At 31.8% G+C, this 115,343-nt stretch carries 84 protein-coding genes and 2 tRNA genes (1 of these 86 running past the window's edge); 35 read left to right on the top strand and 51 right to left on the bottom strand.

The features are described 5' to 3' along the window. Nucleotides 1–220: 220 nt before the first annotated feature. Together OA93_RS15555 and OA93_RS15560 are read right to left on the bottom strand one after the other, a co-directional pair. Nucleotides 221–1,159, bottom strand: a complete 939-nt coding sequence (locus OA93_RS15555) for a type IX secretion system membrane protein PorP/SprF (protein ID WP_039114317.1) — start codon at nt 1,157–1,159, stop codon at nt 221–223. A 21-nt stretch (nt 1,160–1,180) separates the two neighbouring features. Then, nucleotides 1,181–6,028: a gliding motility-associated C-terminal domain-containing protein gene (locus tag OA93_RS15560; RefSeq protein ID WP_039114318.1), complete on the bottom strand. Its 4,848-nt coding sequence runs from the start codon at nt 6,026–6,028 to the stop codon at nt 1,181–1,183. A 224-nt stretch (nt 6,029–6,252) separates the two neighbouring features. On the opposite strand from OA93_RS15560, the gene OA93_RS15565 reads away from it, so the two are divergent. Then, nucleotides 6,253–7,983, top strand: a complete 1,731-nt coding sequence (locus OA93_RS15565) for a hypothetical protein (RefSeq protein ID WP_039114319.1) — start codon at nt 6,253–6,255, stop codon at nt 7,981–7,983. An 8-nt stretch (nt 7,984–7,991) separates the two neighbouring features. Here the strand turns inward: OA93_RS15565 and OA93_RS15570 are convergent, their stop codons facing one another. From OA93_RS15570 to OA93_RS15590, 5 genes are all read right to left on the bottom strand, one after another. Next, nucleotides 7,992–8,903, bottom strand: a complete 912-nt coding sequence (locus OA93_RS15570; protein ID WP_039114320.1) for a GNAT family N-acetyltransferase — start codon at nt 8,901–8,903, stop codon at nt 7,992–7,994. A gap of 132 nt (nt 8,904–9,035) precedes the next feature. Further along, a complete protein-coding gene (locus tag OA93_RS15575) occupies nt 9,036–11,039 on the bottom strand; it encodes a hypothetical protein (protein ID WP_039114321.1) in 2,004 nt (667 codons plus the stop codon). A 49-nt stretch (nt 11,040–11,088) separates the two neighbouring features. Further along, nucleotides 11,089–12,309, bottom strand: coding sequence for a glycoside hydrolase family 27 protein (locus OA93_RS15580; protein WP_039114322.1), 1,221 nt, complete (start codon nt 12,307–12,309; stop codon nt 11,089–11,091). 457 nt (nt 12,310–12,766) lie between these two features. Further along, a complete protein-coding gene (locus tag OA93_RS15585) occupies nt 12,767–13,201 on the bottom strand; it encodes a response regulator (protein WP_039114323.1) in 435 nt (144 codons plus the stop codon). Nucleotides 13,202–13,214: 13 nt separating this feature from the next. After that, a complete protein-coding gene (locus OA93_RS15590) occupies nt 13,215–14,501 on the bottom strand; it encodes a HAMP domain-containing sensor histidine kinase (protein ID WP_039114324.1) in 1,287 nt (428 codons plus the stop codon). Nucleotides 14,502–15,187: 686 nt separating this feature from the next. Between OA93_RS15590 and OA93_RS15595 the strand changes: the two genes are divergently transcribed. Next, nucleotides 15,188–16,252 (top strand): pentapeptide repeat-containing protein, encoded by a 1,065-nt coding sequence (locus OA93_RS15595; protein ID WP_039114502.1) that lies wholly within the window; start codon nt 15,188–15,190, stop codon nt 16,250–16,252. Between the two features lie 1,019 nt (nt 16,253–17,271). Here OA93_RS15595 and OA93_RS15605 read toward each other — a convergent pair. The 15 genes from OA93_RS15605 to OA93_RS15670 form a co-directional block, all read right to left on the bottom strand. Next, a complete protein-coding gene (locus OA93_RS15605) occupies nt 17,272–17,538 on the bottom strand; it encodes a hypothetical protein (protein WP_131474487.1) in 267 nt (88 codons plus the stop codon). A gap of 269 nt (nt 17,539–17,807) precedes the next feature. Then, a complete protein-coding gene (locus OA93_RS15610; protein WP_039114327.1) occupies nt 17,808–18,164 on the bottom strand; it encodes a hypothetical protein in 357 nt (118 codons plus the stop codon). 2 nt (nt 18,165–18,166) lie between these two features. Next, nucleotides 18,167–19,738 (bottom strand): hypothetical protein, encoded by a 1,572-nt coding sequence (locus tag OA93_RS15615; protein WP_039114328.1) that lies wholly within the window; start codon nt 19,736–19,738, stop codon nt 18,167–18,169. Between the two features lies 1 nt (nt 19,739). Beyond that, nucleotides 19,740–19,910, bottom strand: coding sequence for a hypothetical protein (locus OA93_RS25125; protein WP_165572113.1), 171 nt, complete (start codon nt 19,908–19,910; stop codon nt 19,740–19,742). An 18-nt stretch (nt 19,911–19,928) separates the two neighbouring features. Beyond that, nucleotides 19,929–21,737 carry a phage baseplate assembly protein V gene (locus OA93_RS15620; RefSeq protein ID WP_039114329.1) on the bottom strand — a complete coding sequence of 603 codons (1,809 nt, stop codon included), beginning with the start codon at nt 21,735–21,737 and terminating at the stop codon, nt 19,929–19,931. A 37-nt stretch (nt 21,738–21,774) separates the two neighbouring features. Further along, on the bottom strand, nt 21,775–22,170 hold the full coding sequence (gene tssD, locus OA93_RS15625) for a type VI secretion system tube protein TssD (RefSeq protein WP_039114330.1): 396 nt from the start codon (nt 22,168–22,170) through the stop codon (nt 21,775–21,777). Between the two features lie 170 nt (nt 22,171–22,340). After that, nucleotides 22,341–23,294, bottom strand: coding sequence for a hypothetical protein (locus OA93_RS15630; RefSeq protein WP_039114332.1), 954 nt, complete (start codon nt 23,292–23,294; stop codon nt 22,341–22,343). Further along, on the bottom strand, nt 23,291–26,173 hold the full coding sequence (locus OA93_RS15635) for a hypothetical protein (RefSeq protein ID WP_039114334.1): 2,883 nt from the start codon (nt 26,171–26,173) through the stop codon (nt 23,291–23,293). Before OA93_RS15635 ends, OA93_RS15630 begins: the two co-directional genes overlap by 4 nt. A gap of 11 nt (nt 26,174–26,184) precedes the next feature. Next, entirely contained in the window at nt 26,185–26,673 is a 489-nt protein-coding gene (locus OA93_RS15640; protein ID WP_039114335.1) for a DUF4280 domain-containing protein, read from the bottom strand. A 42-nt stretch (nt 26,674–26,715) separates the two neighbouring features. Then, nucleotides 26,716–27,699, bottom strand: a complete 984-nt coding sequence (locus OA93_RS15645) for a hypothetical protein (RefSeq protein WP_039114336.1) — start codon at nt 27,697–27,699, stop codon at nt 26,716–26,718. Between the two features lie 731 nt (nt 27,700–28,430). Then, complete coding sequence (locus tag OA93_RS15650; RefSeq protein WP_039114505.1) at nt 28,431–29,642, bottom strand: PQQ-binding-like beta-propeller repeat protein; 1,212 nt, start codon at nt 29,640–29,642, stop codon at nt 28,431–28,433. Between the two features lie 257 nt (nt 29,643–29,899). Next, complete coding sequence (locus OA93_RS15655) at nt 29,900–30,454, bottom strand: porin family protein (RefSeq protein WP_039114337.1); 555 nt, start codon at nt 30,452–30,454, stop codon at nt 29,900–29,902. A gap of 294 nt (nt 30,455–30,748) precedes the next feature. Beyond that, nucleotides 30,749–31,288, bottom strand: coding sequence for a DUF3575 domain-containing protein (locus OA93_RS15660; RefSeq protein WP_039114338.1), 540 nt, complete (start codon nt 31,286–31,288; stop codon nt 30,749–30,751). Between the two features lie 88 nt (nt 31,289–31,376). Next, nucleotides 31,377–32,531, bottom strand: coding sequence for a helix-turn-helix domain-containing protein (locus OA93_RS15665; RefSeq protein WP_039114339.1), 1,155 nt, complete (start codon nt 32,529–32,531; stop codon nt 31,377–31,379). Between the two features lie 510 nt (nt 32,532–33,041). Beyond that, nucleotides 33,042–34,178 carry a helix-turn-helix domain-containing protein gene (locus tag OA93_RS15670; protein WP_039114340.1) on the bottom strand — a complete coding sequence of 379 codons (1,137 nt, stop codon included), beginning with the start codon at nt 34,176–34,178 and terminating at the stop codon, nt 33,042–33,044. Nucleotides 34,179–34,567: 389 nt separating this feature from the next. Here OA93_RS15670 and OA93_RS15675 point away from each other — a divergent pair, with 389 nt between their 5' ends. The 3 genes from OA93_RS15675 to OA93_RS15685 all read left to right on the top strand — a co-directional run bounded on the left by OA93_RS15675 (nt 34,568) and on the right by OA93_RS15685 (nt 37,675). Then, the gene (locus tag OA93_RS15675) at nt 34,568–35,374 is read left to right on the top strand and encodes an SUMF1/EgtB/PvdO family nonheme iron enzyme (protein WP_052259470.1); all 807 of its coding nucleotides are present in this window, start codon (nt 34,568–34,570) and stop codon (nt 35,372–35,374) included. Nucleotides 35,375–35,804: 430 nt separating this feature from the next. Then, nucleotides 35,805–36,941, top strand: coding sequence for a hypothetical protein (locus OA93_RS15680; RefSeq protein ID WP_039114341.1), 1,137 nt, complete (start codon nt 35,805–35,807; stop codon nt 36,939–36,941). A gap of 26 nt (nt 36,942–36,967) precedes the next feature. Then, nucleotides 36,968–37,675 carry a DUF6090 family protein gene (locus OA93_RS15685; protein ID WP_039114342.1) on the top strand — a complete coding sequence of 236 codons (708 nt, stop codon included), beginning with the start codon at nt 36,968–36,970 and terminating at the stop codon, nt 37,673–37,675. Between the two features lie 302 nt (nt 37,676–37,977). Here the strand turns inward: OA93_RS15685 and OA93_RS15690 are convergent, their stop codons facing one another. Both OA93_RS15690 and OA93_RS15695 read right to left on the bottom strand, forming a co-directional pair. Next, nucleotides 37,978–38,586 (bottom strand): hypothetical protein, encoded by a 609-nt coding sequence (locus OA93_RS15690; RefSeq protein WP_039114343.1) that lies wholly within the window; start codon nt 38,584–38,586, stop codon nt 37,978–37,980. A 70-nt stretch (nt 38,587–38,656) separates the two neighbouring features. Continuing rightward, nucleotides 38,657–39,355, bottom strand: a complete 699-nt coding sequence (locus OA93_RS15695; protein WP_039114344.1) for a pseudouridine synthase — start codon at nt 39,353–39,355, stop codon at nt 38,657–38,659. A gap of 398 nt (nt 39,356–39,753) precedes the next feature. Here OA93_RS15695 and OA93_RS15700 point away from each other — a divergent pair, with 398 nt between their 5' ends. Further along, nucleotides 39,754–41,421 (top strand): DUF6138 family protein, encoded by a 1,668-nt coding sequence (locus tag OA93_RS15700; protein ID WP_052259471.1) that lies wholly within the window; start codon nt 39,754–39,756, stop codon nt 41,419–41,421. A 206-nt stretch (nt 41,422–41,627) separates the two neighbouring features. On the opposite strand, the gene OA93_RS15705 is transcribed toward OA93_RS15700, so the two are convergent. The 3 genes from OA93_RS15705 to OA93_RS15715 form a co-directional block, all read right to left on the bottom strand. Then, nucleotides 41,628–41,882, bottom strand: a complete 255-nt coding sequence (locus OA93_RS15705) for a GIY-YIG nuclease family protein (protein ID WP_039114345.1) — start codon at nt 41,880–41,882, stop codon at nt 41,628–41,630. A 105-nt stretch (nt 41,883–41,987) separates the two neighbouring features. Beyond that, nucleotides 41,988–42,254: a GIY-YIG nuclease family protein gene (locus OA93_RS15710; protein ID WP_346425749.1), complete on the bottom strand. Its 267-nt coding sequence runs from the start codon at nt 42,252–42,254 to the stop codon at nt 41,988–41,990. A gap of 37 nt (nt 42,255–42,291) precedes the next feature. After that, a tRNA-Met gene (locus OA93_RS15715) sits at nt 42,292–42,364 on the bottom strand. Between the two features lie 459 nt (nt 42,365–42,823). Between OA93_RS15715 and OA93_RS15720 the strand changes: the two genes are divergently transcribed. The 6 genes from OA93_RS15720 to OA93_RS15750 all read left to right on the top strand — a co-directional run bounded on the left by OA93_RS15720 (nt 42,824) and on the right by OA93_RS15750 (nt 50,053). After that, on the top strand, nt 42,824–43,252 hold the full coding sequence (locus tag OA93_RS15720; protein WP_240474739.1) for a DUF5713 family protein: 429 nt from the start codon (nt 42,824–42,826) through the stop codon (nt 43,250–43,252). 189 nt (nt 43,253–43,441) lie between these two features. Next, entirely contained in the window at nt 43,442–43,885 is a 444-nt protein-coding gene (locus OA93_RS15725; RefSeq protein ID WP_039114347.1) for a hypothetical protein, read from the top strand. 971 nt (nt 43,886–44,856) lie between these two features. Continuing rightward, a complete protein-coding gene (locus OA93_RS15735; RefSeq protein WP_039114349.1) occupies nt 44,857–46,245 on the top strand; it encodes a serine hydrolase in 1,389 nt (462 codons plus the stop codon). A gap of 618 nt (nt 46,246–46,863) precedes the next feature. Next, nucleotides 46,864–47,580: a hypothetical protein gene (locus tag OA93_RS15740; protein WP_039114350.1), complete on the top strand. Its 717-nt coding sequence runs from the start codon at nt 46,864–46,866 to the stop codon at nt 47,578–47,580. A gap of 163 nt (nt 47,581–47,743) precedes the next feature. Then, nucleotides 47,744–49,177: a hypothetical protein gene (locus OA93_RS15745; RefSeq protein WP_039114351.1), complete on the top strand. Its 1,434-nt coding sequence runs from the start codon at nt 47,744–47,746 to the stop codon at nt 49,175–49,177. Between the two features lie 168 nt (nt 49,178–49,345). Further along, a complete protein-coding gene (locus tag OA93_RS15750; RefSeq protein WP_039114352.1) occupies nt 49,346–50,053 on the top strand; it encodes a DUF2071 domain-containing protein in 708 nt (235 codons plus the stop codon). 132 nt (nt 50,054–50,185) lie between these two features. Here the strand turns inward: OA93_RS15750 and OA93_RS15755 are convergent. The 9 genes from OA93_RS15755 to OA93_RS15795 all read right to left on the bottom strand — a co-directional run bounded on the left by OA93_RS15755 (nt 50,186) and on the right by OA93_RS15795 (nt 66,951). Then, nucleotides 50,186–50,258 (bottom strand) — tRNA-Met (locus OA93_RS15755). A 219-nt stretch (nt 50,259–50,477) separates the two neighbouring features. After that, a complete protein-coding gene (locus OA93_RS24175) occupies nt 50,478–52,106 on the bottom strand; it encodes a glycosyl hydrolase family 18 protein (protein ID WP_052259472.1) in 1,629 nt (542 codons plus the stop codon). A gap of 175 nt (nt 52,107–52,281) precedes the next feature. After that, nucleotides 52,282–54,225 (bottom strand): beta-1,3-glucanase family protein, encoded by a 1,944-nt coding sequence (locus OA93_RS15765; protein WP_039114354.1) that lies wholly within the window; start codon nt 54,223–54,225, stop codon nt 52,282–52,284. 263 nt (nt 54,226–54,488) lie between these two features. Continuing rightward, the gene (locus OA93_RS15770; protein ID WP_240474740.1) at nt 54,489–57,818 is read right to left on the bottom strand and encodes a family 16 glycosylhydrolase; all 3,330 of its coding nucleotides are present in this window, start codon (nt 57,816–57,818) and stop codon (nt 54,489–54,491) included. A gap of 553 nt (nt 57,819–58,371) precedes the next feature. Next, a complete protein-coding gene (locus tag OA93_RS15775; RefSeq protein ID WP_039114356.1) occupies nt 58,372–61,302 on the bottom strand; it encodes a triple tyrosine motif-containing protein in 2,931 nt (976 codons plus the stop codon). 555 nt (nt 61,303–61,857) lie between these two features. Continuing rightward, nucleotides 61,858–63,192: an anaerobic C4-dicarboxylate transporter family protein gene (locus tag OA93_RS15780; protein WP_039114358.1), complete on the bottom strand. Its 1,335-nt coding sequence runs from the start codon at nt 63,190–63,192 to the stop codon at nt 61,858–61,860. Beyond that, nucleotides 63,189–64,598 (bottom strand): aspartate ammonia-lyase, encoded by a 1,410-nt coding sequence (gene aspA, locus OA93_RS15785; protein WP_039114359.1) that lies wholly within the window; start codon nt 64,596–64,598, stop codon nt 63,189–63,191. Before aspA ends, OA93_RS15780 begins: the two co-directional genes overlap by 4 nt. A 29-nt stretch (nt 64,599–64,627) precedes the next feature. After that, complete coding sequence (locus OA93_RS15790; protein ID WP_039114361.1) at nt 64,628–65,677, bottom strand: asparaginase; 1,050 nt, start codon at nt 65,675–65,677, stop codon at nt 64,628–64,630. A 32-nt stretch (nt 65,678–65,709) separates the two neighbouring features. Continuing rightward, complete coding sequence (locus OA93_RS15795) at nt 65,710–66,951, bottom strand: DcaP family trimeric outer membrane transporter (RefSeq protein ID WP_131474489.1); 1,242 nt, start codon at nt 66,949–66,951, stop codon at nt 65,710–65,712. Between the two features lie 617 nt (nt 66,952–67,568). On the opposite strand from OA93_RS15795, the gene OA93_RS15800 reads away from it, so the two are divergent. The 4 genes from OA93_RS15800 to OA93_RS15815 all read left to right on the top strand — a co-directional run bounded on the left by OA93_RS15800 (nt 67,569) and on the right by OA93_RS15815 (nt 73,665). After that, nucleotides 67,569–68,225 (top strand): succinate dehydrogenase cytochrome b subunit, encoded by a 657-nt coding sequence (locus tag OA93_RS15800; RefSeq protein WP_039114364.1) that lies wholly within the window; start codon nt 67,569–67,571, stop codon nt 68,223–68,225. Nucleotide 68,226: 1 nt separating this feature from the next. After that, nucleotides 68,227–70,143 (top strand): fumarate reductase/succinate dehydrogenase flavoprotein subunit, encoded by a 1,917-nt coding sequence (locus OA93_RS15805; protein ID WP_039114366.1) that lies wholly within the window; start codon nt 68,227–68,229, stop codon nt 70,141–70,143. A gap of 15 nt (nt 70,144–70,158) precedes the next feature. Next, nucleotides 70,159–70,905 carry a succinate dehydrogenase/fumarate reductase iron-sulfur subunit gene (locus OA93_RS15810; protein ID WP_039114368.1) on the top strand — a complete coding sequence of 249 codons (747 nt, stop codon included), beginning with the start codon at nt 70,159–70,161 and terminating at the stop codon, nt 70,903–70,905. Nucleotides 70,906–71,283: 378 nt separating this feature from the next. Beyond that, nucleotides 71,284–73,665 carry a mechanosensitive ion channel domain-containing protein gene (locus OA93_RS15815; RefSeq protein ID WP_240474741.1) on the top strand — a complete coding sequence of 794 codons (2,382 nt, stop codon included), beginning with the start codon at nt 71,284–71,286 and terminating at the stop codon, nt 73,663–73,665. A gap of 33 nt (nt 73,666–73,698) precedes the next feature. Here OA93_RS15815 and OA93_RS15820 read toward each other — a convergent pair whose 3' ends face one another. Then, nucleotides 73,699–74,565, bottom strand: coding sequence for an AraC family transcriptional regulator (locus tag OA93_RS15820; protein WP_039114369.1), 867 nt, complete (start codon nt 74,563–74,565; stop codon nt 73,699–73,701). Between the two features lie 163 nt (nt 74,566–74,728). Between OA93_RS15820 and OA93_RS15825 the strand changes: the two genes are divergently transcribed. From OA93_RS15825 to OA93_RS24180, 8 genes are all read left to right on the top strand, one after another. Continuing rightward, complete coding sequence (locus tag OA93_RS15825; RefSeq protein WP_039114372.1) at nt 74,729–75,649, top strand: dihydrodipicolinate synthase family protein; 921 nt, start codon at nt 74,729–74,731, stop codon at nt 75,647–75,649. 300 nt (nt 75,650–75,949) lie between these two features. Next, nucleotides 75,950–77,533 carry an aldehyde dehydrogenase (NADP(+)) gene (locus tag OA93_RS15830; protein WP_039114375.1) on the top strand — a complete coding sequence of 528 codons (1,584 nt, stop codon included), beginning with the start codon at nt 75,950–75,952 and terminating at the stop codon, nt 77,531–77,533. Between the two features lie 3 nt (nt 77,534–77,536). After that, a complete protein-coding gene (locus tag OA93_RS15835) occupies nt 77,537–78,547 on the top strand; it encodes a 4-hydroxyproline epimerase (protein ID WP_039114377.1) in 1,011 nt (336 codons plus the stop codon). Between the two features lie 77 nt (nt 78,548–78,624). Further along, nucleotides 78,625–79,860 carry an FAD-dependent oxidoreductase gene (locus tag OA93_RS15840; RefSeq protein WP_039114378.1) on the top strand — a complete coding sequence of 412 codons (1,236 nt, stop codon included), beginning with the start codon at nt 78,625–78,627 and terminating at the stop codon, nt 79,858–79,860. Between the two features lie 4 nt (nt 79,861–79,864). After that, entirely contained in the window at nt 79,865–81,160 is a 1,296-nt protein-coding gene (locus tag OA93_RS15845) for an aminopeptidase P family protein (RefSeq protein WP_039114379.1), read from the top strand. Nucleotides 81,161–81,694: 534 nt separating this feature from the next. Further along, entirely contained in the window at nt 81,695–84,889 is a 3,195-nt protein-coding gene (locus tag OA93_RS15850; RefSeq protein WP_039114381.1) for a SusC/RagA family TonB-linked outer membrane protein, read from the top strand. 11 nt (nt 84,890–84,900) lie between these two features. Then, complete coding sequence (locus OA93_RS15855) at nt 84,901–86,358, top strand: SusD/RagB family nutrient-binding outer membrane lipoprotein (RefSeq protein WP_039114383.1); 1,458 nt, start codon at nt 84,901–84,903, stop codon at nt 86,356–86,358. 473 nt (nt 86,359–86,831) lie between these two features. Further along, nucleotides 86,832–90,794, top strand: a complete 3,963-nt coding sequence (locus tag OA93_RS24180) for a M43 family zinc metalloprotease (protein WP_052259473.1) — start codon at nt 86,832–86,834, stop codon at nt 90,792–90,794. A gap of 202 nt (nt 90,795–90,996) precedes the next feature. On the opposite strand, the gene OA93_RS15865 is transcribed toward OA93_RS24180, so the two are convergent. The 3 genes from OA93_RS15865 to OA93_RS15875 all read right to left on the bottom strand — a co-directional run bounded on the left by OA93_RS15865 (nt 90,997) and on the right by OA93_RS15875 (nt 93,578). Further along, entirely contained in the window at nt 90,997–91,491 is a 495-nt protein-coding gene (locus OA93_RS15865; RefSeq protein WP_039114384.1) for a hypothetical protein, read from the bottom strand. Nucleotides 91,492–91,553: 62 nt separating this feature from the next. Next, nucleotides 91,554–92,153, bottom strand: a complete 600-nt coding sequence (locus tag OA93_RS15870) for a hypothetical protein (protein WP_039114386.1) — start codon at nt 92,151–92,153, stop codon at nt 91,554–91,556. A 12-nt stretch (nt 92,154–92,165) separates the two neighbouring features. Beyond that, complete coding sequence (locus tag OA93_RS15875; protein WP_131474490.1) at nt 92,166–93,578, bottom strand: hypothetical protein; 1,413 nt, start codon at nt 93,576–93,578, stop codon at nt 92,166–92,168. 330 nt (nt 93,579–93,908) lie between these two features. On the opposite strand from OA93_RS15875, the gene OA93_RS15880 reads away from it, so the two are divergent. Further along, a complete protein-coding gene (locus OA93_RS15880) occupies nt 93,909–94,286 on the top strand; it encodes a hypothetical protein (RefSeq protein ID WP_039114389.1) in 378 nt (125 codons plus the stop codon). Nucleotides 94,287–94,711: 425 nt separating this feature from the next. After that, nucleotides 94,712–95,449: a hypothetical protein gene (locus OA93_RS24185; RefSeq protein ID WP_131474491.1), complete on the top strand. Its 738-nt coding sequence runs from the start codon at nt 94,712–94,714 to the stop codon at nt 95,447–95,449. A gap of 169 nt (nt 95,450–95,618) precedes the next feature. Here the strand turns inward: OA93_RS24185 and OA93_RS15890 are convergent, their stop codons facing one another. The 3 genes from OA93_RS15890 to OA93_RS15900 all read right to left on the bottom strand — a co-directional run bounded on the left by OA93_RS15890 (nt 95,619) and on the right by OA93_RS15900 (nt 99,249). Beyond that, the gene (locus tag OA93_RS15890; protein WP_039114391.1) at nt 95,619–96,830 is read right to left on the bottom strand and encodes a Xaa-Pro peptidase family protein; all 1,212 of its coding nucleotides are present in this window, start codon (nt 96,828–96,830) and stop codon (nt 95,619–95,621) included. 384 nt (nt 96,831–97,214) lie between these two features. After that, nucleotides 97,215–98,282, bottom strand: coding sequence for a proline racemase family protein (locus OA93_RS15895; RefSeq protein ID WP_039114393.1), 1,068 nt, complete (start codon nt 98,280–98,282; stop codon nt 97,215–97,217). Next, on the bottom strand, nt 98,275–99,249 hold the full coding sequence (locus tag OA93_RS15900; protein WP_039114394.1) for an ornithine cyclodeaminase family protein: 975 nt from the start codon (nt 99,247–99,249) through the stop codon (nt 98,275–98,277). The genes OA93_RS15895 and OA93_RS15900 overlap by 8 nt, the downstream gene beginning before the upstream one ends. A 154-nt stretch (nt 99,250–99,403) precedes the next feature. Here OA93_RS15900 and OA93_RS15905 point away from each other — a divergent pair, with 154 nt between their 5' ends. Next, the gene (locus OA93_RS15905) at nt 99,404–100,696 is read left to right on the top strand and encodes a S28 family serine protease (protein ID WP_039114395.1); all 1,293 of its coding nucleotides are present in this window, start codon (nt 99,404–99,406) and stop codon (nt 100,694–100,696) included. Between the two features lie 193 nt (nt 100,697–100,889). Here the strand turns inward: OA93_RS15905 and OA93_RS15910 are convergent, their stop codons facing one another. Further along, a complete protein-coding gene (locus tag OA93_RS15910) occupies nt 100,890–103,046 on the bottom strand; it encodes a TonB-dependent siderophore receptor (protein WP_039114396.1) in 2,157 nt (718 codons plus the stop codon). Between the two features lie 95 nt (nt 103,047–103,141). Continuing rightward, nucleotides 103,142–103,480: a hypothetical protein gene (locus OA93_RS15915; protein ID WP_240474742.1), complete on the bottom strand. Its 339-nt coding sequence runs from the start codon at nt 103,478–103,480 to the stop codon at nt 103,142–103,144. A 145-nt stretch (nt 103,481–103,625) separates the two neighbouring features. Here OA93_RS15915 and OA93_RS15920 point away from each other — a divergent pair, with 145 nt between their 5' ends. Continuing rightward, nucleotides 103,626–104,060, top strand: coding sequence for an META domain-containing protein (locus OA93_RS15920; protein WP_039114398.1), 435 nt, complete (start codon nt 103,626–103,628; stop codon nt 104,058–104,060). A gap of 284 nt (nt 104,061–104,344) precedes the next feature. Here the strand turns inward: OA93_RS15920 and OA93_RS15925 are convergent, their stop codons facing one another. After that, nucleotides 104,345–104,698 carry a helix-turn-helix domain-containing protein gene (locus OA93_RS15925; RefSeq protein ID WP_039114399.1) on the bottom strand — a complete coding sequence of 118 codons (354 nt, stop codon included), beginning with the start codon at nt 104,696–104,698 and terminating at the stop codon, nt 104,345–104,347. A 108-nt stretch (nt 104,699–104,806) separates the two neighbouring features. Between OA93_RS15925 and OA93_RS15930 the strand changes: the two genes are divergently transcribed. Continuing rightward, entirely contained in the window at nt 104,807–105,439 is a 633-nt protein-coding gene (locus OA93_RS15930; protein ID WP_039114400.1) for an NAD(P)H-dependent oxidoreductase, read from the top strand. Between the two features lie 351 nt (nt 105,440–105,790). On the opposite strand, the gene OA93_RS15935 is transcribed toward OA93_RS15930, so the two are convergent. Next, on the bottom strand, nt 105,791–106,243 hold the full coding sequence (locus OA93_RS15935; RefSeq protein WP_240474743.1) for a hypothetical protein: 453 nt from the start codon (nt 106,241–106,243) through the stop codon (nt 105,791–105,793). Nucleotides 106,244–106,570: 327 nt separating this feature from the next. Beyond that, complete coding sequence (locus tag OA93_RS15940; protein ID WP_039114401.1) at nt 106,571–107,206, bottom strand: hypothetical protein; 636 nt, start codon at nt 107,204–107,206, stop codon at nt 106,571–106,573. A 619-nt stretch (nt 107,207–107,825) separates the two neighbouring features. On the opposite strand from OA93_RS15940, the gene OA93_RS15945 reads away from it, so the two are divergent. From OA93_RS15945 to OA93_RS15970, 5 genes are all read left to right on the top strand, one after another. Further along, the gene (locus tag OA93_RS15945; RefSeq protein ID WP_039114516.1) at nt 107,826–108,371 is read left to right on the top strand and encodes a DUF4494 domain-containing protein; all 546 of its coding nucleotides are present in this window, start codon (nt 107,826–107,828) and stop codon (nt 108,369–108,371) included. A 666-nt stretch (nt 108,372–109,037) separates the two neighbouring features. Then, nucleotides 109,038–109,526, top strand: a complete 489-nt coding sequence (locus OA93_RS15955) for a hypothetical protein (protein WP_131474492.1) — start codon at nt 109,038–109,040, stop codon at nt 109,524–109,526. Between the two features lie 326 nt (nt 109,527–109,852). After that, complete coding sequence (locus OA93_RS15960; protein WP_039114405.1) at nt 109,853–110,248, top strand: hypothetical protein; 396 nt, start codon at nt 109,853–109,855, stop codon at nt 110,246–110,248. Nucleotides 110,249–110,618: 370 nt separating this feature from the next. Then, entirely contained in the window at nt 110,619–111,095 is a 477-nt protein-coding gene (locus OA93_RS15965; RefSeq protein ID WP_039114406.1) for a hypothetical protein, read from the top strand. A 266-nt stretch (nt 111,096–111,361) separates the two neighbouring features. Then, nucleotides 111,362–111,766, top strand: coding sequence for a hypothetical protein (locus OA93_RS15970; protein WP_039114407.1), 405 nt, complete (start codon nt 111,362–111,364; stop codon nt 111,764–111,766). Between the two features lie 241 nt (nt 111,767–112,007). Here OA93_RS15970 and OA93_RS15975 read toward each other — a convergent pair whose 3' ends face one another. The 3 genes from OA93_RS15975 to OA93_RS15985 form a co-directional block, all read right to left on the bottom strand. Further along, on the bottom strand, nt 112,008–112,430 hold the full coding sequence (locus tag OA93_RS15975; RefSeq protein ID WP_039114409.1) for an MgtC/SapB family protein: 423 nt from the start codon (nt 112,428–112,430) through the stop codon (nt 112,008–112,010). A 386-nt stretch (nt 112,431–112,816) separates the two neighbouring features. Continuing rightward, nucleotides 112,817–113,524, bottom strand: coding sequence for a response regulator transcription factor (locus tag OA93_RS15980; RefSeq protein WP_039114410.1), 708 nt, complete (start codon nt 113,522–113,524; stop codon nt 112,817–112,819). Then, entirely contained in the window at nt 113,497–114,492 is a 996-nt protein-coding gene (locus tag OA93_RS15985; protein ID WP_039114412.1) for a histidine kinase, read from the bottom strand. The genes OA93_RS15980 and OA93_RS15985 overlap by 28 nt, the downstream gene beginning before the upstream one ends. 185 nt (nt 114,493–114,677) lie before the next feature. Here OA93_RS15985 and OA93_RS15990 point away from each other — a divergent pair, with 185 nt between their 5' ends. Next, a protein-coding gene (locus OA93_RS15990) for a hypothetical protein (RefSeq protein WP_039114413.1) crosses the window boundary here: on the top strand, nt 114,678–115,343 show its 5' portion. Its footprint extends 315 nt past the window's final position; only the first 666 of its 981 coding nucleotides appear in the window; the start codon lies at nt 114,678–114,680; its stop codon lies beyond the right edge, outside the window.

Genomic DNA, 115,343 nt, shown 5'->3' on the forward strand with positions numbered 1-115,343 from the left:
TAGAAACATAGCTTTTATGTGTAAAAAAGAGAACAAAAAGAAATACATTCCTTTCACATAGCTAGCTATGTGCATTTAAAAACAAGTGAAACGCCTTTTTTGTGCGGACAAGACCTATGTTTCTATGTGTTAAAATTAATTGCTCACAACGGGTTAAAATACATTAATTTTAATCATAGATTATGTGGATATTTATCTTTTAAGCTAAGCGAATAAAAGATTAAAAACCAAGGTTATTAACAGGATCTGTAAAGCTACAACCACATTCCCTACGCATATTTTTAGACTGTTTAAATGTATATTTTAAATAAAATTGATGTGATGACGGTGCGTATTTACCTAATCCGTTTATGTTATGATCATAAGCATAACCGGCTTGAAAATCCTGAAGCAAATTAACTCCTATTATTCCAGTTATAGCCGAATCCCAACGGTAGGATGCTCCAAATCTGAACTTTTCTTTAAACTCAAAATTAAGAGCAAAATCTATTGCCAATGGTGATCCCTGAACCTCTTTTGCTAGTATGGATGGTTTAAATAACAATTCATGTGTTAGCGCAGTTTGATATCCTGTTGTAAAATAAATTTGAGGTTTTGTTACCGATAATCCTGCAACAGTTGGATCATAACTTTCTTTAATAAAATTGGGCGTAGATAATCCTATATACCAATTTGGTGTATTGAATAAAAATCCAACTCCTATTCTTGGAGATATTCTGTTTTCTATATTATTTTCAAAACTTAGATCATTTGTATTCTGTACATCAAGACGTGTATAATCTACATTAAGGACATTAAAACCTGCTTTTAGACCAAACGAAAGCATATTTATTTCGTCTGTAAAAATGGTATAGGAATAATCTCCTGTCACAATTAATTCTTCGGTTACTCCTAATTTTTCACTTGAAACATTAAGTCCTGCTCCCATATTCATTGTAAGCGGAATATTGACATTTAAGTTCAGACTTTCGGGTGCACCATCAAATCCTGCAAATTGTGTTCGATGTATCAGTAATACGCTTCCGTCAAAAAAACCTGCAAAAGCGGGATTAAAACTCGACATATTTAGCTTATAATCGGAGAATTGAGCATCTTGTTGAGCTCTGGCAGAAAATAGTGTAAATGTAAATGCCAGTACTAGTATATAATTAAATTTCATTTGTTTTTTTGATTTTGTGAATTAAGGATTTAGATGCAAAAAGCCTGTTTTTGTAATACGCTTATTATCATGATTTGTAAAGCTAAATACATAATAATATGTTCCGTACGGAAGTAAACCAGTACCGTTTCCTAATCCTTTATTACCAAATCCTTTAAATAGATTATCGTCTTGTCCGTAACGACTAGCTTCGTAAACTAAACTTCCCCAACTATTAAAAATTTCTAGTTTATTATCAGGAAAAGTTGTGGCTCCTTCTACAAAAAAGGAATCATTTTTTCCGTCCCCATTGGCAGAAATTCCGTTATAGACGACAACATCACAATACCTAATAATAATCTCTACTTCTAGCCTTTTAGAACTTTCGCATTCTGCTCCTATGTAGGATGCATAATATTTATGTTTATCTTCTAAGATTGTAGTCGATGTCAGAGGAACACCTCCTGTTGCGGTTTCGTACCACAACACCTCTTGTTCGTTTGTAATAAGATCTGTAATTGTTGCTTCTTTTTCTTTACATATATACTGCACGTCATTGCCTGTGGGAGCTAATGTATCTTTAACAATGATTGTAACAGGAATACGGTTACTATAACAATTACCATAATTTGTAGCTGCATAATAGGTTCCGCTAATTATACTTGTATTTAATGAAAGACTTTGGGCTGATGTAGCATCGATAAACCATTTTAAATTAATACTATCATTTACAGCTATATCTCTTATTTTAGGCGCATCTATTAAACAAAATTCTTGTGTAAGGCTCGGGAATGTTGGTTCTGGAATAGGAAGAATTGTTACAATCGCTGTTGCTGAACCTCTGTTTCCTGATTGATCTATTACGGTAAGTGTTACTGTATTGATTCCAATATTACTACAATCAAAAGTGGTTTTATCTAGTAACATTTTATCGATAGTACAGTTATCTGTAGAGCCATTATTTATCTCATTAACAGTAATACTCACAGTTCCTGTTACATTGAGCTGTACTGTAATATCCTGCGTTATTACAGTTGGAATTATTTTGTCCTCTACAGTAACTACAGCAGTTCCAGACGCTGAATTTCTATTAAAATCTGTAACAGTAAGTGTTACGGTATTTGTTCCAATATCACTACAAGTAAAAGCTGTTTTATCGAGTACCAACATATCGATACTACAAGCATCATTAGAACCATTATTAATCAGCGCTGGAATTATTGCTGCATTTCCTGTAGCATCTAGCTGGACAGTTATATTTTGGGTTATAACATTTGGGGCAATCAAATCCTTTATAGTAACAACAGCAGTTCCAGTCGCTGAATTTCCATTTTTATCAGTAACAGTAAGTGTCACATTATTTATTCCAACATTCGTACAATCGTAAGTTGTCTTATCAAGAATCATCGTATCAATACCGCAATTATCTGTAGAACCGTTATCTATTTGCGTAGCATTAATAGTTGTATTTCCTGTAGCATCAGGCTGAACGATTATACTTTTTGTAATAACAGTTGGAGCTATTTTATCTTCGATAGTAACTGTTGCAGTTTCTGATGCTGAATTTCCATTAACATCGGTAACAGTTAGTGTTACTGTATTTACTCCAACATTTGTACAATCGAAAGTGGTTTTATCTAATATCATGCTATCAATACCACAAACATCACTTGAACCATTATCGATATCAGCTGTGCTTATAATGGCGCTTCCTGTGGCATCAAGCTGAGCTGTTATATTTTTTGTTATAACAGTTGGAGCTATTTTATCTTCGATAGTTACTATTGCAGTTTCTGATGCTGAATTTCCATTAATATCGGTAACGGTTAGTGTTGCCGTGTTTGCTCCAATATTAGTACAATCAAAAATAGTTTTATCAAGGATTATTGTGTCAATACCACAATTATCTGTAGAACCGTTTTCTATTTGCGTAGCATTAATAGTTGCATTTCCTGTAGCATCTAGCTGGACATTTATATTTTGAGTTATAACATTTGGAGCTATTTTATCTTCGATAGTTACTGTTGCAGTTTCAGATTTTGAATTCCCATTAATATCGGTAACGGTAAGTGCTACTGTGTTTACTCCAATATTAGTACAATCAAAAGTGGTTTTATTGAGGATCATTGTGTCAATACCACAATTATCACTTGATCCATTATTTATTTGAGCGGCAGTTATAATAGCTTTTCCTGTAGCATCAAGCTGAACTACTATATTCTGTGTAACAACAATTGGAACTATTTTATCTTCGATAGTTACTATTGCTGTTTCTGAGGCTGAATTTCCATTAACATCGGTAACAGTTAGTGTTACTGTATTTACTCCAACATTTATACAGTCAAAAGTGGTTTTATCTAATATCATGCTATCAATTCCACAATTATCTGTAGAACCATTATTGATATCGGCTGCAGTTATAATAGCGTTTCCTGTGGCATCAAGCTGAAGAGTTAAGTTTTTTGTTATAACAGTTGGAGCTATTTTATCTTCGATAGTTACTGTAGCCGTTTCTGATGCTGAATTTCCATTAACATCGGTAACGGTTAGTCTCACTGTGTTTACTCCAATATTAGTACAATCAAAAAAGACTTTATCGAGTATCATCATACTACCACCACAAACATCATTAGATCCATTGTCTATATCTGTAGCGTTAATACTTACTTTTCCTGCACCATCAAGCTGAACTGTTATGTTTTTGGTTACAACATTTGGTTTTATTTTATCTTCGACAGTTACTATTGCAATTCCGGTTGCCGAATTTCCATGTCTATCAGTTACTGTAAGCGTTACCGTATTTGTTCCAACATTCCTACAATGAAAAACAGTTTTATCGAGTGTCATACTGTCAATACCACAAGCATCGTTCGAACCATTATCAATATGAATGGGTGTAATAGTTGCACTTCCTGTGGCATCAAGCTGAACGGTTATATTTTGGGTTACAACATTTGGTTTTATTTTATCTTCGACAGTTACTGTTCGTAATGTTGAAGTTAAATTTCCGCTTTTATCTTTTATCATAAATATCACCACATTGGGTCCAATATTGCTACAATTAAAAGTTGTTTTATCAAGTACCATCTCAACAATACCACAATTATCATAAGAACCATTGTCTATTTGCGTAGCATTAATTGTTACATTTCCACTAGCATCTAGCGGAACAATTATATTTTGAGCTATAGCGCTTGGGACTATTATATCTTCGACTATTATAGTTGCATTTTCTGTAGTGCTGCAATCTTTTTCATCTGTTACAGTTACAATATAAGTACCAGGTAACAATCCTGTGGCTGTGGCTGTAGTTTGCTCAGGAATGGTGTTCCAACTATATTTATAGACTCCAGTTCCACCTGTTACACCTACAGTCGCTTCTCCATTAGCATGTGTACTACAATCTGCATTTATTTGGGTATCGATTGTAGCAACAAGTTCATCAGGTTCTGTTATTGTAAAGTTTTGAGTTGCCATTTCGTTATTACTATCGGTTACTGTTACGACATAATTCCCTGGGCTAAGATTTGTTGCGCTTGTACCATTTCCGCCTGACGGTGACCATGAATAAGTATAAGTAGGTGTACCGCCTAAAGTAGTAACCGAAGCTGAACCATCGTTTTTTCCGTTACATGAAACATTATCTTCTGATGCTTTAGTTAATTTAAGTATATCGGGTGTGGTAAATGGAGAATGGAATATTGTTGAATAAGAGGAACCTCCATCTTCTGTAACGAAATAAAAGTCATAAGATGTATTAAGCGTGAGTCCTGTAATTGGATATGATTTTTGTGTATTGGCTGTAAGAGCCGAAGTGCCACTTGCTGCAACATTTACACCTCCATAATTTACCCCGCTTTTTATTTCAGCTATTGTAGGTCGTGGCGATCCAGCAGGAACAACTACATAATATCCTGTTACATCGGTTTGTGATAACGTTTTAAAAACTGCCGATGTATATTTTATATCTGTTATTGTTCCACTTGCATTAGCGATATCTTTAATTATTTCTTCTAATTCTACAACTTTACCCGCAGCATAATACCACTTAAATTCATCACTCTCTCCTACCGCAAGATCATTTAATCTAACAAAAAAACCATAAGAACCATCAGTGGCTCCACTACTAACAACACTTGTATTTGGGTTTTGATTAATTACATAGTTCCATTGGCAACATATCTGAATAATAGTATTGGCACGATCAGAATTTGAAAAAATTATGACTCCTTCTTCTCCCGAAAAAAGTTTAAGCGCTTTAGCACGATCACTACTTGTAGTTAAAGGAACAAAAGCATCACCAACTATATTTCCTCTTGTTTTTAGCGGGTTGTCATTAGTCCCGATAAAATCATCTTTTGTACCCGACCAATATCTTACATTACTTACTGGAGCTGTACCTATATTTTTAATTTTTATATTAATTATGATAAAACTTGAGTTTTGTTCTAATGTATATGTGTTTTCGACCTCTAATAAAGATCCATTAATTGTAATATTTCCTTTGGAAACAATAGTGCCATAACCTTTTGGCGACGTAGTAGTTATAAACTTCGAATAATCAATTGTTTGGCTTGTTAAGGTTCCATTAATCGACGAAAATCCATTTGTATTCCATTCACTAGAACCATCCCCATCAATATAATAGGCATTATCAAAAGGATAATCCTGATAAGTAAGCTTTGCCCATAATGATGATGTAGAATTAAAATAAAAAGGCTGCTGTAAATTTCCCGCAGGATTTACAGAGTTTTCTGCTCCTGTACCAAAACGAAGTATATCATTGTCTAATACCTTTTGTGCGGAAACTTTGTTTAGTAAAATAAATAACATGCATATGACTATATATGACTGTTTTGACATTACTTTATCAAAGTATTTTTTTTTCATAATTAATTTGATTTATTGCCTGAAACGGCTCTCTGAAGTGTGCGCAAAACTAATCTAGAAAGGATTCTTATTATAAAATATGGGGTGGACAAATGGGGGACAAATGCTGTATTCGTCTTTAAAAACCTTATAAATAGTCATTTATAGCATATCTATTTTATACTAAATATTACTTCTCATGGATTCATATTTTTGTATTTTAGCAAATCAATGATTCCTTACGCATGGCTTATATTATAAAAAGAACAGGAATTCTATTCACTGTTTTTATTTTTACTTTTTTATCTAAATCATATTCACAAACGCTAACAATTCCGTTACAAGATTCACGTGAAAATATTGAGCGCATCATTCTTCAGGAGAAAGATTTTCAAAAAGACTCTGTACAATTAAAAAAGTTTTTGGCTCCTTTACTCCAATCTTCGAGTAAGAAATATAATATCCTTTACTATGCCTTGCTGGCAAATGGCTATTCTAGTTTTTTTGATAAAACAAATTCTCTAAGCGATACTTATTACTTACTTTCTATCCAAAAAGCAAAAGACATAAATGATCCTTCGCTAGTAATCTGGACAGAAATGAATTATTCTAAATACCTGTATTATTACAGAGAAATAGACAAGCTTATCCCAACTTTATTAAAAACGATTGATGCTACAGAAAGCATAAATCCCAACAAAATGATTCTTCCAGGAGAAACTTTTAAAATTTTTGGTTGGATAATGACTACCATTGATGATGAAGACTTGGCTGTGAAATTTTTAAAGAAGTCCTTACATTATACTAAGACTAATTCTCCAGAATATGCAAGTGTTTTAAATGCCATAGGAGTATATTATTTTAAAGAAAAAAACTTTCCTGCAGCAATGTATTATTTTGATAAAACCATTGCTGTCTCTTTACCTATTAGTGATAATATACGCTATGCAAAAGCACTTGGTGACAAAGCGCTCATTTATGAAAAAAAGGGAGATTATAAAACTGCTCTTGAGCTTTTGCAAAAAGATATCGATTATTCAGAAAAATATAAAGACGAGAAAAACAGCATGTATGCCTCTATTTTAATGGCTAAAATTCTTTTAAAAGAACAAGATACATCCAGAGCAAATGTATTATTACAAAAAGCCGAAAAAATTGCTTTGTCCAAACCTTATTACAATAATTCTTTAAAAGATATTATCGAATTAAAACTGAATATATTAAACGGGAAAGATCCTGAAAAAGAATTATCATTAAGACGTGAACTTAAAAAAATAGAAGAATCTTTACTTAAAACAGATGGCGAAACTGCTTTAACAAGGGCAAATTGGTTTGTACAGAAAGCCAAATATGAAAATAGGGTCAAGAATACACAACTGCAATATGAACACGAAAGTAAGATGAAGAATATCTATATACTGCTTGTTATTTTGGCGATTTTATTATCAATTTTTATCTTCATCTCTTTTAAGAAAAGACTGAAAAATAACAGCTTAGAATATAATAAAAAAATAATAGATCATAAAATAGAAAAAAGAAACTACGAGAAAAAACTTAATGATGCAAACCTTGATCTTGATGCACACATTAAATTTTTGCACAATAAAAATATTCAGATTTCTAAATTAAAACTAGAACTAGAAAATATAAAACAATCTCCGTCTTATCATTTAGAAAAAGGAAAACTACAGGAATTATTGGACTCCCATTTAATGACAGATGAAAACTGGAATACTTTTAAACGAGAATTTAAAAAAGAATACAATGGTTTTTATGAAGCTTTAATGAAGGATTTTCCAGAGTTAAAGGATTCTAATCTTAAAATTATAATGCTCCAAAAATTGCGATTCAGTAATTCCGAAATTGCAAGTTTGCTCGGTATTACATTAGATGCCGTAAAAAAGAGCAAACAACGCTTAAAGAAAAAACTTGGAGATAAACACAATCTATTATTTGAGATAATCGATATGTCGTAATTGTAATATTATGTATGAGATAATATCGGAATCATCAGTTTTTGGGTATTGAATAAATCTTCTAATTCTGGTGAAACAAACAACGTTAGATCTTCCTCTTTATGAATTGTATAATTATAATCTGCGTTTAAGGGACTGAATCCAAATAGTACTGTATCAACTTCTGGCGTTGCTAAAGCAAGAATTACATCTTCTATATTTTCTTCTTTCATCTGAAAAAGCTGAAGTATAGTCATGGTGTTTTCCTCTTTTTGTACAATGGCAATTGTATTTAAGGATTCGATATAATATATAGAATCTTTAAAACCAAAATCGGGATAAGCATAGCAATAAAAAAAAGTCAACCCAAGATTTTTAGTATCGAATGATGAAGTTGGTATTGAATTCTTTACATACGTTTCTAATAATTTTTGCTGATTAGAATCATCCAGATTTAGTTTTTTAACTTGATAACTGCTTTCTCTAAACACTATAGGCGCACTCGCTTGAAATTCTTGTACTGCTGAAAAATTAAACTTGGGATAAAAGTCCAAAACAGAATCATTGGCAAATAGAAACATTCCGCTTACTTTTTCCTTATAATCTTGCAAAATTCTTTCCATCAAATAACGTGACAATCCTTGTTTTTGATAATCAGGACGAGTCATTACCGTTCCTAATTGAGCCAAAACAATAGACTCGTTTCCAACAATAGTTTCAAATGTACTTACTGTAGTGTGAGCAACTATCTGGTCATCAATAAACAAAGAATAAATGATACAGTTATCATCCCAATATCCGGATTTGTAATAATTTTCAAAGTCAAATCCCCATACTTCATTTGTAAGTTGATTAAACTTTTTACGCAGATTATCGTCAGATTGATATTGAATATATAATGTAAATACTTGTTTGTTAAGGGTAATATTTTCTGTCTGCATTTCTCTTTTTTTCAAAATTACAGAATTATTACATTTCTGGCTCTTTACTTTTTTCTTTTATTTCGAAAAAAAAGAAGAATATTATATTTAATATATACTAAATAAACACTTTATATAAAGATATACAATAAACTATTTATCAAATAATAACTTAATAGTATCTCCTTCATTAATAACCTTATCTAACCATATTTTTTTCTTATCCGAGATTGTAATTTTTAATTTTTTGTTTACTCTTTTCACAACAATATCAAAGTCTTGCCCAAATGCATGAATATTACGCAATCCCATTTCTGGCCATGATATTGGAAGACGAGGTGTGAAATCAAAGCCTTTTAAACTCGTTGGGCGAATACCAAACAATCCTTCGGTAAAAACTCTACAATACAAACCACTTTCTGCCGATAGATGACGCTGATTTCCTTCAGGATAAGCTTCTACAGGATAAGGAACATGATCTCCTAATAAACGACGCGTGGAATAATAATGTAAAAAATCTATTGCTTTTTCGGTTTCGCCTGCTGCCAAAACGCCTCTTAAAGCGTATAAAGTCGACCTGTCCCAGAAAGTTTTATCTCCCGAAAGGCTTGCTAACCCATCTTGAGTCCATAGTTTAGGTGAAAATAATGCTGCAATAGTTCCATCTTTTCGATTATAAATACCCATCGTTAATGGGGTGCATATCCATGCACGTAAAACATCATTTTCTTTATAGTATTTATAGGTTTGATACCCATCGATAGTAGAACCAAAATATTTTTCGATTGCTGATTTTATGTTTTTTGCCTGAGTTTTATAAGTTGCAAGTTGTGCTTCCTTTTTCCCTAAAGTAGCTCCTAAATATATTGCTGAATTTAGCGCGTCATAATATAACGATGATGTATTAAGATTTGCTTTTCCAGCAGGGAAACGCCCTTCTAATTCATCTGAATCTGAGGTAACAACACCTTCCGCATTTAGTTTTAAATTGCAATATTCAAGACACCATTCTATCAATGGCCATAATTGTTTGGCTTCGTTAATACTCCCTTTTGCAAGAGCATAACGCGCAGCTCCATAAGCAATCATAGCAGCATCTCCCCGATCCCCTGCTCCATCCCAAATATCTGTACCCTCGGCAACAATCGAGCTTGGAATTGGTTTGTATTCTTTATTAATAAATCGGGCAAAATGAAGATAAGCGTTCAGAGATGCTTTATCGCCATAATCATATCCTAAAAAAGGAAAAAATGGTCCTATATACTCTGCTTCATCATTTGCCCAAATTGCAGCATAATACGCTTCTCCGCCCGGTCCATGCATTGGCCCGCCTTTGGTTTCAAATATACTTTCGGCAGCCCTTAATTTTGCAAAAGCAAATTCAGTATTCAATATAGTATCAGGTGTTTCTAAAACCAATTTATTCGATAATTCTTTAACCAATTCCAGACGCTTCATTTTCTCATTTTCAGCATTCAGTTCTGGTAACGGTTCATTAGATTTTCCAGCAAAATAAAGAACCGAAAAGCTAATTATATCATTTGGCTTTAGATTAAAATAACCATCATTTAAAACTTTAGATTGGATAGTATAACTTCCTTCAGTTCCATTTATTGGATCTGTATTATAAATGGTATTCGATTTTGGAATTTCTACAGTATATCCTTTTCCAGAAATATTTTTGATAGTATATATTTCGCAATAACTTGCCTCTGTCGTTGTTGGAAAATATTGTCGGGTTAACTCAAGTGTTTTACCAACTTTACTTTTTACTAATAATGTCCCGTTAAGCGCAATCGAAACTACTTTTTCATTCTCGATAGCCTTATTGTTAACCGTTACCAATTTTAGATGATCTTGTGCAAACCTACGAGTAAGGCTCGCGTGCGTATTGTTCGGGATTGTCCTTAACATAGGCCATACCAAACTTCGGGTTACATGAAAAGAACTATCTGCAGCAACTCCATATCTAATTACTGAGGAAATTTTCTTTCCGCTCATCTCAATATGGTCGTCATGAGGTATATTATTGATGTTCCATGAGATAGCTCCATCGGTAGTAATTTGCCAACGATTATTTTGTTGAGCAAATGATTTCCCTGATATAAAGCAAAGTATAATGATTATGAGTTGTTTTTTTGTAAATGCAGTAGTCATCAATTGAATTAAAGTTTTAGAATTGTCTTATTTATTTTTTGATAAAAAATTATGCTTTGCTTAATCGATACATCAAAACACCGTGAGGTGCTATAGTTTCTTTTAGTATTTTGGAAGTTGTTCCTGTATTTCTTTTACTCCAAACATCAAATAAGTTGTATACGTTCTTATTATCTAAAGTATATTTATAAATAGCATCTACAATGTTTTCTTTACTCCAATCAAAACTTACAGACTTAGATTCGGTTTTACGATTTATAAAGCAAATGGCCCAATCTCCGTTTTTAAGAGGTTTGCACCAAACTTGCAATCCGTCTTTATCTAGATATCTAAATCCTTGTATTCCTAATTCATCCTGATCGATATTCAGCACCTCTTTGTTAGTAAGAATCTGCAAAGTTTGTTTAGACATCTTTCGGATATCATTACCTGCAATTAATGGTGCAGCCATCATACTCCAAAGAGAAAAATGAGCTTTATCTTCATCATAAGTCATTCCATTACCTACTTCGAGCATATCGGGATCATTCCAATGTCCCGGACCAGAATATTTACGAAGATTAGACTGCAAATCTGCAATATGCATCACACTTAGAGAATTCCAGGTTCCTTCATCATGCACCGAATCAAAAATTTGATATATATCTTCGGTAGTACGCCATAACTGACCAACTCCTTCGCCCCACTCCCAAGGTTTGTTTACTCCCCACTCACAAATACTAAATACAATAGGTCTTCCTGTTTTATTCAAGGCATTACTCATAGTAGTATAAGCTTCTTTGGCATTTATACCCGTGGCAAAGCACCAATCGTATTTTAAAAAATCAATTTCCCAAGCAGCATAATTTCTAGCATCCTGATATTCATAACCGCGTGTTCCTGGATATTTTTGGCAGGTTAATGTTCCTGCACAATTATACAATCCAAATTTTAATCCTTTAGAATGAACGTAATCGGCAACGACTTTTATACCATTAGGGAACTTTTTAGGATCAGGCACCAGATTACCTTGATTATCTCTTTCCATCGCCATCCATCCATCATCAAGAACCAAATAAATATAACCTGCATCTTTCATTCCTGAGGAAACCATAATATCGGCAGTTTCCATTACCATTTTTTCGTTAATATCAGTATGAAAAGTATTCCAGCTGTTCCATCCCATTGGTGGTGTCAACAACAAATGATCTGTTTTTTGTGCATTTAATTGTCTACAAAAAATTACAATAGCCATTAAAAACAAATACTTTACTTTTAGATATCTTCTCATTTTTTAAGTTTACTTTTTTAAGCAAACCTACATGCAATCTAAATTTAAGGCATATAGTATATTAGCTTTAAATTATACTATTTTATCTGATTTTTAATTTTTTGGAATGAAGAAATAATAAAACAATTCACAAATCATTTTATCATTGATTAGAGAGATATTGGAAAATTAACTTGAAGAGTAATACCTAATAATTAAAAAGTATCTGTTATAAACCAAATTTATATTTCGTCAAATTTATATTCTAGAAAACAGTATCTTTATGTAGTTATCAATCAATTTTTTAAGATTAAAATACTTAAATCATATGATACTACAAAAAATAAAACTATTGACTTTAATCAAACCCTGATAGCTGTATTATTCTTAATCCTAATTTCATACAGTAATTTTTGCAATACCAAAAGATACTCTTGCTTATATGGTTTTAACCACCTCTCGCTTTATAAACCTAGGATTATATAAATTGTTTTTTTAATGAAAACTCAAGTTTTATAAGTTCAAATTTATCTCTATCGAGTGGTTTGTTAAGAAAACGGATTACCGATGGAATATTTTCTACACGTTTAAGATCATCAGGATGTGTAGAAGAAGTAATCATTATGATAAAACAATTTCTTCTTATTATTTCAGAGAATTTTATGTATTCCTCCAGAAATTCAAAACCATTCATTCCAGGCATATTGATATCAAGGAAGATCAGCTGAGGGAGTAAATCAGGCGTACTTTCTAATGAAAGAAGGTATTCGAGAGCATCTGGTGCTGAATCTAATAAAACAATTTCTTCGGCAAAACAATACTTCTCTGCCATACGATTGGCAATATAGCGATCTGTTGCGTTATCATCTACAACGAGAATTTTTTTAAACGGTGGTGTTGTTGTCTGTTCCATAGATTAAGTTAATTTACTTGTTTGGAATTTTAATAGCAAAGGTGGTTCCTTGGCCAATTTCAGATTGAACTTTTATATTTCCATTGAGTTTATTTATTGCTTCTTTTACAATGTAAAGTCCAAGGCCTGAACCAACTGATTCTTGAGATACGCGATAAAACATATCGAATATTTTTGAGTGTAATTCTTTATTAATACCAATACCATTATCCTGCACAATGATATTAGTCTCGATATTAGAAGTTACTATTTTAATATTTATAAATGGGTTTGAAATTTGTGCGTTTTGATACCGAATTGAATTCGAAATAAGATTATTTAAAATTGTAACCAAACGATTTTTATCAGAGTACACAGGAGTATCACCAATTATATCTACTTTAAAACCAACCCTCCTATTGGTATCTCCCATGAATTTTAAATTTTGGGTTACATCATCAAGAAGTTCATTAAAGTTTATTTTTTCCTTATGAACTTCCATGCGTGAATTACGCGAATAAACGAGGATATCGGAAATAAAGCTATCGAGTTTTTTAGCATTTTCTTTTAACATTTGAAGATGTCCCAGCATTAATTCTTCGGCGGTATCATCCTGTGCAATTTCAATAAGACCCAACATTGAATTTAAAGGAGCACGCAAATCATGCGAAGTGCTGTATACAAAACGATCCAGTTCATAATTTGCAGTTTTTAACTCTTGATTCTCAATTTCACGTTTTCTAAATGTTTGATTGATATGTGCTTCACTATATTTTTTAAATTGGTAAGCCCATAATCCGCAAAGGCCAAAAATAGTTGTTGCCAGTATTATATGAATAATAAAGGTTTGCAACGACATATAATCTAACTGGGTAAAATAAATTTCGCTAACCCCTTTATATTGCAAATAACCAAACAATGCATGATGAAATATTACAACTAATGTAAGCGGTATTTGTAGTTTCCAGTTTTGATAAGTAATAAGTATTGCACTTGCTACAAATGCTGTAAAATGCATTTCGAACATACCATGCATTTGATAAATGTATTGACACATAAAAATACCTAATATCGTACTGAGTACGTACTGATAAAAGTCTGATTCTGGCAAAGCAAATTTTGAAGAATAATAAGCAACAAGTAGTAAACTGCCTACTCCTATTGCTATTTGCCATGTATCATAATAAAAGGCCAGTAATAAACCGACAATGAAAAAAATTAAAAGAAAATAATTAATCAAATTATCAGATTTTCTTTTAATTGCCAAAAGGAATTCTTGAATATGTATCGACTGCTCTATATCTTCTATTTTTTGCTTCATACTATTTTTGCGATTTGGTAATTCACATTTGAACGTTTTTAAGGCAAAGGTAAATAGGTTTAAAAAGTGTATGAAAAGGAGGTTAATCCTTTAAAATTAATATCCCTTTCTGGTATGACAACTTTATGTAGGTTAGAGAAAGTGATATGTTGTAATGTTGATAAAAAGATTCAACTTAAGAACGGAATATAACAACTTTTTTACTTCAAGCTTTTGCAAGTGAGTTTGCTGAGAATAAGTTTATAAAGTAAAAAACCATATAAACTTTAGCTAATTTATGAAAAAAATAGCAAAGTAAGATTTTGTTTGTTATAATATACTTGAAAATTATGACGATTATATTCTTTAAAAATACTCTTTTCTCCTAAATAATTTAAAACTGGCATTAATCAACAGAAGACTTTCGTTTTTTTATTGATTTTTACTTTCAAAAATAGTAGGCAAAAAACTAAATTTATATCTTAAAAAAACTCCAGATTTCTCGGAAGTTTTTTTACTTAATAACCAGTAAGATAATTTTAGAACCATTTTATATGTAGCAGATAGTTAGTTTATAAAATACAACTGATAGTTTCTAAATAGCAACTACAAATAGCGTAAATACAACTAAAAGTGTTTGAGTTTTTTATATTCTGGAAATGTATCTAAATACCTTTGCTGAATCAATAATAAATAAAAAAAGTACTATGTTAAATACTAAACTTATTGGCAATAAAATTGCCGAAGCAAGAAAGAAAATAAATATTTCTCAAGCCCAGCTTGCTCAGCAGCTATTTATTAGTTCTCAGGCAGTAGGAAAATGGGAACGCGGAGAATCAATGCCAGACATCACTACTTTTAATCGTCTAGCGGAAATTCTAAATGTTGATCTTAATTATTTTTCAGAAAACTTTCAATCTAAGGTTAATGAGATAACATTGGATGAACCGTTGAATAAACAATCTGAAAAAGAGGAGAAAAAACTAAGTTGGGATATGTCATACGGAAATTGGGTAGACGCTGACTTTTCTGGATTGAAAGATCTTCATGAAAAATTTAGTTCGTCAAACATGCTACGCTGTTTCTTTGTTGGTTCTGAAATGTCAGAACTGCTTTTAAAAAACAATAATGTAGATACCTGTGATTTTTCCAATTCCAACATAAGTAACAGTAACATTCAGAATTCTAACTTAGCCAATAATATATTTAAAAGCTGTTCCCTAAAAGAAACTAAATTTTTAAAAAACTATATTAAAGGTTGTGATTTTTCTGGGGCAAATCTTATCGAAGTGGATCTTATTAAAAGCAATCATATTGATAGCTGTAACTTTTCAAATACCGACATAAGTAAAAGCCATTTTCAGAAATCTAGCTTAGCCAACAATATATTTAAGAACAGTTCTCTAAAAAAAGCTGAATTTTTAGAAAGCCATATTAAAAGCTGTGATTTCTCCGATACAAATTTTACCCAAGCTAAGTTTAAATCAGGCGCATTCATTAATAATACGGTTATAAATGCAGTGTGGAATCATACTTCTTTTATTGGAATGCAAATCGACGATATCCTTTTTGATGGAACTCTGAAAGATTGCTATTTTGAAAACTGCTCTTTTAACAGAGTCATATTTCAAAATTCATTGCTTATTAACACGTTCTTTAAAAATAACAACTTAAAACGAATTCAATTCATAGATTGTCAAGCAGATAGAATGACTTACGAATTCCTAAAAAGTGGAAAAGCTGATTTAACTGGTATCAACTTACAATCTTAGACATCAGGTTAACCAGACAACAAAATATAATCATTACAAACGGCATCTTGCATATTTGCAATATTTAAGAAAATCCAAAAAATAATCTTTAATAATAAAACAATGATAGCACTTTTAGTAACCTTTTATTTAGCTGTTTTCAAATCAATTAATTTTTTATTTTTAAAATAATACTAACTATGAGTCGTCCAAAAATAGGTTGGCAGTTTTACAATAAATGCTTAATTATCTTGGAGTAAAAATGATATTTTAGATGTTCAATTTCATCTCTAAGATTTTACCCGAACTAAATAAACTTCTTGATTTTTCTTCTACGTTATAACAAAATACAATCAAATTATGAATTTGATTCAATATCTAAAATATCTTTCAAAGGTTTTATTATTTCACCATTTCTAATTAATAAGAATAAAATAGTTGTAATCATCAAAATTGGAATTATAATAGCTAATCTAATAATATACAATTTCTTATAATCAAATTTACCCATTAAGAAACGATCTACTATCAAGTAAACCATCCCAGAGTATATTCCTATTGGAATATAAACTGATAATGCATAAAAAAAGTTTGAATAAAAGAAACTAAAAAGTAATATAGATATAGCTGGAAATACGCATGGTATGAAAAATAAGTACAACAAATATTTTAAATAATCTCTCCAATTTTTACCTTTCTTTAAAAGATAACTGATAAATAAAAATAGGCTTATTATTAGTAAACTGATAAATATATGCATTATTTGATCAAGATTAAGTGCAAGACTATACGAAATTTTGTTTAAAAAAAACACAGTTATTGTTATCGAAAATGATGTATATAATAACATTAAAATATATATTATTACTCTGAAAATGTCTTTCATATTTATTTCTTTTTATATCCTGAATACATCTTAAATAAATGAAATTCTTAATACTTTTCAACCTAACAATTAGGCATTAGTTAATCTGGGAGAGATTATAACGATGACTTTACAAACGTATTTATCTATAATGCAACTTTCGTGAAAACTAAACTTATATCCAATTTAGTCCGAATTCTAAAACATAATGAATTAATGTAATTATTCCGCTTAAAATAATAATGGCTAAAATCCTTGCAATATTTTGATTTAGTTTAGTTTCTATTTTTCTTTTAATATAGTATAAGTCGATTAATACAAATGGAATAAAGGAAACCAATCCAATAAATCCGCCTATCCAAATTATTATGTATCCATATAGTGCATTAAACATGGAAAAAAAACTTGTAGCTTCAATAGGCTCTCCTAGTTCTATTCTCATCCATACCATTCCTGAAAATATACTTAAAAGAAAACATATTATATATTTAATAATTGTTATTGTAACTTTCATTCTCAATAATTATGGTTTATATGCAAAACGGCAACTCCACATAACTCTACTCTCACAAACCCTTTCATAAATCAACTTTTTCCGTATTCTGAGTTAACACCTGAATGTATATCATAGGTTTGTCAATAAATACTTTATTAGTTTAAATTCAATGAGGTGCATAAAAATTTGCTAAATACCTGCATGTTTTATTTTAATCAGAGTCCTAAAAATCTACTTATAAAAGATTGTGGATTATCATGATCTTGAAATATCGCGCACAAAACAAACCAATAAACTATTGCTAAAACTACCGCAAATAGAATAATTAGCACCAAAGAAAGTAGCCATTTATTCTTTATTTTTCTAGTTAAAAAATAAATTATTAAAAAAGAAAAAGTAGGGATCAATGCCCCAACAAGTCCAATATAAATTGAAATATTCATCAATGATTTCATTGGCATAGCAGACATATCAGACAAAAGATGATCTGATACATACCAATAGGTTATTCCTATCGTAGAAATAACAAAGATTATAATACTATAGAGAATTAGTTTGTAAGTGCTTTTCATAATTATTTCTTTTTATAACCTGTATTTATGCCTGAACTAAAGGAACTTCTTAGATCTGCTTCTACTTTTTCCCAAAATTGAGTATGACTTAAACCGTGGGATACAGTTGCAAAATAAGGAACTCCACCTGGTCTAATCGCCATATCTATTTTTTTATCTTTATCTGAAACAAGATTCGCATGATAAAGAGTTACTAGCTTTTGATAGTTTAGTATATTTTTTCTTAAAATCTTGATTTGAGCATCTAAGTCACCTGTTACGGCATATTCTGCATAATCTAAATAGCTATTAAACGTTGTAAGGGTTGCTGGTACTAAAAACTGGCTGAACAAACGCATTAATAGTTCTTCTAAATTATTTCTTTTTAAAGCACCTTCAACTCCTGTAGCAAAACCCTCAAATTGAGCCTTTTTCCCTCTACTGTGATAGGAATCATTAGTCGTAATATTTCTATCAACAACAGTTAAACTTCCTGCTTGTTTTTTTGGTGACCAAGATGTATCATCAATACTATCAGTCAAACCATGACTTTCTGCAAATACTTTTGCTAATAATTTTAAGATATAACTATCTTTTACACCCGTTTTTATATCAAACAAGATATTTAATACAGCTACCCCTTGGGTAAGATTCAAATTGCTAACTAACTTACTTTTTCCATATCCACTATTTATGCTACTAAAGTTTACGTGTACATCATAAGTCCATTTTAAAAGGCTTTTAAGCAAAACAACAAACTCATCTCTTTCTTTATCTAAAGTGACTTTAGCAACGTTTATACTTTTAATATATTTAATGAATTGATTTGTCAAAATATTAACTCCAAGAAATACTTTTGCCATTTCTCTCCAAATAATAATTGCCTCTTCCTCATTCATTCTAAAATCGACAACATTATCTTGTAATGCTTTTTTATCTACACTTGCCAATACTTCCATCCCTCTTTTAAAACTGTCAGAATGAAAATCTTTAAGAAAAACTTCTAGATTTATCAATGTAAAATCTGCCACAAAACGTTGGGTAATATCATACTCATTATGAACATTAATGATTTTACACTCCTTGTGTACTTTAGCGTGATTTAACTGATGCTTTTTTTGAAAAAAAGGTGTAGATAAATAAGTAATACTTTTTATTTTCCAAAATTTAGGAAATCTTTTATCAGTAGCAATCAAATTTGTAAATTGATTAATCACATTACCGCCATGAGAGTGACCAATTAAGTGTAAGTGGACTTCTTTATTCTTGTATTTAGGATAAACTCTAACAAATAAATCTAACAAACGATCTGCAGCAATAGTTCTTTCCTCTGTGTTATTATCCCCAGACCAACTTAAAAATGTATCTTCAATATGTAAATCATGAAACTGAAATTTCAATTCTTTTAACTTTCCCCAAAAATTTTCGTTACTAGCACGCCAATAATCCTTATTGGCTTCGTGTTTTAATCCTTTGGTATTTATAGGGTCAGTAGTACCCGGTACAAACATAACAATATCAGTTATTTTACCATCGGATTTCACTACTACTTCTGGTTTTTTAAACCTCGGTTCTCCAAGTATTACATTCCCCATACTATTGTTTATTACCTTTTAGTTGTACCTTTTTGTTCGAAATCAATGTAAGATTTTTATCGGTTGCAACGATTTCAACTTTCTCAGCTGTTTCAATAAACTTCTGCGAAATGCCATAATACTTGTTGTCAACTGTAGTATAAAAATTTTTAGCGGTTTTAGTAATTGCCATAAATAATTTCTTAGATAATTAAAACATATTCGATTTCTCTGCACTATTTACATCTACCGTTTTGGCACTGCTTTCTAAAAGCATACTTTCTTTGGTACTAAAAATGGTAACTTCTTCAGCATGCTGAGTCGATTCTAGAGAACTTCTTATATGTGTTTTTTCTATTATCTCTGTTTTATTATTTGCATTCTCAGTAAAATCTCCCGCAGCAGTTTGATTGATATCTTTTGCCGCAATTTGTATGATATCTTTGTCCGCAGAATTTTCTATGTTTTCACCTGCTGTAATAGTTACATTTTTACCTGCCGAAATAGCAAAATCCTCTCCAGCATTAAGTGTAAAGTTCTTAGGAGCATTTGCACTTATATTTCCTTTCCCATCCATTTCCCAAGTATTCCCACTAGGATCTTCAATTAAAACACTGCCTTCGGCATCATTAAAAACCATTTTAATTCCTGAGCGGGTATGGATAGCTTTTAAATCATTTTGAGCCGATCCGTAACCAGATGCCTCTTTACCATTGTATTGTGTTCCTAATATATATGGATTCTGTGCATTAGCCCCTTCAAAACCGACCAATACTTCTTCTCCTATTTCTGGGATAAAATAAAATCCTTTACCTACACCTGAGTGGGGCTGTATCATACGTATCCATTCGCTTGTGGTAGTACCACCTGCCCAATAAAACTCAACTTTAACTCGTCCTAATGCTTCAGGATCATTATTGTCTTTTACTTTAGCTGGTTGCGTCTCTGCTTTGGCAAAAACATGCACATCAGTATAATCCGGAGCACCTACATCCGAAGGAATTGCTTTGAACTCACATGAATAATTTCCATGTACTTCAGAATGGTGTATTGCTTCTGTAACAATAAGTTCATGCTCTACAGTTTGGTTTACTATTGTAAATACCTGTCCTATTCCTAAAGGCAAGTAAGATATCCCGCTATAATAAACACTATTGGCATCGTTTCCTGCGGTTTGCAATTGAACCATTTCGTCTATTTCTTCTTTGTTTTGAGCATTGGTTGTATAAGCACCAGTACTTAGATCACCTTGAGTGACGGTTCCTTGATTAAATCCTACAATTGAGGAGAAACTATCTTTACTACCTGTACTTGTTTTTAAAGCCGAATTTCGAATATTGTTTGCATTTTTATAGTCATATGCAGCCAACGAAATTTTGTGTGCTGTCATATTAGTCTGTATCTTAAAGCTATGCAATGAAGCTCCGTTGATAAGTTTTATTTTACTAGTTTTAGTTTGTCCGAACTGCATACGCATACCATCAAAATAAAACCATTGTCCATAACGTGTTGCCAATCTTTTCAGAAATTCAAAACTGGTTTCATTATACTGTGCCATATATTTAAATTCCTTAAGATACGTAGACCTTATAGAATCTCGTTGGTAAAACTCTCCTGGTCCTTCACCTAAAATTCCCAGTACAATATCGTCCATTCCTCTTTCTAAATACGTTCTGGATTTTTTCATATCGTCCAGAACAATAGTATGGCTTATTCCTGTTACATGCAAACCAACTGGGCTACCATGAAGATCTACAGAAGAGAGTTCTGTAATTATTCCTTTACTCATAAGTCTAATTCCAGTAAGACTTTTAAAAGTAAAAATAACTTCATCTCCTAAATAACTCCTTAAAGCTTTTGCCTGATCGGCTGGTTTAATAATTGCTTTACCTGTATATTGCCAGATAAATGAAAAATGATGATGATCGGCCATTTTTTGGGATAGCTTTAAATCATAATAAACAATGTTTTGAGAAAAACTTCCTATAGTAATATGTACTTGTTCTGAGAAATGTGCCATAATAATATGTACTTATTTTTAATAAATTTTTTAAAATTTAATCTAAAGCAATCCAGTTGTTTGAGAATTTAGCATCTCCAAAAGTCAATTCTTTAGCTACTAATTCCATAGTTATTTTCATTGGTACTTCGGTAGTACTTGTAAATTGCTCTTCGTAATTGATACAGAAAGCCTTAACAAACTTAAGTTCTTTCATTTTGCTCAGTGCATCTCTTCTGTAAAAAACAATTTTTCCATCCTTAGTCAAATCACTATTTAACATCCATGACAAAAAATTAGTATTTTGGTTGGCTTCAATAATCATTTTTACCACACCGCCCTTGGCAGCCCCAGTTGGTTTACTTGTGGTATCAATTTCTTGTTTAAAATTAATATTAAATTCAAGAACATTATATTCTTCCCCATCGATTTGTAATTTGGATAAAAAACTCATTTGTCTTTTTTTTTAGGATTATTTATTGTTAAAACTTTATTCGGAATATTAAATATATAAAATTAATCTCTCAAAACTATACTATCTAATAGCTTCATACAATACCCACTTTTAGTGATATTTACTTAAAAATGAACTTACAAACTTTAATTTTAAATAAGTGAATCTTATTACCTTATAACCTCTAATGGTCCTCCAGCTTTGGGACGGTACAAGTACATTATGTAAGTTTGAACATTCCCTTCAGCATCTTCGCGTATTAAATTTGAAAAATTAAAATAGTATTTATCAGTTCTTACTAAAGCAACCATTTTTCCATTTCCATAAAATCGCATGGCGTAATCCTCAAATACAAAAGGCTTAACATCATTTACATCTTTTATCCATTCTTCTATTAGCATTTGAGAATCTTCAGGCTTATTTCTGTATCCCATTTTATCTAATTCTAATTGCCTATTGTAATATTTTCCAGCAATAGCATTTACATCCTTGGCATCATAATATCCTATTATTTCTTTGTAGAAGTTCTCTACTTCTTTCAACAGTTTATCTTTATCTTCTTTAGTTAAATCTACACCGTTTTTCCATCCTTGTATATCATTTTCATAAGGTAGTACTGGAACATCAAATTCTAAATGTACTTCATAATAAGGCAATTTTCCTTTTTGCTTGGGTAGTTCATATCTTAGAGCTTCTTTAAAATCTTTTACTTTTTCTTTTCCGTATTCTCCATAATTAATACTAAGCTTCAATGCTATATTTTCCATGTCAATCTCCTTTGCCATAATAAAATTATCATCTTTTAAAGGAGTCATTCGGATTGTTAGTTTTTGTTTTCCAGAATGTAGTAACGCTTCATTAATTGGCATAGAACCTGTGAAATTCTTTGAATTATAATTTTTTATCAATTGTTCATCATTTACCAAAGCTTCGAAAGTAAAATTGGAAACCTTTTCAATATGCAGGGTATAACTAGGCTTATAATTGTACTCTTTTACTTCTTTGTAAATATTTGCTACTTTTTTTATGTTTTCCTGATTCATTATGTCTTCTTTTTTTATTTCTTTTTGTGCACAACCTGTAATGCTGCAATTAATTAATAATAGAACAATTATTTTTTTCATGATATTAAATATATTTTATCTGTTTCAAATTTGTAATTCAAAAAGGTAACCTCTCCTTCTATAGATCCTCCTATTTCAAATAAAGGTTTACTATTCTTTAAATTTACACTATCCCCTTTTTTAAACTGGGCTATACCCGTTGCCGAAAACGAAAGCTTAATTCCTTCAAATTCTAATTCTTTCTTGGCGAAAAACCCTTTATTATCAATTCCGTAAAAATCAGTTACGCCAATTCCTGCTTCAGCTCCAGCTCCAAATCCTAATTGCAAAATAGCTTCGTATCCAAGTGTTTTATATGTATTCGCAATATTTATTTTAAATTCCAGAGCTGTTTTAATACTGGTTTTCCCCTTAGCATTAATTTCTTTAAAACCTGCCAGCCTATTATATTGAAAATCTACAGTAGTGTCTATTTGTCCTGATACTGAAAACTCACAAGTTATAGCGCTTGAATCGTCTGCTAATATGTATAATAAGGCATCAATAGCTTTTAATACTGCATAAGCAATAGGATGTCTTCTGCATAAAAGTTCTAAAATATCCCATTTTATGGAGACTCCTAAAAGAGGACCAGCTTTTAGCATTAAATCTATACCCAATCCTTGTCTTCCTGCTAATGCTGGATATTTTTTGGCGTCAATTTGCTCATAATACCAAGAACCTGCAAATGATAATTTAGGATATAATATTTCATATTCTACAGTTTTTCTTTTGAGCTTATCCATCAAGCCATCAATACTTTTTTCTTGCGTTGGAGTATATCCTTTCTGATCATAATCCCCTTCTATAATACCTATGGCTTTTCCAGCTAATAAAATTACTGGTCTTAACTGTTCGTAAATTTGCTTTACGAAATTTTCAGTTAATTCATTTTTTATGTCCCCACCATAATGTTCTTCTTCTAAAGACACAGTCATTCTTTTCATAATCTCAAGCAACTGCTTAAAACTTGTTCCTTTGTCTACTGGTGCGACTTCTGTTGTTTTAGGTTTTAGATCATATTTTTGAGTAAAGTACTTTTCAGCATTATCTAAGGTTTCTTTCCGTCTTAAATTAGCCTCATTAATTTTTTTGCCTCTCTCGGTTGTATCGTTTTCATTAGCTCTAAAATTAGCCTCATCCTTTTCTTTAGCATTATCTTCAAAGGTTTTTAATGGCGCAAAATCCCCTCCTTTTCTATTTAGTTTTTCAATATCTTCCTTCTTTACATTAAAGCCAAATTTTAATGTCCATTTAATGTCGGGATAGATTGCAATATTTATATTTTGCTGAAAAGCACAACTTTTTGCGACTGCAGTAAGAGTATTTATCTTATCTGCGCTTAAATTGGGCAGCCAGAAATACTTCATTGCTTTATAAAAAGTTGTTAGGGCATTAGCGTCCTGTGGGATATCGTAATTATAAAACGCATCAAACTCAATTTGTTTCTGCCTAACGGTTACAATTCCTTTTTCTGAAGCAACACTTTCTTTTTGTGTTGTCTTCGCACCCATCGTCGAAGTTTTATTACTCGATTCGGTTTTTACTAATTCTTTTTCTTCTTTTTTTACCTTATGCTCTGCTTTAGAGCTTGGATCGATTTTTAATTCATAATCTTTTGGAATAGTTAGTATGATTATTTCCTGAGTATTATGTTTTGGTTTTCTTTCGCATTCTAAGGTTTGAAAATCAAAGTCTAAAAGGTATGTTTCTTTCTTCCCTGTAACTATTTCTATTCCAAGATCTTTTATTGCTCTTTGTTCATCTTTTGACGAATCAAAAAGGATTGTAGATCCTGCTTTGTCTTGCTTTTTTAATTCAATTTTATCGTATCTACATGGGCTGAAACTAGCAATATTAGTTTCTACTTTCCCAACAAGAACAGGATTATTGGTAGGTTCTGTAACAGTCTCATGTTTTTCTCCCTTTATTTCTACTTCTAAAAAGCAATTTTCAGGTATTTTTAAAAATTTCCCTGTTTCTTTTGATTTTACTGTAGGGAAAATTTTCAAGGAACTTCCTGCTTTAGCCATCCATTTTGCATCAATTAAAACAGGAATTCTAACTTTCTGAACATGTGATTCTGTTTTACCTTTTACTTTTATACCTCCAGAAATTCCGGTTTTATTTACCTCATTTTCAAGTAATTTATGTACTAACACTTCGCATCCAAAGTTATCCTTATTAGAAATTGGCAGTAAATCATTAGGATCTGCAGTGTCTTTATCCCATAATCCAACTTCTAAATCTTGTCCATACATATGAGTTGTATAAATGTTTAAAAGAATTTTAGAGCCAAATTTCACCTTTCCTGTAATGGGTTTACAATCAAGATCTGTCCATGCGATACGTACAATTTGAGGGATACCAGTAGCACGAACATACAACCCGTGTGGTGTTTTTCCAGTAGCGGGATCATTTTTAGTAAAAACTTCAAGCCAGGCAAAGCCACCACCAACCAGAATCTCCGGAAAAGAAATGTCATTTTTATAATCTTTGGGTATCCCAATAGTAAAGTCGTTGTTATGTGCTATTGTTTTACCTTTCATTCCGTTACCTACAACTTCCCAAGACCAGCTTATAGTTTTAAGCTCTTCAAGAATTTTTTCGTTAAAGGCTTTCTTATCTTCAACGTATTGTTTTTCTTTCTCTACTACTTTTTCATGTTCCGCAACGTATCTCTTCCTGTCATCAATGTCAGGCATTTTCAAAACTTCTTCTTGAGTTAATTTTTTAAAAGCACCTGGTTTTTTTGGAGCGTTTTCATGAAGCCCAGCTGTAGGTATAATTTCAACGACAAACACTCCTGCCTTAGACAAGGTTAAGCACCCCATCGCTTTATCAAATTTTTGATCTTTAGTAAGAGGTAATACTGGAACAAGATGTAGATTTTTACTCATAATTTACTCTTTTAAGCTTTATTTTCAATCATTAAAACGGCATTATCTAAATCTTCAAAGTCCACTGCAGGGAAAATTTCATTTAACACCTCGGGTTTACTATTCTCTACATTTTGTTTAGTCACTTCAGCAGTTTGACCATGATCTGTTATAGTAATACAATCGGGGGCTCCCATTGGGCATGTCCCTTTACTGTCTTCTAGTAATAGTTTTCCTTGATTAGATAAAACTATTTTTTCATAAATACCACTCCATTTGGTAATTTGGGCTAGGCACGGTAAGTAATCACTTCCTGCAGGTTGCTTCTTACACTTACCAAAGGTGTTTTTCTTAAGTGTTTGCCCTATATCTTTATCACTGGCAATTAGCTTTTTCGATCCGTCTTTGTCATTCGCATAATGTTTTGTATGCGTTTTAACCATTAATTTATCAGTTTTAGGCTCTACACTAAATTTACATTGGCAAGTAGCGCCTTGTACTACAATATGTTTTTCACTCATAATAAATAGTGTTATTTTCTTTAATTCTTAATCTGCTTTATTTTAAAATAATTTAAATATGCTCCAAAAACTATTCTTTTCTTTAACCGGCTCATTTTCTTCTTGCCAATATGATGCACGCTTCTGCTTAGATTTCGAATCAGGTCTGAAAGAACTATTTTCAGGTAAATGATAAATTTCTATTTGGGTTGTTTTCTGTATTTTTTCTGTAATTTTTGTTTTGTAAGTTCCTATTATAGAAAATATACTTTTATCTTCTCCATATAATTTATATTGCACTTCCATATCAGAATTTAAAGGCTCTACTTTAATACCAGCCATATCCGATTTTGGATATTCACATCGATTCAAAACTTCATTTATTGTCCTCTTGTCTGCAGATTTTCCTTTAATATTAATGTAAATCTTATCTGTTACAGAGTAGTATTCTTCAATCATTTGTTGCACATCATACTTTATGATTTGGTTCCCAAAAACAGGTGATTCCCAAACAGAATTATGTGCTTGATCTAAATCATATTCAATATATAGTGGTTTGAAGTAAAGATGGAAAAACCACATTTTAGAGATTGATTCTGTTAGTAGCTTCTTATTAACTAAAACAGACTCAATTTTTAGAAGTATTTCAGAAATTATATTTCCTTGATAATATTGTGACAACCTTTCTTTTATAGGAAGCCATCTATCTTTAATAGCATTATGATTTATGATATCTAAAATATCGCCTTCTTCGCTAACTTTTACCCGAATCGGAAAAATCGCTTGTGAACAGTTATCTGCTATTTGTTCTATTTTCAAATCAGGGGCTAGATTATCTATATAAACTTGTTCTCTATTTATATCAAAAGAGAAATTACTACTATTATAACTTTGAATACATACTATGTCTACTTTATAATGGACGGTGCTAATTAAATTGTCATCCTCAAAATTTTGTAGCGTAAAGCCATAAACTCTATTTTCATCAAAAGGATTAAATTGTATTGTATTATCATTTTCTAACAATACTTTTTTTAAGTCTGACATATTTTAAATTATCCTAGCTAAATTATTTTGTATTTAATCACACATTGAGTTTATTATTCTTTATAATCTTCAAAACAACATGTCTTTGTTATTTGTTAAATATTCATTGATTACTGCAATATGTTTCCCAATTATTATAAAAATATGTAAGATTTATATTGAATTTAAAGATACATATTTTTCTTACACTACAAAATCAAACAATAAAAAATAATAATTTTTTAATTAACATTATAGATTTTTTAGAGTATTATTATTTGGCATAATCTATAAGTAACCCCTTATTTTATTGACTAAAGTGAGTTTCAAAAAGCGTATTTATAAAGCGAAAAAAAGAGCAAAAAAAATTGGATCGTTAAGCAAACTAAATGCTATTTCTTCCATTTATTAAAATAAATATCATTGACAAAACAGTTTTTAAAAATTCTGATAAATTATTAATCTGATAAAAGTCTACCAACTTTTATGCAAAGTTTTAGGCTACTTTTTATTTAAATAAGTTTTGAGTGATCATCCTATTTATTTCCTGTAATTCTGTTCAGAAGAACAAAAAGGAAATTATTGTAAACGAAAAAAGCTCCAGATTTCTCTGAAGCTTTTTTCGTTTTAGTAGCGGGAAATATCAAAAAATACAATCTAATTATTAAAGATTATAATAGGATAATCTATTCCAATCTTAATTTTATTTCGACAAAAGATTCTTAATACTGAGAGAGCTTCCCTCCTCTTTTTTATCGAACTAATTGTATATATGCGCTATAGATATCGTCCTTAAGAGAGGTTCGCATATAATATACGTTTTCTTCTTTATCCTTTAAATTATATTGAATTAAACCAGCATCACAATAATAATAAAACAAGTTGTCATCATCAGGAAATTCTATATTAGAAACAGGTATACTTGTTAATTTTATTTCAAGTAATAATTTACCATCCGCTAAGTCTAGTTTAAAAAGTTTTCCTTTACGAGTATATCCCCAAAGTTCATTATTTTGCTCGGTGATGTATTCGATATTGTCGCCTTTAAAATCAGTTTTCCATATCTGAGCTCCTGTTTTTGAATCAACAGCATATACAGAAGAAACTGTGGAACCTTGTGCGGCAAAATATACTTTTTTGTCTTGGCAAAATATACGTTCCTTGATATTGTATTGATTTTCTTCTAATTTAAATTGCCATAAAACATCTAGCTTATTCGGAGTTAAGGCAAAAAGCACGTCTTTTTCATTTGCTATAAACACATTTTCGTCATCTGTTACAGGTTTTCCGGTCATAGCTTCCTCAAAGCTTTTTTGGTTAAGAACTTTTCCTGTATTTGCATCAAAACTATAGACATTCGATGCACTTTGAGTGAAAATTTTATTATCAAAAAAGAGTACTGGAATATCGTTATTTGGAGAATCTAACTTGTAGCTCCATGATAAACTACCATCTTTTATATTAAGAGCGTATAGATTACTACTTTGATCTTGATTTTGAGCAGTTATATACAGTTTTCCACCATTTATAATCGGAGTTTGATCTTTTAGAATGATTTTATCTGTAATGTTACCTAACCTTGATTTCCAAAAAGGATCCCCAGTTTCGTTATCTATTGCAAAAATTTCACCGTTTATAAATGGGACGTATATAACTCCATCATGTATTGTTACTTTATTTGCACACATTTCAGTATTAGCATCTGTAGGTTTTACAGTCCAATTAACATCTTCGGAGTCAAAATCATATGAAAAAATAGTACCGTCGTAATCATAAAGTAAGATTGCTTCTTCATCTAATGTTACTTTTTGAAGCGGACTTATAACCTTATTAGTGACTGCTTCGTTAGGAGATAACTTATCATTAGAATAATTCGTTTTATCAGGTTTTGAAGTAGTTGTAATTTGCCCAAACATATTTATGACGGTAAATACAAATAAAATAGTTATTAGTTTTTGTTTCATTTTTGTTTCAGATTGTAATGTTTTATTTGGTTTTTGCATTTTATTCTTAAATATATTTAGTGCAAACAAATATAAACGAAAAAAGCTTCAGATTTCTCTGAAGCTTTGTCTTTGTAACCCTAACGAAACAATTCTCTAACCTATTTGTGGGTGATATAAAGATATTGAAATGGTTAAGTGATTAATTCAAAAATTTTGTTCCCAAAAAATGATGAGTTAATACGGTTTGCAAAATATTTTTATTGAATTATTAAGTTTTAGAAAAAGAAGTAACCAACAGATAATTGAAATACTCCATTTTTATTTTTGATGGAAGAACCTTCTACATTATTAATATCGGTTAATCCCAAATTATATCTTGCGCCAAAATTAAGTCCGTTGTCAAGTTTATAGCCTAAACCAAAATTAATACCAAAATCAAAAGTATTAAACGAATCTTTTACATCTGTTTTTTCATTTTTAGCACCAAGTAAAAACCCTATTTGAGGTCCGGCTTCAACACTTAATCCTTTTGTTACATAATATTTTCCCATTAAAGGAATGTTCAGATAACTTAAGGCAACTGTGTTATCATTAAAACTATATCCCTGACCAGAATACATTAATTCAGGTTGAAAAGAGAATTTTTCGGAAATTGGAATTTCTGATACAACACCAAAATTAAATGATGTTACAAGATCGATATCTTTGGTATTATCTCCACTGATATTTGCAAAGTTTAAACCTCCTTTAACACCAAATTTGATTTTTTGAGCATTAACATTTGTAAATCCTAAAACTGTAACAACAGCTAGTAATAAAATTTTTTTCATAAAAATTGATTTGAATTATTTGACTGCAAAATTCAGTTAAGAAAAATCAGAAAAGGTATCAAAAGCTTAAAAATGGATAAATTGGCACTTATTTTGGGGGTATTTTAACATTATTTGTTGTTGTGACCAGTAATTTTTTTTGAGCTATATAAAAAGTCGTTTTGAAGTAAACCCGGATTCTAATTTCTCCGATGGCACGAGTTTCCCCTTCATGAATGCAAAGTTGTTTCACGGGTAATCCACAATAAAAAAACTCCAGATTTCTCTGAAGTTTTGTTTTAATAACAGGAAGTACTAAAATCGATATCCAGCACTTAGTCCGAATTTTGCAACAATAGTATGGTCGGTTTTATTTGCATTGAATAATAGGGCACCAAAACCAACATTCGCTTCAAAAAGAAATCCGCTTTTACTCACCCATTTCCAGCCTCCGCTGGCACCAAGAGCAAAATCAATAACATTGGGATTTTCGGTATATATTGAATGATCTTCTGAAGCGTATATTTTTTTGCCATCTATTGAAGTTAGCATTCCAAATCCTTCAACAAACCAGCCTGATGCATATTTTTTACCCAAATATCTTCTGTAATACGGAGATATTGAATAGTTTAAATCTTCTTCATTCTTTGTATTGTCAAACACATAATAAAAAGAAAGTCCTAATGACGAATTATGATTTAAATGTCTTTCGTAACCAACCTGAAAAGATTGCCATAAAGGAGCAATTGCATTTAATTTAATTTCATTATTTTTCTGATATGAATCAGTTTCATTTTGAGCATTAGCAGAATAAAAGACAAACAAAATGATTAGTAGTAAAAAGTTCTTTTTCATAAAAAGTGATTTGAATTATTTAAATCCAAAATTCACATAAGAAAAGTTAGAAAAGGTTTCAAAAACTTAAAAATGGATAAATTGGTACTTATTTACTGGTATTTTTATATTCATTTGGTGTCTGACCAGTAACTTTTTTAAAGGCCTTATAAAAAGTCGTTTTTGAAGTAAACCCAGATTCTAATCCCATCGCTAGCAAATTGTAGTTTTCATATTCAGAATTTGAAATCATTTCCTTGACAGCTTCAACCCGATATTGATTAATGTAATTAGCAAAATTATCCTCTGTTATCGTGTTTATAATTTGTGAAACATATCCTGCGCTTATACCTAGCTTTTCAGCGACTTTTTCTCTGTTTAATGTACTGTCGGTATAAATGTGCTGCTCTTTACAAAGAAGTTCAAGTTTTTGAAAATAAAGATTCTCTGCCGTAATAGATTCTCTGTATTCTTCTGGGGTATTATTTTCTTCTGTTGGGCTTTTTTCTATAATTTGGAGACTGGGAGACGAAACAGCTAAATTGGTATTTAAAAAATTATAGATGGCATCTTTGTTTTTGGCAAGCCTATATTTGTAAATGCCGATATAAGCTGTCCAGTGCATTATTAATGTTGCCAATATAGCCACCCCACTCATGGTAGAAGAAATATCTAATTGAAAAAACAGTCCAATCAAATAGGTAGTTAGCCAGACAAATAAGATCAAATACATGATAGTCAATAAGGTAATAACCCATTTTTTCTCTTGAGGGTCTTTTAAATGCCTTATCATAAAATAAGAGTAAAGAGGTAGAAACAGGATGATGATAACGGCCAATAAAATCTGAATCAGCTGAAGTATAGTGATTAGGAACATATAGGACTCAGGAATTTTATAAATTCCTGTTACATGATCAAGTTGGATTGTAATATTAAGAGTGCTGGCAAAGACAAATGGAATATAACACAAATAAATTTTTTGTCTGTTTTTTACCGCATCATCAATGCGGTTTATAATAAACAAAAATGTGAAAACAGGTAATAGAAATACCCAATCGATAGCATCTATAAAAAGCATTAAAGGATAGGATGTAAATACACCTTCAATTTCAAAAACATAATTTAATAAAACAATGGAAAGTGCAAATAATAAGAAGGCCAGGTATTTATTTGAATTACTATTGAATATAGAAGACTTTAAAATAATTAAGCCTAAGACTACTCCCTGGAAAATCGCAATATTTAAAAGTGTTGTATAAATCAATTTTTTAATATAAAAGTTGTTTTTATGAGACGAATTTATATTAATACTGATGAATTTTCTTAGGGGATTAAGAAATGATTAACTAAAAGGCACTCTCCGAAGAGTTCTCATGCAAGCCTATGCACATGTTTCCTGACTTCATGCCAGCAATCTGAATCAGACAATATTTTATAAATCTAAACAAACAAAAAAAGCTCCAGATTTCTCTGAAGCTTTGTTTAGTAACGGCAAGTATTGAAATATCTAACCAACTTATGAATGATTTTATAAGATTATTTGTGAATAATTTATATTTCTTTCGTCAGCTTGTCTAATTCTCTTCATAAAGTGGGAAATCTATATTCTCCAGCCATACTTTCAACTTTTGTAAATGCATCGTTTAAATCAATACCGATTGAAGTAATAAAAAGTTTTTTTTTCATAAAAAGTAATTTGAATTATTTCAATCCAAAATTCACATAAGAAAAGTTAGAAAAGGTTTCAAAAACTTAAGATGGAAAAAGTTGGTACTTATTTACTGGTATTTTTATATTCATTTGGTGTCTGACCTGTAACTTTTTTAAAGGCCTTATAAAAAGTCGTTTTTGAAGTAAACCCAGATTCTAATCCCATCGCTAGCAAATTGTAGTTTTCATATTCGGAATTTGAGATCATTTCCTTGACAGCTTCAACCCGATATTGATTAATATAATTGGCAAAGTTATCCTCTGTTATCGTGTTTACAATTTGTGAAACATATCCTGCGCTTATGCCCAGTTTTTCAGCGACTTTTTCTCTGTTTAATGTACTGTCGGTATAAATATGCTGCTCTTTACAAAGAAGTTCTAGTCTTTGAAAATAGAGATTATCTGCCGTGATAGATTCCCTATATTCATCTGGTATACTATTTTCTACAATTTGCATATTGCTAAACGAAATAGCTAAATCTTCATTTAGAAAATTGTAAACCGCATCTTTATTTTTGGCTAGTTTGTATTTATAGATACCTATATAAGCTGTCCAGTGAATTATGAATGTTGCAGATAAAGCCAGGATGCTCATAGTAGCAGAAATATCAAATTGAATAAATAAGCTGGTTAGATAGATAATAAGAAAAGCGAGTAACAATGAAGTAACAATTGTTAATAAGATGATTATCCATTTTTTTTCCTCTGAATCTTTTAAATGCCTTATCATAAAATAAGAGTAAAGCGATAGAAATGGGATGAATGTAACGGCTAAAAAAAGATGAATCAGACCAAGTATATTGATTAGATTGATGCCTGACTCAGGAATAGTATAAATTCCTGCAACATGATCAAGATCTTGTGTAATAGTAAGCACAGCGGAATAGGCAAATGGAATAAAACATAAATAAGATTTTTGTTTACTTTTTACAGTATCATCAATCCGGTTTATAATAAACAGGAACATGAAAGAAGGGATTAGAAATACCCACTCGATGTGATCGATAAAGCGTAGAAAAGGATAGGGAGTAAATGCATCTTCAATCTCAAAAACATGATTCAGTAAAATAATTGAGAGTGTAAATAGTAAGTATGCCAGATATTTATTTGAATTACTGTTGAATATAGAAGACTTTAAAATAATTAAGCCTAAGACTATTCCCTGGAAAATCGCAATATTTAAAAGTGTTGTATAAATCAATTTTTTAATATAAAAGTTGTTTTTATGAGACGAATTTATATTAATACTAATGAATTTTCTTAAGGGATTAAGAAATGATTAACTAAAATGACACTCCCCGAAGAGTTCTCATGCAAGCCTGTGCTAATGGTTCCTGACTTCATGCCTGTAATCTGAATCAGACAATATTTTGTAAATCTAAATAAATCAACAAAGCTCCAGATTACTCTAAAGATTTGTCATAGTAACGGTAAGTATTGAAATATCTATTCATTTTTTTTGAGGATTATTATAGTATTTTAGCATGCGCATCCTATATGATTTATAATGAAAATTATATATTTGAAATAAAAAGGGTACAATAATTATCACACATATAAATAAGTTGACAGTAATTTAAAACAGATATTATGACAAAACAGACATTTATAATCTTTCTTGGACTTTTGATGCTAAATTCCTGTAAACAAGACAATGCTGACTATGTTTTTGTGGAGGGTGGAGCTTTTGAACAAGGTAAAAACCAATTCATCATTAGTCCAAAAGGAGACACAATAAATGGTTTTACAAGTCCACACCGAATGGTAGAGCTTGATGACTTTTACATAAGTAAATATGAAATAACTGTTAAACAGTTTAGAGAATTTTGTGAAAAAACAGGCAGAAAAATGCCTGAAGCACCTATTGAAAATGCCCACGGAATAAAAGTATATTATAAATGGATAGACGAAAACCCAATGCTTGCAACTTGGGACGAAGCAAATGACTTTGCCAAATGGGCAGGAGGAAGATTACCAACTGAAGCAGAGTGGGAATATGCCGCTAAAGGTGGAAAGAAAACTAAAAACTACAAATACAGTGGTAGTAATAATCCAATCGAGATTGGATGGGTAAAAGAAAACTCAGACAGCATCTTTCATAAAGTTGGTCTACTTAAACCTAATGAACTAGGAATTTATGATATGACGGGAAATGTTGGTGAATGGGTTTTTGATTGGTATAATCCTGAAAAAGATAGTTTAGTAAGTACAAAAAATCCACAAGGACCAGCCGAAGGAGCTTATAAAATTTCGAAAGGAGTTAGTTGGTTTTACGAAACCCAAAGCACTGATGGAAAGCCATTAGAATATGGGATTCATATGCCAGAAGTTAGGTACCAATCTCCAAAAGGCACTCGAAATGACGGATTTGGATTTAGAATTGCAAAAAACAAATAAAACTACCGCTAACAGTTACTACAACAGATTTGGACAATAGCCTTAATGGAAAGCAGGTTTTATATTTGGGATGATTTCTTTGAGAATAAAAAGAAGGCACTTTATTATGAAATATAAAACTATTGAAAAAATTAAATTCACTAATTACAAAATTATAGCTTAATTTTTTTCTTCTTTTTGTTGATATATCCACATTCATTTTTGTATCAAAAACATTTGGTAAAACAAAAATCCCTTTGATAATTTATAATGGAAAAATTATATATTTGAAAATAAATAGCATACAATACTTATCCTTTATATCTACCCAAATCCGGGTCGCTTTTTGTGGTTCTGTCACACATATAAACAAGTTGGCTGCAATTTTCTGGGACCTTAATAATAAAAAATAAACCAAAAAAAAATAAACCAAAAAAAAAGATAATACAACATGAAAAAAAAAATACTCTTACTTCTTACATTATTCATTACAAATTTTAACTATGCTCAAAACATATTACTAGACAGTTTAGTTCAAAAGAATGGTTTCCCTTTCCAAATTGATAAAAATATTTCATTTCAGGGAAAAGGATGGGATGTTTTACTAGACGAAATAAAACAATCTAATTCGGTTTTGTTGGGAGAAAGTCATTTTACAAACGAAATTCCTTATTTCACAAATGCTATTATCAATGAGGTTAAGTTTGATAACTATTTTCTTGAGGTTGATCCTTATTCAGTAGATATAATCGAAACAAATATTAAATCTCTATCTGCCGAACAGCTTAATTCTTTTGTTAAAGAATATAGTACAAACTTTTCTTTTTTGGAGTTAGAACCCGAATTTAATTTGCTTAAGGATTTAGTTAAACGTAATACCAAAATATATGGTGTTGAACAAATTAGCATTTTTGCAGATCAAATGATAATTTCAAATTTAAAAGAAACTTCGAAAAATAAAAAAGTGATTGAGATATATGAGCAAATGCTCCATAATTCCAAACTACTTGCGTCTAAAGAAGGTCATGAAAAATTCTACCTATTATCCGAAGATTGCCTTCAAAAAATAGATTCGTTGTTGAAGTTAAAACTTTCTGACAATGAGCGAAAACAAATTGAAGCATTAAAGTTAAGTAGAGAGATTTATATTAATAGAAATCATCCCTTAAGGATTCAACTGATGAAAAGCATCTTGCTAAACCAAATGTCCGATTGGAAAAACAAAAAAAATCTTTTCAAGTTTGGTGCAGTTCATCTACCAAAAGGGGAAACCATATTAACAAAAACTGACATATATGATATAGGCAGCTTAATTTCTAATATTGAAGAGGCAAGTTGGAAAAAATCGTTACATATAATGCTTGTTGGAAAAGGAGAAGACGAAGAGGATAATACTAGTTTTAAATCTTTTCTAAATGTGTTAAAAGATGATCAATGGTACTGTTTTGATTTAAGACCTTTAAAGAAATCTATTTTACAAAACAAACTAAAAGTAGATGATATATACTTATCGAGAGTTATAAAGGGGTATGATTATCTTATTTATATTCCTAAAGTAACTAAAAGTAAAGAAATCTCGATAAAATAATAGGAAGATATTTTAATAAAAAAAATATGCAAGAAGAAATAACGAAACATTCAGAAAAAATTTATAAAACTGTGAAAAATTCAAAACATACATTGGGAGAGAAAGTGAAGGAAATCATTATAGAAATTTTTATAATCGTTTTTGCTGTAACACTTTCAATATCGTTACACAGTTGGAGCGAACACAGACATCAACAAGAAGAAGTGACAGTGTTTCTTGAAAATTTAAAGAATGATTTGCAAAATGATGTAAAAAACATCGACATTGAAAAGGAAGCATACAAAAAGTCAAACATAAGCTATGAGAAAATTTTAGCACTAACGACTCGCCAACTTGACAGTATTTATAAGTCTAAAAATAAAGTTGATTTTCCAATTTATTCGCATGGACCAAAAATGAATATTGGTAATTATGAAGGTTTTAAGTCTAGTGGTAAAATTGGCTATATTGAAGACGAAAAATTAAAACAGAAAATCTTAAATTATTACCAAATATATGTACCGGCAATTAACGAAGTCGATAAATATTATAATGATTTTTTGTTTAAGTGTTTTGATAAAATGATAGAAAATGCGGATAAATCAGAACAAGAGTTATATTCAGACCCAAAATTTAAAAAGACAATTGAATTTCTTGTAAAACTAGGTAAGAATAATATAAGGGTTTACGACAAAAATACAAAACCACTAACAATTGAACTTATTAAAGAAATTGAAAAAGAGTTGAATAAATAAAAAATGGCACACAACCGCCGTTTGACAATGTGGCGGGTTTAGCCTTAATTTGAAGTTGGGGTTATTTGGAATGATTAGCAAATATAATGAATGAGTTTAATTTAATTTCAAGCCCACTGTACTAGAGGGACGTTATAGGCAATCTTAAATAAACGAAAATTACTTGATATTTGTTGCTTATTGGAACGGATGAGAAGTCGGGAGACTTCTCATCGCAATCGTGGCAATAGGAACACTTCGGAGAGCAAGTGGCATTACTGTAAAGTAAAAATAGAATTAAAGGTAAATCCTATAAGATAAATTTAAGGACGAAACAATTTCAAATTATTTAAATTTAATAAATCTAAAACCCGGGGTGAAACTTTCAAATCGGATCGAAACTTTAAAACACCTTTTATGAAATGTCTCTGTAATTCTTTTGCATTGCGTATTGAAAATGGAGTATTGAATATAATGGCTTTATAAATTATTGTGTTTGTAGCGTTATCGAAATAATATACACAAATATCAAGACTTACATCTTCACCCTCTGATAAAACTACATCATAATTTTTCGGATCGGGATTTGGAGATAAAGACTTAAAAGTTAGAGATTCAATAACTATTTCATTATCATAATGGTGCAAACCATTTTGATCAACTATTACTTTGGTAATTTTATTTTTTCGGATAGTAATTGTATGCTTTACTATGGCATATATCAAAAAAGATAGCAGTAATACAGATAGCACAACAGAATAAAATTTAAATATAACAGATAGTTTTTCAGATTCAATGATAACTATCTCTGAAATAATTATTCCTAAAATTGTACTCCCAAAAATAAATGCTCCTAAAACCTTTACTATAAAAGTAATTTTATTTGATTTTAATGATTCAATTTCCGAAAATTCATTATTCTGAAAATCCATTTTTTGTTAGAAGTTAGAAATTAAACATTATAGCTTTTGGAGTAAATTTAAGAAAGATAAATTTATTATTCTATTCATACTTACTCAAATCTAGATTAAGAATATTGCCTACTCTGCTAAACTCTTCATTAATCTTTGCATTCAAGATTAGTTGTTCGTTTTTTATTGGATGATTAAAGATTAACTGATGTGCGTGAAGCATCATTCCTTTCAGCTCATAATTCTCCAACCATAATTTATTTTGCTTGTTACAACCATGTGGACGGCTTCCTAAAATGGGATGAAAAATATGTTTGAAATGTTTACGTAATTGATGCATACGTCCGGTTTCAGGAATCGCTTCTACCAAACAATATCGTGAGGTTGGCTTATTATTAAACTCTAACTCAACTTCGGCATTTTGCAAACGGTGAAAGTATGTTATTGCATTTTGTTTAATGTCATCGTCATTGATTAAATCATAATCAATCGTTAGTTCATCGGGGGACCAACCACGTAAAATTGCTAAATATTTTTTTTCGACTTCGCGTGTGGCAAAACGATCATTCATAATTTTCAAAACCTCCTTATCCAATGCAAATAACAAGACACCAGATGTTTTTCGGTCTAACCGGTGAATAGGATAAACGTGTTGCCCTCCTATTTGATTTCTCAATTCCTGAATGGCATAAACTTTTGCATCGCGGGCATAAAATGATTTGTGAACCAATAATCCACTTGGTTTATTAATTGCAATAATATATTCGTCTTGGTAAAGAATTTCTAACATTTGGCAAAAGTAAAAGAGATTTCGATTAAAATCACTTTTATGACTTATTTGTTTCTATCCTTTTCTTTTTATTCTAAATCGAAAAACACAATAAAAGATTCCATTGCAAGAAGTGCTATTGAAATTGCATCTCTAGCTCTCCGAAGTATACATGTCTCCTGACTTCACACGTACAATCTTTATCAAGTAAATAAAAAAAGATGGTAACAGCGGTTTAGCAATATTAGAGTTTTAGGCTTAATTTAAAGTTAATCGTGCCTTTTAAGATTTGTGTTTAACGAAAAAAAAAACTTAATTTAGTCCCAAGCCTGCTGTAGTCCCAGAACATTAGGTATTAACACAACATCGCTAGATCAAAACAAAACTCGACAAAAAACAGAAACTCTACAAAAACAGAAATGAATACAATCGAAAAAATGATTATCGACAATATGATGAAAGGTATTGTCGAAGTAACAAAAAATGACTTAAAAAATCATATCGGAGAAACCGCATATTCTGAATGTGAAATTCAGGAAGGCTATCACGATTATCTCAAAATTCAATTCAAAGGACAGAAGATAGGACTGTTTATATACGATTTCGATTGGGACAAAACTCCTTACTTTAAACTCGAAATTTCAGAACCCATCGATAATCTGTCGAAAGAGAATCTTATTGACAATGTAATTCCTATTCTGAAACAACAAATTTCTGATTTCTTTTCTGACAAAGCCAATCAGCCAATGTTTAGGTATTGTATTAAGGTAATTTTGGAATTTGAATATAAAAACGGTTCATACAAGGAAACATTTTTCATCGAAAATGAAGAACGAAAATTAGAGCTTCAGAAACGGATGAACAATTATATCACAAAAGTTATTTACAATCTCGATAGAAAAGTTAAGGATGCAAGAGAAATAACTGTGTTTTCGGGCAACCTAGTAAATTTTAATTTGATGGGTTTTTCACCAATGAAGCTTATTGAAATAATAGAACATTGTTTAAATCACACTTTCAAAGACATTAAAAACAGAAAATCAAGCGAAGATTTCGAACGAAGTATTTTACATATGCTCAACAACTGGGTAAAAGACGAATTTAAACCATTGCATTTCGATATTTCGGGAGATTTCTCTGAAAAAAATACAATCAAAAATGATTTTAAAAAAGAAAATGTAAACGCCAAACAACTTTCACTTTGGGTATACACTTCCTTTTTGAGGATTAAATTTAAAGATTACGCTTCAGACGCGCTGAAAGATTTAGAAATAGCAAGCAAGGATTTCGGTTCTGAAACTGCAAAAAAATATCTTAATTTCGGCACAGGACTATTTGCCCAAGAAGATATTCATTATAAAGACAAAAATATAGAATGTAAAGCCAATGATGTTTTTTCTACAATTTCTGTTACTATCAAAAACGAAACTTCGGAATGCTACCAAAAGGCTTTAGATTTTATAATCAATCTACTTCAAAAAGGGTTTCCCAACAGTTACTCTATTAAATTTTCTTCAAAATCTGAAAAACAATTTTTACCAATTAAAGGAATTGCAAAATCTTCTACCAACAGATTTTTTACCAATTGTTTGCAATATTCCGAACTACACGATAAAATCGAGCAATATGCATTGGTTGCTATAAAAGAATTTGAATGGTATAATGACGTAGAAGAAGGCGAAAAAAGTTGTCTCCCTGGAAGTTATGCTGTATTTGGTTTGGGATTGACTTCTGAAAAATATTTCCCATTAGTTCATAAGTATTTTGAAATATTGGACGATGAACATCAAATGGTTCATAAATACTTTATTAATAACCTAATTGACAAATATGAAGTTACTAAAAAATCAATCGTTCTGATTTGTGAAGGCATCCTCTCTGCACAGTTTGAAATGACTTATAAAAACCTTGCAACATTGATGAATAAAGAACAAAATTTAGAACTTTTAATTAACGAGTTGGAAAAACTCGAAAGTTATGAGGTTGAAGAGATTATTTATTCTATTTGGGGAAGAAATTATACAAAAACAATCCCAAAACTTGATTCACAATTAAAAGAATTGTTGCTTGAGCAACTCAAGAAATAGCTACTACAGCAAACATCGGTTTGGTAATATGGTGTCTGAAGTACTTCTATAAAGTATTTGTACAAGGCTCAAAAACAGGAATTCTATTAAACTTCAAGATACTTTACTGCATAAAACAAAGCTTCAGATTTATCTGAAGCTTTGTTTTAGTAGCGGGAACAGGACTCGAACCTGTGTCCGCCACGGCGGATATGAGCCCAACGGAGTTATAATTTAGAAATTAGATTTTTAATAAACTCCCTTCCAATTCCGGATTTTAGATATTTTTCTCTTTTCATAGCTTTGGATTTAGAACTAAAAAATTCAACATGAATTACTTCCCAAGGCCTGAATTTTATAGTATATCCTTTTGTTTCAATAAAATTGTGGGATTTAAATCTTTCAATTAAATTAGAAGTATAACCAGTATAATTTTTATTAAACTTTTCTGAATATAAAATATAAACAACAAATTCCTCCATGATAAAAAGCATAAAAAAAGCTTCAGATAAATCTGAAGCTTTGTCTTAGTAGCGGGAACAGGACTCGAACCTGTGTCCGCCGCGGCGGATATAAGCCCAACGGAGTTATAATTTAGAAATTAGATTTTTAATAAACTCCCTTCCAATTCCGGATTTTAGATATTTTTCTCTTTTCATAGCTTCGGATTTAGAACTAAAAAATTCAACATGAATTACTTCCCAAGGTCTGAATTTTAAAGTATATCCTTTTGTTTCAAGAAAATTGTGGGATTTAAATCTTTCAATTAAATTAGAAGTATAACCAGTATAATTTTTATTAAACTTTTCTGAATATAAAATATAAACAACAAATTCCTCCATGATAAAAAGCATAAAAAAAGCTTCAGATAAATCTGAAGCTTTGTCTTAGTAGCGGGAACAGGACTCGAACCTGTGACCTTCGGGTTATGAGCCCGACGAGCTGCCTACTGCTCTATCCCGCGTTGTTTCGGGTGCAAAGATACGTAGTCTTTACGGTTATACAATGAAAAAAATGAATTATACCCGATAACGCTGATTTGCAACCTTATGCACAAACGTTTATCTCATCCTAGAATAAGTTTACTTATTAAATTTCAAGATACTTTACTACATAAAAAAAGTTTCAAATAAATCTGAAGCTTTTTTTAGTACGGGAAGCATTCAAATATCTAACCAGATTATCTTAGATTATTCCAGTATTTTAGCATGTACATCTTAATTATTTTTTGCTTTTTGTTTGCATGACCACACATATAAGTGCCAAAAAGCATCAATCAAATTAAAAGTCTATTTGATAGTTTGTAGTGAAAAAAAATGAAAATAAATAATGTGCGAAATTTATCATACATAGCTACTTAAATTTGGATAACTCTGTGTAGTTTTGTCACACACATAAATAAGTTAGTACTAATTTTATAAAAATGAAAAGACATATTATTGTAATAATTTCTCTGATTTTGTTTTCCTGTAATGGTCAGCAATTGAAAAATCAAAACGCAATTGTAAACCAAGAAAATTTAAAAAATGAGAAAATGAAAAATTATGCTTATTTAAAAGATATGTATGCTGATTCATATTTTCCAAAATTTCTCGTTGACAAAGTGAAAACAATTCTTATTGAACTATGCATTGATATTGAAAAAACATCGCCGAAAAATCTTGACGAACTTTATAAGTTAACACATACAGCGACTATAAAAATAAATGATTTACAAAACGAATTCTTTGAGCAAAACAGCGATATTGAAACTGGTGCTAGAGAATCGATTGGGGCAGACTTTGACTTTATAGCTAAAGCATATGGATTCAATGCTGATGGAGAAGAACTGATTGCTCCCAGAGAATGGTAAAAAACGCTAACAGCTACAACTACGGATTTAGGTAATTAGCATACTGGAAAGTTGGTTTTGTATTTGGGATAATTTACTTCGCTTGTTCGATATCGCTCATGTGGTAAATCTGAGAATTGGGATTAATTTAGTACCCCCTTTGTAGCAAGGGAACGTTATAGGCAAGTTTTAACACGAACTATTTTTAAAATGAACATTATAATTAATAAAACACATTTGTTTTTCTTTTCGACAATTCTTCTGATTCTTGCTTTCGCATTTTATAAACCGAAAGGAACTTTTGACGTAAATATTGGAGATACTTATTACATAATTCAGAATTCTCACTTAGGAATTCTATTGTCACTTATATATTTTATCCTTGGAATAATTTATTTCTTTTTACATAAAAGAGGAATACAATTGAGTAGCTGGATTGTTTATATGCATTCAATTATTTCAATTGGAGGATTAATTTTGGTTTGGTTTTTATTAAAAAAAATCAGCTATTCACCTCAAACATTTGAAGAAATAATAAAATCCATAAAAGTAAATATGTATTTGTCATACACTTGCTTTGGCGCAATTATGAGTATGATTTTGATTCAGATAATTTTTATGGTTAATGTAGTGTTTAAAATTTTGAAAAACTAAACCAGTCAGTAACAACTATTACAACGAATTTGAGCAATAGGCATAATGGCAAGTTAATTTGGTATTTGGTAAATCCCAGAATAGGACTAAATTTACTATCAAATCCTCAGTAGTACTGAGACGTTATGTGTCATGCTTTCACGACCACTTGCCTGACAAAAATAATTATTAAAAAATGGATGAATACTTAACAAAATATAGTGACATATTCTCAAATTTCATAAAACAAAACCCAGAATATTTTTATCTGTCTATTTCTGCTATTTCACTTTTATTTTTTATAGGGAGTATTAGAAAATGGGATTGGATTATAAATAAAAATGGAAATTATTATGAAAGAGGAATGTTCTTTTGGATAAATATTTTTGGTGAAAAATTAGTCAGACTTTATATTACAATACTATCAGCAACTGTAACTATAATATGTTTGATTATATTTTTTTATTATAAATCATTTTGAATACCCGATAGCACGGATTTGCAATTCGTGCCTCAAACGTTTGTCTCGTCCTAAAATAAGTTTACATATTTATTTTACCCTACTCCCCGAAGAGTTCTCATGGAAAGCTGTGCGAATGTCTCCTGACTTCGCTCAGGATGACAGACGAAAAAATTACTGCATAAAAAAAAGCTCCAGATTTCTCTGAAGCTTTTTTAGTACGGCAAGCATTCAAATATCTAACCAGATTATCTTAGATTATTACTGTATTTTAGCATGCGTATCTTAATTTATTTCAGCTTGTTGTTTGTTTTACCACTCATATAAATGCCAAAAAGCATCACTCAAATTAAAAAGCCTTTTGAAAATTGTAGTGAAAAAAAAATATATATTTGAAAATAAATATAGTGTGAAATTTATCACACATATCTAGCAAATTTGGGGACTTTGTGTGGTTTTGTCACACATATAAATAAGTTGGTGGCAATTTTGCGAAACATCTCAACTACATTAATTAACAAGAAATAAAAAAATGAAATTAACAATTACAATCGGACTTCTTTTAATTGCACATCTTGCATTTGGACAAGACAGAATTCAAAAAATTGACAGTTTACTCAATTCTCTTTATTCAAAAGAGAAAATCAATGGGAATTTTCTAATTGCAGAAAAAGGAAAAGTTATTTATAGTCGTAGTTTTGGACTTGCAAACGAAACAACAAAAGATAAATTAAACGAAAATTCGATTTTTGAATTGGCATCTTGTTCAAAGCAGTTCACAGCTATGGGGATAATGATACTTAAAGAAAAAGGGAAGTTGAATTTGGACGATGACATCAAAAAATACTTACCCGAACTTTCTTTTTATAAAGGCATAACTGTAAGAAACTTATTAAATCATACTGGAGGTCTACCAGACTATATGCAGCTTATGGATAGTTTATTTGACAAATCTAAAATTGCCACTAACAAAGACATAATTAATATATTTAGTAAGCATCAACCAAAAATAGTATTTGAGCCAAATACTAAATGGGAATATAGCAACACGGGCTATGCACTATTGGCATCAATAATTGAGAAAGCATCGGGTTTGACATACGCTGACTATCTAAAAACAGCTATTTTCCAGCCGTTGAAAATGAAAAATACCTTTGTTAACAATCGTAGATTATCGCCAAAGAAAATTGACAATTATGCTTTTGGTTATGTTTACTCAGATAGTTTGAAAAAATATGTTTTACCAGACGAATTGAAAGAAACTAAAATTGTTATTTGGCTTGATGGTGTTGTTGGAGATGGCTCAGTTAATTCAACTGTAAAGGATTTATTGATTTGGGATAGAGCATTATATACCAATAAATTACTCACAAAAGAGGGAATGGAATCAATTTTTGAATTAGCAACTTTGAAAGACGGAGCTAAAAGGAATTATGGTTTTGGTTGGGGAATTGAAGAAAATGCTGATTTTGGAAAAATTGCAAACCATGATGGGGGTTGGCCAGGTTATGTAACTTTTATCGATAGACATATTACAAATGATAAAACAATAATAATACTTCAAAATCACAACAACGTTTCAATTCCTTCTAAAGCAATTAGAAAAATTCTATATAATAAACCATTGCCTGTGCAAAAAATCAGAAAAGAAATTAGTATTACTACTGAAGAACTTCAAAAGTTTGTTGGAACTTATGCAGTTGAAAAAGATTTTGAAATCAAAATTTCATTAGATAAAGACCAACTTTTTTCACAATTGACAGGACAAAAGGTGTTCCCGATATTTGTAGAAAGTGAAATGTTATTTTTCTACAAAGTAGTAGATGCACAAATTCAGTTTGAAAAGAGCGATAAAGGAGAAATTTCAAATTTGTTTTTATTACAGAATGGAAAGAAGATAGAAGCAAAACGGACGAAATAAAACTGTCCTGTTCTTCGAAGAGTTCTTATTAAACGCTGTGCGAATGTCTCCTGACTTCGCACCCACAATCTAAAGTAATTAAGCAAGAGTTGCTTTCTACGAATTTCTTGCGTAATTACCTTTGCGTTCCTTCGACTTCGCTCAGGATGACAGACGAAAAAATTACTGCATAAAAAAAAACTCCAGATTTCTCTGAAGCTTTGTCTTTGTAGCCCTAACGAGACAATTCTCGAACCATTTTGTGGATGACTTAAAAAAATAAATATTATTTTATATTGATTTCCATGTTTAAATTTGATCTTAGTCATTTATAATATTGAATCAGTGGAATAAAAGTCTGTTTATTTAGTTCTTATTTTATTCTCAGAAAGTAGAATTAAATTAGAATTTAAACAAGAATTAGCTTGACATAAATTTTATACCTATTGAAATTGCACTCATATATGTACTAAAGGATTCAACAAATATAAGTTCGTTTGAATATTGTTAAGTAAATATCCTATTTTTGAAAACAAATAAACACTGACATTTGTCAGACATAGCACCCCACTTTAGGGTAGATAAGTCGAATTTTATCAGACATATACACAAGTTGGCAGAAATTTTAAAAAACACATCATGTCATTAAATATTACAGGAATTTTAATAGATTATCTTCCAGATTCAAAAGTGAATTACGATTCAAAAGATTTTGAAGTATCATTGATTAATCAACTTTCTCCAAAAAATCTTTCAATAACATTTATTAAAAATTCAACATTGATTTTACTTGACAAAATTTTCTTTGAAAATGTTAATGAAGAAAAAGAGTTGACAAGTTTAGAAAAAGACATTTCGGAAATTTTTCCAAAGAGTAATGTTTGGATTTTTGTGCTAAATGATATAATTGACTTTTTTGGTTTTAGTAGAATAGAAAATGGAATTAAAATTCGTTCAAAATTTATAGGACAGGGACGCCCTTTCCTTGACTATGGAGATTTGCATATTGTTGAACAAAAAATTTATGATGAGTATAGTGAAATTCTTTTTTCAGACGAATATATAAAATCAATATTTGACGAAAAATTTGAGAAACTTGATGAGATTGAGGTAAAAAAGCAATTTTTAGTTTTTAGAGATAAAATTTTAAATAAGAAAAACATACAAAATAATTTTGCTTATTTAAGTGGTAATATGGAATCGTATTATATTGAAAATCTTTTTGAAAAAATAATTGAAATAAAGTTGCTTGACCTATTAGAAATTAAATTTGTAATCTTTAAAAAATCTAAATTCAATTTTAATAAAGAATCATTAAAGAATTATATTTTAACGGCAAAGTCCCAAATCTTATAAAAAAACTACTGCCAACAGATGCTACAACGGATTTGGGCAATAGGCTTAATGGAAAGATGGTTTTGTATTTGGGATGATTTGTCAAATTCGAAGAAAGGGCTTAATTTAGTCCCAAACCCGCTGTAGTCCCAAGACGTTGGCAGACATTTTAACCTAAAAAATCGTGAAAAGAATAATATTAAGTATTTTACTGTTCAATTTCATTAATTGCAACTCTCAAATAACAAAAGAATTAGAAAATTTTATTAAACCTTTTGAGGATTATAAAACTTTCAATGCAATGGGTTGGAAAAATGATTCAATTTCAAAATTGTTAAATAAAAAAGCAACTGAAGAAGAATTAGTTTATCTTTCATTAAATGGTAAAAACACTTTTATAAAAGGAATTTCAATTGAAACATTAATAAATAGCAAAAGTAAAAAAGTATTTGATGTTTATGATAATTTGATTGATTCAAAAGACACGTTAGTTTATTCAACTGAATGTTTATCAAGCAATGAAAGTTTCCCGAATTTTATGTTTCAAAGCTTGACTTTTAATCGAAACTATTCAAAAGATGAAATAACTTCAAACAAAGAAATATTAGTTCATAAAATATTAAATAAAAATCCAATAAATGTAAAATTGTTGGAAAGCATAAATTATTGGATTCCGCAAAATGAAGAATTCTATGAACCAATAAGAAAAATTGTATCAGAAAATAAGTCTTCTGCCCTATTAGTTACTATAGCAAAATATAAAAAAGAAAATGATATAGAATTAATTAAAAGCTTCGGAATAGATGCTTTACCAGCAATTGAAGAATTTCCAAACAAACAATTCAGAGAAATATTAGAAAACAATATAAAATTTGACGATTTTCAATATATGTTTGCTTTAGCAAAATCCTGTACTCCAGAAACTGTTAAAACAGTTGAAAAAGCTGTTCAACTCAAAATTGAAGATTTGAAGAATAATGATTGTGGAAATTACTGTTTAAGTACAATTTACAATCAAATTGAAATGAATAAATGTGAATTATTTTATCCAACTTTAGAGAAATTATGGCTTACAAATAAAATAATCTCATACAATATTCTGGATAATTATAAAAAAAAACATTCAAAAATAGAAACAAAAAATTTCCTTTTCAATGGTTTAATGCTAAAAGGAAAAGCAGAAATTATTCATAAAAATATTTACGATGATAGTGATTTCGTAGAAAATATGGAAAGTGGTTTGACTTGGAATAAAGAAGGTAAATTAATTCATATCTTAAACGAGTTAAAAAAAATATCTAACGCAGAATATTTAAAAGCTTTAGAAAACAACATAATCGAAAGCGAGGATTTAGGTTTGCCAAATTTTGTTGAAGAATTAAACGACAATAAAAGTTTATTGATAGTTAAAAATTCATTCATTGATAAACTCAAAATAAATAAAATTGCTTATGGTTTGTTATCAATAATGGAAGCAATTAAATTATTAAACGATAAAGAAACTTTTAATAAAGGTTTTGAAGTTATAAAAACCAGAAAAGAGGAATTTAAAAAATTTCCTGGTTGGGAAAAAGACTTGAAAGATTTTGTAAATGAGAACAACTTAACATTAGAATAAAAAACGTATGGCAACACACGCTACAAGCAATTTAGACAATTGGCTTAATGGAAGTCAGTTTTGTATTAGGGATTATTTGGCAAATCCAAAAACATAAATCTTAATTTAATCCCAAACCCGCTGTAGTGCCAAGACGTTATAGCCAATGGTACAAAAACCGAAACAACAATGATAATCCCGACAATACACGGATATATGGACAGAAGAATTTTAATCAACTTCACAGCTGACCCAAAATCGGTGGAGAAAATTATTCCGTTTCCTTTTAGACCAAAACTATACAAAGACAAAGCTATCGTTGGAATTTGCTTAATCAGACTGAAAAACATAAAACCAAAAGGATTTCCTGACTTTGTTGGTGTAAACTCTGAAAATGGCGCTCACAGAATTGCGGTGGAATGGGATGAAAATGGTGAGACAAAATCAGGAGTTTATATTCCACGCAGAGACACTTCATTAAAATTAAACACACTTGTTGGTGGACGAGTATTTCCAGGCAAACACTATTACGCGAAATTTAATGTAGCTGAAAAAAACGGAAATTATCATATTGCCTTTAAGAGTTCAGACAACACCGAAATATTAATTGATGCCACGGAAACAAAAGTATTTAGCGATAATTCAATTTTTGAAACATTAAATAATGCTTCAGACTTTTTTGAAAATGGTGACCTTGGATATTCACTAAACAAAGATAAATTTGACGGACTAAGATTGAAAGCATACAATTGGGAAGTTCGACCTCTTAACGTTCAAAATGTAAAATCAAGCTTTTTTGAAAACGAAGATATTTTTCCAAAAGGTTCGGTGACTTTTGACAACGCATTGCTTATGACAAATATTGAACACGAATGGAAAAGTGAAACGGATAAATAACCACTGGCTATAACAGCAACTACAACGGATTTTGTTCTCTACTTGCACGAGCGTCCCGTTCGTGAACAAAACATGGACAAACATATCAAAACGAAAAAAAGCTCCAGATTTCTCTGAAGCTTTTTGTCTTAGTAGCGGGAACAGGACTCGAACCTGTGACCTTCGGGTTATGAGCCCGACGAGCTGCCTACTGCTCTATCCCGCGTTGTTTCGGGTGCAAAGATACGTAGTCTTTACGGTTATACAATGGAAAAAATGAATTATTTTTAAATAAAATTAAGTACTAAACTAAGTACACTACTTAATTTACTGTAAGTCAATAAACTTAGGGGTTTAATCTCAAAAAAAAGAAGTTCAGTTTATAAAACTAAAGCCTGATTCTATGTAGAATCAGGCTTTTTAATTGTGAGGAATAGTCAAAATGCTATTTTTTTATAAAACGTTTTACAGTTTTTGTACCATCTTTATCTAAAACAATCAGATATACTCCTGCTTTTAAACTTGAAACATCAAGACTGTTATTAATAATCTTTTGTCCTAAAATTGCAGCTCCAGTTTGAGAATCTACAATACTAACATTAATACCTGTAACATCTGTTGTAAAGAAAAGCGTATTCTCTACTGGACTAGGATATACTATTAAAGAATCTGTTTCTTCTATTTCCGAATTTAAAGAAGCTACTTTTGCAGTTGATCCTGTTTTAGTGATTTTAACCCAATTAATATTTACTCCACTATTCTGAATGTAGATTCCAAAATTATAAGTACCTGCATTTACATTTACCGTTTGAGATACAGTTTGCCAATTTTGCCAACCTCCCGTATTTGGAATGTTAACAGCACCTAACTGAATTGTACCTGCATTTAAATCCGAAGATATTCTGGCACCATTTACAGCACTTGCAACTCTATATTCAATTACGTATGAACCTGATGTTGGGAAGTTAATGTTAGAATATGCCATCCAATCTCCTGTATCGGCATACCCCACATTTAATCCTCCCCCTGTATCTGTTGTAGCTTCTGTTTGAACTCCACTCATCGATGAGTAATTTTCTGCTTGAATTAAAACAGAACCTACTGGTGGTTGCCCTGCATTTACTACTTGATCAATAGCTGTTAACAATGATTTTGAACCAACAGCGTCTTGAGATAATTCCCAAATCATAACTCCACCCGCATTTTGAATCGCAAATGTCGTTTTTTGCTTAATTGTTGGAATTCCGTTATAGTAAATTGTGCTGGCAACTTGATCCGTATTTTCTGCACCAGGATACGTATTTACAATATTAGCGTATGAGATTCCCTGATTTGCAGAACTTCCAAAACCGTATCCGTAAAACGGAAGACCAATTATAGCTTTGCTTGCTGGTAATCCTCTGCCTGTCCAATAATTAAACTGGTTAACCGCCATGCTGTATGGAGAATGTTGCCCCGGACTTCCCGGAGCCCAAGGACCAGTAGCATCATAAGCCATAATATTAATCCAGTCAAAAGCGGCAAAGGTAGATGATGGTACATTTGCGCCTCCATATCCTTCAGAGAGTGCTGCTGTAATTAGCTTACCATTTGCATGTAATTTGGCTGCAAGAGCAATTACAAATCCTCCATAATCTGCATTAATCGCTGGACCTTCTAAATCCATATCGACACCATCAAAATTATGAGCAACTACATAATCATATATTTTTTGAATAAATGCAGTCCTATTAGCGCTCTTTATCAGATTAAAATAATTGTCGCGAATTGCACCACCTTCAGATACAGAACCTCCACCTAGGGATACAAAAACTTTCACATTTTGGGCATGTGCTGCTTGTATAATTGTATTACTTCCTGAATTAAAAGATAAATATCCATTGGCATCTGGATTTTCGAATGCAATGTTAATGTGGGTTAATTTACTGTATTGAACGCTACTTGAAAATGCATTAAGGTCAATCCAGTTAGGGATGTAAGCTATTACTTTTTTCTGGGCAATTGACAAATTGAAAACTCCCAACATCAAAATGATTATACATCTTGATCGTATTGTTTTGTAATTGTTTTTCATAGGGCTTGTTTTTAAAATTAGTAGGATTTGAAATAAATTAATTTATATAGTAGGTTACATAAATTTACACTAAAAATTAACCATATAAGTGATGCAAGTTCATTTAAGCTTACGCTGATTTATAACTCTAATACTTACTTATATCACTTATAAGGTTAAAATAATTTCTCTGAAACTATTTTTTTATAAAACGTTTGACAATTTTTTTACCATCTTTCTCAAAGATAATCAAATAAATTCCTGATTTTAAATGCGAAACATTTATACTATTATCTGTTGATTTTTGTCCAGAAACTGCAGTACCTGTTTGAGAATCAATAATACTAACATCTCCTCCTGCTAGATCTGTTGTATAAAAAAGTGTATTCTCTACTGGGCTTGGATAAATAATTAACGAACTCGGTTCTTCGATTTTTGTGTCTATTGAAGCTACTCTTGCTGTTGCTCCTGTTTTAGTTATTTTAATCCAATTAATGTTTACGCCTGAATTCTGAATGTAGATTCCAAAATTATAAGTACCAGCATTTACATTTACTGTTTGAGATACGGTTTGCCAATTCTGCCAACCTCCCGTATTTGGAATGTTAACACTTCCTAAGGGAATCGTTCCTGCATTTAAATCCGAAGATATTTTTGCACCATTTACAGCACTTGCAACTCTGTATTCTATTAAATATGCTCCAGTCATTGGAAAATTAATATTATTATAAGCCATCCAATCTCCAGTATCAGTATATCCAACATTCGAACCTCCATTGGTATCTGTTGTAGCTTCTACTTGAATCCCGCTCATGGATGAATAATTTTCGGCTTGAATTAAAGTTGAAGATGACGTTGTAGGTGTTGATCCTCCATATCCTCCAAAAACAGCAATTACTTTAGTAGGTTGAGTAGTATGAAGTGACGGAGATTGATCAGCAACATCATCATAAGCAAATCCGTAAGCCAGATTATCAACACTTATACCTGGCAAATGCCAAAATTTAGAATAATGATTAGTTGGGTTAACTTGGTAGAATTTTGATGCATCATACCAATTTTGTTGTCCAGGATTTGGAGTAGTCACATTTACTACATGTCTGTTAATTGCTGCTGTTAATTGTGCCTGAATTACAAGATCCAAATCACCATCAACCAGTCTTCTGTCTAATACACCTTTGCCTTCAAGTGCTTCTTGAGTTGATGGTCGATATTGTACTCTTCCTGTACGTCCTACAAAACCTCCAGATTGCCCAACCATTTCTAGTTGTTCGCCTATTACTCTGCCTTTAAAAACACCTGCGTCTCCTGCATAAAATATTAAATCTTCTGTTTTATATTTAGTCCAGATGGCATCAATATAGGGTTTTAAATAATTAGCTTGAGCGCCAACGGTAGTCCCTCCTGTTCCATCTGCGAAAGCGGGAGTTTTGGATGGTGCTGTAATTTCGCCAGTTGCATCATTAACACAACCCTGAAATTGTGATGGCACATTGGCTTTGAATGCTGCAACTATGTCGGCATGCTTTTTTAACTCCCCTACTCTTTTTTGGTATCCATTGGCTCCAAATAATTCAAGTCCCATTGGGTATTTATACGAATCTACTCTAGATGGATTACCAAAAAATCCATATTGATTATTAGTAAGTTCTATAATTTCGTATAAAATACCTTGATTAGGATCTGTTACGTTTAACGGATTTGGCGATGTATATCCAGATGGTGCTCCATTGGCTCCAAAAAAGTAAAAATACAACTGCTGTCCTTTGGCTATAAAAACCCTGCAACCTGCAATTTGAGGCAACGTAAATGTTTTATTCGGAATTTCACTCAATTTGGTAAAACAATTAGCGTATTTTGAGTTTTGTCCCGGTCCTGTATTTCCTCCAATAGTAGGTCCTGTAACGGTATTGTATGATGAACTCATTGGTAATACCTGACTTGTTTTTGCATTTACCCAAACGTGGTTGCCTGTTGTATAATCAATACCTACAATTGCTACGTACAATTCATTGTCATTAAATGTAGATGTGTTGTTTATTGTAAACGGTATCGGCCCTTGTCCGTACATAAAATTCGATAGCAGCATAAATAATACTACTGCGATAAAAGGGATTTTTTTAAATTTAAAGTTCCTCATGTTTAAAGTTTTTTTGGGGTTAGTAATAGTATATATTCAAAAGTTAGTAGGCGTGAATACAATATCATTAAGTTAAGAAAACAGCTGTAATGTTTTGCCGAATAAATCTCTCGCAAAGACGCAAAGTCGCAAAGTTTAGGCTTGATTTTTTTTGCGACTTGACGTCTTTTCGAGAAAAATTATAGTTCAAAAGCTTAACTTAATGACATTGAATTAAATGTTGGTTATAATTATTTAAGCTTATTACAACCAACAAGTTTTAATTATTCTTTAATGATTTTTTTAGTCCAGGATTTTTGATCTGATGTAAAGTTTAGAATATAAATCCCTTTAGAAAGTCTGCTTATATCAATAACGCTTTCATTTGCTTTAGCATCAACCTTATTCTGTAACACAGGATTACCAGATAAATCATAAACGGTAATCATTTTATTATCTAATTTTCCAGATGATGAAACTTGGATATAACTACTAGCAGGATTTGGATATATATTTAAACCTGTAGTTTCTTCTTCGGGAATTTCATTTGTTACTGTAGCCGACATTCTTGCTGTCGAAGCTGATCCATAAGCTTCTATCTCAAACAATGAATAACCATAAGGAGTCAACGCTTTGGATGTACATAAAATTCGGATGTATCTTCCTGTTCCGCTTACGACTAAATCATCTGTACCTCCATCACTAGCAGTTTGTGTGTTTACAGTTTCATTTTCGGTAAAAGCATTATCCGCAGAAATTTGTACTTTATATTGTGTTGCGTAGGCAGCTTCCCATTTAAGAACAACACGATTAATGTTGTAATTATTTTGTAGATCTACATAAACCCATTCGCTTGTATTTGCAAAACTACTTGACCATCTTGTACCCGCATCTCCATCTGTCGCTTTCGCAGAAGAAAAAGTTGCATTTTCTTCGCTTGAAGCTAAAGTTGGTTTAGCCAAAGCCAAATTAACATCGTTATTTGGAACATCTGTTGTAACCAAATTTACACTTCGGATATTATCAAAATAATAGGTGTTTCCAGAGCTCGTTCCTGGTTCGAATAAAAACACAAAGCGATTTACCTCATTATCTAATGTAGATGCATCTGGCGCACTTGCATATGTAAAAACTAGCGTGTGCCAAGTATTGGTTTGTTTTACAACTGCCTGATATACACTATGTCTTCCTACAGGAAAATTAGATGGGATTGATGCACTACTTTCTGCTTGCCAAGAAATAACAGATCCTACTGGTGCAGAAGTGTAAACATCTATTGCAAATTTTTTAGTTCCTTTTTTAAAATCTCCAATATTGTTTAAAGTTGTAGTAAACGAAAAGTTATCATATAACTCAGTTGATTTTCTAACATATTTACCAACTGATGATGACGTATTTATTCCGCTTGCACTAGGATTAACCGTATTTGGAGTATAGGTTCCGATGGCATCTCTAAAAGTAATATTATGTATTGTTTGATAATCTTCATAAACTACTCCTGCCGTAAAAGTATCTGGTAGTTTAGTAGAACCAATTCTTATATTATCAAAATAATACGTGTCGCTTGTATAAGAACCTGAATTAACCAAGATTACCATTTGGTTTATAGCCAAGTTTGAAGTTCCTTCATCGGGGCTTGAATTATAATAAAAGGTAAGTGTTTCCCATTGATTCTGTTTAGTAGTCATTGCCACATAACTACTGTTTCTTCCAGTTGGAAAATTTGCAGGAAGCGATGTTAAACTATTTTCCAGATTCAAACTAACAACTGTTCCAATTGGTGCTGATGTGTAAACATCAATCATTATTTTATTCGTCTGGTTCTTTAATAAACCTGCATCTTCGATACTATTTTGTGTATTAAAAAACAACACGTCATATTGTTCGGTTACATTACGAACATACTTTGCCACATTTGCAGAAGCATTAACCGAATTTGCACCAGGATTAGCAACTACAGAATATGTTCCTGTCGTAGTCCCTTTTATAATCTTATTGATACCGTCATAATTTTGTAAAATATCGGTTGCAATAATTGGTTTTTCGGGTGCGGCTTTTGTGAGTAAATTATCAAAATAATATGTCGCTCCAGAATTAGAGTTGGACTCAAATAAGAATACTACATTATTAATAGACAAAGCACTTGTATTGGCATCTATTACTTTTTCAAATTCAAATTCTATCGTTTCCCATTTATTTTGTACAGTTGTAGTAGCTTTATAACCACTATGTCTTCCTGAAGGATAATTAATAGCTGTTGTTACCAAACTATTTTCTAATTGCATTGATATTTTTGTCCCTACTGGTGCAGAGGTATAAATATCAAATGAAAGTCTTTTTCTGCCATACACATAATCATTGGCATTGGTAATTGTTATGTTTTTTATATTTAATACATCATATATCTCTGAAGCATTACGAACATATTTCCCAACAAGTGCAGATGTGTTTACGCCTGTAGCCGACGGATTTGCAACTGCCTCGGTTAAAACTCCTGTTTTATTTAGATAAACTATATTTCTGTTAGACTGAAAATCTTCATGTATTTTCTCAACAGGCAAAGGCGGTTCTGTAGTTACAGCTATTTTATATGTTTTATTATCGCATCCATTTACTGTTGCCAATACCGAAACATCTCCTCCTGTTGCTCCCCAATTTACATTAATTGCATTGGTTCCTTGTCCTGAAGTTATTGTTGCCCCAGATGGAACTGTCCAATTATAATTTGCTCCCGCAATAGCGTTTACAGAATATGTTTTGTTGGTTGCATTGGCATATACTTTTGCAGCTCCAATTACACCATTGGCAAAACTCCCGTCATAAACTCGTACATAATCTACTAATAGTTTTGCAGGAAAATCAGCTGGATTAGGTGCTACTCCTGCTCCATTTACACTTGTATAAGGCGTTCCTAAACTCCCGACTGCTAAGTTTAAAATGATATAAAATTTATTGTCATTAAATGGCCATCCACCATTTACAGTAGTATTAGGACTTGCTGCATGAAATAAATTCCCATCTATAAACCATTTTATACTATTTGGTCCCCACTCTACAGCATAAACGTGAAAGTCTGTAGATAAATCCGTTGGAGATGCATAACTTCTACCCGTATAATGATATCCGCCTGCATCGTAATGTAATGTTCCATCTACCGATTTTGGACTTTTATGTTTGGCTTCCATAATGTCTATTTCACCTGTAAAAGGCCATGTTCCAGTTGCTCCCTCTGGCAACATCCAGAAAGCTGGCCATGCACCCACGCCCGAAGATAGTTTCATACGCGCTTCAATTCTTCCATATTTTAAAGAATATTTCCCTTCTGTAGTGAGCTTTGCAGAGGTATATGGCTGATCAGGAAATTGTGAGTTTGGCTCATATTTAGCTTCGATATTTAAGTAACTATTTGTACCCTCTTTTACTATCGTTGCCTGGTTTGGATTATATCTTTGTGCTTCGGCATTACCAAAACCACAAAGTGATGGACAACCGTTACCAGTAATACTTTGCCATTTACTACCATCGATTGTAGTACCATTAAACTCATCTGCCCAAACGAGTGTATTACATTGAGAATGTAATTTAATAAAAGGTGACATTACTAAGAATGCCATCAGAATAAGCTTTTTTAAAAATTGTAGGTTGTTCTTCGGTGGTTGGCCGAAAAAAAAGTTTTTTTGTTTCATAGTTTTTTGTTTTTTGGGGTTAAAAATTGTCAAACTCAAAAAAGAACTATCTGTAAAAAATAGATTCTTTTTTTATTAATAACTCACAATATTAACAAACAAACTGCTATAAACTCACATTCATAAGTACGGTTTGACTACGGTGCTAAAAAAACAAACACTACAAAAACTTATCAATACAGTAAAATAAATGAGGTTTTCTTGGGGATTAAACCGTTCATTGACCGTAATTAATTTTAAAATCCGTTTAATCTGTGGCAAAATTAACCGCAAAGGGCACAAAGGTTTACGCAAAGTTCGCAAAGAATTAGAATCTGTTTAATCCTTTAATCTGTGGCAAAAAGGAACACGGATTAAACGGATTTTCTATCTATTATTTTTAAAAATCCGTTTTTAATCCGCGTCTTTACTTTTGTAAATCCGTATCATCCGCGTCCCTATCCGTGTTCATTTATAGACAATTTAAGATTGCAGTTAAGCTTTAAAAGTTGAGTATAAACTCCGTAATATTTGCTTCAGATGAAAGTTGGAGTTTCTTACGGATACGATATCTAGTATCTTCTACCCCTCTAACCGAGATGCCTAAAAGTGGTGCTATTTCTTTGGTATTGAAATTCATACGCAAATAAGCACATAATCGCATATCGCGGGGCGTTAATTCGGGATAACTTGCTTTTAAGCGTTGGATAAAATTATCGTGAAGCTGATTAAAAATTTCTTCAAACTCATTCCAATGTTTATCTCCTTGCAATTCATGATCAATTATTCGGTTGATTTTGGTTAAGAAACCCAAATTTATAGCGGAATCATTCTTTTTATCAATTTGATTAATAAGTTCCTTTATAGATAATAAAATTTCATTAAGATGTATTAAATTGACTGTATTTGAAGCTACTTTGGCATTCTTGAGATTAATTGTAGCTTCTAAGTTTTCACGAATCACATTCATGTTTTCTTGTTCTAATAACAGTTTTTGCTCATTAAATGCTGCTTGGTTTAGCAATAGTTCTTTTTCCTGATCTAGAATTAATTGTTGACGCTTACGTTCTGCTAATTTTTTTTGATATTTAATAATTACATAGATTAGAGTTCCAAAAAGGAATAAATACGTGATATAAGCCCAACTCGTTCTGTACCAAGGCGGCAGAATTTCGAATTTAAAAACAGCTTCTTCGCTTACTACATCATATATATTCTTGGCTCTTACATGAAAAGTGTATTCGTTTTCGGGTAGATTAGTGTATTCTTTTTCTGTTTGTGGTCCCCAATCAGACCATTTTGGTTCAAAACCTTCTAGCCAATATTCGTATTTTGTACCATCGGCATCATCATACCAAAGTGCAGCAAACGAAAAATGAAGTGCATTTTTAGAATAAGGCAAAACTGGATAAAATTTATCATTTATAGTTGTTTCCTTTGCCGAAAGAACATCGTATCTGCATGAATATAATAGACTGTCTTTTGGAAAAACACTTTTTACTTCGGATATAACTGCTTTGTATTTTAAACCATAGCTTTTATTTTTAATACTATTATAATGAATCAATCCGTCTTGAGTGCCAAAAAATACATCTCCTTCTTGAGTAGTTTGTATGTTTTCGAAGCCAGGAATATATAAATACCTCAATTTCCTAAAAGGCAATTCTTCTATAGAAAAACCTCCGTCTTTTTTCTGATTGATTCTTCCTGTATTATCTCCCGAAACATACCAAATAGCGCTTTTATTGTCGGATTTAAGCAATCTGATGTGATTATTCATACCCAAATACTTTTTAAAAACAGCATCCGGAACCATTCGTTTTGTAGAGGGATCTTGCTTGTAAACCCCTTTTGTAGTACCAAAAAGGATTTGATTATTTAACTTGACGGTATTCAAAAATATACTCGACGGAAAACCGTCTTTCTTGTCATAAAAATGCATGCTTGCAATACTATCAAACGTATTATTCAATCTTATTTTAAAGATTCCCTTGTATCCATGTGCTATCCAAATATTATCTTCTTTATCAATTGTAATTACTCTGCTACTTTCTTTAAAGCCTTTAATTTTAAACTGATATACCCAAGATTGATTTGCCTTTTTTAATAAATATAATCCCGAATATCCTCCAACTAGTAACAAATCGGGATGATTTGGCATAACTACACCTTGCCATGCTCCATCTGTTTTTGCAACTAATTTTGCTGCACTTCCGTTTATCTCGAATATTCCGTTTTTTTCGAAAGCCAAAAGTACATTATCAAAAACACCAATGTTCCATACCGTTTCAGACATTCCTGCCACACGCTGAAAATGTATATTTCCGTGTTGCCCAAGTTTGTATTTCTCCCAATCCAACCAAAACAATCCATTATCCGTTCCTATATATAACTTGTTTTGGTAAATCTGACTGCAATATATTTTGGTTTCGAAGTTTGTGGTATCCAGAATTCTTGATAATGGCGAAGAAATTTGAATAAGCGCAATCCCATCTTTAAGTGTTACCCACAAATTACCAGCTGCATCGAGTTTAAGATTGGTAACATACTCATTTTGCAAACCCATTTGCTTATTGATATGCTGAATTAAGTGTCCGTTTTTATCAATAATAATGAGCCCATTTTCTCGTGTTCCAATAGCATAATATCCATCTGGAAGGAGAATGCCAACAGAAACTTGATTTTGTTTTAAAAGATAATCTGCTTCGGTTTTTAAAGGGTTTAATTGATTGTTTTTATAAATAAAAAAACCGTCTTTTTGAGTTAATACTGTTAGGTTATTTTCGGTTCCGAATAGCTTCAGGATTTTCATTCCTGCAAATTTAGAACCGCCATCAATAGAAATCAACTGATCATCTTTTACTTTAAGTAATCCTTTCTTATTATCTAATGCATAAAGATTAGTGCTAATTTTAAAAAACTCATCAAAACTCGTAGTAGCTTTTATAACTTGAATTTTATTATTCTTATAAATAAAAAGAGCTTCGTACGAGAAAAAAATTACTTCATCATTATAAACAATAGTATGCCATACATCACTAAAATTTCTGGATGAAACTGGAAGTAATTTAACTAAAGATGTATAATCGTATTGACCATTTGACTGTTTGGTTACAAACCCAAAATCGCCTTGTGCACCTATAAAAATTTTATCGTTTTTATCTATCGCGAGGGAGCGAACCATACTCTTGTTTTCTGGCTGCGTAATTATCCCCCATCTTACTCCATCAAATTGTAATAAACCAAAATGATTGGCAAAATACATCATTCCTTGAGAGTCTTGTAAAACATCCCAATTCTCAGAAGCTGCTTTATAGGTTTTAGGACTATAATTTGTTATAAAAGGAACACCTATTTTCTTAATTTGAGCGTTAAGTACGAAGGTTACAAATAAAATAGAGGTACATAAAAATCTAATTCTAAATTTGATCATTTTGTTTTATACAGTAGGTTATTTTTGGTGCTTTTTACGGCGACAATCCTAAAAAAACTTCTGGGGCAAGAAATTCTTTTAAACAAAAAAAACGTTTTTAGTATTATTCAAAAAGCACTAAAAATTAGTATTTCGAATTAATTAAAAACGAATATATAAAATCAAATATATAAAAAAATATTTTATAGTAAAGATGTAATAGATTGCTAATTTGAATTTTAGCAGCTGCTTCCTGTAGTAATGGTAGCAGTAATACTTCAAGTAAAAAAAAGATTCCACAATACTCAAAATTAATCTGTTCATTGTAATTAGTTTTGACACATAGGTAGATTCAACATTAAAAAGGTGCAAGTATTCTTTCACGCAGATTTCAAAAAATTTAAGCTGATATATGCAAATTCATTTACTAAAAAACCTGCTCTAATCTGTACTATCTGCGTGAAAAAAATCTTTTGCTAATTTTAAATTCTTAATCGAAACTTTATAGGTTTAAAATTAGTAATGATTTGCTTTTCTTGCATTATGAAACAAGAAAAACAAATCATTAATTAAGTACTATAAAAACATGCTTAATAAAAAACCTGAAGCGATAGTTACAGCAATGGTAACAAGTCCGGGAAGCATAAAACTGTGATTAACAACATATTTTCCTATACGAGTTGTGCCTGTACGATCAAAATCCATGGCTGCGACTAATGTAGGATAACCCGGTAATATAAAGTCGGCATTTACAGCTGGAAACATCGCTATAAGATGTGGCTGACCAATTCCTAAAGACAATCCTATTGGCATCATAATTTTTGTTGTAGCAGCCTGGCTAAAAGTCAATGCTCCCATAATAATCAAGGCAAAGGTAAAAGTAAAAGGATACTCTGATGTTATATCTCTAAAAGTGCTTTCTATTAAAGCATTATTTGCTCCCATAAAAGTTGCGCTCATCCATACTACACCTAACACTGATACAATTGCAGTAGCCATTGATGTAAACAAACTCATTTTTGCTACCAACACTGGAGGTGTTTTGGTAATTATCATTATCAATGCCGAAGCCGATAATGTTATCATGATTATTAATCCTGTAAGGTTAATTGCTCCATCTGCTCCTACTGCAAATCCTGCAGTTCCTTCTCCAACATTTGGAATAAATTGCGGAAATGCTCCAAAAAATATGATGAGTAATATGGCACTACCAAAAATAAATACTGCTGTTTTTGCACCTGGTTTTAACTCTCTATTTGTTTCGGATGTTTTGTTTATACTCTCAGCAAATTCAGGATCTTTCATTTTTTCGATAAACTCTGGATCATCATTAAGTTCCTTTCCTTTTTTCCATACCGAAATAACACCAGCTATAATACCTATCATACAAGCAGGAATACATACTTTCATTATATCTACAACTGCTGTAGAATAAGCTAGTATTGCTGCCAATGAAGCCGTTGCTGCACTCATTGGGCTACCCGTAAGTGCCATGTGTGATGCGATAACAGATATACTCAACGGTCGTTCTGGTCGTATTCTTTTCTTGGCTGATACTTCGGCTATAATAGGAAGTAGTGAATATACTATATGCGCTGTTCCTGCAAATAGACATAAGAAGTAAACTGTAAATGGCGCTATAAAAGTTATATACTTCGGATTACGTCTAATAATCATCTCGGCAATACTCACCAAATAATCCAAACCTCCAGCTGCCTGTAATGTGGCAGCTGTGGTTACAATGGCTAAAATGATAAGAAGTACCGCTATAGGCGGATCAGCAGGGCGCATATGAAAAAACAAGACAAAAATAAGCAGTCCTATCATTCCCATAACTCCTAAACCTATCCCTTTAAGTCTTGACCCTATAAGGATCATGGCCATAAGTATAGCGAACTGTACTAATATCATGAAGTGATGAATTTAGGATTAATAAGGTTTTCTATCGAATAAATCTCATCCCATTTGTCTTGCGTAATGAGCTTTCTTTCGTTTACTACAATATCGTGTATCGATTTACCTGTTTTAAGTGCTTCTTTGGCAATACTTGAAGAAGCTTCGTATCCTAAAATTGGGTTAAGTTGTGTAACAATACCAATACTATTCATTACTAAATCTTTTGCATGTTCAGCATTTGCCGTGATACCTACAATACATTTATCTTTTAAGGTATTACAAGCTTTAGTAAGATACTCTAATGATGTAAACAAGGCAAACCCAATTACTGGCTCCATTACATTTAATTGCAATTGTCCTGCTTCTGCTGCCATTGTAACCGTTAAATCGGCACCAATAACATAAAAACAAGTTTGGTTTACTACTTCGGGTATTACAGGATTTACTTTTCCTGGCATAATCGAAGATCCTGGCTGAAGCGCTGGTAAATTAATCTCATTAAATCCACAACGAGGTCCGCTACTTAATAAACGAAGGTCATTACAAACTTTACTCAATTTAATTGCACTTCTTTTTAAAGTTCCACTTACTTCTACAAAAGCACTTGGGTCGTAAGTAGCTTCAAATAAATCGCCTGCAAGTGTAACAGGAACTCCACTTACTTCGGCAAGGTATTTTACACAAAGTTCAGGGTAACCTTCTGGAGCATTTACTTTACTACCAATGGCAGTTGCTCCCATATTTACCTCTGTAATCAATCTTTCTGATTGGCGTAAACGAATTACATCTTCGCCTATTGTTGTTGCAAAAGCATTAAATTCTTGTCCTAATGTCATTGGTACAGCATCTTGTAATTGCGTACGCCCCATTTTAATAACATTAGCAAACTCTTTTCCTTTCTGAAAAAATGCATCTTGCAGTTGCGCTAAGGCTTCTGTAAAATACTCTATTTTAAGATAAATTGCGATTCTAAAAGCCGATGGATAGGCATCATTTGTACTTTGCGAAAGGTTTACGTCATTATTAGGATGAAGGTATTGATACTCTCCTTTTTTATGTCCCATATATTCCAATCCTAAGTTGGCAATTACCTCATTAGCATTCATATTGGTAGATGTACCTGCTCCTCCTTGAATAAGATCACTTATAAACTGGTCTGCAAATTCTCCTGCAATTAATCTATCACAAGCATAAATAATAGCTTCAGCCTTTTTTGCATCTAATACACCAAGATCTCTGTTGGCCATTGCTGCAGCTTTTTTTACATGACCAAAAGCCTTAATAAATAAAGGTTCTGATCCAATAGGAATTCCTGTTATATCAAAATTTTCTTTGGCACGTACTGTCTGTACTCCATAATAACAATTGTTTGGTATTTCTTTTTCTCCAAGAAAATCATGTTCTGTACGAAAGTTACTCATAATGTAATGTGTTAAATTATTAAAGGAAATTAAAAACGGAAGAAATAATCTTGCAGTTCTTTTTTGTTTTTTGATTTTGTAAGTCCAAGCATCAATAATATTCTTGCTTTTTGCGGACTAAGATTATCTGATACTACTGTACCAAGTTCATTGTCATTTGTTTCTCCATCAAGCACTACTCTGCCTTCTAGACAACGGCTTGAGCGACAAACTGCTATATTTGCTTTAGTCGCTTTTTTTATAGCTTCGGTAAAAGCTTTAGAGAAATTTCCGTTTCCAACACCAGCTATTACAATACCTTTTACTTTTTGTTTTACTAAATAATCTATATATTCTGGAGAGGCATCGGCATACATATATACAATTTCTACTTTAGGTAATTTTGTGTTTTTATTTACTTCAAAAGGTCCTTCTTTTGCTGTTTCTCTTACCGATGATTTGTAATATTCTACACGACCATCATATACTTCTCCAAGCGGACCAGAATCTGGTGATCTAAAAGCATTTACTTTTGTTGTACTAGTTTTAGTAACTTCTCTGGAATCGTAGATAGATTCATTAAAAGATACTAATACACCACGCCCTTTACTTTTAGGATCTGCAGCGACAGTAATAGCATCAAAAAGATTTTTAGGTCCATCTGCACTTATAGCTGTTGCCGGACGCATTGATCCTGTAATTACAACCGGTAATTCATGCGGTAAAACTAAATCAAGAAAATAGGCTGTTTCTTCCTGAGTATCGGTACCATGCGTTATAACAACACCATCTGCCTCGTTTTTACTAAATATTTCATTAATACGTACTGCAAGTTTTTTCCATATTTCAATACTCATATCCTGACTACCTACAGAAGATATTTGTTCTCCGCTAATATCTGCAATAGCGTTTATACTCGGAATACTTCCTATAAGATCAGCTACAGGAATTTTACCCGCAGTATATCCAGCTCTATCCGAAGATTTTCCTTCGCCTGCTATAGTTCCACCCGTGGCAAGAATTATGATTCTGGGCTTTTGTTGTCCAAAGGCCAAAGATGTTGCAATACACAACAAAAATACAAGTACTAATTTTTTCATTTTTTAAAATATTTATTTGGTTAATCCTGATATTAGAAATTAAATAGCATCCCAAAATTGATGCGAACGGCGTTAGCTCCTTGTGTACTTCCATCGGCATATTGCAATTGTTTGTACCCTATTTGTGGTTCAAGTGCAATTGTTAGAAAATCAAAGAAGTCATACGATGCGTTAAGCGTAAACTGATAATTTGTCATTCGGTCCCAACCTGCTAGTGTGCCTGCTCCATCATAAAAATGATTGTAAGAAGCCATAACCATCGAGTGAAACTTTTTATTAAAGAAACGTTCGTACGAAATAAAACCAGCATGTACAGGTAATAGATCTAGTTTTCCTGAAAAATCTGATCTGGCAAAACCATCAAGACCTGATCCTCCTACAGCTAGAAAATAATCACTAATTCCCTTACCGATTGTCCATTGTGCTTGTAGATTATTTACTAAACCTGATTTTTTTCTAAAAAATATACTTGTCATGGCAGTAACACCACCACCACTTTGAGAATCAAATTCAAACTCTGTTTTTCCTGCTGCAATATCCTCAGAGTCATAAGCAATACTGCGATAAAGACCTGATAATTTCATGAAACCTCCGTTATCAAAAGCATATCGTATACCAGCCACAGCATCGGGAGCTCTAGAGGGAGCATAATCTACACCATGAGTTGGACTTAACGTATAATCATACAAACGGCGCGGCTCCATATACTCTGCCGAAAGCATAAAAGAAGTATGTCCATTTTCTTTAAAAAGACCTGTGTAACGCACTTGAATCCTACGAGAAAGTACCATACCAGTAGGTCCATCCCAATCTAGTAATGGTGAAGGCCATAAGGATGAATCTCCAAAATTTGACCACGTTTGTCCTACTGTCCAATGATCATACTGAACATAAGCATGACGCAGCCTAAACTGAGACGTATTATTAGCACCTTCAAAATCTGCTTCTAACATTGATTTTAATTCTTTACCATTATTTAATTGTATCGTGCTAACAAAACGCAATTGCGACTGTCTCATATCCATACTAAAAGAAGGTATATCTAAACCCGAAACATCATTATTATGAATAAGAAACGAACTATTACCACTAAGGCTTCCCTTAATATCATAAATACCATTTAATTTAAGTCTTCCTATAAGTCTGGCTGTAACTTTGGGCTTTCCATTTAAAGTATCTTTAGACTCTACAGCCATTAATTGGGCATTTAATAAATTGCTCAATAACATACAGGAACAAAAAAGAACCAATAGTAAAAGTTTGTTTTGTTTCATAATTTATATAAATAAGGGGGGATAATAACGAAGTTTAATTATTTTCTTTTTGGGAATAGTTTATATAATTACTCCATTACAGATGTATTAACAACGGTATAGGATAAATTAGAATTTCTATCTAGATAAACTATTAGAAAATTGCATTGTGGTATTGTAGACGGGCCTAAAAAATTTAATCCATTCTAATCGGATTAGGCTTATTGCTATAACAAAGCTTGTATTAAAACACAATAATATCAGTCGGCTAAAAAGTATCTTTTTCATACAATTCCTAAGATTAGATTTAGTATACAAAATCGTTGATACAAACAAATATAAAAATAAATACCGCAAAATCTTACAAAAAATAATTTGTTTGTTCTTAAATATTTGCCTATTACATAATAACAGGGGTGCTTATTTTTTAATACTTCATTATTAATAGAATATTATGGCTAAATATTAAAGAATAAACAATGTTTAATTTTTAGGCATTTTTTTTCAGAAAAATATGATATTGATTATTTACACCCATTCCATTTTACGTTTTTAATTAAAAGATTCAATCTAAAATTAAATGAATTATAGTAAATTAGGATTCCCTTAATATTAAGTCTTAAAAAATCTTGCAAATAATGAAATCTACTACTTTAAAAAACAAGATGATTATCGCAGCTACAGGCCTTTTCTTATGCTTTTTTCTTGTGATACATCTGCTTGGTAACTTACAACTTTTTTTACCCGAAGATCAGGCAAGAGAACAATTCAATTGGTACTCTAAATTATTGTCAGGCAATATGTTTATAAAAATTATTTCCTGGGTTTTGTATTTATCCTTAATCGGACATGCAATTTATGCAATAATTGTTACTATAAAAAATAATACTGCAAGTAAACAAAACTACCATTATGACAAAAGAAATTTTGCCAGCGCATGGAATAGTCGAAACATGGGCATATTAGGTACCATCCTACTCCTATTTCTTATCATACATTTTAAGGATTTTTGGTATGTATATAAATTTACTAACCTGCCTGTAGATGCAGCAGGAAATAAGGATTTATATGAAATTGTTGTACAATCGTATTCGCAACTATGGTATGTAATAATTTATGAGGTATCATTTATAGCATTAGGTTTCCACCTATTACATGGTTTTTTTAGTGCCTCGAGAACAATGGGACTTTATCATCCTAAATATGTAAAAGTTGTAAAAGTATTTGGATGGGGATATACCCTAATTATCACAGGAGGTTTCATGGCAATTCCCCTTTATATTTATTTAAAATAGTATGAAAATGAGAGATTCAAAAATACCAGATGGCCCACTTGCTGATAAATGGAATAATTATAAAGCCAAAGCAAAACTTGTAAATCCTGCTAACAGAAAAAAACTTACTGTTATAGTGGTAGGAACAGGACTTGCAGGATCTTCTTGTGCGGCATCACTTGCTGAACAAGGATATAACATTAAATCATTTTGTTTTCAGGATTCGCCCAGAAGAGCACATTCAGTCGCTGCACAAGGTGGTGTAAATGCTGTTAAGAATTATAAAAACGATGGCGACAGCGTGTATAGAATGTTTTACGATACTATAAAAGGTGGAGATTTTAGATCTCGCGAAGCCAACGTGTATAGATTAGCCGAATGTTCAGCTAGTTTAATCGACCAATCGGTTGCTCAAGGTGTTCCTTTTGCAAGAGAATATGGAGGTTACTTAAACAATAGATCCTTTGGAGGTGTACAGGTTTCCAGAACCTTTTATGCCCGAGGACAAACAGGACAGCAACTTTTGCTTGGAGCGTATCAATCACTTCTTCGTCAAGTAAACACAGGTAAAGTTACCATGCATACGCGTCACGAAATGCTCGAATTGGTTTTGATAGATGGCAAAGCCAAAGGAATTATAGCGCGTAATCTAGAAACTGGAGCCATAGAACGTCATGCTGCCGATGCCGTAGTACTTGCAACAGGTGGTTATGGTAAGGTATATTATCTTTCTACACTTGCTATGGGTTGTAATAGTTCGGCAATATGGCGAGCACACAAAAAAGGGGCTTATATGGCAGGCGTAAGTTGGATTCAGTTCCATCCTACTTGTCTTCCTCAACATGGAGAAAATCAGTCGAAGCTTACTCTTATGTCAGAATCATTGCGAAATGACGGTCGCATCTGGGTTCCTAAAAAAGCGGGAGACGATAGAATTCCTAATGCTATCCCTGAAGAAGAAAGAGATTATTATCTGGAACGTCGATATCCTGCCTTTGGTAACCTTGCTCCTAGAGATATTTCTTCTCGAGCTGCCAAAGAACGAATTGACTCTGGTCATGGTGCCGGACCAATGAAGAATGCTGTTTATTTGGATTTTTCGGATGCTATCGCTGTACAAGGCAAGAAAAATATCGAAGCCAAATACAGCAACCTTTTTGCTATGTATGAAAAAATTAACGGAATCGATGCTTATAAGGAACCAATGCTTATCTCTCCAGCAGCGCATTTTACGATGGGCGGACTTTGGGTAGATTATGAACTTATGACTACAATTCCTGGATTGTTTGCCCTTGGTGAAGCCAACTTTGCAGATCATGGCGCAAATAGACTTGGTGCAAATTCTCTGCTTCAGGCTTGTGTTGATGGCTATTTTATTGCTCCCTACACTATTCCTAATTATTTGTCTGGCGAACTAAATGCTTCCCGAATTAGTACCGACCATCCCGCTTTTGCGGAAGCAGAAAAAACGGTTAGAGATCAATTAAACCAATTCTTACATAGCAAAGGAAATCTTTCAACCGATTATTTCCATAAAACCATAGGACGATTATTGTATGAAAAATGCGGATTATCCAGAAGTAAACAGAATCTTGAAGAAGCAATTGTAGCCATAAAATCTTTGAAAGCTTCTTTTGAAAAAGACTTACTAATAACTGGTGATGATACATTAAATAGTGAATTAGAAAAAGCCGGACGTGTAGCCGATTATATAGAATTAGCTGAGCTTATGTGTTACGATGCATTACAAAGAGAGGAATCTTGCGGAGCGCATTTTAGAGAAGAATACCAAAGTAACGAAGGAGAAGCAGTACGAAATGATGCCGATTTTTGTTATGTGTCGGCTTGGGAATGGAAAGGAGAATCAAATCCTCCTGAACTACACAAAGAGTCTTTAGTATTTGAATCAGTAGAACTTGCAGTACGTAGCTACAAATAATTAAAACTAAAAGAGATGAAATTATATCTAAAAATATGGCGCCAATTAAATGCCAATTCTAAAGGAGAAATGGTAGATTATGAAATAGATGGCGTAACCGAACATATGTCTTTCTTAGAAATGCTCGATCTTTTAAACGAATCACTTATCCAACTACGGGAACGCGTTATAGAATTTGACCATGATTGTAGAGAAGGTATTTGCGGACAATGCGGCGTTATGATTAATGGTAGAGCACATGGCCCATTAAAACATACTACAACTTGCCAACTCCATATGCGAAGTTTTAAAGATGGCGACACTATATATATTGAACCATTTAGAGCAACAGCTTTTCCTGTAGTTCGGGATTTAAAAATTGACCGAACTGCATTTGATTCTATTATTACTGCCGGTGGTTATATCGGAGCTTCAACTGGTCAGGCGCCCGAGGCAAATAGTATTCCTATATCCTACGAAACCGTCGAAGCATCCTTTGATGCGGCGGCTTGTATAGGTTGTGGTGCTTGTGTTGCGACTTGCAAGAATTCTAGCGCAGCATTATTTGTTGGTGCCAAAATAACTCACTTAGCATTACTCCCACAAGGAAAAATTGAAGCATCAAAAAGGGTTTTGACAATGGTAAACCAAATGGATTCTGAAGGTTTTGGAGCTTGTTCTAACACCGAAGCATGCGAAGTAGAATGTCCGCAAGGTATATCGGTACTTTCTATTGCCAAAATGAACTACGAGTATAATAAAGCATTGGTAATGAAGAAATAATTTTCATATTGTTTGTTTTTTCTTCACTTCAAAAAATATAGTTGTCCAATACAACCTTTGTCAAAGTTTTAAAACTTTGACAAAGGTCTATACCAAGAATCTTAAATTCTATCCTATTTCAACCATAGCCCGCGGTTTCAACCGTGCGGTACAGATTGCGATTGTCCTTTGCATTCCAACGGTTGAAACCGTTGGCTATGGTTATAAGATGTTGTTTGTGGATGCGATCCGTTATCCAGCTATTTTTACACAACTCACTTAAATGAACTTACATTACTTATATGGTTTAAAGATATAAGCATGATTCCTTTTGACCCAAACAAAACTTAAAATTTGGATTTTGTAAGCATATTTTTCTAAATTTGACGTCTTAAATACATGATTTATATTATGCGTCATAACAGAAATTTTATTTGTCTTTTATCCTTACTAACGATACTGTTCTTCTCACCGTTTGCTTACTCACAAGCCACAACAACGGCTACTCCAGATACTGCTAAAACACAAGGTAGTGGGAAATTATTTGAAGATTCGACCAAGACCGATAGTGACTATCTTATGGCTATCGAAAAAGCTGGTGAGGTTTTGCAATCTGCTTATAATGACGCTGTTTTTGAAGGAAGTACATTTCATCTGTTTGCTGAAATAGATAGAACTCAAAATAAACTAGATCTTATTCTGGCTAATTTAAAAGGAGCTAATCCAAATGTGCGAAATCAGCAAATGTATCGTATTGTATTAGAAGAAATTCGTCAGGAATTAGACGAACAAAATACTGCCATTAATTTACGCAACAAAAACCTTGATAAAATCAAAGGTCGATTTGCTGACTTACGCAAAGACAAAGCGCTAATTACACTATTAAAAGACACCATACTTCGCAAGCAATTTAAGAGCGAATTTTTAAATCTTAAAAAGACTTATTTAAGTACAGATAGCCTCATGAACCACAATCTAGAGGTTCTTAATACCAAAAACAGACTAACGGTACAAAGAAAAATAGCTGTTTCGAGTGCATTATTAACTGTAGAAAAAAAGCTTGAAAAATCTGGAATAAGTATTCTTGGCAGAGAATATCCTTTTATATGGAATACTAGCGATACGATTGCCAAAAAAGACATATCGCAGAATATTAAAGCAAAAGTAGCTATAGAGAATAGCGTGGTATCGTACTATTTAAATTATAGTATCGGCGGATTAATCACTCTTACATTTTTTATGGGATTATTAGCTTGGTACATTTCTCGCAATCTTAAATACCTAAAAAATAACAATCACTTTGAGAACCTTACATTACTAAATTTTAAATACTTAAATAGTGGTATTATTATTCCAGTAATTGTAATTGGGCTTAATATTGCCATCGTGAGTAATTTATATGCTCCCGCCCTATTTATAGAATCATTACAGTTGATACTGCTTGTGGTGCTTACTTTTCTATTTAAAAATCATTGGTCTAAAGAATCAATGCGAAACTTATTTCTATTAGTAGGATTGTTTTCTGCGCTTTGTTTCCTGGATTTATTTATCGGGGTTGGCTTGTTCCAACGTTGCGCTTTTATCCTAATTAATGTCTTCGGAATACGTTATGGATTGGTTCAGCTTAAGAGTATTAAGGATCAATTATACATAAAGGGATTCTTTAAATGGGCAAGTATAATATTCATAGGTTTAAATAGTTTAGCTATTGTTTTTAATATTTACGGTAGAGTTTCTCTCTCAAATATGTTAAGCCTTACTGCCTTTATTGCAATTACTCAAATTATTGCACTTAGCGTACTATTAAAAATAATTCTAGAAATAATTCTTTTACAAATATATACGACAAGAATCAAACGCGGAATCGAAACCATTTTTGATCATGAGAGTTTATCAGATAATCTAAAAAGACCTTTTATAATAATAATCAGTTATATGTGGTTGGTGGTGATTGCATCCAATTTAAACATTTGGGAATCGCTACGTGCATCATTTACATCACTATTAACCCACCCAAATACTATTGGTAGTATCACATTTACCTTGGGTAATATCGTTTTGTTTTTTATTATAATCTGGATGGCTCACCTTCTGCAAAAATACGTTGCTTACTTTTTTGGTGAAGTCGATGATGAGAATGAAGAAAATGTAAACAAACGCCAACATTCTAAATTATTAATAACACGTCTTGTGGTATTAATTGGAGGTTATTTATTGGCTGTAGCCGCATCAGGAATGCCGCTGGACAAACTAAGCATTTTATTAGGTGCCTTAGGAGTTGGTGTTGGACTTGGTTTGCAAAACATTGTAAGCAACTTTGTGTCGGGTATTATTTTGATTTTTGATAAACCAATACAAATTGGAGATGTAATCGAAATTAGCTCACAATCGGGTCGCGTAAAAGCAATGGGACTTCGTACAACCAAAATTAATGCTCCAAACGGTGCCGAAATAATAATTCCAAATGGTAATTTATTATCTCAAAATATTACTAACTGGACTTATACTGATAACTTTAAACTAGTCGAAATTTCCTTTGATGTTGAAGGCGACATTGTTCCAGATGATATTAATTTAATTGTACTTGAAGCACTTGAAACTCAAACATTGATAAACAATTCCAGAACTCCACAAATTTATTATACCGCCATATCTGATGGTAATTATAAATTACTAGTGAAATTCTGGTGCAGTATTTATCGCACCGAAGAAACTATTAGTAGTGCACGCCAAGTATTGTTTAGTAATTTTAAAGCTAAAGGTTTAAAATTTTCAACATAAAAAACACTTAAAAAATGGATTTTAAAATCATAGCTATGCTTTTTCTTTCCATTTTAACATTTGAGATTTGCGGTATGCAAGGGGAGAAATTCCTTTTATTTCTTTAAATTTTCTATTGAAATTAGAAATATTATTAAACCCACATAATTCTGAAACTTCTAGTACAGATAACTCTTGTGATCTAGATAATAACTTCCCTGCCCGCTCAATCCGGATTTCTATCAGGAACTGAAAAAATGTCTTGTTGGTCCGGACTTTAAAGTATTTGCAAAAAGCATTTTTAGTCATATTTGATAATGCAGCGATTTCCTCCAGAGTAATATTCTTCTGAAAATTAGTCATAACGTACTCAAAAACCGTTTGCATTCGCTTTCCTTCATTATCTGTAATTTTCTTATCATATATATAACTAGAAAGTGGTGTCTTATTCTCTTGAGATAACTTCTTAGTTATTTCAAGAAAAAGAATAAAACGATCAAATTCATTTACCTTTTTTATTTTTTTAAATGCCTTAACAACTTTATTTGAAGGATTGTTAACCACAAAACCATTCTTACTGTTTTCCCAAAATGGCTGAATGTCTTTTAAAGCAGGAAGCGTAAAAAAATCTTTCCCAAAAGAGTTAGTCGTAAAAAACAATGTTAGCATTACCGAAAGCTCGTTGGTATTATTTTCACTTCTAAATACATGTGGTAAATTACTACCAATAACCACAACATCTCCTTTTTGATATGGAGAAATTGTGTCGCCTACAAAAATGGTTCCTTCGCCATTCTCGATATAGCTTATTTGTATTTCTTCGTGTTGGTGCAATTTATCATAAAAAACAAATTCTACGTCTTCTTGATAAATGAGCGAATCTTCTTTAGTTTTTGGAATCTTAAATGGAAATACTTTCATAACGGATTAATTATATTCTATAAATATAAAAAAATGTATACATATTAAGTAATAATTTTAAAAATTAGTATAAAATCGGATAATATAGTATCTTTTTGTGATAACTTACCTAATTACATATTTGCAGGTTATAAATATTTTTGAAAAAATTAAAATCGTAATTATGAGTATTCAATGGAAAGGCGTTATGCCAGCAGTTACAACAAAGTTTACTGCCGATGACAAGTTAGACTTCGACATGTTTGGAGTAAATGTAAGAGCTCAGCTCGAGGCAGGTGTTTCTGGGATTATCCTGGGAGGTACACTTGGAGAAGCAAGCACTTTATTAGAGGATGAAAAAAAAGAATTAATCAAAGAGACTATTAATATAGTTAACGGGCAAGTACCGGTGATTATGAATATAGCCGAGCAAACTACTCGGGCTGCGATTCAAGCTGCTAATAAAGCAGAAGAAAATGGTGCAAAAGGATTAATGTTATTACCTCCTATGCGTTACAATGCAGCAAGTCATGAAACAGTTACTTATTTCTCTGAAGTGGCAAAAAGTACTTCACTTCCTATCATGATTTACAACAATCCTATTGATTACAAAATTGATGTATCATTGGATATGTTTGAAGAAATTTTGAAATTTGATAATATTCAGGCAGTAAAAGAATCTACAAGAGATATATCTAATGTTACTCGAATTATAAACCGTTTTAAAGGTCGTTTAAAAGTATTATCTGGTGTTGATACATTAGCATTAGAAAGTATTTTTATGGGTTCTGACGGATGGGTTTCTGGTTTAGTTGATGCGTTTCCAGCTGAGACTGTCGCTATTTTTAAATTAGCAAAAGCTGGTAGAGCCGAAGAAGCATTGGCTATTTACAGATGGTTCTTGCCTTTGTTAGAACTAGACATTAACCCACTATTAGTACAAAATATAAAACTGGCAGAAGTTGCTACTGGTCTGGGAACAGAATTTGTTCGTGCACCAAGATTACCACTTCATGGAGCAGAAAGAGAAAGAGTTTTGGCAATCATTGCAGAAGCATTGCGTACAAGACCAACTCTTCCAGATTATAAATCCATAGTACTATAAAGCATACATTACCCGTTGAGGTAGACTATATTTTAACACGTAAAAACCTATTCGTTAAAATTGATTTGTAATTATATTATGTAAATGCAAATAAGTAAAACTTGTAGTACAATACGTCAAAATTAATTTTTACAAAATCCTCCCCAACGGAGTTAACAATAATATTCTTTTTTAAGTTTAGTTAGATTTGTTTTTAGTTTGGTTTGTTTTTGAGCTGGTTATTAGAGTAGATAGCCAGCTCATAAAACATAATATTTTTTAAGCAAGTCTGGATTTAATTATAATCTTAATACATAAAAAATGATTACAGGAAAAAATTATATAGGAAGCAAGCTTAAAGCTGATGGAACAAAAACCTATAAAACAATAAACCCACAGTTAAACATAGAAAATCCCTGGACATTTACAGAAGCTACTCCAGAGGAAATTGATGAAGCTGTAGCATTAGCAAATGATGCTTTTAAAGTTTATAGAAATTGTCCAGCTCAAAAAAAGGCAGATTTTCTGAATGCAATTGCTGAAGAAATCCTTGCCCTTGGCGATGAATTATTAGAGGTGTATTGTACAGAATCTGGTTTCCCAAAAGGCAGAGCCGAAGGAGAACGAGGTCGTACAATTTTTCAGTTACGCTCATTTGCAAATATGCTTGCTGAAGGAAGCTGGGTTGAAGCAACAATAGATACTGCAATTCCAGACAGACAGCCTTTACCAAAAGATGATTTACGTAAAATGTTAGTTCCATTAGGACCAGTTGTTGTTTTTGGATCTAGTAACTTTCCGTTTGCATTTTCTACAGCAGGTGGCGATACAGCATCGGCATTGGCAGCAGGTTGTCCAGTAATTGTAAAGAGCCACTCTATGCATATAGGAACTGGCGAAATGGTTGCCTCGGCAGTTATAAAAGCAGCCAAAAAACACAATATGCCCGAAGGTATTTTCTCAAACCTAATTGGTAGTGGTGTAACACTTGGAGCAACTTTAGTAAAACATCCACTTGTAAAAGCGGTAGGGTTTACAGGAAGTATTAATGGCGGTAGAGCTTTATTTAATTTAGCATCGCAACGTCCGGAGCCTATCCCTGTATTTGCAGAAATGGGAAGTATTAATCCTGTGGTTATTTTGCCAGAGGCTTTAGAAAAAAATAGTAATAAATGGGCAACTGCCTATGCAAATTCTATTACCTTAGGAACAGGTCAGTTTTGTACTAATCCAGGATTGTTATTAGGAATAAAAGGAGAGAAATTAAATCAATTTATGGAGCAATTAGCCGAAGAAATTGAAAAAATTGCACCTTCATGTATGTTGCATCCATCTATTAAAGACGACTTTAATAATGGTAGAGAAAAAATAAAATCTCAAAATGGAGTAAGTACTATTGCGGAATATAAAGGTGAAATATCTCCTAACTATGCGCCACAAACTATACTTACAGTAAATGGTAAAACATTTCTGGAGAATGCTACATTAAGTCATGAAGTATTTGGTCCATTTTCTATTGTGGTACAATGCGAAAATGATGAGGAATTAGAAAGAATTATTAATAAATTAGACGGACAGTTAACAGGTACTATACTTGCAGAACCAAAAGAGATAGCTAATTCTAATACTATTATTGATGCCTTACAAAGCAGAGTTGGAAGATTAATTTTTAATGGCGTACCTACAGGAGTCGAAGTTTGTGCTTCGATGATTCATGGTGGTCCCTATCCTGCTTCATCGGATTCAAGATTTACAGCCGTAGGAATCCATGCCGTTAAACGTTGGGTAAGACCATTTAGTTATCAAAATTGGCCAGACGAATTACTACCGAGCGCATTACAGAACCTAAATCCCTTAAAAATTACAAGAACCGTAAATGATATAATAACCAAGAAATCTATTTAGTTTATGCCAAGAAAAACTTTTTTTTGTGTCGATGCACATACTTGCGGTAACCCAGTGAGAGTGGTTGCCGGAGGCGGTCCAAATTTGGTTGGGAATAATATGAGTGAGAAACGCCAACATTTCCTGAAGGAATATGATTGGATTCGTAAAGGGCTAATGTTTGAACCACGAGGTCATGATATGATGAGCGGTAGCATACTTTATCCGCCAAGTAATCCTGAGAACGATTTTGGTATTTTATTTATCGAAACATCAGGTTGTTTGCCTATGTGTGGCCACGGAACTATCGGTACAATAACAATTGCCATCGAAGAAGGTTTGATTACGCCTAAAATTCCAGGGAAAATAAAAATGGAGGCTCCGGCAGGTTTGGTTCAGATTGAATACCAACAAACGGGTAAAAAAGTAGATTGGGTACGATTAACTAATGTAAAATCATACCTCGCTGCCGAAGGACTTACTGTAGATTGTCCTGAACTTGGCGAAATAGTTTTTGATGTTGCTTATGGCGGAAACTATTATGCAATCGTAGATCCTCAAGCTAATTTTTCGGGAGTGCAAGATTTTACGGCAGGAAAAATTGTTCAATACAGTCAGGAAGTTCGCAAGCGCATCAACGAGAAATATCCTAACCTTTTTATTCACCCAGAAAATAGTACTATTCGCGATGTAAGTCATATGCTCTGGACAGGTGATCCTATCGATCCAACATCTTCAGGAAGAAATGCTGTTTTTTATGGAGATAAAGCCATTGATCGTTCTCCGTGCGGAACAGGAACTTCGGCTAGACTTGCTCAGCTTCATGGAAAAGGCAAATTAAAGAAAGGCGAAGATTTTATTCACGAAAGTTTTATTGGCAGCAAATTTATAGGAAGAGTTGAAGAAGAAACTACCATTGGAGATATTAAAGCCATCGTGCCAAGTATACAAGGATGGGCAAAAGTGTATGGATATAACAATATAATCATTGATGAAGATGATGATCCGTATGCATTTGGTTTTCAGGTAATTTAACAAAAATATAATCCAAAATAAATCGTTGGTTTAGAGAGCATAATTCTTACCGATGATTTTTTAAATTTATAAGTATAATGAAAAAAGTAAGTATTATTGGTGGGGGAATAATCGGACTATGTTCAGCGTATTATTTAGCAAAAGAAGGATATCAAGTTGTTGTTTTCGATAAGTCGGATATGACAGATGGATGTTCCTACGGGAATGCGGGAATGATTGTTCCCTCGCATATTATTCCGCTGGCACAACCAGGAATGATTACACAAGGAATAAAATGGATGTTTGATAGTCAAAGTCCGTTTTATGTAAAGCCTAGATTAAGCATGGATTTAGCAAATTGGGGATTACAATTCTACAAACATGCCAATAAGCAACATGTAGAAAAAGCAATGCCAGCACTTTGTAATTTATCTCTTTTTAGCAAAGAATTGTACCAGGATTTCATAAAAGAAAGTAATTCTTTCTTTTATGAAAAAAAAGGTCTTTTGATGCTTTATAAAACAGAGAAAACTGCCGAAGAAATTAATCACGAAGGAAAGCTAGCCGAATGTTTTGGTCTGGAAGTAGATTACCTTTCTAAGGACGGAGTAACAAAACTAGAAACAGGAACTAGTACTGATGTAATAGGTGGTGTACATTATAAAAGTGATGCGCATATCTATCCTCAAAAATTCATGCAATTTATAAAAGATGAATTAAGCCGACTGAATGTAAAAATCCATAACCGAACTACAGTAGAAGATTTTGTAATAAAAAACAATACTATAACCGAAATACTTACTGATATGGGACCTTTTATGACCGACGAAGTTGTTTTGGCGTGTGGATCATGGAGCCCTAAAATTGCAAAAAAGCTAAATCGTTCCATTTCAATATTACCAGGAAAAGGATATAGTTTTACTCTAAAAGATGTAAATATAAAACCTTCTATTCCTGCCATTTTATGCGAAGGAAAAGTTGCTGTTACGCCTATGAACAATGATATCCGTTTTGGAGGTACAATGGAAATTACGCATACAAACGATACCAAAATCAATAAAAACAGAGTTCAGGGGATTGTTAATAGCATTAATGAATTTTACCCTGATTTAAAAATTGAAATGCCAAAAGAAGAAGAAACATGGTACGGATTTAGACCTTGTACTCCATCAGGAATGCCGATAATTGCTAGAGATAAAAGAATAAAAAACTTAACTTTGGCAACTGGACATGCCATGATGGGATTAAGCTTGGCACCAGCAACAGGTAAAATTGTTTCGGAAATTATTTCTGGAAAAAATACCTCTGTTAATACACAAATGTTTCAATTATAAAATTATGAGATACGAATCGATACCTTCTTCTTTATTTATCGAAAACAGAAAACGTTTTTCGACAAAAATGAATCCAAATAGCATTGCTATTTTAGTTTCTAATGATGTAATGCCTAATAATGCCGATGATGTTATGGGGTTTGCACAAAATAATGATTTGTTTTACTTAACAGGAATCGATCAGGATGAAACTATTTTGGTTCTTTTTCCAAATGCTTATAAAGAAGAAAATCGAGCTATTTTATTTGTAAAAGAAGTAAGTGAGCATACTAAACTTTGGGATGGTGATTTCTTAACCAAAGAAGAAGCAACAGCTATATCGGGTATAAAAAACGTAAAATGGATTCATGAATTTGAAAAATCTTTGCAGCTTTTTGCTTTTGAAGCTGATGCCTTTTATTTAGGGCACAACGAGCATATAAAAAGAGTAACATCAGAAATGACTACTCGCCAAGACCGAATGATACAATGGTGTAAAGAGAAATACCCGTTGCATCAATACGATAGAGTTGCTAAGATAACTCGTGAATTGCGACCAATAAAATCAGACGAAGAAGTTGCGCTAATAAAAAAAGCTGTAGCAATTAGTGTAAAAGGTTTTAAAGGACTTCTTAGTGCTGTTAAACCTAACCTAAATGAGTTTGAACTAGAAGCAGAACTTATTTATGAAGTGATAAAAAATGGAGCTACACGTCATGCTTTCAAACCTATTGTTGCGTCTGGAAAAAATGCCTGTGCTTTACATTACAATTCTAATGATGCTATATGCAAAGAGAATGATATGGTTCTGGTAGATTTTGGTGTTTGTTATGCCAATTATAATTCTGACACTACAAGATGTGTTCCTGCAAACGGAGTATTTTCACCTCGTCAGCGAGAAGTATATTCATCAGTTTTACATTGCTTAAAAGAAGGTTCTAAATTATTAAAACCTGGCATTAAACATAGCGATTACGAGAAGCAAATGGCTGGTTTAATTGAAAAAGAATTAATTAAACTAGGATTAATTACCAACGAAGATATTGCCAATCAAAATCCAGATGCTCCAGCTTATAAAAAGTATTTTATGCACGGAACAGCACATCATTTAGGACTAGATGTTCATGATGTAGGATTGTATTCTCGTACTTTAGAAAAAGGAATGGTGCTTACCTGCGAGCCAGGAATTTATATATTAGAAGAAGGAATCGGTTGCCGATTAGAAAATGATTACCTACTTACAGCAGATGGAAACATCAATCTCTCGGAAGCATTACCAATAGAGATTGAAGATATAGAAACACTTATTAAAAATAAATAGCCTTATACCCTCCTTTAAGACTATTAGTTTAAACAGTTACAAGAGCAATTTTGTAGCTGTTTTTTTTTGTCCTGCACGGTTTTTTTTGGATCTTGTAGGTAAGGATGTAAGAAATCTTGATTAAAGCTCAAATTTGACGTTTGTCTGCGCATTTTTGTCATTTCTGTAAATGACAGTATTAGCTTTATCTGTTTGCACAAAAAAATCATAAAATCATGAAAGCAAGTTTCTTAAATTCCTGATTTTTAAATTTTACCAAAGACACAATTCCAATCAAAAAAATGGGCTTGTTTCATGCGATTTACCTTCGATTTATACCTCATCATTCTGGTAAATATTGTCCAATAATTTTTCTGATAAAAAACACCAAAACCTCTTTAGGTAAATAAATACTTTCAAATCTATAAAAACCCCAATATCTCAGATAAAATATACTCAAAACTAGATAACATAATCTGATTTTATGATAATATATTGGCATAAAAAAAGCTATAAATGCAAAATATTTGCACTTATTAATAATAAAACCAGTATATGAAATTCAAAATTAACTTTAGGAAAATTGCAATACTCTTTTTTGTATTTGCAACACAACTAATTCTTGCGCAAGAAAGATTAGTTACAGGAATTGTTACAGATGATGCAGGAATACCCTTACCAGGTGTTAGTGTATTAATTAAAGGATCTAAAACAGGCACACAAACAGATTTTGATGGAGCTTATTCTATCAGCGCCTCGCCTACTCAGGTTCTTTTATTTAGCTATATTGGGATGAAAACCCAAGAATTACCTGCAACTACAACCAAAGTAAACCTTAAAATGACAGGCGGTTCAACTGTTCTTAACGAAATTGTTGTTACTGCATTAGGTGTAAAAAGAGAGAAAAAATCTCTTGGTTATGCTACACAGGAAGTAAAAGGTGAAGATTTAAATAAAATAAATAACGGTAACGTAGCAAACTCTATTTCAGGTAAAGTTGCCGGTGTTGATATTAGAAGAAATAATAACATTGGTGGATCTACAAATGTTATTATTCGTGGATCTTCTTCTTTAACTAATGATAACCAAGCATTATGGGTTGTAGATGGTGTTCCTTTGAACAATGACAACACAAATACTGATAATCAACAAAGTGGAGGAAATAAAGGAGGTTATGATTACGGAAATGCTGCCTCAGACATTAACCCGGATGATATCGAGTCTATTAACGTTTTAAAAGGATCTGCTGCATCTGCACTTTATGGTTCAAGAGCTGCTAATGGAGTTATTCTTGTAACATTAAAAAAAGGAAGTAAATCTAAAGGAGGGTTAGGTATTTCTTTTAATTCTGGTGTAACTATTGGATCTGTAGATAAAAAGACATTGCCACAATACCAAAATCAATATGGTAGTGGTTATGGTGATTTTTATGGTACTGTAGACCTAGGAAGTGGTACACATCCTTATGCAGCAACAGACGATGCTTCTTGGGGACCTAAATTCGATCCTAGTTTATTGGTTTACAACTGGAACTCTTTCTACCCGGAATTACCTACTTATGGTATTGCAACTCCATGGGCTCCTGTAAAAAAGAATCCTAACGATTTTTACCAAAATAGTCTTACTTACACAAATAACATTGCTGTTGCTGCAGGTAATGATAGTGGTGATTTTAGATTTGGTTACACAAATTACAACCAAGTACAAGGTGTTTTACCAAACAGTAACAACAGAAAAGATAACTTCAATTTCTCAGGAAGTTATAAAATTAGTGATAAAACCAAAGTATCTGCTTCTGCAAATTACCTAAAATCATATGCTAAAGGAATGAATGAAACCGGATATGGTGATGGTGGAAATAACTACTTAAGCAGTGTAAGACAATGGTATAATATGAGTGCTGATTTTCAGGATTTAGAAGATGCTTATAACATAACTGGAAGAAATACAACTTGGAGTGTTGGTGGGCCAAAAGACTTAAAAATTCAATTTCATGATAACCCATATTTTCAACGTTATAACAATTACAACTCATTAAACAGAGATCGTTTCTTTGGTAATTTTGCTTTAAGCACTGATGTAACAAGTTGGTTAAATGTTGTTGGAAAAGGATCTGTAGATTTTTACCAACAATTACAAGAAGAGCGCATTGCTGTAGGTTCAAAAAGAACTCCAAATACATTAGGACAATATTCCAGATATGACAAAACATTCCGTGAGATCAATTTAGATTTAATCTTAAATTTTAAAACGAATATTACAGAAAAAATCAAATTTTACGGATTAGTTGGAGCAAACTCAAGACGTTCTTCAAATGGTAATACCTATGTAGAAACTAATGGTGGTTTAATTGTACCTGGTAAATACATGTTGAGTAATACAGTAAATCCAATTAATTATCCAAATGAGTTCTTAGAAACTATAGGTACAAATAGTGTCTATGCTAATGCCACTTTCAACTTTGATGAAACATACTTCATAGAAGGTTCATACAGGGTAGATCAATCATCTACATTACCTAAAGAAAATAACACGTACACTTATCCTTCTCTTACAGGAACTTATATTTTTAGCAATCACCTTAAAACTGATTGGTTATCATTTGGTAAACTACGTTTAAATTACGCAGAAACTGGAAATGATGCTGAATTTGCAGTAATTCAATCTACATACCCTAAGAATAGTAATTTTGGACCAAATGGAATACGTTTTTCTACCGAAAACAACAAAGCTAATAGTAACCTAAAAAGTGAACTTACTAAAGGTACTGAAGCTGGTATTGAACTTAAATTCTTAAAAAACAGAATAGGTTTAGATTTTTCTTATTACAGAACTAACACGACTAATCAGATTTTATCAATCGAGACACCAGTACAAACTGGTTATTCCAGAGCTTGGATTAATGGAGGTGATGTACAAAATAAAGGTTTTGAACTTTCATTAAATGTTATACCATTTAAAACCCAAAATTTCTCTTGGGAGGCAAGAATCAACTGGTCATCTAATAGAAATGAAGTAATTAGTCTTGATGGTGCCGATAGAATGTCTATTGGATCATTTCAAGGTGTAGGATATATTGCAGAAGTAGGAAAACCAATTGGGCAACTTATCGGAACTGGATTTAAATATTTAGATGGACAAAGAGTTGTGAAACCAAACGGAAGATACGAAACTGTAGCTGGTGCAACAATTGGTGATGTAAATCCTGAATGGACTGGAGGATTTAATAACGTTATTACTTACAAAAACCTTTCATTCAACTTCTTGATAGATGTAAAAAAAGGTGGTGATGTATATTCTTTAGACCAACAATATGGTAATACAACAGGTATATACCAAAGTACAGTAGGAAATAACCATTTAGGAAATCCTGTAAGAAATTCTATTGCAGATGGTGGAGGAATTATTCTTGGTGGTGTAAAAGCTGATGGTTCACCTAATACTACAGTTGTCTTAGCTGATTATGATACTTACAACACAATGCCACAGGAAGCATACGTTTATGATGCTTCTTATGTAAAATTACGTGAAGTTGGTTTAAGCTATAGATTTCCATCAAAATACCTAAAGAATACATTTATTAACAGTCTTGTTTTTGCTGTAAATGGTAGCAACCTATGGATCATAAGTAAAAATCTTCCTTATGCTGATCCAGAAGCTGGAATGTCATCTGGAAACTTACAAGGTTTTCAAACTGGTGTATTGCCAACATCAAAAGAGTATAACTTTAATATGAAAGTTCAATTCTAAAAAATATAAAAATGAAAAAATTAAATATAATATTCTTTGCAAGTGCACTATTGCTTTCGGCAATTTCTTGTGACGATATCGATAGCCTAAACGAGAATACTAAAGCATATACTACTGCATTACCTAGTACTTTAATGACTAGCTCTCAAGTAAATTATTCTTATTTCCTGACTAATGCATCTGTAAATGACAACAACTTTAGAGGTTATGCTCAACATTGGACAACATCTACCTATACTGATGAGGTAAATTACAATCAAACCAAAAGAAATTTAGGTAACTCTCATAATGTAGTACTTTATAGAGATGTTTTACAAGATTTTGTAATGGCCAAAAACAAAACAAACGATGAAGTAGCTTTAGGGCCAATAGAAGTTGCTGTTAAAAAGAATAAAATAGCTGTTTTAGAGATTCAAATTATAATGACTTACCAAACATTGGTAGATCTTTTTGGAGACATCGTTTACACGCAAGCTTTAAATATAGAAAGTTTTCCAAATCCTAGATATGATGATGCTAAAACTGTTTATTTAGATTTAGCTGCCAGACTAGATATCGCAATTGCTAATCTAGATGATACTTACGGTAGTTTTGGAAAAGCAGATCTTATTTATAAAGGAAATGTTGGTAAATGGAAAAAATTAGCCAATAGCGTTAAACTAAAAATGGGAATGCACCTTGCAGATGTTGATCCTGCTAAAGCTAAGACAATGGTCGAAAGTGCATTTACCTCAGGTGTGATAATGGATAATGCTGAAAATGCTTTATTCCAATACTATTCGACTACAATAGATGAAAATCCATTGTATAATAGTTTGGTAAATGAAAGCCAAATTATGCCTACTGAATTTTTTGTAAATGAGTTAAATGGAAAATCCGATCCTAGAAGAGATATCTTTTTTGACCCAGCTTCAAAAATTGCAGGCGAATACAAAGGAGCGCCTTATGCACAACAAGTTTCTTATAAAAACTTCTCTAATGTAGGTTTAAAATTAAAAGAAAAAACAAATCCTGGTGTAATTTTCGATCATACAGAAACAAGTTTCTTACTTGCCGATGCAGCTAGCAGAGGTTTTAATGTAGGTGGTACTGCTGCTGATTATTACGAAGAAGGAATTCGTTCTAGTATGAAATACTGGGGAGTTTCTACTGCAGATGCTGATACTTATTTAGCCAGAACCGATGTTGCTTTTGCAACAGCTTTCGGAACTGATAAACAAAAAATTGCTTACCAACTTTGGATTGCTTACTACAACCGTGGTTTTGAAGCATGGACAGAATACAGAAGATTAGACTTCCCTATTCTTATCGCTCCAATAACTGCTGTTAGTGAAGCTGAAGGAAAAGTTCCTGTAAGAAACATATACTCCCTTTTTGATTCAACATTAAACAGAGATAACTATAATGCAGCAGCGACTGCGATTGGTGGCGACAAAATGACCACAAAATTATTCTGGGATAAATTTTAATTTTGAGTTAGTAACATATTAAGTAATTCCATGAATTGAAACAGGCACCTAACAGTGCCTGTTTTTTTTATGTCAAATTTTATGGGTTTATTATTAAGCTTGGATACAAACATTTCAAAACATAGAAACATAGATTTTACAAACTCTAAAAAAGACGCTTCACTAATTTAAAATCCACAGAGGAAACAGCTATGTCAAAGAAATATTTATCATTTTATATTCTTTTTTAGACATAAAATCTATGTTTCTATATGTTAGATACCATCACATAAGATTACACTCAATGCTAAATATTATTCAAAACAAATAATCGCAATATGAGAAATATCTATAATTTTATAAGAATAAAAATACATAATGTAATTTCTAGGTTAATTTATAGATAATTTGATATCATAAACGAATAAAATAGTACAACTACATAATTCAATATAAAAATATCTTTGGTTTCATACTAACAAATTCCTAAGATTATGAAAACAAAATTATTTTTATTTATGGCGTTCATTTTCGTTTTAAAGATAAGTGCTCAAGGATTACCTTGTCGGACTAGCGAAGAAAACGAAAAGATCTACAAACAAAATCCCCATGCATTAAAAGAAAAACTAGACTTTGATGCATTCAGCAAAAAATTCAGTGCTGAAAGAAAATCTAAAACATCCAAAAAAGTAGAAACGTCCTATGTTATACCAGTAGTGTTTCATATTTACGGTGATGTTCAAAGCGGGAAAACCGTTACTTACCAAAAAATCGTAAACCACCTAAAAGAACTAAATGATGATTTTAATGGTCGTAATGCAGATTACGCAACTGTAGATCCATTTTTTCAGGCAAGAAGAGGAACATTAAAAATTGAATTTAAACTTGCTAAAATCGACCCAAATGGAGGTTGCTCTTCTGGAGTTGTATTTCACCCTGCAAAAAATGGTTATGGTAATGGTGGCGGATACGATGACCAAATCGCTGCTGATGCATGGGATAATAAAAAGTATATGAATGTTTATATTCAGAACGATTTATATGCCGATGGAACACTTAACAACTCAGGAGTTGCCTGGTATCCAAGTACAGGTATGACTGCTAGTAATACAGCAAGAGTTGTATTTAATGGTGCTTATTTGTTTGACAACTCTTATAGTAAAGAATTTTCGGCTACATTAACACATGAGTTTGGTCATTTCCTAAATTTAATACACACTTTTGAAGGTGGTTGCACAGGTTCTGATGAAGTAGATGACACTCCTCTGGAAGATGGCAAACATACGTTGTCTTGTACACAAGGAACAAATTGTAATGGTGACAGAGTAAATAATGAAAACTACATGGGGTACAATGGTGCTCAAGGTTGTTACAAAATGTATACTCAGGGTCAAATAGACAGAATGCTTGCTGCCTTAGAACATCCTGCAAGAAAAACACTTTGGCAAGAAAGTAACTTAATTGCTACGGGAGTAAATACAACAGGAGGATTATTAGCTTCAAGCACAAATTTCTTTAAAGAAGCAGTTGTTAATGATGGCTCGTTTGATACTGCTGCAACAATTACCCTTACAGGAACAGAGACATTTGCTCTAGCTTCTGGAACACTAACTTCTGGAACACATTTTACCCATACTTTTCCAGCAGGAATTACTCCAGTAATAACAGTTAATTCTAATTCTCAATTAACAGTTACTTTAACGGGAAAAGCAACAAGCCATTTAAAATCTAATAGTGCCAAAGGAACAATTACATTGTTACCAGCAGCTTTCTCAGGCGGAGCTTCAACTATGACTTGTACTGCTTTATACTATGATCTTAAATTTGCAGATCCATACGGAATTTACTTTGTAGATATGCCAGATGCAACTGCAAATGCGGCGCTTACATGGAAAGCATTTGATATCGAAAAAGGAGATGATCCATCATTTGGAGCTTGGAGATATGCAGCCAATGCATTAAAAATTGAAACCTATGCTAAAAAACTAGTATGTGAAACAGGAACAAGAAACATTTCATTACTTCCTGCAAATACACAAATAAGTGCTGCTAGTAATTTTAAAGCTCCGGGAGCATATCCTGATCAATTAGATTTACGTACTACAACATACAAAAACTGGGATGGTAAAACAGGATATGTAGGTTTTGACTTTCTGCTTGAGGGCGCAACTTGTTACGGATGGTTCAAAGTTACTGTAGATGCAGACGGAAACGGATATACAATATCTGAATATGCCTATAACACACAACCAGGTTCGCCTATAACTACAGGAGTAACTGCAAAAGTTGGGGTAACATTATCACCAAGCACATTATACGAATCTGACAATAATGATGGTGCAGTTCCTACAAATGCAGTAATTACATTATCTACCAATAACGGAACTTTTACCAAAAGTTCAGGAGCATTAATTGTAGGTACCGATTATACAATTACAGGTGTTCCAGCAGGATTAACTGCAACTTTAACATTAGAGAATAACACTAAAGCTGTACTTGCTTTAACAGGAAAAGCAACTTCTCACTTACCTAATAATAATTCTTCTGTAATAGTAACATTTAAAGATGCAGCAATAACAGGCGGAATTACAACACTAGATAATGCATCAAAAACAATAAAAGTAGAATTTGAAGCTCCTTTTGGAATCTATTATGTAGACAATCCAGACTATGTAGCTTCACCAGCAGCAAACTGGCAATGGTTTAGCTTAATTATCGGTGATAATACCGAATATGGGGCATGGCAATTTGCAGCAAATGCATTAAAAATCGAAACTTATGGTAAAAGATTAGTTTGCGAACCAGGAACAAGAAATATCACTAAAGTTCCTGCAGGTGGCACTATAGGAGCATCAAGTAATTTTACAGCTCCGGGAGCATATCCTAATCAATTAGATTTACGTACGGCAGCATACAAAGCTTGGGATAACGAAACTGGTTATGTAGGTTTTGAGTACACTAATAGAGGAAGAATATGTTACGGATGGATGAAAGTAAAAGTAACTGCAAGCGGAGACGGATATACCGTTACTAATTTTGCTTACAATACTAAACCAAACGAATCTATAACAACCCCAATTATCAATGCGCCTAGCAATTTGGCAGGAACAGTAAATGTAACAGCACTTTCGGTTGCATTAACATGGGTAGATAACTCAGATAATGAAACAGGATTTACATTAGAAAGAGCTGAAGGAACTGGTGCATATAGCGTTATTAAAACTTTTGCTCCAAACGTAACTTCTTATACAGATACAGGATTAACAAAAGGAAACGCTTATTCTTATAGAATAAAAGCAAATATAAATGCTACAAATTCCGATTACTCGAATGTGGCAACAGTAACAATCGAAGATTCTAATCCGAACCCAACATTGGCTAAACCAATAATTAATGAAGGAGATACAGGAATTTATGCTGCAGGTTTTTATGTAACATGGGGATTAATCAATGGTGCAACTAGTTATGACATTCAGGTATATAATGAAACTGACGGATGGGTTGACCAAGGAACATCAACTGCTCATTTCTTATATATTAATAAAAAAGGTACGCAAACAAGTTATAGAGTAAGAATGAGAGCTGTAAATGCAACAGGTACAAGTGACTGGAGTACTCCTAGAGACTTTACACTTCCTGGAGCTTTAGTAGCGCCATCTAATCTTGCTGCAATAGCAAATGCAGCTACTCTTGAAGTTGATTTAACATGGGATGATAATGCAGACATCGAAACTGGATACTCTATAGAAAGAGCTTTAGGAAACGGAGCATATAGCGTAATTGCAACTCTTAGTGCCGACGAAACTTCATATACAGATACAGGATTAACTGCAGGAAGTACTTACTCTTATAAAGTAAGAGCTAGCGAGAATACGACTTATTCTACTTATTCTAATATTGCTACAGTAACTATCGATGATGCAAACCCAGCGCTACCAATTCCTGTATTTTACGATCCATCTAATGGAACTTACCCTTATGGATTTTACGCTACATGGGCATTAATTAATGGTGCTACTAGTTATGAAATACAATTATATAATGCAGTAACTGGATGGGCAGATTTTGCAACCTCTACATCTTATAGTCAATATGTTGAGAAACAAGGAGAAGAGAGAAATTACAAAATAAGAATAAGAGCTGTATACGCAAATGGAGCTAGTGACTGGAGCGCTCCTATGGACGTTACCCTACCTCCTACGCTTGGAATTAATGAATTTGAAAACGATAAATCATTTACAATTTCTCCTAATCCAGCTTCAGATGTTGTAAACTTCTCACTTAAGAATATAGAATCAACTAATCTGATAATTACAATTTACAACAATAATGGAGCGCTTATAGATACAGTTCGTAATACAACTACTTATCATGTGAGCCATTTACCAACAGGTATATATTATGTAGTAATTACAGATGGTACACTTAAGCAAAGTAAAAAACTGGTAATAAAATAAACGATTCCTAATTTTTATAATAATACTCATAAACCTAAACCGCCGAAAAGAATATCTTTTGGCGGTTTTTCTTTTTATAATTAGAATCTAGAACAGCATCTAATTAAACCAACTGGGGTATGCTTCGTAGGTTTGTATCCATTTTCCACTTTTCTTCTCCATTATTACAGCAAAAGTGCTTCCTCCGCCTATCATACTAGATTTAGTTGCCACAAAAACCAAATATTTTTTTTTTATGGTAATAAATTGGATCTGAAAAAAAATACATTTCATAATTAGTATCATTACGCATATCTAAATACTTATTAAGTAAATCATTTTGTGTTTTATAATTCTCAATAATGATTCTTTTATGTCTAAAATCATCTTTTGTCCAAAATTCATCTTCTAATGAATTTCCTTGCTCGGGCAATTGGATACGTCCATACTTTTTTTTCATTGCCTCCCAATTTTTTTCTTTAAAGAAAGTTTTATCAACTCGCTTTACTCCTTTAGCATTTATTTGATTTGTTTTTAATACGTCGAGTATAAGATTTGGGTTGTCTTTCTCTTTTATAACAATAACTTCTTTAATAGAATCTGTTACAATGGTTTCAAAATAATTGTTCAAAGCATTGTATTTATCCTTAGTAGAGGAACAGCAAGATACAAAAATTGAAATAGTCACGATAAAATAATATGGTTTTTCATCTTTCACATCTTTTAAAACAATCCAGATTCCTATTTAATAAGAATCTGGACTATTATTGTAATAAGCATTTAATTAAACCAGTCTGGATATCCTATATGTGTCTGTACCCATTTTCCGTGTTTCTTCTCCATTATTACAACATGAGAGTTTCCACCACCTTCCAAACGAGACTGAACTGCAGTAAAAATTAAATACTTCCTTTTGTGATAATAGATAGGATCTGAGAAAAAGTATACTTCAAAATTAAGACTATTATCAAAATTCATGTATTTAATAAGCAAATCATTTTGTGTTTTATAATGCTCAAAAATAATTTTTTTGTGCCTAAAGTCTTCTTTTGTCCAAAATTCATTTTCCAATAGATATCCTTGTTCGGGCAATTGGATACGTCCATACTTCTTTTTCATTGCTTTCCAATCTTTTTCTTTATAAAAAGTAGTATCCGCTTGTGTAACACCATTAACATTTATATAACTTATTTTATTTCCTTTTAGCACTTCAAGTGTGATATTTGGACTATATTTTCGGTTTATAACAATAACTTCTTTGGTAGAATCTTTTACAGTGGAGTCGAAATAATTGTTTAAAGCATTGTATTTATCCTTAGCCGAGGAACAACCTGATACAAAAATTGAAATAGCTACGATACAAATAATATATTTTTTCATCTTTTAAGTATTTTACTTACACGGTATTCCTCTTGGAGATTGAGCATTTGGTGTTCCTTCGCCAACAGGACGTCCAGATTGTTCAGCACGCACTCTATTCAAAATTCTATTATAATCACTACTACCTACAGGAAATTTAGCTTTAAATGTTGGTGTTTCCATTAATCCACCCCATACGAGATCTTTGTAAACTTGTAAATCAACATCAAAAATATTATAAGGAGGATTGTTTAATTGGTACCCGTAAATTGCACTTGCTATTGTATTGACTGTAGAAACCGCCATCGCCTCATGCTGTGCAGCAACAGTCATGTTAGGATCATGAGGGAATTTATCTACATAAAATTCAAATAATGTGGGGTAATCAGTAAAAGGAGCATTTGTTGGGTAAGTATTATAATTATCTACAACACTTAAAAGATAGGCATGTACCAATTCATGTACAATGGCTGTAGCTTTGTATAAAGTAGTAGCTCCCTCATAATCTTGGCTTATGGTAATTGTATAATCATTTTTTCCATTTCTTCTTGTTTCTGCATAATTACTAGAAAATTTTGTTGTCCCCATTACCATTTCTACATTATATTCACTTTCTGCTCCTAGACTTGTTAGCATCTTTGCTAAATCCCCTTTTGCTTCTTTTTTTAATTCCTCAAAAATTTCTTTAGGACAATCATCTAGATTTGTTACACCGATACGATTTATAACAATTTGTGCAGCAGTACGAGTTGGCTGGTAACTATTGCCTCCGTAGTCATCTCCTCCTCCAGAAGCACCACCTCCACCTCCATCATCACCTAATCCACTACCTCCCCAGTCATCACAAAAAAGTACTGAAACAAAACGACTACTACCGTCACTATACATTTCGTAAATTCCTATGCAAATCGCATCTTCTAGATTTGTTTTACTAGTTTTTGAAGTAGCAAACTTCTTTTTAGCATTACTAAAATAATTAATTTTACTTTGAGATCCTAAAGTAGTTACAAATCCTTCAAAACCAGTTTTAACTTTATAAAAATTAAAATTCTTGTCATTAACGTCAAATTTATCATTTTCGGCAGCAATTACAATATGTGATAATTTATATCCCTCTTTTTCATTTGGAGTAAACATCAACCTATTGTATGTTTTTAGTGGTTGACTTTCACTTGTTACTACAACATTATCTTTTAAAACAATTGGTATTTCTATAACAGTACCTTTTACTCCATCTGTTATAATAGCAGCACTCCAACTAATTTCTTTGGTGTGTTTTAGGATAGTCAATTCTGGATTATTATCATCAAACCAGTTTTTAGCCTCAATGACTTTGGCATCCAAGATTGGTTCCTCCCTTCCAATTTCTTCATTCGTACAATTTGTCACAAACACTACGGAGACAAAAACAAATAGAACTTTTGATATTTTTCTAAATTTTATCATAATAAAATAATTTATTAGTTAATAATTCCTTAAAATATTAATTATAAAATTATAGATATTCAACCCAAGAAAAGCTACTAAAAGTTTTAAAAATAATAGAATAAGACACATTAATTAGCTCTAATACATCGAGTAACTTAATAAAGAAACTTATAACACTCAATTTAAAATTAAACACTAATTCATCAAAAAATATATTTTAAGTAATAAATCAAGATAAATAAGATATAAATGCAAATAGACACTTTCTCAAATACACAAAAACACTGTTCAATCAAGTGAGTAAGCTTAATATAATTATAACTTTGTGTGATTAATTTGAGAAATGACATGAGAAAACAATATAACTTACGCCCAAGCAAAGATGGTTTAAGAGCTTGGGATGTACATCGATTAATAGAACTATCTAAAAACTTCCCTGTTAAACGTGTTTTATTGAGCGAAATTAGTGAAGTAAATGAAACATACTGGTTTCAAGATCCAAGCCAATTACCTACTTGTACAGCTATTCTGGAGCATATAAAACTCATGGAAGAAGCTAGTTTAGACTACCCAATTATTTTGTGTGCCAATGGACGCTTGATGGATGGAATGCATCGCATAATGAAAGCACTACAACAAGGTCATACCGACATTAAAGTAGTACAATTTGAAACCACACCCGAGCCCGACTTTATAGATATTCCAGCAGACGAATTGCCGTATTAAAAATTTAAAACCTTTGTTCCTTTACTTATTTAATCATTAACAATAAAAGCTAAAAAAGGAGCTATTTCCTGCTATACACTCTATCTTTTATGGCGAACCCCGCCACAAAAGGATGCCGTTCCTATCAGGGCTAAAAGAATAAAAAAACATCAAAATAATTTATTGGTCTCAGATATAGTTTAAAACTATCCACTTTAGTGCATTTCGCTTTAGCTTCTAAAAAATATTTTAGCCACAAATTGCACAAATTTTCACAAATTAATTAGCGCTAATTTGTGTAATTTGCGGTTAATAAATAAGTATTGTAGCCTAGCAGACTTTCAAATCTATGAACTTTTAATCCATAGTGGTTTAATTAAATAAAAAACAAACAACAACACTTTTTTATAGATAATTTCGTAAACAAACTAAAAAAATATTCTAATATGAAATACATATTGACCTTATTAATCACGCTGCTTTCATATAATATGCATTCGCAAAATATTATTGGCGAATATTGGCGTATTAGCGAAATTATTGGACAAGACACAAATTACACTCAAGAATTTGTTTTACAAAAAATGGATAAAGATGATAAACCTTATTCAATGTATGGAAATAGAATATTCTTTGATAAGAACAACACATTTAAATGTAGTTATTCTGCTACGTGCGGAAATGATTGTTTTCCATCGTCAGTAGGTACATACAAACTCATAGACAACAAACATATCGAGATAGATATAAATGAATTTTCGCAAACAGGAGATTGTGAGCAAAAAAAGATTGCACTAAATCTTAAACTAAGATATTATATATCGCAGAAGACAGATAAAATAATTAAACTCATTAAGAGCGATGGAAACATTTTTCAGGATAATCTAAACGAAAAATACTCTTTAATGGTTGATAATTATAGAGAAGAAGTGAAAAACGGAAGCTTCGATTTGCTTAATTTTAAAACAAACCAAAAAGACAATTTCCTACGAGTAAATGCATATATAAAGAATAAAACTAAAATTAAAAACTATAAAATTCTCTATACCCAAAAATTAGATGGCACTTTTCTAATAAATTTAGTTCAAAATGAAGACGCAGAGAATGATTATTTTTATATCATAAATGCTTTTGTAGACAATTTCGAATACAACGTTGGATATTATAAACTCAAAAAGAAGTAAAAACTACTTCTTTTTGAGTTTCAAATCCTAACAGGTTTCAAAAACCTGTTAGGTATTAAATTGTGCTAAACAATCCCTAAAAAGTCAAGAAAAGACCTTACAGGATAACATATTTAACTTTTAAATCTGCATCATCTGCGAAACTTTAAACTTTAAACTTTAAACATGTTTAATAACCAAAAGGATTATCTACACTATCCATTGGCTCAGTAAACCACTTAGGGCCATTTGCAGTCATATAAAAATGATCTTCATGGCGAATACCAAATTTCCCAGGAATACAAATCATTGGTTCATTACTTACAACCATTCCTTCTTCAAGTTCTATTTCGCTACCTCTTACCAAATAAGGATATTCGTGAATGTCTAAACCAGTCCCATGCCCTACTCGATGAGGTAATCCTGGTAAATTATAATCAGAACTTAATCCCGCTTCCGCTAAAGTTTTTCTGGCAGCATCATCTACAGAACCGCAAGTAGCACCTATTTTGGCAGCTACAAAAGCAGCATGTTGAGTTGCCTTTTCCAGATTCCAAATAGTTTTATATTCCTCAGATGCTGTTCCATAAGCATAAGATCTTGTAATATCCGAAATGTATCCTTCTAATTTACAACCTGTATCGATAATAACTGCTCCATTATCTCTTAAATCCTGAGGAACAGATACACCGTGAGGATATTGTGTATCATCGGCAAACAATACAATACAAAAATACGATCCCGAAGGTATACCCGCTTTTATATGCGCTGCATTAATAAAACTAGTAACCTCATTAGCGCTAATTCCTGGGCGTAATATCTTGGCAGCTGCACGTTGCACAACCATTGTAATATCTTTGGCTCTTTGGATAATAGCAATTTCATTTGCCGATTTTTGCATTCTGCAACCCGAAGTAATTGACAAAGCATTTATAATCGTATAAGATTGATTCGTTTTAGTAACACCATCAACCAAGAAATATGGAGCCGACTCATCTAAAGCAATAGTTTCGCCAACTATGTTTTTATTCTTTAATAATTCCCCCATTAAAGCATACGGAGATTCATGCTCTTCCCAACAGTTAATTTTTCCGTTTATTTCCATATACTTTTTAAAAGTACCTTCTTCAAACTTAGGAACAATATAATCTAGTGTTCCATCATCGTATAGTAAAGCACCAACCATTCTTTCTGATGGATTCCATTTTGTACCAGTAAAATAATAAAGGTTCGTTCCGGCGTTAACATAAGTCGCCTTTACCTTTACCTCTTTCATAATAACAACTGCTTTTTTAATCCTACCTAAATATTCCTCTGACTGGATTGGCTTTACATCCAAGGTCATATTTTCAATTTTTTCTAACTCAATAGCTGCGTTCGAGCCTCCTATTCCAATTGCCATTTATTATATTTTTAAGTTATTTTATTTATCTAAAACCGTTAAGGTATATTATTTATATGTAGCGTAAAAATTAACCACAAGGTTAACACAAAGTTCGTAAAGTTTTTAAAATCTTTCTAATCATCAAGGAAATTTAACCGCAAAGTCTTAAATCCTTTTAATCTATTTAATCTGTGGCAAAAAAAATTAACCGCAAAGCTCGCAAAGTTTATCCTCAATATTGTCTTTCTGAGGAACGAAGAATCTCCACAAAAAACTCCGCAATCTTTATCGAGCTACTCGCGGAGAGACCCTTCCTGCGTCAGGGTGACAAGATTGCGCTTATTCGCACACATTCTCAGAACCTTAGTATCTTAGCGCCTCTGAACCTCTGCCTCTCTGAACCTACCTAAGTATAAACCCATTTTTCATAGGGTCTTTTGGGTCTATGATAAAAGTATTTACGCCTGTTACAAAAGCAGTTCCTTGTACTTGCGGGATCACTGCCTGAAACGGACCAAAATCTTTTTCCTCAACAAGCGAACCTTTAAAAGTACTTCCTGTAATACTTTCTATCGTAATAGATTCATTCGGTTTTATGGCATTTCTAGCATTCTCGATAGCAATTCTGCCTGAAACACCCGAACCTGTTGGAGAACGATCTACTTCGCCATCGGCAAAAACACAAACATTCCTGCTATGATTAGCAATATCCTGTGGTTCATCTATAAAAATTGTTCCGTAAAGAAAACTCAAATCATCTTCAAAAGGATGTAAAACTTCTTTATCCTGATTCATAACAGCATGTTTTATATCCATTCCGCTCTGAATAATGGTACGATAATCTTCTTCGGTTAAACCGAAATTTAAATGTGTATTTTTTCTCAAATCTACATAAGCATAAAATGCACCGCCATAAGCCAAATCATAAACAACATTTCCTATCCCGGGAACATCTACAATACGATCCAATCCTACAACAAAACTAGGCACACAATGAAAACGTACTCCAGTAACTTCTCCGTTTTTAATCGTAACATAAGAGAATATTCTACCACAAGGAGCATCTATTTTCAGTTCATTTTCGCCTTCTATTACAGTAATCCAGTTCATTTTTGCGGCAAGCGTGCTTATCGCAATAATAGCATGACCACACATACTACTATATCCCTCGTTATGCATAAACAAAATTCCAAAATCAGCATCATCATCATTTGGCGGAAGCAAAATACAACCGTACATATCAGCATGACCACGAGGTTCAAACATTAAAGAGGTTCTTAGATAATCGTAATTCTCTTTAATATCTCTACGATATTCCAATACGCTATTTCCTTTAAGCTCAGGAAAACCCGAAACAATAACACGCAATGGTTCGCCCCCAGTATGCATATCAATCGTTTTTATTTGTAACGCATTCGATGCTATTTTATATTCTGTATTACTACAAATATTACTATATGTTTTAGACATTTATCTCTGATTTTAAATTAAACTCTTTATAAAAATAAGCTGCAGCAACAAGGTCTTCTAAAGCATGACCAACCGACTTAAAGAAAGTGATTTCAGTATCAGATGTTCTACCTTGTTTTTTATTGCTACATAATTCAAATAAATCTGCTTTAATAGATTCTCTTGTAATAATCCCATTGGTTAACGGAATTAAAATATCACCACTTTCCTTTAATCCCCCCTGATAAGTATCAAGAAACACACTCGATTTTAAGATTGCTTCATCATCGGCTTCACGCATATCCTTTTTATATGCACCAACCAGATCCAGATGTTGCCCAGCTTTAAGCCATTTCCCAAACACAAGCGGAATAGGCGATAAAGTTGCCGAAGAAATTATATCAACTTGCGATATCACTTCTTCGATTGTAGAAACTGCTGTACATTTAAACGGAAAACCTTTTAGAGCGTCACAAACCATTTGTGCTTTTTCTATTGTTCTTCCCCACACATATACTTGTTTTATAGGACGAACACTGGCATGAGCCTGAATTAAATTAATTGCCAAAGCACCAGTTCCTATCATAAGCATAGACGAAGCATCCTTGCGAGAAAGATAACTACTTGCCAATGCCGATGTTGCTGCTGTTCTTTTACCTGTTAAGGATTTAGCATCCAGAATTGCCTTGATATTCCCTTTATGTCCATCTAGATAAATGTATGTTCCTTGTATAGAAGGCAAATCATACTTACCGTTATTAGGGCTTACGGTAACAATTTTTACTCCTAAATCTTTCCCAGGCTGAAATGCAGGCATTAATAATAATGTAGAATCTTTGTTTTCCTCAGGGTTAGAAAAATCATGGTGATGCCGAAGAGGTACTTCAATTTTTTCTGTCGAAAATCCATCACGAAGTCCTTCGATTAATTTTTTAAAATCACAATTTTCTTCAATAAAATTGTCTGAAATAAGTTGAATAGGTTCCATATTTAAAGTTGAAATTTCATTAAAAATAGCAGATTATTTTTTCCAAATCCAATTTTGCAAAGAACTAGTTAACATAAGGCAACTTAAGGTTAATATAGTATAAATTGATTAGTTTTGAAGACTATATTTTTATAAAAAAATCAATTTAAAAATAATGAAAAAGTTAAAACACATTTTATTACTTCTGGTTGTTTCCCTTACTTCATACTTGAGTTTTGCTCAAACAGAAACTGCCGTTAAAACCGATTTAGAGAATAAATTATCCCAATTATTTCCTGGTGTTGAAATTACCAAAATGAAAGATTTAGAAGGATTTAAAGAATCGTATCAATTGGTACTTAATGAACCATTAGATCATAAGAATCCTAAAAAGGGAACCTTTAAACATTATATCTATTTATCGCATGTAGGTTTTAATAGTCCGATGGTAATCGAAACCGAAGGATATGCAGCTCGATACACAAAAACCGAATTAAGTTCTTTATTAAATGCCAATCAGGTTATTGTTGAATATCGTTTTTATGGCAAATCCAGACCAAACCCAATTCCTTGGGAATACCTGACAAATGATCAAGCCATTGCCGATTATCATAATATCGTTACTAAACTAAAACAATTGTACACAGGGAAATGGATTTCGACAGGAATTAGCAAAGGCGGAGAAACTACCTTAATTTATAAGTCTAAATACCCAAAAGATGTTGATGTTGCAGTTCCTTATGTAGCACCATTAATTAATACCCAAGAAGATCCAAGAATTCAACAACATTTAGCAACTGTAGGTACAGCAGAATGTCGCGAGAAAATAGTTGAATTTCAGCGTGCATTACTTCAAAACAGAACTGCACTTCTTAACGAAATAAAACTATATGCAGCAAAAAAGGAAATGACTTTTACAGAAGTTTCTATAGATGAAGCATTAGAATATGCTGCTCTCGAATTTCCTTTTTCTTTCTGGCAATGGGGAGGGAAATGCGAAGACATTCCGAGTAAAAATGCATCTTCAAAAGAATTATTTGATTACATGAATAAAATCGTTGGAATTAGTTTTTACTGCGATAAAACCTTCGATGAGTTATTACCATCTTATTACCAACACATGAGCGAATTGGGTTATTATGGTTTTGATTTTACTCCAGTAAAAGATTTACTGACTGCTGTAAAAAGCACTTCAAATTCTCGATTTGCACCTAAAGATGTCCAAATAACCTACAACCCAAAATACATCAAAAAAGTTAGAGAATACGTAGAAAATAAAGGTTCAAAAATACTTTATATCTATGGAGGTTATGATACTTGGGGAGCTTGCTCGCCTACTCCAAACCCTAGCCTTGATGCGCTAAAAATGGTTAATCCGGGAGGAAGTCATGCAACAAGAATAAAAAATTTCCCAGAACAAGATCAGGAAAAAATAATGAAGACTTTAGAAAAGTGGTTAACCCAATAGATCTATAAAAAAAGAGAAAAGCAAAATGATTTTACCGCAAAGAACACCAAGATTTACGCAAAGTTCGCAAAGCTTAATGATTAAGCTTTGCGAACTCTGCGATTTTTCCTTGCGCTCTTTGCGGTTAAATTTTATTCTTAATGTAATCTAGATTCATTTATGTACTACATTTTCTTCTGTAAATCCTTAATATCTAAAATACAAAACCAAGATTAAGACGAATATTTTGAGGTGTTCCAGCAAACAAAGATGTTGTTCCGTATGCGCCTGGAAAATATAGTTTATCGGTAATATTATTGGCAGTTACACCAACAATATAATTTTTGTATCTGTAATTTGCCGACATATCGATATAAGAAAAAGCAGGTAATAAAATAGAATCAGCGCGGTAACTGCCTCCTAAAGTATTTCCTTGAAACCTAATTCCTGCACCTAATTTTAAATTCTTTAATAGTGTTTCGGTAAAATTATATTCCAACCAAACATTACCAACATATTTAGGAGCATTCAAAGGTCTGTCGCCTACATTTCCTATCGATGTTTTTCCTAGATATTTAACCTCATTATAAGAATAACTTCCCATCACTGACCAGTTTTGAGAAATAATACCTTGTACCGAAACTTCAATTCCTTTACTGTTTAAACCCGGAATTGCCATTCTTCTTTTCTTGTTTGGATCACTCGGATCAGCCACAAGTAAGTTTACATAATCTATATCATATAAAGCCAGCGTAGTACTTAATCTATTCGAAAAAAAGTCACCTTTATAACCTATCTCATATTGTTTTCCTTTTTTTGGAGGAAATGGCCCACCAGCACCAACATTATTATTGGTTTGTGGTTCAAATGATTCTGTATAAGATGCATAAAGAGATATATTCTTTTTAAGTTCATAAACCACTCCTACTCGTGGAATCCATGCATTAGCATCTGAAGTTATTTCTACTCCCGTAGCATCAAGTTCATCTACAGGTTTTTGTTTATAACGATACTCATTATAGCGCATTGCCAAGTTTAATTTCCATTTTTCTCCTATCGAAATTTGATCCTGGATAAACCCTGCATAGTTATTTGTGACCTTAGTATTATTATCCATTCCCTCATCTCCTAGCGGTACATTTGGATCATTGATAACAATTGCATCTTGCGAATAATCTGGATTATCAATACTTAACGACGGATATACTTTGCTTATATATAGATTTTTTAAAACACGATCCTGAATAATATCTGCGCCAACTATCAGTTCATGCGATATAAATTTAGAAGTCTTAAAGCTATATTTCAAAAATGCCGTATTAGCAATCCATTGCGTATTATATTTCCATGTAGTTCCCTCTCTCGGAATACTATCTTGTGTAGCATTTAATGGTCCAAATCCATAAACATCAAGCATATCCAAATTTCTTTTTACATATCGACTCATTAATGTAAAACTAAGCTTATCGCTAAATTTATGTTTAAAAGTTAGCGAAGCCGAAGAGTTTTTATCTTTCCCAAACGAAGGATTTCCTTGCGTAGTAAAATTTGGATCAACATTATCAAAATCATAGCTTCCATCGCCTTTTTTCTTAATATATGTCCCTCTGTCATATTGAAAACGCGAATTCATAGTTAAGTACGTATAATCAAGATTTAAAGATGTTTTGTCCGAGAAATCATATTGCAAAGTTGGCGTAATAAGCAAGTTTTTCATGTATTGAAAATTTCTATAACTATCGCTATTCTCTCCTCCTACAACCAATCTGTATTTTAGTTTTTTATCTTTAGTTAATGGTCCCGTAGCATCGGCAAATCCTGTAAATAAATTCCAACTTCCGGTAGTAAAATTAACCTCATATCTTGCTTTATCCAGAGGTTGTTTGGTCGTTAAACTAATAACTCCTCCTGGATTTCCTACAGAATACATTACAGAGGCAGGTCCACGTATTATTTCGACTTGATCGAGATTATATAATAACACTTTCTGGCTATAATGATATAGAGTACCTCGCATCCCGTTGGTCAGTAAATAAGAATCTCCATAATTATTAAAACCTCTCATAGAAAATGAGCTATAAGGCGTTGTATTAGCAACTCCTACCATATTTTTGGCAACCTCATTAAGATTTAAACTTCCTTGATCTTGCCAAATACCTTTGGAGATTACCTGTATAGATTGTGGTATATCTATAAGCTTTGTCGCAGTACGTGTTGCAATAGATGAGATTGTATCGTTGTACCGCTTTTCTTTTTTTCCGTAAATAGTAATATTATCTAGTTCTTCAGTTTTGGCGTTGTCTTTTGTAGTTTTATGCTGTGCAAAAGCAACTTGCCCCAATATTAAAAGGGCAAAAAGTATATTTTTCATTTAGTTTTATATAAATTTTAAATAATAACAAGTATTCCATTGGCAAAAAGCCATGAAAATTCATTTCAATACCGATTGAAAATTGAAATTAGATTTTATATAAAATAAGCAGGAGGTCGAAATGTTACTATAGAAACCGAGATAGGTTTCTTTGCAAAATGAAAAAAAGAAGTTAAATGATTCTCTTTATATTTTTTATCAGAGATATCATCGCTACTAAAATTTTGAATGTAAACAAGTTCTTGCTTTTCTTTTAGATGGTTTTGCATCTCTTTTTCATTAGCATCAAGCTTTAATAAGTTTTTTTTAAGCTCACACTTTCCATTACAAGAATTGAATTCTACTTTTCTTTGTACACAAATAGTTTTGGCAATTTTATCTTGGTTAATTTTAAACATCGCATAAACCAATACATTCCCAAAAGATGGAAACATTAGTATAGATGAAAGTAATATGATAAAAAACTGCTTCAGACTTGTTTATTTTCAGCAAAAGTAACGTATCTATCCAAAAATAATCATGCTTTTTTAATAAAACTCGATTAAAAACCTTTAAATTTATGTTCTAAAATCTTATTTTATGAAAAACTACGTACTACTTTTCGTTACTGTTTTAACACTCTCTTTTAACTCATGTACAACGATGAAAGACACTACAAAAACTGCAGATCTTTACAATACCTCTTGGGAACTAGAATATATTTCTGGTCCTCGTATCGCTTTTGATGGTTTATATCCTGATAAAAAACCTTTTCTTAAATTTGATGAAACTACAAAACAAGCATCTGGAAATGCAGGATGTAATGGATTTAGTGCTCCATTTACATTAAAAGGAAAAACACTAACATTTGGGGAACAAGGTCCAACAACTATGATGTTTTGTGAAGGTGGTGGAGAACAAACATTCTTGCAAATGATTAAAAAAATCAATGCCTACTCTATTGATAAAGATGGTAAACTTAATTTATTACTAAATGACGTCCCAATGATGAGATTTAAAAAAGTAACTAAATAATCTTAGAATCTTAAAAACAAAATCCCTCAATATAGAGGGATTTTTTGTTTTTAAGATTTTAAGTTACAGAGGTTCTGAGCTACAAAGGTTCAAAGGGAAAAAATTTTGCGGTCAAATCTTTTGCCACTCCCGAAGCTTCGGGATAAGAGGATTAAATAGATTCCGAACTTTGCGAACATAGCGTAACCCTTTGCGAACTTTGCGGTTAAACCCCTACTACATTATATTGAGAGTATATACTATCCTGAAATTTCAGGACTGAAATTAAAAACTGAAACTGAATACTATTTTTCCATTATTCTCTGGCGATGTTTAATACCCCAATCTGCGATTACTTTGGTAACATCTTTAAGCGTTGCACCATATTCAGTAATTTCATATTCTACCATTATAGGCTGAGTACTTAAAACGGTTCTGGTTATAAGAAGATTTACTTCTAACTCTTTTAAATCTCTACTAAGCATCTTACCAGAGATACCTTTAATCTCTTTTAATAAGTCCGAATAACGCATTTTCTTATAGCATAAACAGGCAATAATCGATATTTTCCACTTACCGTTTAATATATCCACCACATCCTGAATGGCCATTACTGTGCTATAGCACTGTTTTAATCGAATATCATTTTCTGTTTCCATACCATGTTACTTGGTTACTCATTTGTCACTATTACTTTTCGTTACAAAGTTACAAAAAGTAACAAGCTTTTATCTAGATTTGTACTTCCTAATTAAAAATAATTAAAGATGAATTTAATAGACACATTAAAGTGGCGATATGCTACTAAAAAAATGAACGGTAATAAAGTACCGCAAGAAAAATTGGATTATATACTGGAAGCTGCCAGACTTGCTCCATCTTCTTCGGGATTACAACCATATAAAATTTTTGTAATTAGCAATCCAGATTTATTAGAAAAAATAAAAGCTATTAGTTGGAACCAAAGTCAGATTACAGATTGTTCTCATTTATTAGTTTTCGCAGCTTGGGATGGTTATTCGCTTGATAGAATTACTGCTGTATTTAACAAAACTCTTGCCGAGAGAGGTTTGCCAGCTGATACAATGGATGATTACAAGAAAACACTTTGGGGACTTTACGAACCTCTTTCTACAGAGTGGCACGCAAATCACGCAGCTCGTCAGGCTTATATCTCTATGGGAGTTGCAATTGTAGCTGCTGCTGAGCAAAAAGTAGATGCTACACCAATGGAAGGTTTTATTCCTGCAGAAATGGATAAACTTTTAGGTTTAGAAGAGCAAGGTTTAAAAAGTGCGTTATTGTTGCCTCTTGGTTACAGAGATGAAGCTAATGACTGGCTAGCTAACATGAAAAAAGTAAGAACTCCAATGGAAGAGTTTGTTACTGAAATTAAGTAAGCTTTTTTAGGTACAAAGGTTCAGAGTAGCAAAGGTTCAAAGGGTTGTATTGGTGTTTAAGGTGTATATATTGAATTTTCATTTTCAATAAATATATTTCAAAATCTGTGTCATCCGCGTTCCCTTTTAGACAATCTTTGTCGAAAATACTTGGCTTAAAAAGCTTAACTTAATGACATTGAGCGTCGGGATAGGGAGAAATCTATTTAATCCTTTTAATCTGTGGCAAAAGATTTGACCGCAAAATTTTTCCCCTTTGAACCTTTGAATCTCAGAACCTTTGTGCCTTAAAAAACCTTTGAACCTTTGCTACTCTGAACCTTTGCACCTTTAAAAAGAACCTTAAAAAACTTATTTTTTTATCTCTTGAAATATAAATTCAGCATCATTGTAACTTATAGGAATGTCTGGAGCAAAACAAGGCAGACCAAGATATGTGGTTATGACACCTTTTCCTAAAATTAATTTATTGTCTTTTTTTAATAACGAAATCGGAACTCTTTTTAGGTCACCTCCATAAGTTCTACAATAAAATTCCCCAAGATATACATCCTTTTTGATGTTACCTTTTATACTTCCAGAATCTTTCGTTGTTTCTCCGTACTTTATTTCGTATTGACCATAAAATCGGTCTTTATTTATCACAATTGATAAAACTGCAGTATCATTATTTGTACTTATTGCCTGATAAACAACTTGCTTTTCTATAACTTTCTTTTCTTTTTGGTTACAACCAATTAACAATAAAACTATCCCAAATAAAGCAATTGATTGGGCTACTACATACCTTTTTATCTTTTTCAAATACATATTTTGATTATTTCGTTCCCTCAAAAATAAGAAATAGTTAATTAGTTCAGTTATTTATTTTTAAAGTTATAAACATTCTGAAAATCATAAATCTATACCAAACGAAAGCTTTTTTTAAACTCGAATCAAGGAATTTTTTATTGAGAGTAAAGACTATATCAAAGTCAAAAAAGGTTCAGAATGATATGAAGTAAAAATCTTTGCAGATCCTAAACCTTTTCTAAATAAAGAACCCAACTACATTTTGTAATCGGGTAAACTTTAAAACCAAAAAATAAAAAACAACCAAATAAAAACATTAATAATGATTACCACCAATCATTATAACATATATTCTTTTGCAGGGACTAAATCGGCATTACGATTTAAAAAATTTGCTAATAATTTAAAAGAGATTCCTTTTAAGTATTCCTCGAATGAAACATCAAATATTGATTTTTCTTTTAAAGAGAAAATCAATATTAAACTATTGCTATCTATATAATCCTTATGGGGTTTATTACTATTATTGAGTTTCTTATTAAGGAATTCTGCATGAGGCATTTCGTTAATAAATTTCTGCATCATAACAGCATCTATAAATAAACTAAAACCAAATGTCTTTTGATTTACTGCGGGTTCATAAGCATTTTCGACTTGATTATTTAAGATGGTCAAATCTAAATTTATTGCATCGTTTATTTCATCATCTAAATCGCTAAATTCAGTTAGATTATAATCAAATATATAAAACTCTTCCTCTGATGTCAGTTTACTCATCCTTATAGGGCTAGTTAACGTATAATCGCTAAAAAGTACCGAAATACCAGGCGCTACTTCTATAAAATAAGTATGTCCGGTTCCAATTGCTTCTGGAATAACAATGATTTTATCATCAATAAGTTCAGCATTAATTCCATCAGCAAACGACCGTTGCCATTGCGGTTTTAATGAGTAAAAATGTGTGGTATTTTTCATATTTTATATTTTAAGAAATATTCCTGAATATTTCAAAATGGAAATAAATAGTTTGAACATATCTGGATAAATTATTGGGATAAAATTAATATAAGTACATTTAAATATAACTCCTTTTAAATCAAAAAAACATCAAAAAAAGCCACAATTTCAACAAATAGCAACTAATTTTTTAATGATATTAAAAATTACTTATAATATCACAATTCACACAACATATAAAAAGAATAACTAAATTAAAGCAACGTGACCATAACTGTTATATTAAAATAAATCTTCGTGAGATTACAATACATTTATAAAAATAAGATATAGTTTATTGTGACTTAATTCATAAGCAATATCGTTAATTAATTTAAAATTTTCGACTTTATAGGTAATAGATTTACTAAGCATTTATTTCGCATCAAAAAAAATAATAGGATTAATCTAAATATTTTCTATAAAATACAATCATTGCTTAAAATCTCTTTATTATCTAATATACTCTGTAACAATAGAGTAAAAAACACAAGAAACCGAATGTTATTATTTGATTTAAATTGTGAATATCTATTTTACGAATTGTCGATTTCTTTTTCTTTAAAATCTATCTTTGGTACCCTTAAAAAAAAAAGAAATGAGCACAATTTGGTACGAATGCAAAGTAAAATATAGAAAGACTGATGATACTGGAACACAAAAGGTTACTACAGAACCTTACTTGGTAGATGCGTTATCATATACAGAAGCAGAAACTAGAATTAATGAAGAAATGTCTGCTTATATTAGTGAAGAATTTAAAATCACAAATATAAAAATGGCTAATTATGCCGAAATCCACCCTTTCGAAAATGCTGATCGTTGGTTTAAATCAAAAGTATCTTTAATGGCTTATGATGAAGAAAGCGGTAAAGAAAGAAGATCAAATATGTATATTTTGGTTCAAGCCAATGATGTAAAAGAAGCTTACGATAACACAATTGGTATTATGAAAAATACCATGGGAGATTATACAATCCCTGCTATTGCAGAATCGCCTATTATGGATGTTTTCCCATACTTTAGTGGCGAAGAAGGAGAAATGGAACAACTAGAAAGATTTAATGCACTTAAAGCATCAAAACCTGAATTAGTTGCCGCTGGAGAAACTGGTGACGACTTTGTAGGAGCTGAAAGTGAATAATATTTTTAGCGTTTAGAATATATGAAGAGGACATATTTTTGTCCTCTTTTTTATTTAATTAAAAAACGATTATGAGCAATTATTTTGAATCTCACATTTTTTATTATCTTTATTTCTAACTTATCTAATTAATAATTTTTTATACCCTGATAAAATTTACAATGAAATTATCTTTAAACCCAAATTACATTAGATCATCAAATTTCATTTTTATTTCTGTAGGTCTTGGAGTTATTAATTTCTTACTTTCTTCGGATATACTTTCTTCAAAATCGACAACGATTATAGGTATAATATCCCTTTCCTTGCTCTTTATAGTAGGATTACTAGTTAGGTTTCAAATCACTTGGGTTAAATATTTGCTATTAGCTTTAATTCTCATTGCTTTTAATAGCCTCCCAGCATTTATAAAAGAACAATTAATGACTCATCCCTTAAATGCTATATTTACAATATTACAATCTATAACGCTAATTTATGCGACCATTTTGTTGTTCTTTAAATGGTTTTTATATAAACGAAACAAGTAGGAACTGAGGTCTATTTGAGTTCCTACTTGTTTCTACTTTGTTTACAGATTTAGATTGTGGGTGCGAAGTCAGGGGGCTTTCGTACAGCACACACTACTAATTTATTTATTCATTAGAATTCTTTGAAGACCGAGTTATGAGATTAATATACTTTTTAGCAATTAGTTTAATGATAGTGGCATGTAATGACAAAAAGAAGTCTAAGGATAATGCTATAAATTTAGCAGAAAACTATGATGGTTATGGCATTATTCGATTTACGTCCAGTTCAACAGGCTCTATAAGATATTTAGAGTTTTATCCTTTATTAATTGAAAAAGATGATAAAATTGACTTCAAAGATATAAGCAAATTTAATATTAAAAACGGACTTGTTTTACGACAGACAAATAAATCTATATTATGGCAAAGTCTAATAACAACTAAGAATATTAAATGGGACGATGAGGGCTATGGATTAGCATTGATTTTAATCAAATACCATAAAAAAAATAATGCTCATAAATTTGTAAATGAATTTGAAAGTTATTTAATTTTAAAAAATCGTAATATAAAAGTTAAAATGTTTGACCCTGAATCTAATAAAATTGAGATTGATAATTTTAAAGTAATTCAAGGAATATAATTTTAGAATATTATTCCTGAAGTTTTCTTTCCCTCGATGCCCACTTCAAAAAAGCAAGTACAAGTTTAAAGTATGTATGAAGAAATTTGAATTGTTTAAATAAATAAAAATGACTTCGCGAATATTTTGACGAGGCTTTATATATTTCGTTTGATTATGAGTGGGAAGTCGGAGACGTTCACACTGCACTCGTTAGAACACTTTGGAGAGCAGGTGGATTACAATTAAGACGACAAGAAGATAATTTTGGCAATTTTTCAAAAGGGAAATTAGTTTAGAACTTCAATATCAAGAAAATAATTATCCAATAAATTATAAAAAAATCAATGAAGAAAATAGTAATTTTAATATGTTTATCTATTCAATTTTCTTGTACCAAACAAAATGAACTCAAAACTATTTTTATAGCCAAAGAAAATGAATATTGGCAATATAAAGATGATTGTCAAAGTCATGGAGTTTATTTTAAATTCAATAAAAAAGGTGATTATGATAAATATAATAGGTTCATTAACGGTGGTTTTGATTTATTCAATAACGATGGCGATTTAATAAGTGGTCCAAGATCTTGGGGTATAAAAAATGATTCTACATTCGTTTGGGATGATGAAGATTACAAAATAGAAAAATGTAATCCCAAGCAAATAATACTATCTTATTATCACTATAAAGAAAAAAACAGAAAATGCAAAATAACCCTTAATAAAGTATTAGACAAATAAGCTAAAAAAGTCAAACTTCAAAGGTACCCGACTACTAGGCTAGGATATGCATAACGATAAACCTGACAGCTCGGATATACACAACGATAGCGCTGATTTGCAATCAGTGCCCGTAATCTAAATCGATAATCTTCAAGTAAAATATGTAAATTCTTTTTGTGTCCGTAACAAATACCTCATGCAGATGCAGTGCATATATAAATTAAATGAGTGAGCTTTAGGCGTAGGATTAGGAATTGCTGCATGGCCAAAAACAGGTCACACAATTGGTAAATATCTTGTACGTTCAGTAATTCAAGGTGCTAGAAAGTATTAATACTGCTGAGTCACCAATAGACCCAACAGTGTTTGGACATTAAAATATAAAATTATGAAATTAGAAATAAAATTATGTTTGCTTTTTATATTACTTACCTGTATTACTTGCGATGGAACATTGGGCGGCTTTTCTACTATCCGTTTTCCTACATCAAAAGCAAAAATTAAAATTGCGATTGATAGTTTGTATTCTAAATATCCCGAATACAAAATCCCAAGCAAATGGGATGATAATGATAACTGGTCAAAAAGAGGGTATGATTTTTTAGAAAGTCACATATTTTATTTTAAAGATACTCCCGAAGAAATGTATTACATCTCTTTTATTGGAGATGAAGAAACATTTAAAGATACTACACATATAGATATTGCTATTCGCTCTGTTTTTACTAATCGTAACCAAAAATGGTTAAAACAAGAAGAATTTGGTAAAGATGAAGAAAATAGAATTCAAACAAGATTTAAAAACGAAATAGTTTCCAAACTTGAAAAATATACAAATACAAAATCAAAGGATTTAGAAAATTAATATGTCTGACTCGACCACTCAGGTATGCGCAACGATAGCGCTGATTTGCAATCAGTACCCGTAGTCTAAATCGATAATCTTCAAGTAAGATATGTAAATTCTTTTTGTGTCCGCAACAAATACCTCATGCAGATGCGGTGTATATATAAATTAAGTGAGCGATAATAGTTTTTGTTCGACTACGTCTAATTTTAAAATAGGTAAGGAAATTAGTTTAGAGCTTCAATATCAAGAAAATACTTATCCAATAAATTATAAAAAAATCAATGAAGAAAATAGTAATTTTAATATGTTTATCTATTCAATTTTCTTGTACGAAACAAAAAGAACTCGAAAGTATTTTTATAGCCAAAAAAAATGAATATTGGCAATATAAGGATGATTGTGGTAGTAGTCATGTTTATTTTAAGTTTAATAAAAAAAGAGACTATGATAAATATTTAAGCAAGCCTATAAATGAGGGTAAAGGTTTTGATTTATTCAGCAACGATGGAGATTTAATAAGTGGTCCAAGATCTTGGAGTATAAAAAATGATTCTACATTCGTTTGGGATAATGAAGATTATAAAATAGAAAAATGTAATCCCAAACAAATAATACTATCTTATTATCATTATAAAGAAAAAAACAGAAAATGCAAAATAACACTTAATAAAGTATTAGACAAATAAGTTAAAAAAGTCAAACTTCAAAGGTACCCTGCTACTAGGTTAGGATATCCACAACGATAACCCGATTTCCCTGCCCGTAAATAATATTAAAATTAAAGCAACTCATAATCAAGTTGCTTTTTTAATACAAATTAAATCAACATCCTCATTCCATAAAAAAACAATCGATTCCATCATGTGTGCTTAAAAGAAATTTAACTGCTAAGTCATACCTCACTTCTTTCATCTAATATGCCACTCCTTACTTCCTATTTCTTAACCATTTATCTACAGGTTCAAGAACCGTGTTCACGATAGTAACTAAGAATGTACAAATTAATGCTTCGGCAAAATAACCTGAAGCCGCAATACAGCCAATAGCAGCACTACACCATATTGTAGCTGCCGAGTTTAATCCATGTACATTTGGTCCTTCTCTAAAGATCACTCCTGCTCCCAGAAAACCAACTCCCATAACAACTTGGGCAGTAATACGAGTTACATCAATATTTGGTGCAGTTGCTGCAACTTTTATAGACAATAATACAAAAGCAGCAGCTCCTGTTGCGACCAGCATATTGGTTTTTAAGCCAGTTTCTTTATGATGCCATTGTCTCTCAAAACCTATAATTAACCCTGCGAAAAGGGCTATCACTAGTCGGGTTAAAAATTCTGTTGTAGTCAAAATAATTACTTTTTATGATTAAAAATCACTTTATATAAAGATATTTAATTTTTTAAAAATATAAGAGTTAAGTAATTAATATTATTCGAAGTATAAGAACATCAATTGAATCAAATCTTGATTTTTTCAACTTTCGATAACATCCGAAGAAATACTTGCAATAACCCAGAACAATTATTCTACTGAAAACCAAGACTTAATAGGTATCATTTCAAAAACTATTCTATGTTCTATTTTATAATTTGAAACCAAATATTAAAACAAACGATACTTCCAATACTTTTTTATCATGACGTTGTAAAACTTATACTTAACAATTTCTGTAGAAATAATATAAAGAACATCCATGTTAAGATGGTGTAAATGGTAATACAAATACAACCAAACTATAAATTTAAATTATCAACCAAGATTTGATATTTTCTTCCAATAGGTAAAACCTCACTATTACTCATAGTTAAAGTTCTGGAAGTTAGTGCTTGTATAGCTTTTGTATTTACAATAAATGACCTATGAATTTGTATAAAATTTACGCTATCAATATCTGTAGCAATACTAGAAAGTGAACCATATATTATAATAGGTATATCTAGCTTGTTACTAAATAGTTTCATATAGTTACCTAAACTTTCAATGTAAATGATATCCTTTAATAAAATATCTGTCATCTGACCGTTTACACGATAAGAAAGTACATCCTTAACACTAGTATCATTCTTATTTTTTTTACCCAAAAAATACGCTTTTGCTTTGGTTATTGCTTTTGCAAATTTTTCTATAGAGATAGGCTTGAGTAAATAATCTATAGCATCATTTTCATAAGCCGAAAGGGCAAAATCAGAATAAGCTGTTGTTACAATTGTAAGCGGGCGATTGGGCTGAAGTTCCATTAACTCTACTCCTGATATAACTGGCATATTAATATCCAGAAAAATAATATCGTACGTGTTTTCGTTCAGCATTTTTAGAGCTTCCATACCACTAAATGCACTACCAGAATGCTCTAAATCCTCATATTTTGCAATATGCGAAGCTAGCGCTTTGTGAGCAGGAGTCTCATCATCTATTATAAGGCAGCGGTAGGTAAATCCCATATATTTAATTTTATACTGAATAAATCATCCTCTTTATTGCATTTAAGCTCATGTTTTAATCCATAAACTTCAAGCCGTCTTTTAAGGTTTTCAATCCCTATTCCGGTACTTGAAAGTCTGGAACCATCTACCAAAAAATTATTCTTTATCGAAAAGGATAAGTTTCGTCCCTTTACAATTACATCCAGAATAATGTAAGGCGCTGCCGTTTCTCCCGAAAATTTAACCGCATTTTCTACTAATGGCAAAAAGAACAATGGCGATATTTCTATTCCTTCAAAATGGCCTTCATAATTTTGAGAAATCGAAAGGCGTTCATTCCTAAAAGTATAATACTCTACATATTTTTTAATAAACTCTACTTCCTCTACAAGCAATACAAAATCTTTTTTGGTTGCTTCTATCTGATACCGAAGCATATCTGATAAATTTAAAATTCTATCCGGAAGTCTTTCTGGTGCAACCAATGATTCTCCATAAAGATTATTCATTGCGTTAAGCAGGAAATGAGGATTTAATTGCTGCTTAAGAAAGGAAAGTTCCGATTCATAATTAATAATATCCTTACTCGTTTGCGAGATTTTATCAACAATCCATAAATGCAGAAAATAGATTCCTGTACCATTGCAAACTAATGAAAATACAGATAATGTTTTAAGTCTTCCTAAATCAGCATATAAAAAATACCACGACATCAGGAAATAAAAACAAATCCAATAGATAATAAAAAGGACAGTAAAGGTTTTATACTTCTTTTCGAAAAATAACATTTTAATTAAAAAAATATTACTGATTAATACCCCAAAATACATTGGTAAATAGCCTAAACATATTTTCTTAAAAAGGTAAAACCAGTCTACTTCAATACTAAACTCATCATATACACAAGCCAAAATAATCCCTACAACAAGAATATTTATTATGATGTTTCGTAGAAAAAAGTTTTGATAAATTTTAAAAAATTTCATGTGTGCAAAATTAGCTTAATATTTAATTTATAACCTTTTATAATGCCAAAATTATACAAACGCCATTGGTATAAATCATACGCCATTAGTATAATTGTTCTATTATAATAAGTAGCTACAAACTACATTTGCTTCCGATTTTTACTAGCCTACATCAAGGCATTTACGTTTTTTATACCAAACTCATGAAAACAATTATTTATTTTATTCTACTAGCTTTAACTTCTTTACATGTTATAGGTCAGGAAGATAATAAAACAATGAAAGGCTTTGTTAGAGCCGTAAAGGAAAATTTTCCTATTACCAGAACTTTCGATTTGCAATATGACCAATTCGGACCTACGAACTATGATGCTAAACTCTTTGGTCAAGACTTGGAAAAAGGAAGATTTGACAGCCATAATAGATTAAAACTAGCTGTAAACTTGCCCTTATATAAATCGCAAACACAACGATTTATTGTAACAAGCACATTTAACTATAAGTATGAATCTTACGGATTTGGCGATGTTTATAATTTTGACTCTAATATAACCCATACTCGACCTACACAAGATTTTCACTATCTCGCTGGAGCATTAAGCGCTACCTATGTTTCGTCTCTTTTTAAGAAACCCATCATTTACAACACAACCGTAATTGTCGATGGAAATCAAGAAAACGTACAACGAATTAAAGGGTTTGTTACTGCAAGTTTAGTCATCAAGAAAACACCAAATACGACTATTACGATTGGGCTTTTAGCAATTGCAGATCCATCATCTATAGTTCCTGTTGCTCCTTTATTTAGCTATAATCACCACTTCTTAGATTCTAAATGGGAAATTAATGTAATCCTGCCTAAGAGTATT

The organism is Flavobacterium sp. KMS, from assembly GCF_000813005.1.
GTDB lineage: Bacteria > Bacteroidota > Bacteroidia > Flavobacteriales > Flavobacteriaceae > Flavobacterium.

Excerpts from the sequence above, each read along its gene's own strand:
- OA93_RS15555 (WP_039114317.1), bottom strand. The coding sequence starts at position 1,159 with ATGAAATTTAATTATATACTAGTACTGGCATTTACATTTACACTATTT.
- OA93_RS15560 (WP_039114318.1), bottom strand. The coding sequence starts at position 6,028 with ATGAAAAAAAAATACTTTGATAAAGTAATGTCAAAACAGTCATATATA.
- OA93_RS15565 (WP_039114319.1), top strand. The coding sequence starts at position 6,253 with ATGGCTTATATTATAAAAAGAACAGGAATTCTATTCACTGTTTTTATT.
- OA93_RS15570 (WP_039114320.1), bottom strand. The coding sequence starts at position 8,903 with ATGCAGACAGAAAATATTACCCTTAACAAACAAGTATTTACATTATAT.
- OA93_RS15575 (WP_039114321.1), bottom strand. The coding sequence starts at position 11,039 with ATGACTACTGCATTTACAAAAAAACAACTCATAATCATTATACTTTGC.
- OA93_RS15580 (WP_039114322.1), bottom strand. The coding sequence starts at position 12,309 with ATGAGAAGATATCTAAAAGTAAAGTATTTGTTTTTAATGGCTATTGTA.
- OA93_RS15585 (WP_039114323.1), bottom strand. The coding sequence starts at position 13,201 with ATGGAACAGACAACAACACCACCGTTTAAAAAAATTCTCGTTGTAGAT.
- OA93_RS15590 (WP_039114324.1), bottom strand. The coding sequence starts at position 14,501 with ATGAAGCAAAAAATAGAAGATATAGAGCAGTCGATACATATTCAAGAA.
- OA93_RS15595 (WP_039114502.1), top strand. The coding sequence starts at position 15,188 with ATGTTAAATACTAAACTTATTGGCAATAAAATTGCCGAAGCAAGAAAG.
- OA93_RS15605 (WP_131474487.1), bottom strand. The coding sequence starts at position 17,538 with ATGAGAATAGAACTAGGAGAGCCTATTGAAGCTACAAGTTTTTTTTCC.
- OA93_RS15610 (WP_039114327.1), bottom strand. The coding sequence starts at position 18,164 with ATGAAAAGCACTTACAAACTAATTCTCTATAGTATTATAATCTTTGTT.
- OA93_RS15615 (WP_039114328.1), bottom strand. The coding sequence starts at position 19,738 with ATGGGGAATGTAATACTTGGAGAACCGAGGTTTAAAAAACCAGAAGTA.
- OA93_RS25125 (WP_165572113.1), bottom strand. The coding sequence starts at position 19,910 with ATGGCAATTACTAAAACCGCTAAAAATTTTTATACTACAGTTGACAAC.
- OA93_RS15620 (WP_039114329.1), bottom strand. The coding sequence starts at position 21,737 with ATGGCACATTTCTCAGAACAAGTACATATTACTATAGGAAGTTTTTCT.
- tssD (WP_039114330.1), bottom strand. The coding sequence starts at position 22,170 with ATGAGTTTTTTATCCAAATTACAAATCGATGGGGAAGAATATAATGTT.
- OA93_RS15630 (WP_039114332.1), bottom strand. The coding sequence starts at position 23,294 with ATGAAAAAAATAATTGTTCTATTATTAATTAATTGCAGCATTACAGGT.
- OA93_RS15635 (WP_039114334.1), bottom strand. The coding sequence starts at position 26,173 with ATGAGTAAAAATCTACATCTTGTTCCAGTATTACCTCTTACTAAAGAT.
- OA93_RS15640 (WP_039114335.1), bottom strand. The coding sequence starts at position 26,673 with ATGAGTGAAAAACATATTGTAGTACAAGGCGCTACTTGCCAATGTAAA.
- OA93_RS15645 (WP_039114336.1), bottom strand. The coding sequence starts at position 27,699 with ATGTCAGACTTAAAAAAAGTATTGTTAGAAAATGATAATACAATACAA.
- OA93_RS15650 (WP_039114505.1), bottom strand. The coding sequence starts at position 29,642 with ATGAAACAAAAACTAATAACTATTTTATTTGTATTTACCGTCATAAAT.
- OA93_RS15655 (WP_039114337.1), bottom strand. The coding sequence starts at position 30,454 with ATGAAAAAAATTTTATTACTAGCTGTTGTTACAGTTTTAGGATTTACA.
- OA93_RS15660 (WP_039114338.1), bottom strand. The coding sequence starts at position 31,288 with ATGAAAAAGAACTTTTTACTACTAATCATTTTGTTTGTCTTTTATTCT.
- OA93_RS15675 (WP_052259470.1), top strand. The coding sequence starts at position 34,568 with ATGACAAAACAGACATTTATAATCTTTCTTGGACTTTTGATGCTAAAT.
- OA93_RS15680 (WP_039114341.1), top strand. The coding sequence starts at position 35,805 with ATGAAAAAAAAAATACTCTTACTTCTTACATTATTCATTACAAATTTT.
- OA93_RS15685 (WP_039114342.1), top strand. The coding sequence starts at position 36,968 with ATGCAAGAAGAAATAACGAAACATTCAGAAAAAATTTATAAAACTGTG.
- OA93_RS15690 (WP_039114343.1), bottom strand. The coding sequence starts at position 38,586 with ATGGATTTTCAGAATAATGAATTTTCGGAAATTGAATCATTAAAATCA.
- OA93_RS15695 (WP_039114344.1), bottom strand. The coding sequence starts at position 39,355 with ATGTTAGAAATTCTTTACCAAGACGAATATATTATTGCAATTAATAAA.
- OA93_RS15700 (WP_052259471.1), top strand. The coding sequence starts at position 39,754 with ATGAATACAATCGAAAAAATGATTATCGACAATATGATGAAAGGTATT.
- OA93_RS15705 (WP_039114345.1), bottom strand. The coding sequence starts at position 41,882 with ATGGAGGAATTTGTTGTTTATATTTTATATTCAGAAAAGTTTAATAAA.
- OA93_RS15710 (WP_346425749.1), bottom strand. The coding sequence starts at position 42,254 with ATGCTTTTTATCATGGAGGAATTTGTTGTTTATATTTTATATTCAGAA.
- OA93_RS15720 (WP_240474739.1), top strand. The coding sequence starts at position 42,824 with ATGAAAAGACATATTATTGTAATAATTTCTCTGATTTTGTTTTCCTGT.
- OA93_RS15725 (WP_039114347.1), top strand. The coding sequence starts at position 43,442 with ATGAACATTATAATTAATAAAACACATTTGTTTTTCTTTTCGACAATT.
- OA93_RS15735 (WP_039114349.1), top strand. The coding sequence starts at position 44,857 with ATGAAATTAACAATTACAATCGGACTTCTTTTAATTGCACATCTTGCA.
- OA93_RS15740 (WP_039114350.1), top strand. The coding sequence starts at position 46,864 with ATGTCATTAAATATTACAGGAATTTTAATAGATTATCTTCCAGATTCA.
- OA93_RS15750 (WP_039114352.1), top strand. The coding sequence starts at position 49,346 with ATGATAATCCCGACAATACACGGATATATGGACAGAAGAATTTTAATC.
- OA93_RS24175 (WP_052259472.1), bottom strand. The coding sequence starts at position 52,106 with ATGAAAAACAATTACAAAACAATACGATCAAGATGTATAATCATTTTG.
- OA93_RS15765 (WP_039114354.1), bottom strand. The coding sequence starts at position 54,225 with ATGAGGAACTTTAAATTTAAAAAAATCCCTTTTATCGCAGTAGTATTA.
- OA93_RS15770 (WP_240474740.1), bottom strand. The coding sequence starts at position 57,818 with ATGGCATTCTTAGTAATGTCACCTTTTATTAAATTACATTCTCAATGT.
- OA93_RS15775 (WP_039114356.1), bottom strand. The coding sequence starts at position 61,302 with ATGATCAAATTTAGAATTAGATTTTTATGTACCTCTATTTTATTTGTA.
- OA93_RS15780 (WP_039114358.1), bottom strand. The coding sequence starts at position 63,192 with ATGATATTAGTACAGTTCGCTATACTTATGGCCATGATCCTTATAGGG.
- aspA (WP_039114359.1), bottom strand. The coding sequence starts at position 64,598 with ATGAGTAACTTTCGTACAGAACATGATTTTCTTGGAGAAAAAGAAATA.
- OA93_RS15790 (WP_039114361.1), bottom strand. The coding sequence starts at position 65,677 with ATGAAAAAATTAGTACTTGTATTTTTGTTGTGTATTGCAACATCTTTG.
- OA93_RS15795 (WP_131474489.1), bottom strand. The coding sequence starts at position 66,951 with ATGAAACAAAACAAACTTTTACTATTGGTTCTTTTTTGTTCCTGTATG.
- OA93_RS15800 (WP_039114364.1), top strand. The coding sequence starts at position 67,569 with ATGAAATCTACTACTTTAAAAAACAAGATGATTATCGCAGCTACAGGC.
- OA93_RS15805 (WP_039114366.1), top strand. The coding sequence starts at position 68,227 with ATGAAAATGAGAGATTCAAAAATACCAGATGGCCCACTTGCTGATAAA.
- OA93_RS15810 (WP_039114368.1), top strand. The coding sequence starts at position 70,159 with ATGAAATTATATCTAAAAATATGGCGCCAATTAAATGCCAATTCTAAA.
- OA93_RS15815 (WP_240474741.1), top strand. The coding sequence starts at position 71,284 with ATGATTTATATTATGCGTCATAACAGAAATTTTATTTGTCTTTTATCC.
- OA93_RS15820 (WP_039114369.1), bottom strand. The coding sequence starts at position 74,565 with ATGAAAGTATTTCCATTTAAGATTCCAAAAACTAAAGAAGATTCGCTC.
- OA93_RS15825 (WP_039114372.1), top strand. The coding sequence starts at position 74,729 with ATGAGTATTCAATGGAAAGGCGTTATGCCAGCAGTTACAACAAAGTTT.
- OA93_RS15830 (WP_039114375.1), top strand. The coding sequence starts at position 75,950 with ATGATTACAGGAAAAAATTATATAGGAAGCAAGCTTAAAGCTGATGGA.
- OA93_RS15835 (WP_039114377.1), top strand. The coding sequence starts at position 77,537 with ATGCCAAGAAAAACTTTTTTTTGTGTCGATGCACATACTTGCGGTAAC.
- OA93_RS15840 (WP_039114378.1), top strand. The coding sequence starts at position 78,625 with ATGAAAAAAGTAAGTATTATTGGTGGGGGAATAATCGGACTATGTTCA.
- OA93_RS15845 (WP_039114379.1), top strand. The coding sequence starts at position 79,865 with ATGAGATACGAATCGATACCTTCTTCTTTATTTATCGAAAACAGAAAA.
- OA93_RS15850 (WP_039114381.1), top strand. The coding sequence starts at position 81,695 with ATGAAATTCAAAATTAACTTTAGGAAAATTGCAATACTCTTTTTTGTA.
- OA93_RS15855 (WP_039114383.1), top strand. The coding sequence starts at position 84,901 with ATGAAAAAATTAAATATAATATTCTTTGCAAGTGCACTATTGCTTTCG.
- OA93_RS24180 (WP_052259473.1), top strand. The coding sequence starts at position 86,832 with ATGAAAACAAAATTATTTTTATTTATGGCGTTCATTTTCGTTTTAAAG.
- OA93_RS15870 (WP_039114386.1), bottom strand. The coding sequence starts at position 92,153 with ATGAAAAAATATATTATTTGTATCGTAGCTATTTCAATTTTTGTATCA.
- OA93_RS15875 (WP_131474490.1), bottom strand. The coding sequence starts at position 93,578 with ATGATAAAATTTAGAAAAATATCAAAAGTTCTATTTGTTTTTGTCTCC.
- OA93_RS15880 (WP_039114389.1), top strand. The coding sequence starts at position 93,909 with ATGAGAAAACAATATAACTTACGCCCAAGCAAAGATGGTTTAAGAGCT.
- OA93_RS24185 (WP_131474491.1), top strand. The coding sequence starts at position 94,712 with ATGAAATACATATTGACCTTATTAATCACGCTGCTTTCATATAATATG.
- OA93_RS15890 (WP_039114391.1), bottom strand. The coding sequence starts at position 96,830 with ATGGCAATTGGAATAGGAGGCTCGAACGCAGCTATTGAGTTAGAAAAA.
- OA93_RS15895 (WP_039114393.1), bottom strand. The coding sequence starts at position 98,282 with ATGTCTAAAACATATAGTAATATTTGTAGTAATACAGAATATAAAATA.
- OA93_RS15900 (WP_039114394.1), bottom strand. The coding sequence starts at position 99,249 with ATGGAACCTATTCAACTTATTTCAGACAATTTTATTGAAGAAAATTGT.
- OA93_RS15905 (WP_039114395.1), top strand. The coding sequence starts at position 99,404 with ATGAAAAAGTTAAAACACATTTTATTACTTCTGGTTGTTTCCCTTACT.
- OA93_RS15910 (WP_039114396.1), bottom strand. The coding sequence starts at position 103,046 with ATGAAAAATATACTTTTTGCCCTTTTAATATTGGGGCAAGTTGCTTTT.
- OA93_RS15915 (WP_240474742.1), bottom strand. The coding sequence starts at position 103,480 with ATGTTTCCATCTTTTGGGAATGTATTGGTTTATGCGATGTTTAAAATT.
- OA93_RS15920 (WP_039114398.1), top strand. The coding sequence starts at position 103,626 with ATGAAAAACTACGTACTACTTTTCGTTACTGTTTTAACACTCTCTTTT.
- OA93_RS15925 (WP_039114399.1), bottom strand. The coding sequence starts at position 104,698 with ATGGAAACAGAAAATGATATTCGATTAAAACAGTGCTATAGCACAGTA.
- OA93_RS15930 (WP_039114400.1), top strand. The coding sequence starts at position 104,807 with ATGAATTTAATAGACACATTAAAGTGGCGATATGCTACTAAAAAAATG.
- OA93_RS15940 (WP_039114401.1), bottom strand. The coding sequence starts at position 107,206 with ATGAAAAATACCACACATTTTTACTCATTAAAACCGCAATGGCAACGG.
- OA93_RS15945 (WP_039114516.1), top strand. The coding sequence starts at position 107,826 with ATGAGCACAATTTGGTACGAATGCAAAGTAAAATATAGAAAGACTGAT.
- OA93_RS15955 (WP_131474492.1), top strand. The coding sequence starts at position 109,038 with ATGAGATTAATATACTTTTTAGCAATTAGTTTAATGATAGTGGCATGT.
- OA93_RS15960 (WP_039114405.1), top strand. The coding sequence starts at position 109,853 with ATGAAGAAAATAGTAATTTTAATATGTTTATCTATTCAATTTTCTTGT.
- OA93_RS15965 (WP_039114406.1), top strand. The coding sequence starts at position 110,619 with ATGAAATTAGAAATAAAATTATGTTTGCTTTTTATATTACTTACCTGT.
- OA93_RS15970 (WP_039114407.1), top strand. The coding sequence starts at position 111,362 with ATGAAGAAAATAGTAATTTTAATATGTTTATCTATTCAATTTTCTTGT.
- OA93_RS15980 (WP_039114410.1), bottom strand. The coding sequence starts at position 113,524 with ATGGGATTTACCTACCGCTGCCTTATAATAGATGATGAGACTCCTGCT.
- OA93_RS15985 (WP_039114412.1), bottom strand. The coding sequence starts at position 114,492 with ATGAAATTTTTTAAAATTTATCAAAACTTTTTTCTACGAAACATCATA.